This is a genomic window from Amycolatopsis sp. DSM 110486 (assembly GCF_019468465.1).
In the GTDB taxonomy this organism is placed as follows: domain Bacteria; phylum Actinomycetota; class Actinomycetes; order Mycobacteriales; family Pseudonocardiaceae; genus Amycolatopsis.
Window position 1 is genome coordinate 1173637 of record NZ_CP080519.1, and the last position, 112122, is coordinate 1285758.

114 protein-coding genes and 3 pseudogenes (1 of these 117 only partly in view) are annotated in these 112122 nt (G+C 69.8%); 50 read left to right on the top strand and 67 right to left on the bottom strand.

Annotation, left to right across the window (positions count from 1 at the left end):
• Positions 1-861, bottom strand: the 5' portion of a protein-coding gene (locus K1T34_RS05665; protein ID WP_220243231.1) for a PLP-dependent aminotransferase family protein. It extends 639 nt beyond the left edge of the window; the window shows 861 of its 1500 coding nt (coding positions 1-861); its start codon is at positions 859-861; its stop codon lies beyond the left edge, outside the window.
• A gap of 147 nt (positions 862-1008) precedes the next feature.
• Between K1T34_RS05665 and K1T34_RS05670 the strand changes: the two genes are divergently transcribed.
• Together K1T34_RS05670 and K1T34_RS05675 are read left to right on the top strand one after the other, a co-directional pair.
• Entirely contained in the window at positions 1009-2253 is a 1245-nt protein-coding gene (locus K1T34_RS05670; protein WP_220243232.1) for an MFS transporter, read from the top strand.
• A gap of 160 nt (positions 2254-2413) precedes the next feature.
• A complete protein-coding gene (locus tag K1T34_RS05675; protein ID WP_255638337.1) occupies positions 2414-2995 on the top strand; it encodes an SDR family oxidoreductase in 582 nt (193 codons plus the stop codon).
• On the opposite strand, the gene K1T34_RS05680 is transcribed toward K1T34_RS05675, so the two are convergent.
• Both K1T34_RS05680 and K1T34_RS05685 read right to left on the bottom strand, forming a co-directional pair.
• On the bottom strand, positions 2982-3269 hold the full coding sequence (locus K1T34_RS05680) for a hypothetical protein (RefSeq protein ID WP_220247894.1): 288 nt from the start codon (positions 3267-3269) through the stop codon (positions 2982-2984). The two genes, K1T34_RS05675 and K1T34_RS05680, sit on opposite strands and share 14 nt — an antisense overlap.
• Positions 3199-3587 (bottom strand): annotated as a pseudogene (locus tag K1T34_RS05685) (amidase family protein). Before K1T34_RS05685 ends, K1T34_RS05680 begins: the two are co-directional and overlap by 71 nt.
• On the opposite strand from K1T34_RS05685, the gene K1T34_RS05690 reads away from it, so the two are divergent.
• On the top strand, positions 3526-3837 hold the full coding sequence (locus tag K1T34_RS05690; RefSeq protein ID WP_220243235.1) for a hypothetical protein: 312 nt from the start codon (positions 3526-3528) through the stop codon (positions 3835-3837). The pseudogene K1T34_RS05685 and the gene K1T34_RS05690 sit on opposite strands and share 62 nt — an antisense overlap.
• 459 nt (positions 3838-4296) lie before the next feature.
• On the opposite strand, the gene K1T34_RS05695 is transcribed toward K1T34_RS05690, so the two are convergent.
• Positions 4297-5253, bottom strand: coding sequence for an aldo/keto reductase (locus tag K1T34_RS05695; protein WP_255638338.1), 957 nt, complete (start codon positions 5251-5253; stop codon positions 4297-4299).
• Between the two features lie 254 nt (positions 5254-5507).
• On the opposite strand from K1T34_RS05695, the gene K1T34_RS05700 reads away from it, so the two are divergent.
• Positions 5508-6137 (top strand): TetR/AcrR family transcriptional regulator, encoded by a 630-nt coding sequence (locus K1T34_RS05700; protein ID WP_220243236.1) that lies wholly within the window; start codon positions 5508-5510, stop codon positions 6135-6137.
• 128 nt (positions 6138-6265) lie between these two features.
• On the opposite strand, the gene K1T34_RS05705 is transcribed toward K1T34_RS05700, so the two are convergent.
• Together K1T34_RS05705 and K1T34_RS05710 are read right to left on the bottom strand one after the other, a co-directional pair.
• Positions 6266-6883 (bottom strand): TetR/AcrR family transcriptional regulator, encoded by a 618-nt coding sequence (locus K1T34_RS05705; protein WP_220243237.1) that lies wholly within the window; start codon positions 6881-6883, stop codon positions 6266-6268.
• Between the two features lie 10 nt (positions 6884-6893).
• Positions 6894-8399 (bottom strand): MFS transporter, encoded by a 1506-nt coding sequence (locus K1T34_RS05710; RefSeq protein ID WP_220243238.1) that lies wholly within the window; start codon positions 8397-8399, stop codon positions 6894-6896.
• Positions 8400-8667: 268 nt separating this feature from the next.
• Here K1T34_RS05710 and K1T34_RS05715 point away from each other — a divergent pair, with 268 nt between their 5' ends.
• Positions 8668-9360, top strand: a complete 693-nt coding sequence (locus tag K1T34_RS05715; RefSeq protein ID WP_220243239.1) for a hypothetical protein — start codon at positions 8668-8670, stop codon at positions 9358-9360.
• A 232-nt stretch (positions 9361-9592) separates the two neighbouring features.
• Positions 9593-10081: a MaoC/PaaZ C-terminal domain-containing protein gene (locus K1T34_RS05720; RefSeq protein WP_220243240.1), complete on the top strand. Its 489-nt coding sequence runs from the start codon at positions 9593-9595 to the stop codon at positions 10079-10081.
• Here K1T34_RS05720 and K1T34_RS05725 read toward each other — a convergent pair whose 3' ends face one another.
• The gene (locus K1T34_RS05725; RefSeq protein ID WP_220243241.1) at positions 10082-11287 is read right to left on the bottom strand and encodes a beta-ketoacyl synthase; all 1206 of its coding nucleotides are present in this window, start codon (positions 11285-11287) and stop codon (positions 10082-10084) included.
• 190 nt (positions 11288-11477) lie between these two features.
• Here K1T34_RS05725 and K1T34_RS05730 point away from each other — a divergent pair, with 190 nt between their 5' ends.
• Together K1T34_RS05730 and K1T34_RS05735 are read left to right on the top strand one after the other, a co-directional pair.
• Positions 11478-12530: an LLM class F420-dependent oxidoreductase gene (locus K1T34_RS05730; RefSeq protein ID WP_220243242.1), complete on the top strand. Its 1053-nt coding sequence runs from the start codon at positions 11478-11480 to the stop codon at positions 12528-12530.
• A gap of 2 nt (positions 12531-12532) precedes the next feature.
• Positions 12533-12754, top strand: a complete 222-nt coding sequence (locus K1T34_RS05735; RefSeq protein ID WP_220243243.1) for a hypothetical protein — start codon at positions 12533-12535, stop codon at positions 12752-12754.
• A gap of 190 nt (positions 12755-12944) precedes the next feature.
• Here K1T34_RS05735 and K1T34_RS05740 read toward each other — a convergent pair whose 3' ends face one another.
• The 3 genes and pseudogenes from K1T34_RS05740 to K1T34_RS05750 all read right to left on the bottom strand — a co-directional run bounded on the left by K1T34_RS05740 (position 12945) and on the right by K1T34_RS05750 (position 19192).
• Complete coding sequence (locus K1T34_RS05740) at positions 12945-13724, bottom strand: DUF302 domain-containing protein (protein ID WP_220243244.1); 780 nt, start codon at positions 13722-13724, stop codon at positions 12945-12947.
• A 58-nt stretch (positions 13725-13782) separates the two neighbouring features.
• A pseudogene (car, locus tag K1T34_RS54435) lies at positions 13783-17289 on the bottom strand (carboxylic acid reductase).
• A gap of 346 nt (positions 17290-17635) precedes the next feature.
• A complete protein-coding gene (locus K1T34_RS05750) occupies positions 17636-19192 on the bottom strand; it encodes an MFS transporter (RefSeq protein ID WP_220243245.1) in 1557 nt (518 codons plus the stop codon).
• An 83-nt stretch (positions 19193-19275) separates the two neighbouring features.
• Here K1T34_RS05750 and K1T34_RS05755 point away from each other — a divergent pair, with 83 nt between their 5' ends.
• Positions 19276-19803 (top strand): helix-turn-helix domain-containing protein, encoded by a 528-nt coding sequence (locus tag K1T34_RS05755; RefSeq protein ID WP_220243246.1) that lies wholly within the window; start codon positions 19276-19278, stop codon positions 19801-19803.
• 41 nt (positions 19804-19844) lie between these two features.
• On the opposite strand, the gene K1T34_RS05760 is transcribed toward K1T34_RS05755, so the two are convergent.
• The 5 genes from K1T34_RS05760 to K1T34_RS05780 are packed head-to-tail and all read right to left on the bottom strand — an operon-like array spanning position 19845 to position 23424.
• Entirely contained in the window at positions 19845-20471 is a 627-nt protein-coding gene (locus tag K1T34_RS05760; protein WP_255638341.1) for a CGNR zinc finger domain-containing protein, read from the bottom strand.
• A gap of 32 nt (positions 20472-20503) precedes the next feature.
• The gene (locus K1T34_RS05765; RefSeq protein WP_220243247.1) at positions 20504-21412 is read right to left on the bottom strand and encodes an NmrA family NAD(P)-binding protein; all 909 of its coding nucleotides are present in this window, start codon (positions 21410-21412) and stop codon (positions 20504-20506) included.
• A 26-nt stretch (positions 21413-21438) separates the two neighbouring features.
• Entirely contained in the window at positions 21439-22320 is an 882-nt protein-coding gene (locus K1T34_RS05770) for a haloalkane dehalogenase (protein ID WP_220243248.1), read from the bottom strand.
• Positions 22317-23084 carry a hypothetical protein gene (locus tag K1T34_RS05775; protein ID WP_220243249.1) on the bottom strand — a complete coding sequence of 256 codons (768 nt, stop codon included), beginning with the start codon at positions 23082-23084 and terminating at the stop codon, positions 22317-22319. Before K1T34_RS05775 ends, K1T34_RS05770 begins: the two co-directional genes overlap by 4 nt.
• Before the next feature lie 34 nt (positions 23085-23118).
• Positions 23119-23424, bottom strand: a complete 306-nt coding sequence (locus K1T34_RS05780; protein ID WP_220243250.1) for a putative quinol monooxygenase — start codon at positions 23422-23424, stop codon at positions 23119-23121.
• Positions 23425-23560: 136 nt separating this feature from the next.
• Between K1T34_RS05780 and K1T34_RS05785 the strand changes: the two genes are divergently transcribed.
• Positions 23561-24088, top strand: a complete 528-nt coding sequence (locus tag K1T34_RS05785; protein WP_220243251.1) for a helix-turn-helix domain-containing protein — start codon at positions 23561-23563, stop codon at positions 24086-24088.
• Positions 24089-24107: 19 nt separating this feature from the next.
• On the opposite strand, the gene K1T34_RS05790 is transcribed toward K1T34_RS05785, so the two are convergent.
• The 3 genes from K1T34_RS05790 to K1T34_RS05800 all read right to left on the bottom strand — a co-directional run bounded on the left by K1T34_RS05790 (position 24108) and on the right by K1T34_RS05800 (position 25759).
• Positions 24108-24875: an SDR family oxidoreductase gene (locus K1T34_RS05790; protein ID WP_220243252.1), complete on the bottom strand. Its 768-nt coding sequence runs from the start codon at positions 24873-24875 to the stop codon at positions 24108-24110.
• A gap of 87 nt (positions 24876-24962) precedes the next feature.
• Complete coding sequence (locus K1T34_RS05795; RefSeq protein WP_220243253.1) at positions 24963-25298, bottom strand: VOC family protein; 336 nt, start codon at positions 25296-25298, stop codon at positions 24963-24965.
• A 14-nt stretch (positions 25299-25312) separates the two neighbouring features.
• Positions 25313-25759, bottom strand: a complete 447-nt coding sequence (locus tag K1T34_RS05800) for a flavin reductase family protein (RefSeq protein WP_220247019.1) — start codon at positions 25757-25759, stop codon at positions 25313-25315.
• Positions 25760-25857: 98 nt separating this feature from the next.
• On the opposite strand from K1T34_RS05800, the gene K1T34_RS05805 reads away from it, so the two are divergent.
• Both K1T34_RS05805 and K1T34_RS05810 read left to right on the top strand, forming a co-directional pair.
• On the top strand, positions 25858-27585 hold the full coding sequence (locus K1T34_RS05805; protein WP_255638342.1) for a hypothetical protein: 1728 nt from the start codon (positions 25858-25860) through the stop codon (positions 27583-27585).
• The gene (locus tag K1T34_RS05810; RefSeq protein WP_220243255.1) at positions 27503-28192 is read left to right on the top strand and encodes a DUF169 domain-containing protein; all 690 of its coding nucleotides are present in this window, start codon (positions 27503-27505) and stop codon (positions 28190-28192) included. Before K1T34_RS05805 ends, K1T34_RS05810 begins: the two co-directional genes overlap by 83 nt.
• A gap of 12 nt (positions 28193-28204) precedes the next feature.
• On the opposite strand, the gene K1T34_RS05815 is transcribed toward K1T34_RS05810, so the two are convergent.
• The 7 genes from K1T34_RS05815 to K1T34_RS05845 are packed head-to-tail and all read right to left on the bottom strand — an operon-like array spanning position 28205 to position 34444.
• Complete coding sequence (locus K1T34_RS05815; RefSeq protein WP_220243256.1) at positions 28205-29092, bottom strand: alpha/beta fold hydrolase; 888 nt, start codon at positions 29090-29092, stop codon at positions 28205-28207.
• Positions 29089-29805, bottom strand: coding sequence for an alpha/beta fold hydrolase (locus tag K1T34_RS05820; RefSeq protein WP_220243257.1), 717 nt, complete (start codon positions 29803-29805; stop codon positions 29089-29091). The genes K1T34_RS05815 and K1T34_RS05820 overlap by 4 nt, the downstream gene beginning before the upstream one ends.
• A gap of 35 nt (positions 29806-29840) precedes the next feature.
• Positions 29841-30623, bottom strand: coding sequence for an ABC transporter ATP-binding protein (locus K1T34_RS05825; RefSeq protein WP_220243258.1), 783 nt, complete (start codon positions 30621-30623; stop codon positions 29841-29843).
• Complete coding sequence (locus K1T34_RS05830; RefSeq protein ID WP_220243259.1) at positions 30620-31393, bottom strand: ABC transporter ATP-binding protein; 774 nt, start codon at positions 31391-31393, stop codon at positions 30620-30622. Before K1T34_RS05830 ends, K1T34_RS05825 begins: the two co-directional genes overlap by 4 nt.
• Positions 31390-32373 carry a branched-chain amino acid ABC transporter permease gene (locus K1T34_RS05835; protein WP_220243260.1) on the bottom strand — a complete coding sequence of 328 codons (984 nt, stop codon included), beginning with the start codon at positions 32371-32373 and terminating at the stop codon, positions 31390-31392. Before K1T34_RS05835 ends, K1T34_RS05830 begins: the two co-directional genes overlap by 4 nt.
• The gene (locus tag K1T34_RS05840) at positions 32370-33248 is read right to left on the bottom strand and encodes a branched-chain amino acid ABC transporter permease (RefSeq protein WP_220243261.1); all 879 of its coding nucleotides are present in this window, start codon (positions 33246-33248) and stop codon (positions 32370-32372) included. Before K1T34_RS05840 ends, K1T34_RS05835 begins: the two co-directional genes overlap by 4 nt.
• An 8-nt stretch (positions 33249-33256) precedes the next feature.
• Positions 33257-34444, bottom strand: a complete 1188-nt coding sequence (locus K1T34_RS05845) for an ABC transporter substrate-binding protein (protein ID WP_220243262.1) — start codon at positions 34442-34444, stop codon at positions 33257-33259.
• A 246-nt stretch (positions 34445-34690) separates the two neighbouring features.
• Here K1T34_RS05845 and K1T34_RS05850 point away from each other — a divergent pair, with 246 nt between their 5' ends.
• The gene (locus K1T34_RS05850) at positions 34691-35485 is read left to right on the top strand and encodes an IclR family transcriptional regulator (protein WP_220243263.1); all 795 of its coding nucleotides are present in this window, start codon (positions 34691-34693) and stop codon (positions 35483-35485) included.
• Here K1T34_RS05850 and K1T34_RS05855 read toward each other — a convergent pair.
• The 8 genes from K1T34_RS05855 to K1T34_RS05890 all read right to left on the bottom strand — a co-directional run bounded on the left by K1T34_RS05855 (position 35482) and on the right by K1T34_RS05890 (position 41780).
• Positions 35482-36213 carry a class II aldolase/adducin family protein gene (locus tag K1T34_RS05855; protein WP_220243264.1) on the bottom strand — a complete coding sequence of 244 codons (732 nt, stop codon included), beginning with the start codon at positions 36211-36213 and terminating at the stop codon, positions 35482-35484. The genes K1T34_RS05850 and K1T34_RS05855 overlap by 4 nt on opposite strands.
• Complete coding sequence (locus K1T34_RS05860) at positions 36210-37436, bottom strand: NAD(P)/FAD-dependent oxidoreductase (RefSeq protein WP_220243265.1); 1227 nt, start codon at positions 37434-37436, stop codon at positions 36210-36212. Before K1T34_RS05860 ends, K1T34_RS05855 begins: the two co-directional genes overlap by 4 nt.
• Positions 37433-37630: a ferredoxin gene (locus K1T34_RS05865; protein ID WP_220243266.1), complete on the bottom strand. Its 198-nt coding sequence runs from the start codon at positions 37628-37630 to the stop codon at positions 37433-37435. Before K1T34_RS05865 ends, K1T34_RS05860 begins: the two co-directional genes overlap by 4 nt.
• A 19-nt stretch (positions 37631-37649) precedes the next feature.
• Positions 37650-38453, bottom strand: a complete 804-nt coding sequence (gene hcaB / locus K1T34_RS05870) for a 3-(cis-5,6-dihydroxycyclohexa-1,3-dien-1-yl)propanoate dehydrogenase (RefSeq protein WP_220243267.1) — start codon at positions 38451-38453, stop codon at positions 37650-37652.
• Positions 38450-38776, bottom strand: coding sequence for a hypothetical protein (locus K1T34_RS05875; protein WP_220243268.1), 327 nt, complete (start codon positions 38774-38776; stop codon positions 38450-38452). The genes hcaB and K1T34_RS05875 overlap by 4 nt, the downstream gene beginning before the upstream one ends.
• Entirely contained in the window at positions 38773-39354 is a 582-nt protein-coding gene (locus tag K1T34_RS05880; protein WP_220243269.1) for a 3-phenylpropionate/cinnamic acid dioxygenase subunit beta, read from the bottom strand. Before K1T34_RS05880 ends, K1T34_RS05875 begins: the two co-directional genes overlap by 4 nt.
• Positions 39351-40742, bottom strand: a complete 1392-nt coding sequence (locus K1T34_RS05885) for a Rieske 2Fe-2S domain-containing protein (RefSeq protein WP_220243270.1) — start codon at positions 40740-40742, stop codon at positions 39351-39353. Before K1T34_RS05885 ends, K1T34_RS05880 begins: the two co-directional genes overlap by 4 nt.
• Before the next feature lie 171 nt (positions 40743-40913).
• Entirely contained in the window at positions 40914-41780 is an 867-nt protein-coding gene (locus K1T34_RS05890; RefSeq protein ID WP_255638343.1) for an alpha/beta fold hydrolase, read from the bottom strand.
• Between the two features lie 235 nt (positions 41781-42015).
• On the opposite strand from K1T34_RS05890, the gene K1T34_RS05895 reads away from it, so the two are divergent.
• Positions 42016-43029: an NADP-dependent oxidoreductase gene (locus K1T34_RS05895; RefSeq protein WP_220243271.1), complete on the top strand. Its 1014-nt coding sequence runs from the start codon at positions 42016-42018 to the stop codon at positions 43027-43029.
• 23 nt (positions 43030-43052) lie between these two features.
• On the opposite strand, the gene K1T34_RS05900 is transcribed toward K1T34_RS05895, so the two are convergent.
• The gene (locus tag K1T34_RS05900; RefSeq protein ID WP_220243272.1) at positions 43053-43766 is read right to left on the bottom strand and encodes a Crp/Fnr family transcriptional regulator; all 714 of its coding nucleotides are present in this window, start codon (positions 43764-43766) and stop codon (positions 43053-43055) included.
• A 169-nt stretch (positions 43767-43935) separates the two neighbouring features.
• Here K1T34_RS05900 and K1T34_RS05905 point away from each other — a divergent pair, with 169 nt between their 5' ends.
• The 3 genes from K1T34_RS05905 to K1T34_RS05915 are packed head-to-tail and all read left to right on the top strand — an operon-like array spanning position 43936 to position 46948.
• Positions 43936-44796: a VOC family protein gene (locus K1T34_RS05905; protein ID WP_220243273.1), complete on the top strand. Its 861-nt coding sequence runs from the start codon at positions 43936-43938 to the stop codon at positions 44794-44796.
• Positions 44793-46073 (top strand): cystathionine gamma-synthase family protein, encoded by a 1281-nt coding sequence (locus tag K1T34_RS05910; RefSeq protein ID WP_220243274.1) that lies wholly within the window; start codon positions 44793-44795, stop codon positions 46071-46073. Before K1T34_RS05905 ends, K1T34_RS05910 begins: the two co-directional genes overlap by 4 nt.
• Positions 46073-46948: an alpha/beta fold hydrolase gene (locus tag K1T34_RS05915; RefSeq protein WP_220243275.1), complete on the top strand. Its 876-nt coding sequence runs from the start codon at positions 46073-46075 to the stop codon at positions 46946-46948. Before K1T34_RS05910 ends, K1T34_RS05915 begins: the two co-directional genes overlap by 1 nt.
• Positions 46949-46983: 35 nt before the next feature.
• On the opposite strand, the gene K1T34_RS05920 is transcribed toward K1T34_RS05915, so the two are convergent.
• The 6 genes from K1T34_RS05920 to K1T34_RS05945 form a co-directional block, all read right to left on the bottom strand.
• The gene (locus tag K1T34_RS05920) at positions 46984-47556 is read right to left on the bottom strand and encodes a TetR/AcrR family transcriptional regulator (RefSeq protein ID WP_220243276.1); all 573 of its coding nucleotides are present in this window, start codon (positions 47554-47556) and stop codon (positions 46984-46986) included.
• Positions 47557-47625: 69 nt separating this feature from the next.
• Positions 47626-48426 carry an alpha/beta fold hydrolase gene (locus K1T34_RS05925; protein WP_220243277.1) on the bottom strand — a complete coding sequence of 267 codons (801 nt, stop codon included), beginning with the start codon at positions 48424-48426 and terminating at the stop codon, positions 47626-47628.
• A gap of 113 nt (positions 48427-48539) precedes the next feature.
• Positions 48540-49442 carry an AraC family transcriptional regulator gene (locus K1T34_RS05930; protein ID WP_220243278.1) on the bottom strand — a complete coding sequence of 301 codons (903 nt, stop codon included), beginning with the start codon at positions 49440-49442 and terminating at the stop codon, positions 48540-48542.
• A gap of 110 nt (positions 49443-49552) precedes the next feature.
• Positions 49553-50401 (bottom strand): NAD-dependent epimerase/dehydratase family protein, encoded by an 849-nt coding sequence (locus K1T34_RS05935; protein WP_220243279.1) that lies wholly within the window; start codon positions 50399-50401, stop codon positions 49553-49555.
• Between the two features lie 100 nt (positions 50402-50501).
• Positions 50502-51413, bottom strand: coding sequence for an alpha/beta hydrolase (locus K1T34_RS05940; protein WP_220243280.1), 912 nt, complete (start codon positions 51411-51413; stop codon positions 50502-50504).
• Positions 51414-51459: 46 nt separating this feature from the next.
• Positions 51460-52101 carry an alpha/beta hydrolase gene (locus K1T34_RS05945; protein ID WP_220243281.1) on the bottom strand — a complete coding sequence of 214 codons (642 nt, stop codon included), beginning with the start codon at positions 52099-52101 and terminating at the stop codon, positions 51460-51462.
• 144 nt (positions 52102-52245) lie between these two features.
• On the opposite strand from K1T34_RS05945, the gene K1T34_RS05950 reads away from it, so the two are divergent.
• Positions 52246-52845: a TetR/AcrR family transcriptional regulator gene (locus tag K1T34_RS05950; protein ID WP_220243282.1), complete on the top strand. Its 600-nt coding sequence runs from the start codon at positions 52246-52248 to the stop codon at positions 52843-52845.
• A 3-nt stretch (positions 52846-52848) separates the two neighbouring features.
• Here K1T34_RS05950 and K1T34_RS05955 read toward each other — a convergent pair whose 3' ends face one another.
• Both K1T34_RS05955 and K1T34_RS05960 read right to left on the bottom strand, forming a co-directional pair.
• A complete protein-coding gene (locus K1T34_RS05955) occupies positions 52849-54261 on the bottom strand; it encodes a pyridoxal-dependent decarboxylase (RefSeq protein WP_255638345.1) in 1413 nt (470 codons plus the stop codon).
• 160 nt (positions 54262-54421) lie between these two features.
• Positions 54422-55135, bottom strand: a complete 714-nt coding sequence (locus K1T34_RS05960; RefSeq protein ID WP_220243283.1) for a type 1 glutamine amidotransferase domain-containing protein — start codon at positions 55133-55135, stop codon at positions 54422-54424.
• 178 nt (positions 55136-55313) lie between these two features.
• On the opposite strand from K1T34_RS05960, the gene K1T34_RS05965 reads away from it, so the two are divergent.
• Together K1T34_RS05965 and K1T34_RS05970 are read left to right on the top strand one after the other, a co-directional pair.
• Positions 55314-55898: a CGNR zinc finger domain-containing protein gene (locus K1T34_RS05965; protein ID WP_220243284.1), complete on the top strand. Its 585-nt coding sequence runs from the start codon at positions 55314-55316 to the stop codon at positions 55896-55898.
• Positions 55899-55938: 40 nt separating this feature from the next.
• Positions 55939-56712 (top strand): maleylpyruvate isomerase family mycothiol-dependent enzyme, encoded by a 774-nt coding sequence (locus K1T34_RS05970; RefSeq protein ID WP_220243285.1) that lies wholly within the window; start codon positions 55939-55941, stop codon positions 56710-56712.
• Positions 56713-56988: 276 nt separating this feature from the next.
• Here K1T34_RS05970 and K1T34_RS05975 read toward each other — a convergent pair whose 3' ends face one another.
• From K1T34_RS05975 to K1T34_RS06005, 7 genes are all read right to left on the bottom strand, one after another.
• Positions 56989-58203, bottom strand: a complete 1215-nt coding sequence (locus K1T34_RS05975) for an MFS transporter (RefSeq protein WP_220243286.1) — start codon at positions 58201-58203, stop codon at positions 56989-56991.
• Between the two features lie 455 nt (positions 58204-58658).
• Positions 58659-59687: an alpha/beta fold hydrolase gene (locus K1T34_RS05980; RefSeq protein WP_220243287.1), complete on the bottom strand. Its 1029-nt coding sequence runs from the start codon at positions 59685-59687 to the stop codon at positions 58659-58661.
• A gap of 112 nt (positions 59688-59799) precedes the next feature.
• A complete protein-coding gene (locus K1T34_RS05985) occupies positions 59800-60294 on the bottom strand; it encodes a GNAT family N-acetyltransferase (protein WP_220243288.1) in 495 nt (164 codons plus the stop codon).
• A 6-nt stretch (positions 60295-60300) separates the two neighbouring features.
• Positions 60301-61920 (bottom strand): AMP-binding protein, encoded by a 1620-nt coding sequence (locus tag K1T34_RS05990; RefSeq protein WP_220243289.1) that lies wholly within the window; start codon positions 61918-61920, stop codon positions 60301-60303.
• Between the two features lie 12 nt (positions 61921-61932).
• Entirely contained in the window at positions 61933-63108 is a 1176-nt protein-coding gene (locus K1T34_RS05995; protein ID WP_220243290.1) for an acyl-CoA dehydrogenase family protein, read from the bottom strand.
• Between the two features lie 23 nt (positions 63109-63131).
• Positions 63132-64274: an acyl-CoA dehydrogenase family protein gene (locus K1T34_RS06000; RefSeq protein WP_220243291.1), complete on the bottom strand. Its 1143-nt coding sequence runs from the start codon at positions 64272-64274 to the stop codon at positions 63132-63134.
• A 78-nt stretch (positions 64275-64352) separates the two neighbouring features.
• A complete protein-coding gene (locus tag K1T34_RS06005; RefSeq protein WP_220243292.1) occupies positions 64353-64991 on the bottom strand; it encodes a TetR/AcrR family transcriptional regulator in 639 nt (212 codons plus the stop codon).
• A 441-nt stretch (positions 64992-65432) separates the two neighbouring features.
• Between K1T34_RS06005 and K1T34_RS06010 the strand changes: the two genes are divergently transcribed.
• The 3 genes from K1T34_RS06010 (at position 65433) to K1T34_RS06020 (ending at position 68075) form a co-directional block, all read left to right on the top strand.
• Positions 65433-66584, top strand: coding sequence for an acyl-CoA dehydrogenase family protein (locus K1T34_RS06010; RefSeq protein WP_220243293.1), 1152 nt, complete (start codon positions 65433-65435; stop codon positions 66582-66584).
• Positions 66585-66691: 107 nt separating this feature from the next.
• A complete protein-coding gene (locus K1T34_RS06015; RefSeq protein ID WP_220243294.1) occupies positions 66692-67186 on the top strand; it encodes a PaaI family thioesterase in 495 nt (164 codons plus the stop codon).
• Between the two features lie 16 nt (positions 67187-67202).
• Positions 67203-68075, top strand: coding sequence for a LuxR C-terminal-related transcriptional regulator (locus K1T34_RS06020; RefSeq protein ID WP_220243295.1), 873 nt, complete (start codon positions 67203-67205; stop codon positions 68073-68075).
• A 40-nt stretch (positions 68076-68115) separates the two neighbouring features.
• Here the strand turns inward: K1T34_RS06020 and K1T34_RS06025 are convergent, their stop codons facing one another.
• From K1T34_RS06025 to K1T34_RS06040, 4 genes and pseudogenes are all read right to left on the bottom strand, one after another.
• Positions 68116-68778 carry an acetate uptake transporter gene (locus tag K1T34_RS06025; RefSeq protein WP_220243296.1) on the bottom strand — a complete coding sequence of 221 codons (663 nt, stop codon included), beginning with the start codon at positions 68776-68778 and terminating at the stop codon, positions 68116-68118.
• Positions 68779-68862: 84 nt separating this feature from the next.
• Positions 68863-69993: pseudogene (locus K1T34_RS06030) on the bottom strand (bifunctional 3,4-dihydroxy-2-butanone-4-phosphate synthase/GTP cyclohydrolase II); the annotation flags it as partial.
• Positions 69990-70811, bottom strand: a complete 822-nt coding sequence (locus K1T34_RS06035) for an isocitrate lyase/phosphoenolpyruvate mutase family protein (protein WP_220243297.1) — start codon at positions 70809-70811, stop codon at positions 69990-69992. The gene K1T34_RS06035 and the pseudogene K1T34_RS06030, both read right to left, overlap by 4 nt.
• A 34-nt stretch (positions 70812-70845) precedes the next feature.
• Complete coding sequence (locus tag K1T34_RS06040; protein ID WP_370643638.1) at positions 70846-72642, bottom strand: AMP-binding protein; 1797 nt, start codon at positions 72640-72642, stop codon at positions 70846-70848.
• Between the two features lie 228 nt (positions 72643-72870).
• Between K1T34_RS06040 and K1T34_RS06045 the strand changes: the two genes are divergently transcribed.
• The 3 genes from K1T34_RS06045 (at position 72871) to K1T34_RS06055 (ending at position 76500) form a co-directional block, all read left to right on the top strand.
• On the top strand, positions 72871-73860 hold the full coding sequence (locus K1T34_RS06045) for an MBL fold metallo-hydrolase (RefSeq protein WP_220243298.1): 990 nt from the start codon (positions 72871-72873) through the stop codon (positions 73858-73860).
• A gap of 266 nt (positions 73861-74126) precedes the next feature.
• On the top strand, positions 74127-75353 hold the full coding sequence (locus K1T34_RS06050) for an MFS transporter (protein ID WP_220243299.1): 1227 nt from the start codon (positions 74127-74129) through the stop codon (positions 75351-75353).
• Positions 75328-76500 carry an acyl-CoA dehydrogenase family protein gene (locus K1T34_RS06055; protein WP_220243300.1) on the top strand — a complete coding sequence of 391 codons (1173 nt, stop codon included), beginning with the start codon at positions 75328-75330 and terminating at the stop codon, positions 76498-76500. Before K1T34_RS06050 ends, K1T34_RS06055 begins: the two co-directional genes overlap by 26 nt.
• Here K1T34_RS06055 and K1T34_RS06060 read toward each other — a convergent pair.
• Positions 76490-77908 carry a PLP-dependent aminotransferase family protein gene (locus tag K1T34_RS06060; protein WP_220243301.1) on the bottom strand — a complete coding sequence of 473 codons (1419 nt, stop codon included), beginning with the start codon at positions 77906-77908 and terminating at the stop codon, positions 76490-76492. The genes K1T34_RS06055 and K1T34_RS06060 overlap by 11 nt on opposite strands.
• Positions 77909-77912: 4 nt before the next feature.
• Here K1T34_RS06060 and K1T34_RS06065 point away from each other — a divergent pair, with 4 nt between their 5' ends.
• Complete coding sequence (locus tag K1T34_RS06065) at positions 77913-78902, top strand: PLP-dependent cysteine synthase family protein (protein WP_220243302.1); 990 nt, start codon at positions 77913-77915, stop codon at positions 78900-78902.
• An 8-nt stretch (positions 78903-78910) separates the two neighbouring features.
• On the opposite strand, the gene K1T34_RS06070 is transcribed toward K1T34_RS06065, so the two are convergent.
• Entirely contained in the window at positions 78911-79699 is a 789-nt protein-coding gene (locus K1T34_RS06070; RefSeq protein ID WP_220243303.1) for an AraC family transcriptional regulator, read from the bottom strand.
• A 92-nt stretch (positions 79700-79791) separates the two neighbouring features.
• On the opposite strand from K1T34_RS06070, the gene K1T34_RS06075 reads away from it, so the two are divergent.
• From K1T34_RS06075 to K1T34_RS06090, 4 genes are read left to right on the top strand one after another with little or no spacing between them, the layout of a single operon-like run.
• Positions 79792-80745: a DMT family transporter gene (locus K1T34_RS06075; protein ID WP_220243304.1), complete on the top strand. Its 954-nt coding sequence runs from the start codon at positions 79792-79794 to the stop codon at positions 80743-80745.
• Positions 80742-81677, top strand: coding sequence for a patatin family protein (locus tag K1T34_RS06080; RefSeq protein ID WP_220243305.1), 936 nt, complete (start codon positions 80742-80744; stop codon positions 81675-81677). Before K1T34_RS06075 ends, K1T34_RS06080 begins: the two co-directional genes overlap by 4 nt.
• A complete protein-coding gene (locus tag K1T34_RS06085; RefSeq protein WP_220243306.1) occupies positions 81674-82186 on the top strand; it encodes a PaaI family thioesterase in 513 nt (170 codons plus the stop codon). Before K1T34_RS06080 ends, K1T34_RS06085 begins: the two co-directional genes overlap by 4 nt.
• A 56-nt stretch (positions 82187-82242) precedes the next feature.
• Complete coding sequence (locus tag K1T34_RS06090; protein ID WP_220243307.1) at positions 82243-82521, top strand: hypothetical protein; 279 nt, start codon at positions 82243-82245, stop codon at positions 82519-82521.
• Here the strand turns inward: K1T34_RS06090 and K1T34_RS54615 are convergent.
• A complete protein-coding gene (locus K1T34_RS54615; RefSeq protein ID WP_370643640.1) occupies positions 82473-82895 on the bottom strand; it encodes an aldehyde dehydrogenase family protein in 423 nt (140 codons plus the stop codon). The two genes, K1T34_RS06090 and K1T34_RS54615, sit on opposite strands and share 49 nt — an antisense overlap.
• A 26-nt stretch (positions 82896-82921) precedes the next feature.
• Here K1T34_RS54615 and K1T34_RS06100 point away from each other — a divergent pair, with 26 nt between their 5' ends.
• The 3 genes from K1T34_RS06100 to K1T34_RS06110 all read left to right on the top strand — a co-directional run bounded on the left by K1T34_RS06100 (position 82922) and on the right by K1T34_RS06110 (position 84864).
• Positions 82922-83176: a hypothetical protein gene (locus K1T34_RS06100; RefSeq protein ID WP_220243309.1), complete on the top strand. Its 255-nt coding sequence runs from the start codon at positions 82922-82924 to the stop codon at positions 83174-83176.
• Between the two features lie 55 nt (positions 83177-83231).
• On the top strand, positions 83232-83879 hold the full coding sequence (locus K1T34_RS06105) for a S9 family peptidase (RefSeq protein ID WP_220243310.1): 648 nt from the start codon (positions 83232-83234) through the stop codon (positions 83877-83879).
• A gap of 184 nt (positions 83880-84063) precedes the next feature.
• On the top strand, positions 84064-84864 hold the full coding sequence (locus K1T34_RS06110) for a class II aldolase/adducin family protein (protein ID WP_255638349.1): 801 nt from the start codon (positions 84064-84066) through the stop codon (positions 84862-84864).
• 316 nt (positions 84865-85180) lie between these two features.
• Here K1T34_RS06110 and K1T34_RS06115 read toward each other — a convergent pair whose 3' ends face one another.
• Positions 85181-86053 (bottom strand): alpha/beta fold hydrolase, encoded by an 873-nt coding sequence (locus tag K1T34_RS06115; RefSeq protein ID WP_220243311.1) that lies wholly within the window; start codon positions 86051-86053, stop codon positions 85181-85183.
• Between the two features lie 93 nt (positions 86054-86146).
• On the opposite strand from K1T34_RS06115, the gene K1T34_RS06120 reads away from it, so the two are divergent.
• From K1T34_RS06120 to K1T34_RS06130, 3 genes are read left to right on the top strand one after another with little or no spacing between them, the layout of a single operon-like run.
• Positions 86147-86647 (top strand): CGNR zinc finger domain-containing protein, encoded by a 501-nt coding sequence (locus tag K1T34_RS06120; RefSeq protein ID WP_220243312.1) that lies wholly within the window; start codon positions 86147-86149, stop codon positions 86645-86647.
• 24 nt (positions 86648-86671) lie between these two features.
• Positions 86672-87253, top strand: a complete 582-nt coding sequence (locus K1T34_RS06125; protein WP_220243313.1) for a cupin domain-containing protein — start codon at positions 86672-86674, stop codon at positions 87251-87253.
• 10 nt (positions 87254-87263) lie between these two features.
• Positions 87264-88076 carry an MOSC domain-containing protein gene (locus K1T34_RS06130; RefSeq protein ID WP_220243314.1) on the top strand — a complete coding sequence of 271 codons (813 nt, stop codon included), beginning with the start codon at positions 87264-87266 and terminating at the stop codon, positions 88074-88076.
• Positions 88077-88080: 4 nt separating this feature from the next.
• Here K1T34_RS06130 and K1T34_RS06135 read toward each other — a convergent pair whose 3' ends face one another.
• The gene (locus K1T34_RS06135; RefSeq protein ID WP_370643641.1) at positions 88081-88776 is read right to left on the bottom strand and encodes a nitroreductase family protein; all 696 of its coding nucleotides are present in this window, start codon (positions 88774-88776) and stop codon (positions 88081-88083) included.
• Positions 88777-88838: 62 nt separating this feature from the next.
• On the opposite strand from K1T34_RS06135, the gene K1T34_RS06140 reads away from it, so the two are divergent.
• Positions 88839-89750, top strand: coding sequence for a LysR family transcriptional regulator (locus tag K1T34_RS06140; RefSeq protein WP_220243316.1), 912 nt, complete (start codon positions 88839-88841; stop codon positions 89748-89750).
• Positions 89751-89836: 86 nt separating this feature from the next.
• On the opposite strand, the gene K1T34_RS06145 is transcribed toward K1T34_RS06140, so the two are convergent.
• Both K1T34_RS06145 and K1T34_RS06150 read right to left on the bottom strand, forming a co-directional pair.
• Positions 89837-90685, bottom strand: a complete 849-nt coding sequence (locus tag K1T34_RS06145; protein WP_220243317.1) for a DUF427 domain-containing protein — start codon at positions 90683-90685, stop codon at positions 89837-89839.
• Positions 90686-90833: 148 nt separating this feature from the next.
• On the bottom strand, positions 90834-91550 hold the full coding sequence (locus K1T34_RS06150; protein ID WP_220243318.1) for an SDR family oxidoreductase: 717 nt from the start codon (positions 91548-91550) through the stop codon (positions 90834-90836).
• A 378-nt stretch (positions 91551-91928) separates the two neighbouring features.
• On the opposite strand from K1T34_RS06150, the gene K1T34_RS06155 reads away from it, so the two are divergent.
• Positions 91929-92645, top strand: a complete 717-nt coding sequence (locus K1T34_RS06155) for an SDR family oxidoreductase (RefSeq protein WP_220243319.1) — start codon at positions 91929-91931, stop codon at positions 92643-92645.
• A gap of 60 nt (positions 92646-92705) precedes the next feature.
• Here K1T34_RS06155 and K1T34_RS06160 read toward each other — a convergent pair whose 3' ends face one another.
• The gene (locus K1T34_RS06160; RefSeq protein WP_220243320.1) at positions 92706-93944 is read right to left on the bottom strand and encodes a cytochrome P450; all 1239 of its coding nucleotides are present in this window, start codon (positions 93942-93944) and stop codon (positions 92706-92708) included.
• A 205-nt stretch (positions 93945-94149) separates the two neighbouring features.
• Entirely contained in the window at positions 94150-95046 is an 897-nt protein-coding gene (locus tag K1T34_RS06165; RefSeq protein ID WP_220243321.1) for a LysR family transcriptional regulator, read from the bottom strand.
• Between the two features lie 109 nt (positions 95047-95155).
• Between K1T34_RS06165 and K1T34_RS06170 the strand changes: the two genes are divergently transcribed.
• Entirely contained in the window at positions 95156-96820 is a 1665-nt protein-coding gene (locus K1T34_RS06170) for an MOSC and FAD-binding oxidoreductase domain-containing protein (RefSeq protein ID WP_220243322.1), read from the top strand.
• A 1-nt stretch (position 96821) separates the two neighbouring features.
• On the opposite strand, the gene K1T34_RS06175 is transcribed toward K1T34_RS06170, so the two are convergent.
• A complete protein-coding gene (locus K1T34_RS06175) occupies positions 96822-97040 on the bottom strand; it encodes a hypothetical protein (protein WP_220243323.1) in 219 nt (72 codons plus the stop codon).
• Between the two features lie 115 nt (positions 97041-97155).
• Entirely contained in the window at positions 97156-98502 is a 1347-nt protein-coding gene (locus tag K1T34_RS06180) for an MFS transporter (RefSeq protein ID WP_220243324.1), read from the bottom strand.
• A 174-nt stretch (positions 98503-98676) separates the two neighbouring features.
• Between K1T34_RS06180 and K1T34_RS06185 the strand changes: the two genes are divergently transcribed.
• The 3 genes from K1T34_RS06185 (at position 98677) to K1T34_RS06195 (ending at position 103952) form a co-directional block, all read left to right on the top strand.
• Positions 98677-99789 carry an IS630 family transposase gene (locus tag K1T34_RS06185; RefSeq protein WP_220240188.1) on the top strand — a complete coding sequence of 371 codons (1113 nt, stop codon included), beginning with the start codon at positions 98677-98679 and terminating at the stop codon, positions 99787-99789.
• 95 nt (positions 99790-99884) lie between these two features.
• Positions 99885-102653, top strand: coding sequence for a BTAD domain-containing putative transcriptional regulator (locus K1T34_RS06190; protein WP_220243325.1), 2769 nt, complete (start codon positions 99885-99887; stop codon positions 102651-102653).
• A gap of 129 nt (positions 102654-102782) precedes the next feature.
• The gene (locus tag K1T34_RS06195; RefSeq protein ID WP_220243326.1) at positions 102783-103952 is read left to right on the top strand and encodes a serine hydrolase domain-containing protein; all 1170 of its coding nucleotides are present in this window, start codon (positions 102783-102785) and stop codon (positions 103950-103952) included.
• On the opposite strand, the gene gcvH is transcribed toward K1T34_RS06195, so the two are convergent.
• Complete coding sequence (gene gcvH, locus K1T34_RS06200; protein ID WP_255638350.1) at positions 103928-104308, bottom strand: glycine cleavage system protein GcvH; 381 nt, start codon at positions 104306-104308, stop codon at positions 103928-103930. The genes K1T34_RS06195 and gcvH overlap by 25 nt on opposite strands.
• Before the next feature lie 377 nt (positions 104309-104685).
• On the opposite strand from gcvH, the gene K1T34_RS06205 reads away from it, so the two are divergent.
• The 5 genes from K1T34_RS06205 (at position 104686) to K1T34_RS06225 (ending at position 109396) form a co-directional block, all read left to right on the top strand.
• On the top strand, positions 104686-105279 hold the full coding sequence (locus K1T34_RS06205) for a LuxR C-terminal-related transcriptional regulator (RefSeq protein WP_220243327.1): 594 nt from the start codon (positions 104686-104688) through the stop codon (positions 105277-105279).
• A 39-nt stretch (positions 105280-105318) separates the two neighbouring features.
• The gene (locus K1T34_RS06210; RefSeq protein WP_220243328.1) at positions 105319-106731 is read left to right on the top strand and encodes a M20/M25/M40 family metallo-hydrolase; all 1413 of its coding nucleotides are present in this window, start codon (positions 105319-105321) and stop codon (positions 106729-106731) included.
• Between the two features lie 128 nt (positions 106732-106859).
• A complete protein-coding gene (locus K1T34_RS06215) occupies positions 106860-107513 on the top strand; it encodes a response regulator transcription factor (protein ID WP_220243329.1) in 654 nt (217 codons plus the stop codon).
• A 38-nt stretch (positions 107514-107551) separates the two neighbouring features.
• A complete protein-coding gene (locus K1T34_RS06220) occupies positions 107552-108157 on the top strand; it encodes a TetR/AcrR family transcriptional regulator (protein WP_220243330.1) in 606 nt (201 codons plus the stop codon).
• A 60-nt stretch (positions 108158-108217) separates the two neighbouring features.
• A complete protein-coding gene (locus K1T34_RS06225; protein ID WP_220243331.1) occupies positions 108218-109396 on the top strand; it encodes a Glu/Leu/Phe/Val dehydrogenase dimerization domain-containing protein in 1179 nt (392 codons plus the stop codon).
• A gap of 6 nt (positions 109397-109402) precedes the next feature.
• Here K1T34_RS06225 and K1T34_RS06230 read toward each other — a convergent pair whose 3' ends face one another.
• Both K1T34_RS06230 and K1T34_RS06235 read right to left on the bottom strand, forming a co-directional pair.
• The gene (locus tag K1T34_RS06230) at positions 109403-110575 is read right to left on the bottom strand and encodes a PQQ-binding-like beta-propeller repeat protein (RefSeq protein ID WP_255638735.1); all 1173 of its coding nucleotides are present in this window, start codon (positions 110573-110575) and stop codon (positions 109403-109405) included.
• A 50-nt stretch (positions 110576-110625) separates the two neighbouring features.
• Positions 110626-111006: a hypothetical protein gene (locus tag K1T34_RS06235; protein ID WP_220243333.1), complete on the bottom strand. Its 381-nt coding sequence runs from the start codon at positions 111004-111006 to the stop codon at positions 110626-110628.
• Positions 111007-111186: 180 nt separating this feature from the next.
• Here K1T34_RS06235 and K1T34_RS06240 point away from each other — a divergent pair, with 180 nt between their 5' ends.
• Both K1T34_RS06240 and K1T34_RS06245 read left to right on the top strand, forming a co-directional pair.
• Positions 111187-111660, top strand: coding sequence for a peroxiredoxin family protein (locus K1T34_RS06240; RefSeq protein WP_220243334.1), 474 nt, complete (start codon positions 111187-111189; stop codon positions 111658-111660).
• A gap of 89 nt (positions 111661-111749) precedes the next feature.
• Positions 111750-112046, top strand: a complete 297-nt coding sequence (locus tag K1T34_RS06245) for a hypothetical protein (RefSeq protein WP_255638351.1) — start codon at positions 111750-111752, stop codon at positions 112044-112046.
• Positions 112047-112122: the final 76 nt, after the last annotated feature.

A 112122-nucleotide genomic window follows, 5' to 3' on the forward strand; every position in this document is an offset into this window, starting at 1 on the left:
GATGACGGCGGCCCGGCGGTCCGGACGCAGCGCACCGCCGGTCGGGTACTGGTGCGCTGGCGTGAGCAGGACCGCACCCGCGTCGAGGGAGGCGAGTTCCTCGATCCGCGTGCCGTCCTCGTCCAGCGGCAGAGCCGGCGTCTGCAGGCCGGTTTCGGTGAGCAGGTCGTAGTACTGGGGCACGCCGTACGTCTCGACGGCGACGGTCCGCACGCTGCGCGCCTTCAGCACGCTGCCGATCAGGCGCAGCCCATGGACGAACCCCGCGCAGATCACGATGCGCTCGGGCGACGCGTAAACGCCGCGGGCGCGCGCGAGGTAGTCGGCGAGCGCCGTGCGGAGTTCGACGCGGCCGCGCGGGTCGCCGTAGCCGAGGGCTTCGTGGGGCGCGGCCATGATCGCGCGCCGGGACGCCGCGAGCCATTGCGCGCGCGGGAAACTCGCCAGGTCCGGGTTGCCGGGCAGCAGGCTGAACCGCGTGTCGGGCGTGCGGATCGGCGTCGGCCGGCGGAGCGCGACGCGGTCGGAGCCAGGTGTCGGCGCACGACGGGGCTCCGCCCGGCGGGCGACGCGCGTGCCCGAACCCTGCCGCGCGGTGAGCCAGCCTTCGGCTACGAGCTCGGCGTACGCGTCGGCCACGGTGTTGCGCGCGATCGACAGATCAGCCGCCAGCGTCCGCGACGACGGCAACTGCGCGCCGGGCACGAGGCGGCCCGTGCGGACGGCCTCGCGCAGGGCGTCCATGAGCGAAGTGCGCACGCCGTGGCGACCGCGAAGGTCCAGGTGATCCAGGTACAGATCAGCGCCGAGACCCTCGGCGGACCGCTTTTCCTCCGGCGAATTGGCCCGTGTTCCCGACATGTAAATGGACCATACTCCTGATCCATTTTGATCTAGCGTGAGAACTGAGCCTGTCGCACCGATCGCGAATCCGGTTGCAATTCACCACCGCTCGCCAGTCGCCCCGATCCGCTCAGCGCGAGTCGCACCCAGCCCCAAGGAAGAGCCATGAGTTCACTCGACGTCCGGGAAACGCCCGGCGAACCACCACCCGGCATCAGCACCAAGTTCGCGGTCCTGCTGGCCGTTGTCTGCGGGATCGCAGTCGCCAACATCTACTACGCCCAGCCGTTGCTGGAGGAGATCGGGAACGACCTCGGGGTCGGGCCGGCCGGGCTGGGGTTCGTGTCGACCGTGACCCAAGTCGGCTACTTCGCCGGACTGATCTTCATCGTGCCGCTCGGCGACCTGCTCAACCGGCGGGTCCTCATTCCGATCGGGTCGGTGATCGCGGCGGTGGCCCTGGTCGCCGTGGCCGTCTCACCGGGGCCGGTGACGTTCTTCATCGCCAGCGGTGTCGTCGGACTGGCGACCGTGGTGCAGCAGGTCATCATCGCCTACTCGGCCGTGCTGAGCAGCCCTGAATCGCGGGGCCGGGTCCTCGGCATCGTGACCAGCGGCGTCGTCATCGGCATCCTGCTCGCCCGAACGATCTCCGGCCTGCTGGCCGACGCATTCGGCTGGCGCTCGGTCTTCGTCGTCTCCGCCCTGCTGATGCTCGGAGTGGCCCTCGTCCTCGGTGTCAAGTTGCCGCCGGAGCTGCCGAACCGACCGTCGGTCTCGTACCGCAAGCTGATCACGTCGATCGTCACGCTGACCGCGCGCGAACGCGTGTTCCGCGTGCGCAGCCTCATCACGCTGTTCATGTTCGCCGGCTTCGGCGCGCTGTGGGGCTCGATGGCACTGCCGCTTTCGGCTGACCCGTGGAACTTGTCGACATCGACGGTCGGGCTCTTCGGCCTCGTCGGCGCCGCGGGCGCGTTCGGCGCCGCCCGCGCGGGCGCGCTGGCCGACCGCGGCCGGGCGCAGTGGGTCACCGGCATCACGCTGGTGCTGTTCGCGGTGTCCTGGCTGCCGATCGCCTGGCTGCCCCACTCCCTCATTCCGCTGCTCATCGGAATCGTGGTCATCGACTTCGCCGGCCAGGCCATCCACGTCACCAACCAGCACCTGATCGTCGGCATCAACCCCAACGCGAGCAGCCGGCTCATCGGCAGCAACATGGCGTACTACTCCGTAGGCTTCGGCGGCGGTGCCGTCGCGGCGACCACGGTGTACAGCGCGTGGGGCTGGACCGCCGTGAGCATCCTCGGCGCCGGCTTCAGCCTGGTGGCCCTACTGATCTGGGGCGTCGACCGGATCTCTTCCGCTCGCAACGCCGGGCCGGCGCTGGCCGAAACGACAGTGTCCTGAACAGAGTGTCCACACCAGACAGACGGGCTCGGGGACCACGCTCCCCGAGCCCGCACCGAATGGCCCACGGATTCCCCGGCCCAATGGACCACAGATAGCCGCCACCTGCCTCGTAGCGTGGTTGTCAGCAGAGAAGTTTTCCCAATTACCAGGAGAAGTGATGAAGGTATTCCTCGCCGGCGCTTCCGGCGTTCTCGGTCAGCGGCTCATCCCGCGGCTGGTCGAGGCCGGACACGAAGTCGGCGCCATGACGCGCTCGTCGGCCAAAATGGAAGGGCTCGTCCACCTCGGCGCCGTCGCGATCCTGTGCGACGTCTTCGACCGCGACGAACTCGTGCAGACGGTCCACGACTTCAAACCGGACGTCATCCTCAATGAGCTGACCGACCTGCCGGACGACGTCACGAAGATCGGCGATCACGGCGAGCGCAACGCGCGTATCCGCACCGAGGGCAACCAGAACCTGATCGAAGCCGCCCGCAAGAGCGGCTCCCCGAAGATCCTGGCCCAGAGCGTCGCCTGGCAGCTGCCCGACGGCCCCGACGCACTCGCCGTCGCGGAGCTCGAGCGCTCCGTCCTCGCCGAGGGTGGCGTGGTGCTCAGCTACGGGCAGTTCTACGGCTCCGGCACCTACAACGAGCAGGAAAAGCCCGCGGAACCCCGGGTCCACATCGACCGCGCGGCCGAACGCACGGTGGAGGCCCTTGACGAGCCCTCGGGCGTCGTCGTCATCGTCGACTGAACTCGCGCACGCACGGACCGGCAGCCCACCGATCCGGATCGCCCCTCCTCGGAGGCCACTGCTCTCCGGAGAAACCGTCACTGTCCTCGAAGGTGTCCGAGATTCGGTGGCGACGGAGGAACTCGCGGAGCGCGAGCATGGTTTCGTGGAAGAAGATCGGCCAGGTCGAGCTCTCCGCGATCTCGGAGAAGTCCTTTCCCAGGTCAATCTCGACGAGCCGGGCGCCGGCGTCCTCGAGTTTCCCGCGAGCCTGGTCGAACAGCAGCGTGACCACGGGATCGACGCCGTCGAGCCGTTGCTTGGGCTCGTACGCGAACCGGGCGTCCTTGACGCCGTCCGGCGCCTGGCCGGAGTGCGGTCGCCGTGACGACGGAGTCGACGAGCGGGCGGTCCTCGACGCTACGCGCGATGACGCCCGTCGAGTCCAATGTGGCCGAAATCGGCGCGACCCCGCCGTCGGGCCAGCGTCCCCGGCTGGGCTTTACACCACCACACCGCACAGCGACGCCGGGATCCGGATTGAGCCGATCGTGCCCCCGGCGAGCGCGGCCGGCACGATGCGGGCCGCGACCGCCGCCGCGGCCGACGACATGCAGAACCGGCCGGCACCTGGGACAGAGACGACCGCCTCGGCATCCCTGGCCGCAACGACCACCTCGGCGTCGTGGTCGGGAACTTACCCGCGCAGGGCCGAGTTGCCGAACGCAGTGGTGACCCGCCCCGAGCGGGACACCCAGCAATGGGCCGGTTGCGCGTGTCTCGTCGGCACCCCTCGCGGCGGTCAGCACGACGTCGCGGGCGACGCGATCCAGCACGAAGTCGAACCCGACATCCCTGTTTGACGGCCGGAAGTTCGGTGCTGCCACGGGCCAGGCGAACGGCGGAGGCAGTCACACAGGGCATCCGACCGGACGAACCAACACACTCAAGCTCACCAGGGCCGAACGCCTGACCGCAGTACGCAGTCCACGACTCCGGCGCGGCCTCCTCCGGTGGGAGCGGGAACCCGTGGACAACGCGAGATCGCCAACGTTGCCCGAGGATCGGGCGCGCAATGACCAGGCGCATCGTCATCGGGCACCACGCCAAGCGTGGTGATCCACGGGAACGAACATGGTCGAAGCGCCCGCAGTTCCCGCCGGCGTGGTGGTCCGCCGGTCCTGCACGGGAATGAACCGCACGCGTTGAGGCGGGCCCGGCAGCAGGTTGGCGGCCTGCAGCAACGCCGTCGATCCAGATACGCACGTGCCGCAGAGGAGGCCCCGGTTGCGCCGGGCCGAGACCTCCCCCGCACGGGGTTTTCAGTGGGTCAGGGGCGGGGTGACGCCGAAGCTCCAGTTGTGGCTGAGGTCGGATTCACGCGCGCCGGCGACCTTGATCTCGTTCAAGCGCGCGATCTCGTCGTCGGTGAGGGCGAGATCGGCGGCCGCGGTGTTCTGTTCGAGGTAGGCCCGGCGGCGCGTGCCGGGGATGGGCACGACGCTGGGCGTCTGCGCGAGCAGCCAGGCGATGGCGACCTGCCCGGGCGTGGCGCCGTGCACCGCAGAAATCTCCCGGACGGTGTTCACCGATGCCAGGTTGGCGTCGAACGTTTCCGCGGCAAAGCGTGGCATCGTGCGCCGGTGGTCACTTTCGGGCAGGTCGTCGCGGGAGGTGAAGGTGCCGGTCAGCGCGCCTCGGCCCAGCGGGCTGAATGCCACGAGGCCGATACCCAGCTCCTGGCATGCAGGCAGCACTTCGGTCTCTACCTCGCGCGACCACAGCGACCATTCCGACTGCACCGCGGTGATGGGATGGACTGCGTGCGCACGACGAATGGTGTCCGGCGCGGCCTCCGACAGGCCGAGGTAGCGGACCTTGCCGGCCTGGACGAGCTCCGCCATCGCCCCCACGGTCTCCTCGATCGGCACCGCCGGGTCGGCCCGATGCTGGTAGTAGACGTCGATGTAGTCCGTGCGCAACCTCTTCAGCGAGCGCTCGACGCGCTCACGCACGTATGCGGGCGTCCCATTGATGATGGCCGGCTTGCCGTCCATCGGCCGTTGGACGATGCCGAACTTCGTAGCCACGACAACCTGATCGCGCCTACCGGCGATGGCTTCTCCGAGCACCTCCTCGCTGGGGCCGTAGACGTCGGCAGTGTCGATCATGGTGGTGCCGAGCTCGAGAGCGCGGCTGACCAGATCCCGAGGGGTGTCGGAGCCGTCGGCGAGATTCTGCCCGTAGACGCCCGCGAAGCTCATCGCTCCGAGCCCCACGGCTCCGACGGTCAGTGCCTGGTCGCCGAGAGTTCGCACAGGAATAGGCATGAAGAAGTTCCTTGTCATGTGATCGATTGATGCGGAGCGCTGTCGCACCATCGCCACTCGCCACGCGCTCGCGAGCTCATGGCCACGGTGCATGTCTCCACTTGGGGACATCATATGTCCCCAAGTGGAGACATGCAAGGCCGCCAAGCCTCGCCCGCGGCCGGCGCCGAGCAGTAGCGTCCGAATCCTCTACTCTGGCTGTTGTGACGGAGACCAAGCAGCACGCCTCTGGAGCCGAAGCTCGGCGCAGGGATTCGGCTGCGACGAAGCGGGCGCTGCTGGCCGCCGCACGCGAAGTCTTCACCCGTCAGGGGTACGACAACGCGGGCCTCCGGGACATCGCCCAGCGGGCCGGGACCGACAAACGTCTGATCGGCCGCTACTTCGGCTCAAAGGAGAACCTGTTCGCGGAGGTAGTCGCCGAGGCGTACGAGAAAATGTTGCTGTCGGCCCCCGAGGCGACCCACGCGACGGCCGTCGCCCTTCTCAGCGGCGCCGAACCTGACAACCCCGACGGGCTTCTCTTGACGCTTCGCTCCGCCTCCAGCGAACGCGCCGCCGAGATCATGCGCGACAGCATCGAGCGCACCTGCGAAGCCGCCCTCGCCGACGCACTGATCGGACCGGATGCGGTCGGCCGGGCCGCGCTGCTGCTCTCCATCTGCGCCGGGGTTCACCTCCAACGCAACATCCTCCACAGCAGGTCCCTCACGAACGCGGACAACACGGACCGGCTCGTGCCCTACCTCAAAGCTGCCCTTGACGCGATCGCCGCAACTCCGGCCGCGGCCCCCGCCGGAGACAGTGTGGACCAGTCACCGCAATCAGACTGACGAGAATCGTCGCAGTCCCGACCCCAACGTGTGAACACCGGATCCACAGTGGACGCCCATGACGAGCCGAACACTGGCAACTGCGCCCGCGCCGGAAAGCGCCGTCAGGAATATCTTCAACGACGTTCTCATGTAGGTGACCGACGGCTGAGCCCGGTGAGAAAGGTGTCGACGATCGCATCCACAGGCGGAACCACGTGCCCGGACGGCTGGACGTTCACGACTCCGCCCACGACGGTCGAAATCATCATGTTGACCGTCGAGAGTGCATCGATGTCCGCGCGAAGCGTCCCTGCGTCGATCTCTCGTTGGAGGAGTCGCACGAGGGCGTCGATGCGCGGGGCGATGAACTCTTCCGCGTAGAGGCGGGTCGCCTCGGAGTAGCGGTCGTCGCTACCGATCAGTCGGCACCAGGCGCGGCCGACCCGGGTCGATGTCAAGCGCTCACTCAGGTTGGCCAGGACGGCGATCAGCGTCGAACGCAGTTCGCCGTCGGGGTCGATCACGGGCGGCACTTCGACATGTCCCAGGGCGTAGGCGACAAGTTCTTCTTTGTTGCTCCAGCGCCGGTAGATGGTCGGTTTGCCGACCTTGGCTCGTCGGGCAATGTTGTCGATGGTCAAACCGGTGACGCCTGATTCGTCGATCAGGTCGAGCACCGCGTCGACAAGCGCCTTCTCCGCGCGTTCGCCGCGGGCCGACGCCTGTACGGCGCCGTCCGTGGCGTGCGCGCTCGTGCTTGGCATGCGAGTCAGCTTAGCTCGGCACCGCTGCCGCCCGGGTGTGGCCGAGCGATGCGGTCACCCCGACGAGGACAGCGCACACGAGTGCGACACCACCCGCTACGAGAGAGGTGAGATGCAGTGCGCTGAGGAACGCGCTGCGGGCAGCGGTGATCCCCGGGTGGTCGTGCAGCACGGCCAACGTGCCGGACAGGGACTGCCGCGCGTCCCCCTGTTCCCCGGTGGGCAGTGTGGCGAGGGCCGGCCCGACGTCGGAGCCGTATGCGGACCACAGCAATGAACCGAGAACCGCCACACCCAATGCGCTGGAAACCTGTCGCGCGGTGTTCAGGAGCGCCGATCCGGCACCGACACGGGAGCCCGGCACCGTGCTCATCGCCGCGGTCGTTCCAGGGCTGAGCACCAGGGCGAAACCGAGTGCGAGCGCCAAAAAGACCGAGAGGATGAGCACGACCGAGGTCGTCATCGAGTAGAACGCGATCACCGTCATCGCGACCGTGATCAGCAGCAGGCCGGCGGCGATGGTCGGTCCTGTTCCGAGGCGCTCCACCAGTCGCCGCGATATCGGAGCCCCGATCACGAGCCCGGCGGACATCGGGATGAAGAGCAGACCGGTCTGGAACGGCGTGTAGCCGCGGGCGACCTGCAGGTAGAAGGTCAGCAGGTACATGGCGCCGAACACGACCAGCGCGGCGACGCTCAGCGCGAGCACGGACATCGCGAAGCCCCGGTCGCGGAACAACCGTACGTCCGCGAGCGCATCGTCTCGTCGCCCCTCGCTCACGATCAGCACCGCCAGGAGCGCCAGCCCGACCACCACGGGGCAGAGCGTCGTGAAGCCCAGCCAATCACTGGTCTGGCCCCCGTCGAGCACCCCGAGGACGAGCAGCCCGATTCCTGCGATGGACAGGACCACAGGCAGGAATCGGAGTTCTCCGGTCCCAGACGCCGGCAGGCGGGGAACGACGATGAGCGACGCGAGAAGTGCGATCAGTGCCAGAACACCGACGAGCACGAGCACGGAGCCCCACCACAGGCCCGCACTGAGCATCAGACCCCCCGCCAGCGGGCCGGCCGAGATCGAGATTCCGGACGCGGCCGCCCACACCACAATCGCTCCGGCACGCTTCTGCGTCGGGTACAGGCGCAGGATGATCGCGAGCGTCGTCGGCATGATCGCCGCGGCGAAGACCCCCATCAGCGCGCGCATCGCGATGACGAACCCCACCGTCGTGGGGAGCGACGCGAGCGCGGTCACGACGATGAATCCCGCCAGCCCGACCAGCAGAGTTCGGCGAAGCCCGAATCGATCGCCCACCGTGCCGGCGATCAACAGGAATCCCGCGAACGTCAAGGTGTAGCTGTTGAGCACCCACTGCTGCCCCACGTTGGTCAGAGCGAGGGCCTGCGTCATCTCCGGCAGTGCGACGTTGAGGATCGTGCTTCCCAGCAGCACCACCGACACGGCGACCACGAGCGAGGACAACGCGGCAACCCGGCGCCCACTCGAAATCTCCACCCCTTACCTCCTACGTTACGAAACGGTTTCGTTTCGAACCACCCTACGGCATGGTCAATCGCACTGCGCCGGGGCCCATCGAGTTCATCGCGCCCGTCCGCAACCCGTTCGAGCCCGTTCTCGTCCGCGGGCGGGTCGTACGCGTGCGGATGTGGCGATGCGCGGCCAAGCTCAGCGGCTCGATCCAGAAGCCCGAACCCCACGAAGACCGCAGGGATGAACTGGGACAAAAAGCTTCGAGAAGCGCTTTCGAGCAATCGCAACCGCGATGGTCGACGCGGGAATCGTCCAGGCGGCGGCGAACTACGCGGAGGCGGTGCGCGAAACGGGCGGAAACCCGCGCACCGTCGTGATGTCGATGGGCCCGTCGACGCGCACGCATCCGAGCCACCTCGGCCGGGGCCAGTGGCTGTCGGAGGAAGTGCTGCAGTGGGCCGGGCTGGACGTGACGATCCTGCGCATGGCCGCGGTGTTCCACGAGGACCTGCCGTTGTTCTCGACCCAGTCGGTGCGCCACGAGAGCGTGATCCGAAACTGTTTCGTCGAAAAGCCGGTGAGCTGGCTGAACGCGCTCGACGCCGCCGAGTTCTGCGTCGCGGCCCTGCTGCGCCCAGAGCTGTTCGCCGACGCGCCGGTGCACTACCTGCCCGGCCCGGAGTTCTTCGACTTCCACCAGGTCGCCAAGGTGTTCAGCGACGTGCTCGGCCGGCCGGTCCACTTCGAACCGATCAGCCGCGAGGCCTGGGAGAAGGAGCTGCTCGACCTGGTCGCCTCGCCGCGGGCGGGCCTGCTCAAGGCCGACATGTCGCGCCACATCACGGCGTGCGGCTACGCCGTGGCCCAGGGAATGGAGCGCGGCAACACGAAGTACACCGACACCGACGCGTTCCGGCGCATCACCGGCCGTACTCCGATCACCCTGCACGACTACCTCACCGAGCACGCCGCCGTCTTCCGCTGACCCGGATCGCGCGCCGTGGTCAGCCCGTGGTGCGGTAGGCCGCGGCGGTGTCGGCGTAGACCTGAGCGCGCACGAAGTTGCCGTCGGGGTTTCGAGCAGCCAAAGGTTCTCGAACACGGTCGTCTCGCCGGTCTTGTGTGACTTTCGTTCGCCGCGCGCACGACTGCCGTCATACGCGTGCCGCCGTTCGCGGCCTAACGTCCCCCGCAGCACGCGAAGGGACACCGCCACGATGGACAGCGACCTCATTCCGAAGCCCGTGAACGCCTCCGGGCTGTGGGCCGACGACCTGCACGAGGGGATGGCGTTCCGGTCCTCGACCTACGTCGTGACCGAAGAACAGATCATCACCTTCGCGACGACGTTCGACCCGCAGCTCTACCACCTCGACGCCGACGGCGCGCGGGGCACGTTCTTCGACGGGCTCGTCGCGAGCGGCCGGCACACCGCGGCGATCACCATGCGCCTGCTGGTGACCTCCGCGCTGCCGCTCGCCACAGGCATCGTCGGCGCGGCCATCGACCTGGCGCGGCCGTCGGCGGCCCGCGCGGGTGATGCGCTGCGCGTCGAGGGGCAGATCGACAAGCTCAGCTTCTCGCGGTCGCGGCCCTCGCGGGCCACCGTGCTGATGTCGTACAAGACGGAGGACCAGGACGGCGACGTCCGGCAGAGCACGTCCGCGCGCGTCCTGACGTTCCGTCGGCCCGAAGCCGGGGACTAGTCAGGCGACCGGCGAGAACACGAGGCCGCCGTTGTGCCCGCCGAAGCCGAAGCTGTTGGAGAGCACGGGTCCCGGCGTCCACGGCGTGGGTTCACGGGGCACGTCGATGTCGAGCACCGGATCCTGTGTGGACAGTCCGAGCGTCGGCGGGATCAGCTCGTGCGCCATCGTCAGCGCCACGGCGACGGCCTCCACTGCGCCGGCCGAGCCGAACGAGTGCCCGGTGGCGCCCTTGATGCTGGTCACCAGCGGCCTGGAGGCACCGAAGACGCGGCGGATGGCGTGGGCCTCGGCGGCGTCGTTGAGGGCCGTCGAGGTGCCGTGGGCGTTGATGTGGGTGATGTCCCGCGGTGCGTAGCCGGCGTCCTCGATCGCCATGCGCATGCAGCGCTCGGCGCCGGCGCCGTTCGGGGCGGGCGCGGTGACGTGGTAGGCGTCGGCGGTCGAGGCGGTGCCGTCGATGGTCAGGTAGATGCTCGCGCCGCGCTCCAGCGCGAGCTCCAGCGGCTCGAGCACGAGGATGCCGGCCGCTTCCGACGCGGCGAGGCCGTCTCTGTCCACATCGAACGGACGCGAGATCCCGCTGCGGCTCAGTGCGCGCATGTTGGTGAACCCGGCCACGCACACGGGCGTGAGGCTCGAGTCGCTGCCGCCCGCGAGCACCAGGTCGGCGGCGCCCGAGGCGATGAGCCTGGCGCCCGCGGCGATCGCGTCGGTGCCGGCCGCGCAGGCCGTGGTGATCACCGACGCGCCGCCCTGGAAGCCGTAGCGGATGCTGAGCGCCGCGGCGCCCGCGTTCGGCATCGTCATGGGCACGGTGTGCGGCGACACCTTGCGCTCGCCCTGCGCGGCCAGGACCGCGGCCTGCGACTCCAGAGTGGACACGCCACCGATGCCCGTGCCGAGCGAGACGGCGGCGCGTTCGGCGTCGAGCACCGTCACCGCCGGCTCGATCTCGCCGGTCAGCAGCCCCGCGTCCGCCAGCGCCTCGTCGGCGGCCGCGACCGCCATCTGCGTCGCCAGGTCCGCCGTGCGCGCCACCTTGTGCGACATCCAGCGCCGCGGGTCGAAGCCGCTGAGCCGCCGCACGTTCGCCGCGGCGGCAGGACGCGACAGCCCGTCCCAGAACTCCTTCACGCCGATGCCGGCCGGCGACACGACACCGATCCCGGTCACCGCGACGCGCCGGTTGAGGACTGGCTTCATGCACGTGCTCCTTCGAAAACGGGCCCAAGATCTGGCTAGGCTTTTGCACAGTCAGGTGTAGTCTACGGGACGACCGCGCCGGAGCCGCACCGATCGAACCCAAGTCACACCGGCGGTTGACGAGTGAGTTGCCTTGCGCAACCCTGAGGGCACGCAGCAACTTCACCGGGGCAGGAAAGCAGGCGGAACCGTGCTTGTCGGCATCTACAACGAGTACAGCGCGAAAGGCAGCTTCCGCGACCTGGCCGGCGACGTCGTCGCCTACGAACGCGCCGGCGCCGACATCGCCTATGTGGCCGAGGTGTACACGTTCGACGCGGTGAGCCAGCTCGGCGCGCTCGCCGCGCTCACGAGCACCATCCGCATCGGCTCGGCGATCCTGCCGATCTACACGCGCACGCCGTCTCTGATCGCGATGACCGCCGCGGGCCTGGACCACGTGAGCGAGGGCCGGTTCATCCTCGGCCTCGGCGCGTCGGGGCCGCAGGTGATCGAAGGGTTCCACGGCGTGCCGTACACCGCGCCGCTCGGGCGGACCCGCGAGGTCGTCGAGATCTGCCGCCAGGTCTGGCGGCGCGAACGCGTCGTCCACCAGGGCAAGCACTACCGCATCCCACTGCCGGAGGACGAGGGCACCGGCCTCGGCAAGCCGCTCAAGCTGATCAACACGCCGGTGCGCAGCCGGATCCCGATCCTGATCGCGTCGATCGGACCCAAGAACGTCGCCATGACCGCCGAGCTCGCGGACATCTGGCAGCCGTTCTTCTTCCTGCCGGAGAAGGCGAAGGACGTCTGGGGCCAGTCGCTGGCCGACGGCGCCGGGAAGCGCGCCGACGACCTGCCACCGCTGCAGATCGAGGCCCAGGCGGTCTTCCGCATCACCGACGACCCCCGGCCGATGCTGGACGCGATGCGCCCGACGCTCGCGCTGTACATCGGCGGCATGGGCGCGAAGGGCCACAACTTCTACAACGACCTCGTGCGCCGCTACGGCTTCGAAGCCGAGGCAGAGAAGATCCAGGACCTCTACCTGGCCGGCAAGAAGCAGGCAGCTGAAGCGGCGGTCCCGGAAGAACTGCTCCGCTCGGTCTCGTTGATCGGCCCCGAAAGCCACGTCCGCGAGCGCATCGCCGCCTACCAGGAAGCCGGAGTCACCACGCTCACCATCACCCCCGCCGGCGCGACGCGGGACGAGCGGGCCGGCGTGGTCGAACAGTTCCGCACGCTGGTGGACAAGAGCTGACTGTGCTGCCCTCACTCGCGAGCCTGGTCGAATCGGGTCTCACCGCGGCGGCGTTGCTTTCCGCGGCCGCACCCGGCGCGGTGTTCGACAGCGTGGTCACCGACTGGCCGGGCCTGTCCCGCGAGCAGTCGGCGACCCTGCTCGCCGCGGAGACAACCGGTATCGGGAACGCCGAGATCACCGAGCGTTTCATCGTCGAGAAGCTCACTGGTACCACGGCCTGAGGGCCCCGCCGACGGATGCCGGTGCGCGGAAAGTGCGCGCCGGCATCCTGTGGGTTCTCGGGCGCGGGTCAGAGGTAGCTGTCGTAGTCCGGCTGCCCGGCCCAGAAGTAGTCGGGGCCGAGCTCTTCGCCGAGACGGGAGCGCGGGACTGGAGCGAGCTCAGCCTGGACCGCGCCAACCACCGCATCGGCTACTTCACCGGCGACATCCAGGGCAAGCCCGTCTCGATCGCGTCCGTGATGCGCTTCGACGAGCACGGGCTGGCCGACGTCCTCGCGTGCTCACGTCCGGCGGAAGCCACGGCACGGCCCAGGCCTCGGGCGGCAGGTCGTCGAACGCCGCCTTCGCGCGGTTTCGCAGCGTGGTGAAGGGCTGGGTGCTGTTGAAGAAGCTCTTGACCGTGGTCAGGCGCCGGGTTTCGTCGCCGGTGGCGAGGAGGATCTGCCGGATGGGCTCGCCCTCGATCTCGCCGGCGAGCATCAGGCCCTCGGCGCGTTCGCCGGAACTCCGCCACTTTGCCGTCCAGGCCATAGGCCGTGCGGGTCAGCTCTTCGTTGCCGATGAAGTTGAAGATCGACGACGGCAGGTCGTAGGTCACGCGGGCGCGGCCGTCGGCGTCTTCGTAGACCATGATCCGGTTCGGCGCCTCGAGGCCGAAGCGCGTGTCGTAGCGCATCATGGTCTCGGCGATGAGCGGGTTGCCGTAGACGTACTTCTTGGCCTTCACCTGGTGCCCGTAGAAGCCCATCCAGCGGCCGTGGTCGACCTCGAAGAAGCGCAGCATCCCGCTCGGGCCGAGCTGCTTGGTGATCTCCGCGTTCCACTCCTCGACGGTCTCCGACGCGGCGAGGATGTCGTTGAACTTGCCCCGCTCGACGTCCCCGAGCACGGCGTCGAGCTCCGCCACCACTTCCTCGTAGGTCTTGTCGCTGATGTACTCGTAGTTTTCCACCGTGTACTTGGTTTTCACGGATTTCTCCCATCGGGATCTGCCTAAGTCAAAGCATAGTCAGCCTAGCACCGGAAGATCAGATCAGACCGAGATTCGCGAGGTCCGAGGCGTACTTCTCGATCAGCTCGGCAGTCACGTGCGGAATGTCCGCATCCGCGCCCACGCGGGCCTTCCGCACGGCCGCACGGAAGCGATCCGCCGGAATGAGGGCCCCCGCAACGGGTTTCTCCGGCTCCGTGTAGGCGTGCAGCAACGGCAGGAGCGAGTGTTGCTTCTGCTTCTCCGGCAACGCGCGGATCGCCGTCTCGAACCGCTCGAACCACGTGTGGTAGTCCTCGACACGGCTGATCCGGTGGCCGGCCGCGACGAGCCAGTCCACACAGGTGTCGAGCGAGATGCCGTCCTCGTGCGAGTTCAGCACGTTGTAGGTCCGGTAACCCTCGGTCTCCAGGCCGAGCGCCGTGATCGCCTCGGCCGTGAAGTCCACGGGCAGCCCGTCGAAGTGCGCCGGTCCCGGTCCACTGTAGAACGACCGCGGCGCGATCCCCGTGACGATCAGGCTCAGCAGCAGGCGCGTGAACATGTCGGGCACGTTCAGCTGCCCGGCGTAGCGGCTGTGCGCCAGGATCAGGTCCGAACGGAACGTGGTCACCGGCAGGTCCACCGCATCGCCGGCCTCGCGCAGCAGCACCTCCCCCGCCCACTTGCTGGTGCCGTAGCCGTTGGCGTAGCTGTCGTCGAGTGTCCTCGAAGGACTCGTCTCGCGGATGTCCGACACCTCGTCACCCGAAGTGGCCTGCGCGGCCACGGCGAAGGTCGAGAGGTAGATGACCGGCTTGAGCCGCGTGGTGATCGCGAGCCGGATCAGCTCCGCGGTGCCCACCACGTTGGGGCCGAAGAGCTGGTCGTAGGGCAGCACGTGGTTGACCAGCGCGGCCGGGTGCACGATGAGGTCGACAGTGTCGGCCAGCCGCCGCCACGCCGGCGCTTCGAGACCGAGGTCGGCCGAGCCGATGTCGCCGGCCAGCACCTCCAGGTGATCGGCGGCCAGCTCGCAGAAGTGCTGCAGCAGAGCGATATCGCCCGTGTCGAACGCTTCCTCGAGCCGCGCGTACGCCGCTTCCGCGGTGCGCCCGCGCACGAGGCAGACGAGTTTGCCGCCGGTCTCGGCGAGGCGCTCCAGCCATTCGAGGCAGAGGAAGCGGCCAAGGTAACCGTTGGCTCCGGTCAGCAGGACCGTGCGCACGGTGCCCGTGGGGCGAGGCAGATTCCGGGCCGACGCCAGGGTTTCGGCGTCGATGAACTTGTCGAGCGTGAGCTCGGCGGCGTGGACGACGGTGCTCTCGGCGCCGTGCACCGTGGCGAACGTCGGCCGCTTCACGCCCGGCTTCCGCGCGTCCTCGATGTGCCGGGCGATCGCTCGCAGGTCGTTGGCCGGGCTGATCACCACGTCGACCGGAACGTCGACACCGAAGATGTCGCGCAGCAGGTTCGAGAACGACAGCGCCGACAGCGAGTCGCCGCCGAGGTCGCCGAAGTGGGCCTCCGGGCCCAGCTCCGCCGCCGACGCCCCGAGCAGGGCTTCCGCCGCCCGCGCCACCGTCTCCACCACCGGCCGGTCGCGCCCCAGCTGCCGCAGTTCCCGCAGCTCGCTGCCTTCGCGGTCGGCGATCTCGGCGTACAGCGCTTCCAGACGCTCGCCGTAGTGCTTCTTCAACGCCGGGCGCTGCAGCTTCTTGATCCCGGTGAGCAGACCGTTGACGGTACTGAACGGATCGGTCTCGACCAGGAAGTCGCGCGGGATCTCGTACGAGTTGAGCTCGGCCTCCTTCGCCGCCTGCTGCAGCGAATCGCTCAATCGGCGCTTCAGTGCCGCGGGGTCACTCTCGGCGAGCGCTGCCCGCGTCGGCACGATCACCGCGAGCAGGTGGGAGCGTTCGCTGCTGCCGTAGACGTAGATCTGCTCGACCAGCGGCGCCGCCCCGAACATGGCCTCCAGTTTGGACACCGCGACGAACTCGCCCTGCGACAGCTTCAGCACGTTCTTGCGCCGGTCGACATACACCAGCTCGCTCGTGCTGTGCTCCGCCATGATGTCGCCGGTGTTGTAGTAGCCCTCGGCATCGAAGACCTCGGCCGTAGTGTCCGGCCGGCGGTAGTACCCGGTGACCAGCGTGCCGCCCTTGATCACCAGCTCACCGCGCGGGTGCGGCAGGTCGGTGGAGAAGTAGCCGAGCTCCGGCACGTCGAGCAGCCGGTAGCCGGACACGCGGTGCTGCCACATCTTCCCGTCGAGCATGACGACACCGCCGGTTTCGGTGGCGCCGTAGCCGTCGTGCATCGGGACATGCAGCAGGGACTCCATGAACGTGGTCAGCTCCGCCGAAAGCGGCGCGGACCCGAAGCCGGCCCAGAGGATCCGGTCGCCGAGGGTGTTCTCGCGCAGCTCGGTCTTCACCTCTTCGTCGAGGCCCTCGCGGAACCCGTCGGCGGCGACGCGGCCGTCGAGCTCACTGCGGTAGTGCTGGAACAGCATCTCGCAGATCCGCGGCACGACCAGCAGCTCGGTCGGGCGCACCAGCGACTAGTCCTCCAGCATGGTGGACAGGTCGCTCTTGCCGACCAGGTAGACGGTTCCGCCGCACCCCAGCGTGCTGGCCATCACGTTCTGGCCGACGACGTGGCTCATCGGCAGGAAGTCGAGCACGATCGCGGGATTGTCGCGGCCGGGCATGAAATCGCGCCACAGCTCGCGGGAGACGCGTTCGGTGTACATGGCGCCCTTGGGTGTGCCGGTGCTGCCCGAGGTGTAGATGAGCATCGCGAGCGGATCGGCGTCCGCGGGATCGGCGGTGGCGAGGGGCGCGGCCGGGAGCGCGCGACCACGTTCGACGACGGTGGGCAGGACGTCGAGCGCGACGTCGCTGCCCGCCTCGGAAAGGCGTGTCCGCGCTGCTTCGACGCTGTCGCGGTGACCGTCGAGCTCGGCGGTGTGGTCGAAGACCACGAGCCGGAGCACCGACGGGCTCGCGAGGACGAGGTCGACGGCCGTGCCGAGGTACTCCGGGCTCGCGACGAGCACCTAGGCGCCGGTCTCCTCGACGATGGGCTTGAGGGCGCCCGCGGCAGCCCCGGCCTGCAGTGGCACGGAAACCGCGCCGAGCCGGATGCAGGCGAGTTCGACCGCGACATAGTCGGAGCTGACGAAACCCAGTGTGGCGACGAAATCGCCCCGGCGCAGCGGCGTGTGGGGGTCGTGGTGCCATTCGCTCGCGACGGCGGTCGCGCGGGCCCAGAGCTCGCCGTAGCTGATCGTCTCGAAGCGCTGCAGCAACCGGACCTCGGTCCGGCCCGTGGCCGGATCGGTGAAGATCTCCCGCGCGCGCTCGCCCAGCGCGGGCCGATCGGCATAACCCGCCCTGACGGCGGCCACGGTCTCCGCCAGCGAAAGGCCCGGCCGGAACGCCGCCTCGCGGACGTCGGCCCGGGGAATCGCGTCGCGAACCTGTGAATCATTTTCGCACAGCTGCGCCGTCCGCCGCTCGTACTGCTCCCGGGCGTCGCGTGGATAGGTAGTGGTCATGACTTTCCTCCCCGAAAGTGTGTGGTCGGCCGGAATCCAGGCCAGGAAGAGGGTTGAGAAACACAACCTACTACGGGGTGGAAAGTTTTTGCCATCCCCCAATGTGATCTTCAGGGCGCCGTGTCCTATTGGTCGGGAAAAAGGATCGAGTATTTTTTCCGACTGGCGAAATTCCCGAAGGAGGACAGCACAAAGGCCGTCCTGGCCACTCTGCCAGGACGGTTTCGGAGGATTGATCGTGCTTTTTGACTAACGCTTTCAGGACTCCGGCGGACGGAGGACCGTGAGCAGAAGATCGGCGCTCCGGACGAAACTCATCTGCTCGTAGATCCGCGCGGCGACCCGGTCATGTCCGTGCTCCTTCCGCGCGACGGCGGACGGCCGTGTGCCGCACGAAGGCGACGGTCGGCACCGCCATGACCACGAGGACGATGCCGCCCACGGTCAGTCCCGAGTGGACGGCGTCGGTGAACGCGGAGGCCGCGGAGCTCGTGACCGTCGTCTTCAGGGAGGCCGGAACTCCGGCGGTGCTGCCGCCGTGACTCGCGCCGTCCACGATCTGGCGGGTCACCCCGGCGGGCATCCGGGCGTCGAGGAGCCGGTCGGACAGGTTCTTCGGGAACTCGGTCGTGACGATCGTGCCCAGCACACTCGGGCCGAGCACGCTGCCCAGCTGCCGGAACATGTTCACCGCGGCGCTGGCCATGCCCGCCTGCTGCGCGGGCACGCTGTTCACCGCGGCCGCGGTCGAGGGCGCCACCAGCAGACCGGAACCGATACCGACGATCAGCAGGCCGGGCCACACCTGCCCGAACCCCGGCGTCGGCCCCGTCACCAGCAGAAGCAGCGCGCCGGCACCCATGATCACCAGCCCGCCGGTGAGCATGGTGACGACGCCGACGCGCCGCACCAGCCGGGCCGCGACGGCGCTGACCACGATGTAGGTGCCGAACATGACCAGCATCCGTACGCCGGTGGCCAGCGCGCCCAGGTGCTGCACGCGTTCGAGATACAGCACGCTCACCAGCGAGATCCCGACGAAGCCGAACATCGTGGTGGTCGCGACGCCCATGACCGCCGCGAACGACGGGCTCTTGAACAGCCGCAGGTCCAGCATCGGGTCATGGTGGCGCAGCTCCAGGCGGACGAAAGCCGCGAGTGACACCGCGAAAACCACGTACACCGCGATGATCTGCGCGGCCGCGTAGCCGACGGATCCGCCTTCGATGATCGCGTACGTCGCCGACGCGACGACGATCGTGCCCAGCACCACGCCGGCCGGGTCGAGCCGCCGCGTCGGGTGCTTGCTCTCCGGGACCAGCATCGGCGTCAGCGCGATCGTGACGATGCCGAGCACGACGTTGGTCAGGAACACCGCGTGCCAGCTCGAGTGGTCGAGGAGGATGCCCGCCACGGGCGGGCCGATCGCGAGGCCCAGCCCCGAGCAGCTCGCCCACACGCTGATCGCGCTCGTGCGTTGGCGCGGATCGGTGAAGGAGTGGCTGACGATCGACAGGCTGGCGGGGAGGATCGCGGCGCCGCCGACGCCCATGAGCGCCTGGGCCGCGATCAGCAAGCCCGCGCTGTCGGAGAAGAACGCCAGCGCGCTGCTCGCGGCGAATACGACCACCCCGGCGAGGAACACCGCGCGGCGGCCGATCAGGTCGCCCAGCGTGCCCGCCGTAAGCACCAGGCTCACGACGACGAGCGTGTACGCGCTGCTGACCCACACCAGCTGAGCCGACGACGTGTGCAGATCGGACTGGATGGCCGGCAGCGCGGAGATCATCGAGGAGACGTTGACGAACGCCATCATCACGCCGAGGCAGACCACTGCCAGGGCCCACCACCGGCCTCGCGCGGAAGCTTCGGCTTCGGGTCTCGCGGTCCCTGACCTGGTCACGGACACCTGCTGACTCTCCAAATGCATAGCCAGCACGCTAACAGCCTGACTATGGTCAAAGCTAGACAGGTACAGTGACTGTCATGGCACACACACAGGAGCCCGAGGCGGACCGTCCCGTGGTGACGCGCGTCGGCCGGTTCGTCGACCGCGACGCGTGGACTGCCGAGGGCTGGTGCAAGATCGAGCGCGCGCTGGAGCTCGTCGGCACCCGGTCGGCGATGATCCTGCTGCGCGAGGCGTTCTACGGTGGCCGGCGCTTCGACGAGCTCACCCGGCGCACCGGCCTGAGCGACGCGGTCGCGGCGAAGCGGCTCAAGCAGCTCGTCGACGACGGCCTGCTGCGCCAGCAGCCCTACCGCGAGCCCGGATCGCGCACCCGCCACGAGTACGTGCTGACCGAGCAGGGCCGTTCGCTGTTCCCCGTGGTGGTCGCGATGATGAAGTGGGGCGGCACTTTGGCGGGTCCGACCGGCGGCGTCGAACTGGTGCACGCCGGCTGTGGTGAACCGCTCCTCGCCGCCGTGCGCTGCGCGGCGGGCCACGACGTCACCATGGAGGACACCGAGGCGCAGATCTCCCGCGACGCCAAACGGGCGCGGCGGGCGTAGCCTTCCCCGAGTGTCGAGTGTGGACGATTGCAGCGCGCTCATCACACCACCCGCCGTCGCCGGGCGCGGGAAGCCCGCAGGTTGGCGATGTTGCCGCAAACCGTGACGTCGTGCCAGACGCGGCTGTTGTTGCGTGACCGGTCGTAGAACGCGATCGGGCACGCCGAGCTACGGCAGGTCTTCAGGCGCCGCCACTCGTCCAGCCGGCCGGCGCGGTGGATCTCGAGCAGCACCGCGCCGCCGACGAGCTGCCACCCGCTCCCAGTCGGTTCGAGGTCCAATCGGCCGTCGGTGGTGGTGCCCGCGGTGAGCGTCAGCCCGGACAACGCGGGCAGCACCGGCTCGTCCTCGGTCCGCACGAGGGCCGCGAGTTGTTCCCGGAGCTGCCGAAGCTCGTCGACATCCGCGGTCCTGAGCTGAACCCGGCGTCGGCGATGTCCTTCGGCCTCAGCCCATTCCGCCATCGCCGCGGCCGCCCACCGCTGCGCCGAGCCCACTGTGGACAGCAGATCGACGAACCCTTTCCGCGGGCTCGGCCGGGTGTTGAGCACGTCCTGGACGAGCGCGAGCCCGCTCGGCGCGGCGGCGATGCCGAACCGCTCGCCGGCCGGCCAAGCCGTGGCGACCCCTCGCCGCGCAGAAGGCTCCGGATCCACCGCGTAGGACAACGGACTCTCCTCGATCGGTCAGGCCGCCCGCGTCACGGTGCGGGGACGAAACGCGGTCCGCTGGTCGCGAAGTCGGCGCGGTTCTCGCGGACGAAGTCCGCCACCGAGAGCGGCGGGCGGCCGCCGATCTTCTCGACGACGTCGTTCGTGCCGGAGAACACGCCGTTGCGGTAGTCGATCGCGACGTTCGAGAGGTGCTGCACGAGGTGCGCGTCCGCGCCCTTCTTCAGCCCTGACGCGGAGAACTCTTCGACGCTGATCGGTTCGTAGTGCACCGGGTGACCGAGTTCCGTCGCGATGGCCTTGGCGATGTCGTGGTGGTTCAGCTCGACCGGACCGTGCAACGAGTACGCCGCGCGGTTGTGCGGCTCGGGCTGCAGGAGCAGGGCGGCGATCACGCGCGACTGGTCGGCCGAGGCGATCGGAGCGTGCCGGCCCTCGCCGAACGGCAGGCGCAGGTAGCCCTCGCCGTCGCGCATCTCCCACCACAGCTTGAGCCACTCGGCGAAGAACGTCGGCCGGATGTGCGTGGTGAGCAGATCGGTCCGATCCAGCAGGCGCTCGCACAGCCAGTGCTGCCGGGCCGCGTTGCTGCCGGCCTCGCGACGGGCCGAGATCTGCGACATGTTGACCACCGAGCGCACCCCGGCCTCGGTCGCCGCCTGCGCGAAGATCACCGTCGACTCCACCAGGCCCGGCAGGATCGGGTGACAGAAGTACGCGCCGGTCACCCCCTGCAGAGCGGTGGTCATCCCGTCGAGGTCGTGCAGGTCGGCCACGACCACCTCCGCACCGGCCTCCGCCAGCGCGCGGGAGCGGTCGTCCTCGCCGTGCACCATCGCGCGGACGCGGTGGCCGCCTTCGAGCAGCAGCTTGAGCGCGCCGCCCCCGGTCTTACCAGTCGCGCCGGTCACCAGGAACAGCCTGTCGTCGTGGGACACTGCAACACCTTTCGAAATGCCGGAGCTCATCGGGACAGACCGCGGACGAAGTGCGCGACCGCGGAGCCGATCAGGTCCGGGCTGTCCTCTTGCACGAAGTGGATGCCGGGCACCGTGAGCTCGGTCTGGTTGGGCCAAGTCCGGCAGAACTCCCGCTGGCGGGAGCTCAGGATCGCGCCAGGTTCGGCGTTCACGAACAGCTTGGGCACCTCCGAGGTCGACAGCCACCGGCCGTACTCCTCGACGATGGCCACCACGTCGGCCGGCTCACCTTCGATGGGCAGCTGACGCGGCCAGCTCAGCGTGGGCCGGCGGCTCTCCCCCGGCGTGCGGTAAGGCGCGCGGTAGACCGCCATCTCCTCGTCGCTCAGGTCGCGCAGGACCGCGCCCGGCAGCACCTGCTCGACGAACGCGTTGCCGTCGAGGATCATCGCTTCCCCCTGGGGGGAACGGAAACCCTGGAACGTGGCGCGGAACGACTCCCGCCGGTCGGCCCACGTCATCGGGGCCACGATCGACTCCATGTACGCGATCCCGGCGACGCGGTCCTGGTGCCGGCACGCCCAGTCGAAGCCGAGCGCCGAACCCCAGTCGTGCAGCACGAATACGACGTCGTCGCCGAGGTCGAGGTGCTCCCACAGCGCGAACAGGTACTGGCGTTGTTCGAAGTAGGAGTAGCGGTCCGGGCCCGACGGCTCCAGCCGGCCGGAGTCGCCCATGCCGACGAGGTCGCACGCGATCAGCCGGCCCTGGCCTTCCAGGTGCGGCATCACGTTGCGCCACAGGTAGGACGAGGTCGGGTTCCCGTGCTGGAACACGATGGCCGGGCCCTCGCCCTCGTCGAGGTACGCCATGCGCACCCCGTTGACGTCGGCGAACTTCTTCTCGGCGTACGGCTTGGTGTTCACTCTCGCCCTCCTCCGAAGGACTGCGCTTCGCCGGCGAACTCGACGGCGAGGTCGCTGAAGTCGACGATGATGGTCGGTTTCGACGCGGGCTTGCCGTCCACGACGGGGAGCACGTAGCGGTGCGTCGGGAACACCAGGCCGGAAACCGGTTGGTGCGCCTCGGTGTGGTGCGTCGCGGGCAAGTTGCCCAGCACGTAGGGCGCGTAGTCGACACGGTGCTGCAGGCCGCGTTCGTCGTAGTAGAACGTCTGCTGTGTGCTGTGCGTGGCGAGGTACGAGGGGAACGTGACGTGCAGCCGTCGCCAGTGGTGGCCCTCGGCGTGCCACGGTTCGAGCTCCTCGGTCAGCACGCCGGGCAGGGTCAGCAGGTACGGGTTGGTGAGGTAGTTCCACATGCCGTACCCCGCGAAATACAGGGCGTGCAACGCGTCCCACCGCATGCCCCGCGCCCGCGGCGGGAAGGACTCGCGCGGCGTGCGGCGTTCCTGGAGCACGACGCCGTGGGCGTCTTCGATCGTGACGCGCTTCGGCGTGTACACCCCGCGCAGCCCTGGGCCGGTGAAGTCGGTGAACACCGTGCGCTGCCGGTGCACGTCGACGGCCAGGCTGATCCCGGCGAACGTCTTCTCCTGGCCCAGGCCCGTCCACGTGGGGCCGACCATGTGCAGGTGCGCCCGGATCTTCCGGGCTCTGCTCCACCGCTCGCGGCCGCCGTGCGTTTCCAGCACCAGATCCAGCAATCCGGTGTGCTGACCCTCGTTCACCGATCCAGCCCTTCCGCCGGTCTTACGAGCAGACTCAGACGGCGGCCTTGTCGCCTACCAGGTTGCCCTTCATCAGCCACACGGGACCCTCGGCGTAGGTGCTCGCCTCGGCGAAGAACGCGCCGAAGTACGGGCCCTGGGCGTGGGTGGTGAACGCGTCGACGTCGGCGTAGACCTCGTTGAGGTAGAAGACGTCCGGGTTCTCCTCGTCCGCGATGACCTCGAACCGGATCGAGCCGGGCTCGTTGGCCAGGGAGTCGACGCCGGTCTTGCGGGCCACACGCACGAAGTCGTCGCGGTGGTCCGGCTGCACGGTGAAGGAAACGAGGAACTGGTACATCGCTGGTTCTCCTGGGAATCCGACAAGCGCTGACAGAGGCTGAGCAACAGAAGCAATCGCAGTTCAGTCAATGAACTGCGGCCGACTGTAGCACAACTCCAGTTCAGTGAGCGAACCAGCGGAGTAGACTGCTCGCATGTCCCTTCCCAGCACCTACGCGGACCGCAACTGCTCCCTGGCGCGAGCCCTGGAGATCGTCGGCGAGCGGTGGACCTTGCTCATCGTGCGTGACGCGTTCTACGGCGTGCGCCGCTTCGGGGGCTTCGCCACCCAGCTCGGCATCCCGCGTGCCGTGCTGACGGCCCGGCTGAAGCTCCTCGTCCGCGAAGGCGTGCTCACGCGCGACGACAGCGCGGGCACCGTCGAGTACGTGCTCACCGACAAGGGCGTCGCGCTCTGGCCGATCGTCCGCTCGCTCATCAACTGGGGCGACGACTTCTACTCGCCGGCCGGGGTGAAGCGCGCGCTGCGCCACGACGCGGACGGCGCGCTGCTCGACCACGAGGGCCGGTGCGAGAAGTGCGGCGAGCTCGTGGCGGCCGGCGACACCCGCATCGAGCCCGGCCCCGGCTTCAAGCCGACCGACGCCGAGCTCGACCCGGTGTCCACCGCGCTCAACGTCCCACGGCGGCTCCTCGAGCCGATCTCGGCGTCGCGCGGCTGACTACCGGTTGAAGGGCTGACTACCAGTTGATGGGCACGGCCAGGAACGGCTTGTCCTCCGGCGCCACCTTGCGCGCCTCCAGCACCTGCTTCACGGGCGCACCGGCGGGGACGCGCAGCGGCGGTTCGGGCTGCTCGATCGTGTCGGCGACCGTCGCGGCCACCGCCTCCGGCGTCACGACCTCACCGCGCAGGACCGGGAGTTCCTGGTACAGCGCCGAATAGGGGTCGTTGTCCTTCAGATGCACCTTGGCGCGTTCGCCGCCGCCCGAGGAGACCGCGCCGGGCTGCACGAGGCTCACCCGGATGCCGAAGTGGCCGGTCTCGATGGCGAGCGTCTCGGCGAGCGCCTCCAGCGCCCACTTGGTCGCGCCGTACGGGCCGATCATCGGCAGCACCATCCGGCCCTGGATGCTGGAGACGAACACCAGGCGCCCCGATCCCCGCTCGCGCATGGCCGGCAGCACGCCCTGCACCACCCTCAACGCGCCGAGGGTGTTGAGCTCGAACAGCCGCGCGACCTCGTCGAGCGGCACGCTTTCCAGTGGTGCGCGAACACTTTCCCCGGCGTTGCTGACCACGACATCGATCTCGCCGGCCTCGCGGATGGCCGCGTCGACGCTTTCCTGGTCGGTCACGTCGAGGCGCAGGCGCTGGTCGACAGGCAGGTCGGCGAGCGTCTCCGGACGGCGGGCGGTGGCGATCACACGGTGCCCGCGCCCGGCCAGCTCGATCGCGATGGCGCGGCCGATGCCCTTGGACGCACCGGTGATGAGGACGGACGACATGGTGGTTCTCCTTGTCGGATAAGTGGGTTCTGGCTCGGTTGAGCCACAGTGGACACCAGCCGGAGTTGGGCTTCGGCGCAAGCACCGTCAGCCCGAAGGTGTGCCCCGTTCGATCAGCATCACGTAGTTCCCGTCCGGATCGGTCAGCTGGACGCGGCCGTCGCCGTCCGGCAACGCCCGTCCGCCGGCCGCGAGCGCTTGGGCCAGCGCGGCCGGGAGATCGTCGACCAGCACGGCGAACGCGGGCTGTGCCGGACGTTTCGGATCCGCCGGACCGCACAGGGAAAGCGCGACGTGGTCGGAGGACATCCCCGCCCACCGGTCGCCGTCGACCCCGCGCTCGACGCAGCCGAGCGCGGCGTAGAAGGCCCTCGAAGTGGCCACATCGGACACCGGCAGGACGCAAAACCTGATCGAGTTCACACCGTCTCCTCGGCTCAGCTCGCCCGAGCGAGCGGCAGGGCGTGCAGGTCACCGTCGTGGAACACCAGCGGCCGCCGATCGAACGTCTCGACGGCTTCGACGCGGCCGACGGCGATCTCGTGGTCACCGCCCGCGTACACGCCGTCCATCGAGCAACTCAGCGCCGCCGCGATCCCGTCGAGCTCGGGCAGCCTGTCGCGCCAATGCCAGGCCAGGCCACCGAACTTGTCTCCGCCGGAGCGCGCGAACACCCTGGCGACGTCGTGCTGGTCGGCGGCCAGCATCTGCACCAGGAACCGGCCGGCGGAACGGATGTGCGGCCAGGTCGTGGACGACAGCCCGGCGCAGAACAACACCAGCGGCGGGTCGAGCGACAGCGACGTGAACGAGTTCACCGCGAGGCCGACGGGAGCGCCGTCCGGCCCGGCGGCGGCCGGTGGGCAAAGGCACGAGTAACCCAGGTTACGCGGGCGGTTGACCGCGGTGGCGCGCCCGGAAGAAGGCGACGGGGACGCCGGAAAAACCGTGGTACAAACGCAAGTGGTGAAGGGAGCGAACCATGGGTGACGACCACCGGCTCGGCCAGCGCGCCCGCGGCTGGCTCCGGTTCCTGCACCGCAAGGCCACGACCCCGGACGATTGGTCCTCGAGTGGCAGGCCCGCGCCGTGGTGGGACGACAAGAGCACCCCGCCCGTGCTGAACTTCGCCCGCTTCGACCTCTCCGAGTCCAGCTACGCCGTCCCGATGATGGCCGACGTGACACCCGCGTGGCGCGAGGTGTACGTCGACATCATGGACGGGTTGCTCAGCCGCCACACCACGCACTGGGCGGCCATCGACTGGCTCACCCAGCTCGGGCACGACCCCGACCGCGCCCACTACCCGGAGGAGTTCATCAAGCTCTGGCTCCCCCGCCACCTCGCCGGCGAGTACGACATGCCCGGCTGGACGGCCAACGGCGTCGAACCGTGGGGGCTGGCCCCCGATCCCGTCGGCGCCGAGGGGAACCTCTTTTTCAAGGGCTGGCTCAACCTGCTGCTCGGCTTCCACGGCTACGTCTCGCGCGACCGGAAGTGGAACGAGCCCTTCAGCGTCGCCGGCCTCGACGACACCACGTACTCCTGGACCCACGACGGCATCAACGCGCTGCTCACGCGCCAGTGGACCGAACGGCCCGAGGGCCCGCACTGCGAGAACACCAAGGTCTGGCCGTATTGCCTCAGCGCGGCCGGCCTGGGCCTGCGGATGCACGACATCCTCACCGGCGGCGGTGACCACTGGGTCTACGGCAACTGGGTCGAGATCCTCCAGCAGCGTTACCTCGGCATGACCGCGAGCGGCACCGTCGAGTGGACGGCGCTCTACTACGACCCGCTCGCCGACTACGTCCACCGCGCCGGCCCGACGTCCGGGCTGTCGATCGCGGTGTACATGCTGCCGCAGAACCCCGTGCTCGCCGAGGCGTTGTGCCGCACCGCCGTGGACAAGATCGGCTGGAGCGACCCGACGCGCCCCGTCCGAACGCTCCCGGACCCGCGGTTCCTGCTGCTGGGCATCGTGCTGGCGCGCGAGTTCGGCGACTATGTCACGTTCGCCAACCTCGACGCCTACGCGGAAGAGCACTTCCGCCCCGGCTTCTTCGGCTCCGCGGCCGACGACTTCGGCTGGGGCTTCGGCCTCGACGAGCCGTTCCCGCGCGGTCAGCTCAACGGACTGCTGATGATGGCCGAGATCGGCGGACCCGGTGCGTGGTCACGGGTGTTCACCGAGCCGAACCTGGTGAAGTTCGACCAGCCCACGGTGTCCGAAGTGGACTTCCCCTCTCTCGGTATCGACATGGCGTACAACGACAGCGAGACCGGCATCCTGCACATCGGCACCTATGCGGCCACGTCCTCACACCGCGGCCGCGCGACCACGTTCCGCGTCTCCCAGGTCGCCGACACGGCCACCTGCGTGCTGCGCTGCGACGGCGCGCCCTACGAACGCTGGCGCGCGCTCGACCGCCACACCATCGAGGTCGACCTCGTCATCGGCGACCACGAGCTCCAGGTCTTCCCTGTCCCACCGACTGCCACCACCATCCCGATCGGCACGGAACGAGGCCACGATGTCCACCCCCGGCTCCAGCTCGTCGAACCAGGCGCCAAATCGGCCAGCGTCCACTCCGGACTGGCCGGCGGTCGCCGCCCGGCTGACCAAGGTGCTGCATCTCGCGGCGGCGCCGGTCGCCTTGACCTTCCGTTCGGCGGATCGATCCCCCGACCGCCCTGCGCCTGCTGCTGAGTCCGGCCTCCCGATAGCGCCCGCCAACAAGCACGGCCGCACCGGCGCCGTGCCCGCCGGCTGCGTCTTCTGGGTCCAAGGCGCACACGCCCCGGTCACGACGTACGCCGCCGACCACGCCAACTGCAGCGTCGGCAGCCTCACCCACGGCTTCCGCACGCTGGACGAGGTCGCGGCCAACGACGATGTGCAAGCGCTGCTCGAAGCCGGCTGGGTCGGCCACGACGACGTGGTGACGCTGCCCGTGGTCACCGAGCGCACCGAGTCGGTCCACTACGCCCCGCTCGGCTCGACGACCGAAACCCCGGACGTCGTGCTGATCCGCACCAACGCCCGCGGCCTGATGACGATCAAGGACGCCGTGCCGGATCTGCCGGTCGAGGGCAAGCCGCAGTGCCACATCGTCGCGATGGCCAAGCAGGGCCGGGTCGCCGCCAGTGTCGGCTGCGCGCTCAGCCGCGCCCGCACCGGAATCCGGGCCGACGAGGCGACGTGTGTGTTCCCCGGCTCACTGCTGCCCGAGCTGATCGATCAACTCGAGCACCACGCCTTGCTCGACGCGCGCATGGCCCAGTACGCGGGCGCCGACGCCCAGCGCTTCGCCTGAGACCGAGCGTGCTCAGGAAAGCCGGTCCAGCCACGCGATGACCAGCTCCGCCAGCACTTCGCTGTTGTCCTCGCTCATCAGCATGTGGCCGTTGCCCGTGTGCTCCGGATCGTCGAGGAAGCGGTAGGTGACGTCGGCGCCGTGCGCGGAGAGCCACTCGGCCGTCGCGCCGTCGGCCGCGCGCGGGTGATCCGTGTCGCGGTCGCCGGTGAGCACCAGCACGGGTTTGCCGTCGAAGCGGCCGGCCCCGCGCAGCTGGCTGCCGCGGACGTTCTGGCGCTGCGCCAGCAGCCCGGCGGGGATGGGGCCGAGCTGCCGGCTGTACGTCGCCACCGCGTCGGCCGGAAACCGTGTGCTGGCACCGATCATCTTCGCCCGGGCGAACGCGTCGTCCGGCCACCACAGGCCGCGCTTCGGGAGCCGCCACCGCAGGGCCAGGCCTTGGATCTCGACGTCGTCTTCGGTCTCGTCCAGCACGGTCGGCTCCGGCTGGATGTCGCCGGGCGGGCCGGGCGCGAGCGCGACCAGCGCGGCGATCCGGTCCCCGTGCGTGGCCGCCAGGCGAAACCCGAACGGCCCCGACATCGAGTGCACGACGAGCACCACCGGCCCGTCCTGCGCCTCGAGCAACGCCCCGAGCGCCGCGCAGACGACCTCACCCGTGACCTCGTCCGGCGGCGGCGACGTACTGCGCCCGGTGCCGGGCCAGTCCGGCACGAGCACCCGGTAGCCGTGCTCGACGAAAGTGTGGGCCCAGCCCGGGCGACCGTCCGGAGTCGACAGATAACACGCACCGGTCACGCTGCCACCGTGTACGAGGACGACACTGCGAGCCGGGGCGTGGTCCGGCCGCAGCTCGTCGTAGTACAGCGGCGCCAGGAAACCGGTGCGGTGCCTCACGCGGTGGCCTCCAGCAACGCCTTCGCGAGCTCGACCGGGTGCGTGAGCATGGCCTCGTGGCTGCCGGGGCACTCGACGATCCGCGGGTCGGCCAGGCGATGGGCGGACTGCTCGTAGGCCGTCTTCGGCACAGCCTGGTCCTGCTGGAGGAAGACGTAGCTGCTGGGGACACCCGAGGTGAAGAACCGCGTCAGCCGGACAGGTTCCGTGAGCCAGCCCAGCGGGCTCGGCACGATCCGTGCCGCGACGCTCGCGGCCAGCGTCTCGTCGGCGTCCTGCATGAACGCCCCCAGGAACATCTCGGGCGGCAGGGTGACGGAGTTGTCGGTGCTCTGCCCGGCCAGCGCGGTGACCGCGCCGACGAGCTCGTCCGGCAGGAGGTCGTTGATGCACTCGCCGTCCGACAGCACCCACGCGTCGACGAAGACGGTGCGTTCCACGCGTTCGGGCTGCTGTTCCGCGACGAGCTGGATCACCGGGCCGCCGCCGCTGTGGCCGACGAGGACGAACCGGTCGAAGCCGTGCCGCTCGATCCGATCGATCAAGTCGTCGACCATGGTGGTCAGCGTGACGCCGGAGCGGTCGACGTCGCCGTCCTCCTGGCCGCGCAGAGTCGGGGCGAACACCTCGTGACCGGCGGCACTCAGCTGTTCGGCCACGCCGTCCCACGCCCAGCCGCCCTGCCACCCGCCGTGGACGAGCACGATCTTCATGGGAACTCCTCGTTGAGCTTCTACTGTGGACAGTCTTAAGTGGTCTGCAGCGGTTCGCGCAACCCGGCGGGCAACGCGCGGGCGTGACCCACGGCGACGGCGTCGCGGGCGGTGCCGAGGTAATGGCGGCTCACGTCCTCGTCGGCGAGCAGGGCCGCCGCGGTGTCGGTGCGGGTGATGGTGCCGTTCTCCATCACCACGCCGTGGTCGGCGATGCCGAGCGCAGCAGCGGCGTTCTGCTCGGCGAGCAGGATCGTCACGCCGTCGCGCGCGAGCTGTTGCAGCACGCCGAGGATCTCGGTGACCAGCAAGGGCGCGATGCCCAGCGACGGTTCGTCGAGCAGCAGCACCTTCGGCTCCCGCACGAGCGCCCGCGCGATGGCCAGCATCTGCTGCTGCCCGCCGGACAGCAGCCCGGACTGGCGGGTGGCGAACTCGCGCAGGATCGGGAACAGGCTGTAGACGCGCTCCAGGCGCTCGGTCGCCGCTGTGCCGCGCACTCCCGTGCCGTGCAACCCGACCTGCAGGTTCTCCGCGACGGTCAGGTCGCCGAAAAGCTGCCGCCCGGCCGGGACGAGGCACACGCCGCGGCGCGCCACCTCGTGCGCGGGGAGCCCGGCGACCGGTTCGCCGCCCAGCGTGACTTCCCCCGCGGACGGCCGGTGCAGCCCGGCGAGGCACTTGAGCAGCGTGGTCTTGCCCGCGCCGTTGGCGCCGATCATCGCGACCATGGTGCCGTCGGGGACCTCGCAGGAGACCTCGTGCAGCACGCGGGTGGAGCCGTAGCGGGCGTCGAGGCCGCGGACGGTGAGGTTCATGGCTTCACTCCCAGGTAGGCCTCGATCACGGCCGGGTCGGCCTGCACGCGCTGCGGCACGTCGTCGGCGATCACGCGGCCGGCGTCGAGGACGGTGACGTGGTCGCTCACGGTCATCACGAGCTCGATGTTGTGTTCGATCACCACCAGCGAGATGCCGCCCGCGCACACCGCGCGCAGCGCCGCCGCGAGCTCACCGGTCTCCGTGTCGTCGAGCCCTGCCGCCGGTTCGTCCAGCAGCAGCAACGTCGGCCCGCCCGCGAGTCCCCGCGCGACCTCGACCAGCCGCTGGGCACCGGCGGGCAGCTCGCCCGCGAGGGAGTCGGCGTACGCGCCGAGCTCCAGGAACTCCAGCAGCTCGTCGGCGCGGCGGCCGAGGGCGCGTTCCTCGCGGCGGGTGCCCGGCAGGCGCAAGCCGTCGGAGAGGAACCGCGCACGGGTGAAGCGGTAGCCGCCGAGCATCACATTCTCACGCACGGTCAGCGTGCCGACCAGCCGAGCCGACTGGAAGGTGCGCGCGAGGCCGAGCGTGGGCAGCCGGTGCGGGCGGACGCCGGTGATGTCCTGTCCGGCGAACTCGACGCGGCCGGCGTCGGGCGCGGTGAACCCGGTCATGAGGTCGAGCAGCGTGGTCTTGCCGGCGCCGTTGGGGCCGATGATCGCGCGCACGGTGCCGGGGGCGACGGTGAAGCTCACGTCGTCGACCGCGGTCACGCCGCCGAAGCGGCGGGTCAGGCCGTGCACGGCCAGCAGCGGGGTCTCGGTGGTCATCGCTGCACCGCTTTCTTGATCGCGCCCCAGATCCCGCGCGGCAGGTAGGTGATCACGACGATGAGCACGACCCCGGCCACGAACGGCGACCAGGACGCGAAACTCTGCCCCACCTCCGGCAGCCCCTGGATCACGAGCGCGCCCAGCAGCGGCCCGACGATCGTGCGCGCGCCGCCGAGCGCGAGCATGATCACGATGCTCAGCGCCACCGTCACGCCGACCACTTCCGGCGAGATGAACCGCAGGTAGAACGCGTAGAGGCTGCCGCCAAGCGAGGCGTAGACGGCGGAGACCACGAACGCGCTGGTCTTGTAGCGGGCCGCGTTGATGCCGAGCATCGTCGCGGCCGCCGGGTCGGCGGCGATGGCCGAGAGCGCCCGCCCGGTCTGGGAACGCTGCAGGTTGCCGACGAACCACGCGCCGAGCCCGCACACCACGAGCAGCAGGTAGTAGTTGGCCTGGTCGCTGAAGACGTCGAACGTGCCCAGGCGCAGGCTCGGCACGCCGACCAGGCCCGAGGGCCCGCCCGTGAACCCGGTGAGCCCGGACGCGAGCGACTCGGTGATCACGGCCAGCCCCAGCGTCGCCAGCGCGAGGTAGTAGCCGCGCAGCCGCAGGAACACGGTGCCCAGCCCGGCCGCGACCGCAGCGGAGACCACGGCCATCACGATCATCGCCACCAGCGTCGGCCAGTGCCAGCGCAGCGTGAGCAGGCCCGCGCCGTAGCCGCCGATCGCCATGAACAGCGTCTGTCCCAACGAGACCTGGCCCGCGTAACCCATGAGCAGGTTGAGCCCGAGCACGATCAGGAAGAAGATCCCGGCGATCACGAGCAGGCCCAGCCAGCCCGGGACCAGCAACGGCAGCACGAGGGCGACGACCACCGCCACGGCCGCGACGACCAGCCGCTGCGGTGACCGACCGCGGCCGGCCTGCGGGCGGGCCGCGGTGGTGGGAGTGGTCTGTTCCTGCGTGGTCATCGGCGCACCTCGCTCGTCTTGCCCAGCAGCCCGGTCGGTCGCACGAGCAGGAGCACGATGAGCACGGCCATCGCGATCACCTGCGCGAGGTCACCGCTGGTGTAGCGGCTGAAAAGTCCTTGCAGCAGACCGAGAACGAGGCCGCCGACGACGGCACCGGCCGTGCTGCCGAGGCCGCCCGCGACCGCCGCGATGAACCCGGCGACCGCGTACGGCGTCACCGTGGAGAACTGCAGGAACGTCGCCGGGATGACCGTGGTGCCGGCCAGCGCCGCCATCGCGCCGGCGAGGCTGAACGCGATCAGGCGGATGCGCCCGACGTTGATCCCTTGCAGCGCGGCGGCTTCCGGGTTGCTCGCCGTGGCGCGCATCGTCAGCCCGAGGCTCGTGCGCTGCACCAGGAACCAGAGGGCGGCCACCGTCACCACGAGCGCGCCGATGATCCACAGGTACTGCGACACGATGCGGACGCCGCCGATCGTGATCGCGGTGTCTCCGCTGAAGGGCTGCATCGTGTACGGCAGGTTGCCCCACACGAGCAGCAGCAGCCCGCCGATGGCCTGCAACAGCCCGACGGTGACCAGCAGCATCCGGTCCGGCGTCGCGCGGGCCGCGGCCGGCGCCATCACCAGCCGTTCCACCACCGCCATGAGCAACGCGAACAGTGGCACCACGATAACCACGGTGACCAGCGGTGGCACACCGAGCCACTGCTGGATCGACACGGCCAGCAGCGCCGCGAGCACCACGAACCCGCCCTGGGCGAGGTTGATGATGCGGCTGATCGAATAGACGAGCGAGACGCCCAGCGCGATCAGCGCGTACACGCCCCCGTCGGCGAGGCCGCCGACGATGACCTGGATCAGTCCGGACATGGCCGTGCTCATCTCCCCACGAAGGTCAGCCGGCCACCGGTCGCGCGCACGATGCCGACGTCGTCGGCGCCGATCCCGCGGTGGTTGTCCCGGGCGAACGAATAAGTGCCGACGACACCTGAGACCCCGCGCAGGCTCTCCAGTGCGTCACGGGTTGCGGCGACGTTGCCGTGCGCCTTCTCCAGCGCCTGCGCGACGAGCAGCACCCCGTCGTAGGCGACGCCGGGGCCGAAGTCGGGGTCGGCACCGTAGCGGGCGCGGAACTCGTCGTGGTAGCCGCGTTCCAGCTGCTGCACCTGGGTGCTCGGGTTCTGCTGCTGCCACCAGAAGTCGCGCGTGGCCGGGATGAGCAACGTGTCCGGCGTGTAGTCGGCGATGCGGCGCAGGAACGCGTAGGTGAGGTTGCCGTCAGTGGTCGCGACCGGGAGCTTGAGTCCCATTTGGTCGATGCCCTTGAACGCGACACCCGCGGCCGCGCCGCTGCTCCACACCACCAGCGCCTGCGGCTGGCCCGAGGTGGTGGCTTGCAGCTGCGAGGTCACCGACACCGCGGTGGGGCTGTAGCTGGCCTGTCCCACCACGGAAACGCCCGTGTGCGCGGCGGCCGACTGGATCGCGTGCGCGCCGTCGAGACCGCTCGCGTCGGTGGTGTAGATGAGCCCGACGCGCGTGATGCCCTGGCTCTTCCAGTACGCCAGCAGCCGCTCGGCGAGCGTGTCGGTCGGCGCGCTGGCCGACCACTGGTACGAGCCCGGTTTCGGCTTCACACCGGGGGAAAGGCAGTAGTCGATCAGCTGCGCGCTGGACGCCAGCGGGATCACGGCCTGGCACGGACCCGACAGCGACGGTCCGACGAGCGCGTCGACGCTGCCGAGCATCTTGCGCGTCTGCAGTACGGCCTGCGCGGGATTGCTCTGGTCGTCGGCGGTGCGCAGCCGCAGGGGCTTGCCGTTGACGCCGCCGCGCGCGTTGATCTGGTCCACCGCCAGCTGCGCGCCCTGCAGCTCGCCGACGCCGAGCTGGCTGCCGGTGCCGGTCTGGCTGGTGATGAGGCCCAGGGTGTAGGCGGAGTCGTCTGAAGCGGCTGAAGCGGAGCAGCCGGCCGTGGCGAGTGCGAGAGCCGCGAACACGAAGCCGAAGCGGCGCCGTGGTGGGGACGGTCTCGACGACGGGGAGAACTGAACAGCAACGGTCATGGTTCACCAGTCTTCTGCGATGAAGAAGTGCGCTCTGTCTAACAGAGGTTGAGAACCGGGTCAAGCCACAGGTTCGCCGTGCGTTCCCAGCGTTTCGAAACGGTTGCGGACCGCGTTTTCCGCTGCCCGCAAAGGTGAGTCGTTCTCGAGTTCTTGCCTGCCGGGCAAGCGTTCCCGGCGCGGACCGCCTGCGGCGCGGTGATCACCGCGCCCCGCCGGCTTCGCCGCTTGCCGTACGATTCTGCTATGAAGAAGCCCGCTCTCGACCCCGCCGGCGCGCACTCGCCCGCACCGCAGTACCCGATCGACTCGGTCGACAAGGCGCTTCGGATCCTCCTGCTGCTGGGGGATCGCCCCGAGCTGCGGATGACGGACGTCGCCGAGTACCTGGGTGTCGCCTCTTCCACCGCGCACCGCCTGCTGGCGATGCTGCAGTACCGCGGTTTCATCCGGCAGGACGCGCGAACGAAGACCTACCGGCCGGGCACCTCGCTCACGGCCGTCGCCTTCGCGATCCTGCAGCGGTTCGACGTGCGCGAGACGCTGCGCCCGTTCCTCGAGAAGCTCAACAACGAGTTCGCCGAGACCGTGCACCTCGCGATCCTCGACGGCACCACGGTGCGGTTCATCGAGGCCATCGAAAGCCCGCGCGCGGTCCGGGTCGCCTCGCGGCTGGGCCAGGCGATGCCCGCCAACTGCACCTCGACCGGCAAGGCGCTGCTCGCCGAGCTGTCCACCGAGGACCTGCACCGGATGTACCCGGACGAGCAGCTGGAGACTCTCACGCCCAACTCGATCGGCACGCGCAGCGAGCTGGAGCTGGAGATCGAGAGTGTGCGCCGGCGCGGCTATTCGACCAGCAGCGAGGAGAGCGAAGAGGGCGTGGCGTCGGTCGCCGTCGCCTTCCCCGCCGGGAACCTCCCCGCGCGGCTCGCGCTGAACGTCTCGCTGCCGGTCGGGCGGCTGTCGCGCGCCGAGGTCCGGCAGATCGGCGAACGTCTCAAGGAGACGGTCGCCGAAGCCACGCCGCTGTTGCATTAACAGCTGGTGCGCTGGCCGAGCCGGGCGAGCTCGTGGCGCCAGGCCACGCCCTCGTTGAAGGCGGGCCCCAGGTCGGGCAGCTCCGCCAGGTCCTCGGGCGGCAGGTCGGCGAGCCGGCCGCCGGCACTCACCACGTCCAGCGCCATCCGTGCGAGCGTGTCCACAGACAACGCGCGCAGCACCGCTTCCTGCACCGAACCGCCGCTGCTCGTGAGGCCGTGCCCACGCAGCAGAACGACCGGCCGGCCGGCCATCGCGGAGACCATTTCCTTCGCCAGCGCGCGGTTGCGGACCAGGACCCCGCGCGGGTACACGGGCACGCCGCCGGCCGCGAGCTTGGCGCCGGGGATGTCGTAGGCGCCCACGATGGGCCGGATCGCCAGCCCCGCCAGGTCCGCCGCGACGACCGACGGCGGGTGCGCGTGCACCACGGCCTTCACCTCGGGATCGGCGCGCAGCACCTCGGTGTGCAGGGGCAGCTCGTTGGGGACCGACCAGCCGTCGAGCTCCCCGGACGCCGCGGCCGCGCCGTCGAGGTCGACCAGCCGGATGTCCTCGGGCGTGGTCCACGCCAGGCCCCGCTCCTGCTGCCCGCGGCAGCGGACGAGGAGGCGTTCGTCATCGATGCGCAGGGAAACATGGCCGAGGAACCCTTCCGCCAGCCCGCGGGCGGCGAGCACGCGGCAGGCGTCGGAGACGAGCTGCCGTTCCTGCTGCAACTCGGTCATGCCGCGCTCACCGGGGCGATCAGCTTGTCCAGCACGGAAAGTCCTTCCTCGTAGGGGGTTCCGGCGGTGATGAGCCGGCGCGCGGCGACGAGCAGCTTCGGCCAGTTCACCGTGACGGCCGCGGAAAGCCGGCCGGTTTCGTCGCGGTAGAGCGCGGCGAACCGCGGTGCATCGGTGGTGGGATCTCCGGCCAGCTCGAAGCCGGTCGCCCGGTTCGGCCGTCCCGCGATCTGGATCTTCCAGTCGTACTGGTCGCTCCACGCGTACTCGGTCGGCCGGTACTGCACCGGCTCCTCCGGGTGGACGACGTTGTGCGCCACGCACGCCGCCTGCTCGACCGCGTTGGTCCAGTGCTCGACGCGCACGTGCTCGCCGTGGCCGGCGTGGAACCAGCGGGCGACGTCGCCGACGCCGAAGATCTCCGGGTGCCCGGTGGCGCGGCAGAACTCGTCGCACACGAGGCCGTTGTCCAGCTCCAGCCCCGAATCGGCGAGCCATTCGACCGCCGGCACCGCGCCGATGCCGACGACTGCCGTGCCCGCGGGTAGCACCGTCCCGTCGGTGAGCGTGATATCCAGCGCGCCCACCCGCCCGGACACCGCCCGGACGCCGATGCCGAAGCGCGTCTCGACGCCGTGGCGCCGGTGCACGTCGCCGACCAGCCGGCCCACCTCGTCGCCGAGCACGCGCGCGATCGGCGCCGGCAGCGGGTCGACGACGGTGACCTCGCGGCCGGCGGCGTGGGCGGTGGCCGCGACCTCGGCGCCGATGAACCCGCCGCCGACGACCACGAGCGGCCCCGGTTCGGCGAGCGCGGCCCGCAAGCCCGTGCCGTCGGTGAGGGTCCGGAGCACGTGCACCCCGGATTCGGCGGCCCACGGCGACGGCCGCGCGGTGGCGCCGGTGGCGATCACGAGGGTGTCGTAGCCGAGGTCGGTCCCCTCGGCCAGCTCGACCGTACGCGCGACCGGGTCGACGCCCGTCGCCGCGACGCCGAGCCGCAGCTCAATGCCGTCGGCGGCGGCTTCCTCCGCCGTGAGCAGCGCCAGCCGGTCGTGCTCCCACGCGCCGGCGAGGAACTGCTTGGACAGCGGCGGTTTGTCGTAGGGCAGATGCGGTTCGGCTCCGACGAGGACGATCCGGCCGTCGTGGCCCTGCGCCCGCAGCGCCTGCGCCGTGCGGACACCGCCCACCGACGCGCCGACGATCACGACCGTGCTCATCCGTCGACCACCCCCAGTGCCTTGACCGGGCAGCTGCGCGCGGCCGCTTCGACGCGGGCGCGGTCGGTCTCGGGGATGGTTTCGGTCAGCAGGACGACTTTGCCGTCGTCGTCGATGTCGTAGACGTCTTCGGCGGTGGTGAGGCAGTTGCCGTACCCCTGGCAGAGGTCGGTGTCGGCGGTGAGCTTGGCCATCGGTCTTTCCGTTTCGGGTTCAGGATCGCTTGCGGGGCGCGGAAACACCGATGCCGCCGTCGGGGTGGACGGCCTGACCGGTGATGCCGCGAGCGCGGTCGGAGGCGAGGAACACGTAGCTCCACGCGTGGTCCTCGCCGCTGAGCGCCACGTGCAGGGGCACGCGCGCGGCGAGCTCCTCGGCCCGCCGCGGCGCGTCGCCGAGGCTGCGCTCGGCGGTGCCGAGGCTGGGCAGGCCGCGCAGGTCGGTGCCCAGCGTCCCGCCGGGCGCGACGCCGTTCACGCGGATCTCCGGCGCGAGGTCGTGCGCGAGCGCGGTGACGAGCCCGCGCACGGCAAACTTCGACGACAGGTACAGCACGCCGCCGCGCCCCGGGTAGTACGACGACGTCGACTCGGTCAGCAGCACCACGCCGTGACCCGAGCGCTTCAGCTCGGGCAGCGCAGCCTTCACCGAATGCAGGTGGCTCTTGACGTTGGTGCGGAACATCTCGTCGAACGCGTCGTCGAGCACGTCGGCGTCGAGGTCCTCGATGCTGCGGTAGAAGTCGAAGACACCGACGCAGTTGACGAGCACGTCGAGGCCGCCGAACGCGGCGACGGCGGCGGCCACCGCGCTGTCGTTGGCCACTCGCGTGGTGGCGTCGCCGACCGTGACCGGCACATCCGGGACCTCGGCTTCGAGCGCGGCCGCCTTGGCCGCATCGCGTTCGAGCACGGCGACGCGGGCGCCTTCCGAGCGGAACGCGTCGACCACGGCCCGGCCGATGCCCGAACCGGCGCCGACGACGAGCGCGCGGCGGCCCTCCAGCCAGCCCGTCACGAGTCCTCCCCCGGGTCGGTGGGTTCGGTGGCCACGAGCGGGCCGAACGGGTGGCCGATCATGGCGGAGAACGTCTCGGTGTTCTGCCAGGTCAGCGCCTCCAGCTCCAGCGGGCACAACGACACCCACTGGCCCGACTTCGGCGACTCGATCAGCAGCCGGGCACCGTTGCGCGTGTCGACGCGCCGCACCAGGATCTCGGCGAACTCGTTGCCGAGCCGGATGACCTCGCCCGTGGTGTGGGCGACCAGTTCGTCGTGTTCCGCGGCAGCCGCGGCCGCCGCGCGGGCGTCCTCGGCCTCGCCTTCCCAGGAGAGGTTCACAGGAAGATCGCCAGGTTCTGCATGCGGATCACCGAATCGTCGACGAGGATCGTGCGCCGCGCGAGCTGCCAGCCGTCGGGCGTGCTGCGCAGCAGATCCTCGCGCCCGGCGGAGACGATCGAGCCGGACAGCACGTCGCCGCGGCTGCGGAACAGCAGCGTCGCGGACTCCACGACGAGGTGGTTGTCGTCTTCGGTCGCGAAGGTGCGCACGTTGGACAGGTGGTGGCGCAGGCGCGAAGGCGGGTCCTCGGTCCAGGCGTGCTCGGTCATGAACCGCGCGACGCGCCGCGACAGCGAGTACTTGTCCTCGTCGAAGTGCGCCATCCCCGGCGCGGTGTCGAACCCGGCGCCCAGCGCGGTGGTGACGCGCACCGGCATCAGGTAGTGGATGTCCTCGGTGAGCGTGGTCAGCCACTGCTCGTAGTCCTGCGCGTCGAGCAGCCACGCTTCGTCGACCAGCCACTGGTGGGCCCGGAGGTGGCGGGCGTCGTCGAACGGCAGCGGCCGGCCGGTGCGCAGGATGCGGGACGCGTGCGCCCCGAGCGGCGAGCGGCTGGAGTGCGTCTCGGTGGTCATGCCTGCACCGCCTCGGCGGTCTCGGCCGGCGCGCCGACTTCCAGGGCGGTGGCCGATTTCGCCGGCTGTTCGAGGTAGTCGGCCCAGCGGTTGAGCAGCTCGCGCTGGTTGTACTCGCCGTAACCGGTGTGCGCGACGCCCGGGCCGTGGAACTGTTCCTGGGTGAGCGCGGGGACGACCTCGGTGTCGTCTTCGAGGATGCCCATGCGGCTGTTGAGCTTGAGGCGCCGCGCCATCGAGCCGGCGGCGGTGTTGGTGAGCGAGACCCAGTTCTCGACGTCGTCCTGCTCGAACATGCCGGTGGACCCGAAGCACATCAGATAAGCCTTGTAGGACAAGGCCTTGTACTCCTCGGGCGCCTCCGCGTCGACCGCGAACCAGGACAGCACCTCGGTCTCGTTCTCGCTGATCGGCTGCCACTGGCGGACGGAGATGAACGGCAGCACGTCGTCGGAATCCGCGACGCGCGGCCAGTTGTGCACGAACGACAGGTTCGGGAACACCGAAGCGGCGGAGATCATGAAGCCGTCCTCGCCGATCACCTGCTGCTGGGCCTGCGAGAAGGTGGCCTTCATCCGGTCGACCATCTCCTGCGGGTAGCCGACGTAGCGCGTGCGCTCGTCGAACCCGCCCGGCGGCAGCTTGTAGGTGGTGCCGCCGCCGTTGCCGGCCCAGTAGGTGGCGCCGTCCTTGCGCTTCTCCGCCTTCGGCTCGCGGAACAGGCCGATCTCCACGACGGACGTGTGCGTCTGCGGCGTGTGGTACATGTCGCCGGCGAAGTTCTCGGCGCCGATCTTCCAGTTGGCCTTCACGCGCCAGCGCTGCGGGCCGCGCAGCTCGATGCCGCTGGGGCTCTGCTTGGTGTAGAAGTCGAGGTAGAAGCGGAAATCGCCGAGGAAGTCCACCAGCGGCGGGGCTTCCGGGTCCAGCGAGACGAAGATCAGCCCGTTGTAGGTGTCGAGGTTCGGCGCCGGCAGCAGCCGCTGGCCCTTGCGCTTGAACCCGGCCTCGCCGCCGTAGGCCTCCTGGTGGAACGGCAGCCCGACGATCCGGCCGTCGTTGCGGTAGGACCAGCCGTGGTAAGGGCACCGGAAGTGCGAGGCGTTGCCCATCTCCGCACGGCAGACCTGCATCCCGCGGTGCAGACACATGTTGAAGTGCGCCCGGATCTCGCCCTTCTCGTCGCGCGTGACGATGAACGAGTCGTCCAGCACGCGGCGCACCACGTAGTCGCCGGGCTTGGCGATCTCCGACTCGTGGGCCACGAACAGCCACGCCCGGCCGAAGACGCGCTCCCGCTCCAGCTCGAAGATCTCCCGGTCGTTGTAGATGTGCGCCGGGATCATCCCGCGCCGCACGTCGGACAGGGTGCCGGACTGATCCGTCATCGTCGACTCTCCTCAAACCAAAACTCTGTAGAGCAGAACTAATCTCTGAACAGTAGAGCAGACGCAGAGATCGGGAGTCAATCGCCGGGGTGGGCCTCGAGGTGCGAGCCCGGACACGCCGAAGAGCGCCGCCGAAGACAGCTCGGCGGCGCTCACGGTGAGGCTGGTCGGTTACTCGGGCTTGCGGTACCGGCGCGCGAAGAAGGCCAGGACGTCTTCCACGAACCGCTGCGCGTGCTCGATGTTGGGCAGGTGGCCGCATTCGGCGTACACACGCAGCTCGGCGTCCGGGAGGCGCGCGGAGATCTCGTCCGCGTACCCGGGCTCGCGCAGGGGGTCCTCGGCGCCGGCGATCACCAGGGTCGGCACGCGGACGCGTTCGTAGGCGATCGGGTCCTTCTTGCCGAAGTTCTCGCCGCCGTGGTCCGGCGTCAGCGGCTTCGGCGGCCGCAGCCGCGCGGACGCAGCGCACTCCCACGCGCCGGGTTCGAGGCTCATCCGGTGGCGCCGGCGCACGTACTCGGGATCGTCGGCCCAGCGGCTGGAGTACATCGCCGTGCGCAGGATCTTCGCCATCCCGGCTTCGGTGAGGTCGTACTTCTGGATGGCGGCGCGGGCCTCGTTGAACGGGATGAACCCGCCACCGCTCGCCAGCACCGCCGCGGCGACCGGGAGCAGCGGGGTCTCGGTCGCGAGGTCTTCGGCCAGGTAGGTGCCGCCCATCGAGTTCCCGACAAAGGCCGCGGACTCGATGCCCAGCACCCGGACGGTGGCGGCGATGTGCCGCACCCGCCGGCCCTTGGGGTCGGCGAAGTCGATCACCTTGTCGGTTTTGCCGTAACCCAGCCAGTCGGGCGCGTACACGTGGTACCCGGCGTCGGCCAGGCCCGGGATGGTCTCCGTCCACGAGCCTTCGGCCGACGACCCGTACTCCCCCGAGTGCAGCAGGACCACGGGCGGCCCGTCGACCGGTCCCGCCTCGAGGTAGTGGGTACGCATGCCGTCGACGGTGACGAATCGGCTCGAGAGCTCGGCCACGGGTCCTCCTCTTCGGTGGGTCCCGACAATCGCGGTTCTGCCCCGTGCTCGTCAGCGACCTGGCTTCCGTCCGGGTGTAACTCGAGGCACACGCCCCCTTCTCGACCTGGGGTTCCCGACCTGGGTGCAGCCGCGACCCAACCCAGGTCACTGCGGTTTCGATCAAGCCGGTGAACCCTGGGCTGGCCGTGCTGAAATCCGCGCCCGTACGCGAGGGCGCTCTGAGGAGAAGCCCATGTCGATGACACACACCCGGCGCTATGTCCTCGCCGCCCGGCCCGCCACCACGACCGGGCCGCTCGAAGACGGGGTGCTGCGCTACGAGGACCACGCGCCCGTGCCCGCGTTGCGGGACGGCCAGGTGTCGGTGAAGGTCGGGTGGCTGTCGCTGGACGTCGCCACCCGCGGCTGGATGAACGACGTGCGCAACTACCTGCCACCCGCACCTCTGGGCGAGGCGATGCGTGCGCTGGGCGCCGGCGTCGTCACCGAGTCGCGGTACCCGGGCCTGGTAACCGGCGACCGCGTGTCCGGACTGCTGGGCTGGCAGGAGGACGCCGTGGTCGACGGCTCGACCCTGCGGAAGGTGCCCGACGGCGTGCCGCTGCAGGCCGCGCTGCACGTGCTCGGCATCTCCGGCCAGACGGCGTGGCTGGGCCTGCACGACATCGGCCGGCCTCGGGCCGGTGAAACGGTGGTCGTCACCGCCGCGGCCGGCGCAGTCGGTTCCATCGCGGTGCAGCTCGCCGTGGCCGCCGGCGCCCGCGTGATCGGCGTCGCGGGCACGCCGGAGAAGTGCGATCTCGTGCGCGAACTGGGCGCCCTCGACTGCGTGAACTACCGCACGCAGGACGTCGAGGCCGCGATCACCGAGCTCGCCCCCGACCGCGTGGACGTGGTGTTCGACAACGTCGGCGGCGCGATCCTCGACGCCCTGCTGCCCCACCTCGCGGTGAACGCCCGCGTCGTCCTGTGCGGCGCGGTGTCCCGCTACGACAAGGGCGGCCCCGTCCCGCTGCGGAACTGGTTCCACCTGCTGCCGAACCGCGTGCGCATGGAGGGCTTCATCTACATGGACCACGCCGCCCGCTTCGACGAAGTCGAGGCCGACCTCCTGCCCCGCGTCCGCGCCGGCGAGCTGCGCTGCCAGGAACACGTGATCGACGGCCTGAAGGCCGCACCCGACGGCATTCAGGTCCTGCTGAACGGCAGCAACAACGGCAAGGTCCTCGTGAAACTGGGCGACTGACCCATCCCCTCGAGTCGCCCGGCCTATTCGCCCGAGGTCGTCGAGGTGTCCAGCCCCGCGGCCACACCCTCGAGGACCTCGGGCCGCACGATCAACAGCCCGCCCTTCGGCAGCCGGCGCAGCACGCCGCGCTCGCGCAGGGACCGCAGCGAGCGCGCCACCACCTCGCGGACCGAGCCGACCGACTGGGCGAGCTCGTGCTGGTCGGCCATCACCACGAGGCCCTCCGGCTGCCGCACGGCCAGCTCCAGCAGGTGCCGGCTCACGCGTTGATCGATGGTACCGAAGACGTTGGCGCCCAGGGTGTCGATGACTTCGTAGCAGACGCGCGCCATCTGGCGGGCCAGCGACCACGCGACGCGCGCGTCGGTCTGGCCGAAGCGGCGCAGGGTCTCGGGGTTGAGGAACGTGATGCGGCATTCGGTGATGGCGTAGCCCAGCCACGGCGAGCCGTTGGCGATCGCCGAGGTGAGGCCGAGGATCTGACCCGCGCCGGCGTAGCGCACGGTGGCCGTGCGGCCGTCGGGTCCACTGAGGACCACGCGGGTGAGTCCCGAGTGGATCAACGCGAGCGTGGGGCGGTTGTTCTCGCCGATGACGTTGCCGGCCGGGACGGTGACGACGAAGGCCTCCGCGAGCATCGCGTCGCGGACGTCCGCCGGCAGCTCGGCGAGGTGGCTGTGGCGCCACGCCTCCAGCGACCCGCCCAGTGCCCCGCCGCTGTGCACCGCGTGCATCCCGGTACCTCCTGGCCGGCCGGTCGGCTTCGAACCCACTCGACTTTACCTGCCGCCGCGACCACGGCAAACGCGGTCGCCGGCCCGCCTTGACAGCTAAGTTACGAAAGGTAAGCTACGTTTCGTAACTTAGCCGGGTTCGAGCCGGCGATCCGACAGGAAGAAGGCCATGCGGAGTCATCTCAACGGCATCGACCACTGCTGCGTGCTGGTCCGGGATTTCGACCGGGCGCGTGACACGTTCACCCGCCTGGGGTTCACCGTGTCCCACTTCGGCCGGCACGCCACCGAAATGGGCACCGGCAACCACAACGTCCTGTTCGAACAGGACTACTTCGAGCTGCTCGGCGTGCGGGAACCCACCGAGTACAACGAGGACATCCGCGCCGCGCTGAGCGTGCGCGAGGGCATCGCGGCCGTCGCGCTGCGCACGGACGACACCGCGGCGGCGGCCGCCGAATGGCAGGCGACGGGCCTTGCCACGACGGAACCCCAGACCGTGCGAAGGCCGGTCGAACTGCCCGACGGCACCGAGACCGAGGCGGTGTTCTCGATCGCACGGCTCACCGACGTCACCGGATACCTGCAGCTGTTCTCCAGCCAGATCCTGACGCCGGAGCACACGTGGATCTCCGAGCTGATGAAGCACCCCAACACGGCTTGGGGCATCGACCACGTCGCGATCGTCGCCGAGGACGCCGAGACGTCCGCCGCGAATGTTGCCCGCGTGTTCGAAACCGAACCCGAAGCGCACACGGCCGGGACCCTCGAGGTACCGACCGGCGGCAGCCCGATCGTCTACCTGAGTCCGGCGTCGTTCGAAGAGACCTACCCCGGTATCGACCTGCCGCCGACCGGCCTCACAGTGCTGGCGGTCAAGGTGTTCGACGAGAACACCGCGGCTGCGCACCTTCGCACATCCGGTGTTCCTTTCACGACAACCGAACGCGGTCTGGTGGTGGCACCCGAACACGCGAACGGGATCCTGCTGGTGCTCCGCGCCGCCACGCACTCCGGGGAGGACGCGTGAAGTCGTCGAACTACAAGCAGCGCACGGTCGGCGACCGCACGCTGCGTCCGGAAACGCTCATGATGGGGTTCGGATACTCACCCGCGTTGTCCGAAGGCGCACTCAAACCACCGGTTTTCCTCACCTCCACGTTCGTTTTCGAAACCGCGCAACAGGGCAAGGACCAGTTCGACCTCACGTCCGGCCGGCGCCAGGCCCGCGACGGCGAGCAGGCCGGCCTCGTCTACTCCCGCTTCAACAACCCGAACTTCGAGATCCTGGAAGACCGGGTCGCCGTCTGGGACGACGCCGAGCGCGGCGCCGTCTTCGCCTCGGGCATGGCGGCGATCGCCACCACGCTGCTCACGTTCTGCAAGCCCGGCGACGTCGTGTTGCACTCGCGCCCCCTCTACGGCGGCACGGAAACACTGATCCGCAACACGCTTTCCGCGTTCGGGATCGGTTCCGCGGGCTTCACCGACGGCACCGATCCGGAACACGTCGAGGCCGCCGCCCACGCGGCAATGGAGCAGGGCACCGTGAGCGTGCTCTTCGCCGAAACACCCGCCAACCCGACAGGCGGACTGATCGACCTCAAGGTGCTGTCCGACGTCGCCGACCTGGTCGGCACCCGGCAGGGCAAGCGGCCACTGGTGATCGTCGACAACACGTTGCTGGGCCCCATGTTCCAGCAACCTCTGCGCCACGGCGCCGATCTCGCCGTCTACTCGCTGACCAAATACGCCGGCGGCCACAGCGACCTCATCGCGGGCGGCGTCACCGGCAGCGCCGAACACGTCGGCCGGATCGTGCAGACCCGCAGCGCCCTCGGCACCCAGCTCGATCCGAACACGTGCTGGATGCTGCTGCGGTCATTGGAAACACTGCAGATCCGAGCTGAGCGAGCGGCCGCCAACGCGCGCCGCCTGGCCGAGTTCCTGCGTGACCACGACAAGATCACCCAGGTCGACTATCTCGGTTTCCTCACCGCCGACGACCCGCGCAAAGCCGTGTTCGACCGCCAGTCCACCTCGCCGGGATCCACGTTTTCCTTCTACGTCAAGGGCGGCGAGCCCGAGGCGTTCGCGTTCCTCGACCGCCTGCAGCTGTGCAAGCTGGCCGTGAGCCTGGGCGGCACCGAGACGCTGATCTGCCACCCCGCGTCCACGACGCATTCGGGCGTGCCGGCGCCACTGCGCGAGGAGATCGGGCTGACGGACTCGCTCGTGCGGATCTCGGTGGGCATCGAGAACGTCGACGACCTCATCGCCGACCTCACGCAAGCGCTGGACTTCTGATGCCGCGGGCCGCAGCCGAGGGCTGCGCGCTGGAGTACGACACCGTCGGCCCGGACTCCGGCGAACCGCTCGTAGTCGTCCAGGGCCTCGGCGACCAGCTGACCAAGTGGGACGACGGCTTCCCCCAGGCCCTGGCCGCGCGCGGGTTCTTCGTGATCCGCTTCGACAACCGGGACGCCGGCCTGTCCACCCACTTCCCCGACGCCGGCATCCCGGACCTGGGCGCGGTGTCGGCCGGGTCCGCGGAACTGCCCTACTGTCTCGAGGACATGGCCGCCGACGTCGTGGCGGTGCTGGACGCGGTGGGCGTGGACCGCGCGCACCTCGTCGGCGCCTCGATGGGCGGCATGATCGCACAGCTCGTCGCGGCCGACCATCCACATCGGACACGGTCGTTGACGTCCATCATGTCTTCCACGGGCAATCCCGCGTTGCCTCCCCCGACACCGGAAGCCATCACCGCACTCACCGCCCCGGCGCCCGACCCCTCGAACGAGGAGGTCTACCTGAACCACGTCGCGGCTGCAGCCCAAGCCTTGGGCAGCCCGGCCTACCCGTATGACGAAGCCGAACTCCGGGCCACGATACTGTCCACAGTGCACCGCGACCACGACCCGGCGGGCCTGCAACGCCAGCTCGCCGCCCTCCTGGCCAACGGCGACCGCCGCGCGAAGCTCCGGCGCATCACCGCGCCCACGCTGGTCATCCACGGCGCCGACGACCCCCTCATTCCTCCAGCCGCCGCCGAGGACACCGCGTCGACCATCCCGGGCGCCGAACTGCTCGTCATCCCCGGCATGGGCCACAACCTGCCCCGCGAGCTCTACGACCGCGTAGCCGACGCGATCGCCCGACTCGCCGCAACCCCAGCCTGATCAGCCGCCCGCGCACCTCACTCACGCGGGCGGCTTCAGCTGTCCCGCACCACAGCCAGGATGATGCGCCCCACCGCGTCGATCGCCTGCGGCCCCGGCAGCCGGCCCGCGATCGCTTCCCGCGACAGGGATTCCGCCGCGCCGATGACCCCGAGCATCACGGTCCGGTCCAGCTCGCCCGGCACAAACCGGTGCAGCGCTTCGAGATACAGATCCACATATCGCTCACGCCCGGCGTGCAGCACTTCCTCCATGTCCGGACTGGTCGACAACGCCGCCGTGATCGCGCCGTACTCCTGTCCGATGTGCAGCACACACCCGACGTACGCCTCGGCCAGCAGCGCGGCCGCTTCCTCCGGCGTGCGCGCCTTCGTGTCGAACGCCACCCGCACCGCCTCGGACTGCTGCTCGTCGACCCGCTGGTACAACGCCTTCACCAGCCCGGCGCGCGTCTCGAAGTGCCCGTAGACGATCGGCTTCGTCACGCCCGCCTGCTCGGCCACGCGCGCCAACGTCAGCGCGTCGGCCCCGTCCGCGCGCACCACCGCCGCGGCCGTGTCGAGCAGCTGGCCGTGCCGCTCGTCGTACGACATCCGCCGTCCGGCCACGAAACCCCTCCAGCCCGAAGTAAGTTACGAACCGTATCTTACGCCACCGGCGAGTGTGGTCCACTGTGGTCACCGCCGCACCGTGGCGAAGTGGCCGAGCAGCTGCTCGGCCACCCGCTCAGGCTGCTCCAGGGCGACCGAATGCCCGGCGGCCGCCACCACCACGTACTGCCCGCCGCTGGCCTCCGCGATGGTCCGGCCGGAGATCGGCTGCGGGTACGTCTCGTCCTCGCTGCCGGCGACGGCCAGCACCGGCGTCGCGCAGCCGGCCAGCTCCGCCTCGATGCCCGTGCGGTGGATCACGCCGTGCACACTCTCGGCGATCGCCGGCGGCAGCTGCGCCATGAACGTTCGCCACGGATCGCACAGCTGCGGGCGCGAGGTGAGGCTGGTCGCCCCGAACATGACCCGCAGGAGGACGTCGATGATGACGCCGGGCCCGTGCGCCTCGACAACGCCGGAGAGCTGCTGGTACTCCTCCAGCCGGTTCTCCGCCTCCGCCGACGATCCCAGCGCGGCCGCGGTGAGCAGGAGATCCGGCCGGCGCGCGGCGAGCCGGAGCGCGACGAACCCGCCCATCGAGTTGCCGACGAAATGGCACGGCCCCAGCCCCAGCGCCTCGATCAGCGCGGCGGCGTCGGCGGCGAGCGTGTCCATGTCCAGCCGGTCCCGCCGGTCCGGCGCGCTGCCGCCCTGGTTGCGGTGGTCGTAGGCGACAGTCCGGAACCCCTCGCCGGCCAGGATCTCCACCAGCGGCGCGAACATGGTGCGGTCGAAGAACAACGAGTGGCTCAACACGACCGCGGTCCCGGACTCGGGGCCGGCCGCGGTGTAGGCGAGGCTGGTCCCGTTGACGTCGATGGTCGGCATGGCGCGGTCTCCCTGGCTGCGGTGGCGTGACTTCCCGACGCTAGGAGCACTCCGTCAGCCCGGATCTCGCATTCGCGCACAACCACTCTCCGAACACGCAAACCCCGTCTGCCTCAGCCGGACTCGCGCGCCTCACCCGGCGTCATTCCGTAGCGCTGCTTGAACGCCACCCCGAAACTCGTCGCCGACCGAAAGCCACACGCGAACGCCACGCTGCCGACCGTGGCTCCAGGCGCCCGGCGCAGCACCTCCATCGCCCGCCCCAGCCGCGCCTCCCGGATCAACCGGCCGGGGCTCGTCCCCGCGCGCTCCAACGCCAGCTGCACCTGCCGCAACGACCACCCCAGCGCGTGCGCGACCCCCGCCGGCGTGAGATCCGGGTCCGTCGCGTGCTCGGCCACGTACACCCGGACCGCGCCCTCCACCGCCGCCAACGACCCGGTCCGGCCATCCGGCCGCACACACAACGGAACCAGCCCGGCGATCGACTCCGCCGCCCGGACGAACTCCACCCGGTCGAGCGTCGAACGCTGGGCGCTGAGCGTCCGCACCATCGTGCGCACCACCGCCCCCAGCCCCTGGCTGCAGTCGACCACCCCCGCGGCCCGGCCCGCGCCCAGATTCAGCACCCACCCCCGCGCCCGACCCGCGTGCCGCAGGACCAGCGGCCGGCTCTTCCCGGCGACCACGCCCTGCCCCGGCCGCAACCGGACGTCCGCCCCGTCCTGATCCACCACGAGCTCACCGGCCCCCGCGAGCACGAGCACCAGCCCGCTGTCGTCGTCGGCCCGGATATCCGCGCGCGTCCGCGAGTACTCCACAGCGTCGGACCAGAACTCGACCAGCTGCTGCTCCCCCGCGCGCTGTACGACCGTGCCCCCGCGGAACCCCGCCGGCTCGGCGAACCGCACGTGCAACGCACCGTGGTTGTCCCGCACGTGCTCGACCCAGAACCCTGTCGGATCCTCCGGCGCGCCCGCGGCCGCGTCCGTCACCCGCACCTCGTACGACCCCACGGCCCGCCCACCTCCGCCATTCCCGTCGACGCGCTGGGCCCATGCTAAGCCGATCACGTCGAGCCCGGCGGTGGTCGGGCTGGGCAAGACCACCGCCGGCGTTGCCGGGATCAGCCCTGGGCGAAGACCGCCAGCGGGTCGGTGTGCCGCGGCCGCCAGCCCAGCTCGCGCTGTGCCTTGGCCGGCGTGAGCTGCTGGTCGAGCGCGAACGCGTCGGCGATCGGGCCCATCTCGGCCTGCGCCTGTTCCAGCGGGATCGACGTGGTCTTGCCGGCGAGGCCCGCGGCGTGAGCGCACGCCTCGGCGACCTGCTTGGCGGTCGGGTTGACGCCGCCGACGCCCACGTAGACCGAGCCGGCCGGCGCGGAGAGGGCGGCGACGTAGAGCGGGGCGAGATCGTCGATGTGCACGAGCGCCCAGTGGTTCGCGCCGTCGCCGATGTAGGGGATGGCGCCGTTCTTCTTGCCGGGCTGGACGATGAAGACGTCGATCAGGCGGTTGTCACCGCCGTAGAGCAGGCCGGGCTGCACGATGACGGGGCGCCCGCCGTGGGCCAGCACGGCGTCCTCCACCGGCTTGCGCCACGCGACCGCGGCGGGCGGGTTCCAGGGCGCGGTCTCGTCGGCGACGCCGTCGGTGTCGCCGTAGACCCAGGTGCCGCCGGTGTGCACGTAGGTGCCGGCGCCGACGCCGTCCTGCATCGCCGTGGCGGCGGCGAGGTCCTCGTCGCCCGATTCGGCCTGCGCCAGGTGGATCACGGCGTCGGCGCGGGCCGCGGAGTCCTTCAGCACGGCCAGATCGGTGAGACCCCCGCGGACCGCGATGGCGCCGGCCGCGACCACGGTCGCCTCCGCGCGGTCGCTGCGAGCGAGCGCCTCCACGGCGTGCCCCTGCTTCACCAGCTCGCCGATCGTGGCCTGTCCGATGTAGCCGGATCCGCCGGTCAAGAAGACCCTCATGACAACTCCCTTTTGCTCACAATGGATACAGAACAACTGTGCGTCTAGGCCGAGGTGTACGTCCAAGACCTCTTTCGGTCGCTGTGATACCTTCCGGATATCACCGCGCGGCGAGGTGCCGCACGAACCAGTCCCGCGCCGCCTGCGAAGCGACCTTGAAGCCCTCACCCGTGTACGCGTCGAAATGGCCGCCCGGCAGGAAAACGATGTCCTTCGGCTCGGCCGCGCCGGAATAGGCGACGGCCGCGAGGTTGCCGCCCGTCAGGCCGTCTTCGCTGCCGACGATCATCAGCAGCGGCGTCGGCGTCACCTCCGGCAGGTACTTCGCCGGCTCGTAGCAATAGAAGTTGTCGAGGCTGCGCAGCGTGACCTCGTTGGGCCAGCTGGGATCCAGCTCCGCACGCGCGCGGGTGAACCACTCGTGCGAGTCACGCGTCGGCAGCCCCACGAGCTGTCCGGGGTCGGTGCCGATGACCGGGATCGTCGCGGCGGCTTCCCCGCGAGCGCGGGCCCGGCGGTCGGCCGTGAACACGTCCGGTCCGACGACCTGGTTGTCGACCCGCGCGAGGTTCGCGTAGGTCGCGCGGCCGCTGACGAACGGCGCCTGCGTGACCACGGCCTTCACCCGCCGGTCCATCGCCGCGACGACATAGGCGTGCGCGCCCGAGAAACTGGTGCCCCACACCCCCACGCGGCCGGGGTCCACATCGGACCGGTTCTGCGCGTGGGTGATCGCGTGCCGGTAGTCGCCGACCTGCACCCACGGGTCGATCTCGTGCCGGGGCTGTCCCGGCGCCGCCTCCGAATCGCCCCAGCCGCGGTTGTCGTACAGCAGCACCGACAGGCCGCCGGCGGCGAAGACCTCGGCGAACCGGTCGAGGTACATCCGCTTGGTCGAGCTCCAGCCGTGGGCCATCACCACACACGGCGCGGGCCCGGCGACCCCCTCGGCCTCGTAGAACCAGCCACGCAGCAACGCTCCTTCGGCATCGAACTCGATGTCGTGACGCATGGGTGTGCCTCCTCGAACACTGGTGGTACAGGGAAATCCCTGATGTCTAACGGATCTGCTTGCCGACGAAAGCCGCGACGTCCTCGATCTCCCGGCCCCGGACGTCATGGCCCAGACCGGGGTAGACGTGGCTCTCGACGGTGGCGTGCCGCGCCAGCCACCGGTCCGTCCGGGCGAGCACCGCAGCCGGGATGACACCGTCTTCCCTTCCCCGGCCCCAAAAGACGGGCGACCGCGTGGTGCTCAAGAGCTCGTCACCGGGTTGCTCGTCGCGCACGACGAAACCCGCCAGGTTCACGCCGTACGCGAAGCGCGCAGGCGCCTGCCGCATGAGCTGGTGGACCATGGCGCCACCCTGGGAGAAGCCGAGCAGCCCGATCGACGGCGCGTCGACCGTCTCCAGCCACGCCAGGACATCGAGCGTCGCCGCGTTGGCCACCCGCGGCTGAGGGTCGCCGATCGGGTTGCCCTGGCTGGGAAACCACGCGTACCCGCCGGCCTCCGGAATGCGCGCCCGCACCGACGCGACCACGACCTCCGCCGGCAGCAGCGGCGTGATCAGCCGGTGCAAGTGCGTCTCGTCGTAGCTCCAGCCGTGCAGCATCACCAGCAGCGGCCGCGACCCGCGCGCACTCTCCACTTCGGACCACAGCACCGCGGCGCGGTCCATCCCGGGTTCCCTGCTCATCTCGCTCCCGTCGTCGATCACCTCGACTGTGCGCCGGGCACGTGAGCCGCGTCCAAGACCTGTTCCGCGCTCTGTGATACCCAACGGGTACCACCGCAGGTCCGTGGGCTTGAAAATCCCCCGCCGGCGACGAACACTGAGTGGGTGAACTCAGAATCGCCGCGCGCGGGCCGGCCGCTCGGCTTCGACCGCCACGAAGCCCTGAACAGCCTGATGACCCTGTTCTGGCACGTCGGCTTCGACGGCGTCACCCAGCAGCAGATGGCCGCGGCGACGGGACTGTCCACGTCGAGCCTGTACAACTCGTTCGGCACGAAGATCGAGATCTACCGCGAAGCCGTCGACGAGTACCTCGTGCTCATGCAGGACGTCCTCGCACCACTGCAGCAGGGCGAGCGCGGCAGCGAAGACGTGCTCGAAGCGTTGTCCCGCCTGGAATCCGTGCTCGACGGCCCGAACGCGGGCTTCGGCTGCCTGGCCACCACGGCGATGTCCAAGCCGGTCGACGAGCACGTCGTCACCGCCACCCGGCGCTACCGCGAGCAGCTCCGCTCGGGGTTCCTGGCCGCCCTCGAACGCGGCCGCGAGCTGGGCGAGTCCACCGCCGACCCGGCCGTGCTCGCGGATCTGCTCACCGCCACCGTGCTCGGCACGCTCACCATCGCACGCGCCGACCCCGACGGCCGCGAGCTGGCCGCCCAGCTGAAGTCGGTGCGCGCGTTCGTGGAGAGCAGCCGCGCCTGAGCTTCAGACAGCCAGTCGCGCGTGCCGCAGCAGGGCTTCGACGGCCTGGTCCACGTCCGCCTCGTCGCTCGCCCAGTCCGAAACCGAGATGCGCATGAGCCGCTCGCCGCGGTAGGTCGTGCCGCTGAAGAACGCCTTGCCCTCGGCGCGAACCCCGGCCATGACGGCGTCGGCGAGCCGGCCGTGGTCGCCGTCGGGCGCGAGCCAGCGCACGAGGACCTGGTTGGACACGACGTCGTTCACGATCTCGGCCTGACCACTCGCGCCGAGCTGGTCGGCGAAGCGGCGGGCCAGCCCGATGGTCCGCTCGACGAGTCCGGCGACGCCGTCGCGGCCGAGCGCCCGCAGCGTCGCGTAGACACCGACCCCGCGGGCCCGGCGGGAAAAGTCGGGCCCCCAGTCCATCGGGTCGCGACCGCCTTCACCCTGTTCGAGGTAGGCCGCCTGCACGCTCATCGCCGCCCGGTGCGCGGACGCGTTGGCGCAGATGGCGATTCCGCAGTCGTAGGAGACGTTGAGCAGCTTGTGCCCGTCGGTCGACCAGGAGTCGAGGCGGTCGAGGCCCGCGGTGCGCGCCGCCATGGCCGGCGCCGCGGCGGCCAGCAGCATCACGGCGCCGTCGACGTGGACCCACGTCGGGTTGCCGGCGGCACGGTGGGCCTCGGCGAGGTCGGCCACGGCGGCGAAGTCGTCGAAGCTGCCAGTGTTCACATTGCCGCACTCGACGACGATCATCGTCGGCCCGTGCACGGAGGCCAGCACCTTTTCCAGTGCGTCGGGCCGCATGTTGTCCTCGTCGTCGCACTCCACGGTGACCAGCGCCCGCTCGCCGAGGCCGAGGAACCGCAACGCGCGCAGCACGGTCGAGTGCGCCCCGGACTTCACCACGACCGTGATCCGCGGCGCGCCGGCGAGACCGTCGGCCTCGACGTTCCACCCGACGTCGCGCAGCACCTGGTGTCGGGCCGCCGCGAGGCAGGTGAACGTGGCCATCTGCCCGCCGGTGACGAACCCGACCGAACTCTCGCCGGGCAACCCCAGCAGGTCGACCAGCCACTCGGCCGCGAGTTCCTCGGCCACGGAGACACCCGGCGTCGACGGGTAGAGCGAAGCGTTCTGATCCCACGCCGTGAGCAGCAGGTCCGCGCCGAGCGCCGCCGGGTGCAGGCCGCCGACGACGTAACCGAAGTAGCGCCCGCTCGCCTGCGCGGCCACGTAGGGCTCGAGATCACGAGCGAGCTCGTCGACGACCCGCACCGCGTCGACCCCGCGCGCCGTCGGCGGGTGGTCGAGCGCCGCGCGGATCGTCGCGTGGTCCGCGGTCGGGAACACGGGCCGGTCCGGCAGCGAGCCGAGGTACCCCAGCGCGGCCGTGCTCGCCGCGTCGAGCACGGATTTCCAGTCTGACTCCTGCACGGTTCCTCCTGCGGTCGTCGGCACGTCGAGGACCGACGACGTCCACGCAGGACAGCCGGCACCACAATCTGAGTCGCCCGACTCGGATTGCGGTCATTCTGCGTTGGCGCACTCAGAACTGTCAAGGCCCCCGGGCAGCGCGCGGGCCGCCCGCACGGTTTCAGCCGCGCTCGGCCAGCGCCTTCAGCAGCGCTTCGGCTGCCTGCTCACCCGAGGCCGGGTTCTGGCCGGTGATCAGGTTGCCGTCGACCACCACGTACGGACCCCAAGCCGGGCCCGAGGAATACTCGGCGCCGGCGCCACGCAGTCGCTCCTCCAGCAGCCACGGCGCGTTCTGCGCGAGGCCGACCTGCTGCTCCTCATCGTCGGTGAACGCGGTGAGCTTGCGGCCCTTGAACAGCCAGGCGCCCTCGGGGTCGCCGGCGGAGAAGAAGCTCGCCGGGCCGTGGCACAGCGACGCGACGACCTTGGACTCGTCCGGCAGCAGCGCGGCCAGCACGCGGGCGACGTCGGCGTTCACGGCCAGGTCCTGCATCGGGCCGTGGCCGCCGGGAATCAGCACCCCGTCGAACTCGGCCGGGTCCACGTCCTCGAGCCGCGCCGGCGACTGCAGCAGCTCGCAGTGGGCTTCGAGGTACGCGCGCATCTCTTCGGCGCGGGCCGGGTCGTCGCCGTTGACCTTCGGGCTGAGGCTCATCTCGTCGGCCGGGGCGGGGCGTCCGCCCGGCGTCGCGATGGTCAGCTCCACGCCCGCCGCGGACAGGATGCGGTGCGGCACCACGAACTCCTCGGCCCAGAACCCGGTCGGACGCTGAGTGCCGTCCTTCTGGCTCCACTTCGTGGCCGACGTGAGGATCACCAACAGCTTGGTCATGTCTTCGTTCTCCTTGGGGATTTCCCGCGCTCCGAAGTGAGCGGCAGGCTTGATCACGTGTCATAGGCTAATCCTTGACACATATCACTTGGCGATGATTTGAGCTTGCGTGTGACTTGCTTAACAACTTAGGTCATGACATCACCGTCGGCTACACTCGACGTCGGAGGTGGCGGCTGTGAAGGTGACGCTGGGTCCCGCGCGCGCCGGTGACGAGTGTTTGAGCTCGAACCTGCTGGTCGGGTACGTGAACACGCGCGTGCACGGCAAACAGGCCAAGGAGCAGCTGACCGACGGCGCCGCGGTCGCGAAGTGGTTCCAGGCCGTCGACGCGGGTGACTCCGCCGACGCGACCGACGCCGACGCGGCCACCGCCCGCGAACTGCGCGACGCGTTGCTGGGCATCCTGCGCGCGCACGTCGGCTGCGACGAGGGCGTGGCGATGGTGGCCGAATCCGAAGCCCACCTGCAGCGGGCCGCCCTGCGTTTCCCTGTGACCACGGTCGTCACGGCGGAGGGGTGCGAGCTGCACCCGACGGGCACCGGCGTCGACCGGTCGTTCTCGCACCTGCTCAGCGCGGTCGCCGACCTCGCCTCGCGGGGCGCTTGGCCGCGGGTGAAGGTGTGCAAGAACGACACGTGCTACACGGCGTTCTTCGACAAGACGCGCAACTCTTCTGCGCTGTACTGCAGCACGACGTGCAGCGGCCAGATGGCGACGCGCGCGTACCGCGAGCGAAAAAAGGAGTGCGCCGCTCGGTGATCAGCGGAACACAGCCGTCCACTCAGGAGTTGAGCGTGGCATGAGCCAACTCGTGGACCGCACGATCACCGCCCTGCGCACCGAGCACGACACGCTCGCCGCCCTCGTCCGCACCCTCACCGACGAGCAGCTGGCCACCACCAGCGGCGCTGCCGAATGGACCGTCGCGCAAGCCCTGTCCCACCTCGGCAGTGGCGCGGAAATCGGCCGCGCGCCGATCGCCCGGGCCGCCGGCGAGACCGTGGAGGCCGAAGACAACCCGACAATCTGGGCTCGCTGGGACGCGTCCGCGCCGCGCGCGCAGGCCGAAGGTTTCCTGGAGCACAACGCCCGGTGGCTCGAGACCGTCGAAGCCCTCACGCCCGAGCAGCGCTCGGCGCTGACCGTCGATCTCGGCTTCCTGCCCGAGCCGGTCTCGCTGCTGACCGCCCTGGGCATGCGCCTCAACGAGGTGGCCAACCACTCGTGGGACGTGCGCGTGGCCTTCGACCCCGACGCCGGTGTGGAAGCCGCCTCGGCCGAGGTGCTCGTCGACCTGCTGGCCGGCCCGGTCGGCTTCATGCTGAACTTCCTCGCGAAGCCGGCCGAGCTCGGGAAGCCGGGGTCCGTCGCCATCCCGGGTGCCGGCCTGGTGATCGACGAAGCCGTCACGGTGGTGGACCACCTCGAGTCGCCTTCGGCCACGTTCAACGGCCCGGCCGAAGCGTTCATCCGTCTGGTCAGCGGCCGTTTGAAGCCTCCGTACGACAACGACGTGACCGTCGACGGCGCCCTCTCGCTCGACGACCTGCGCCGGGTGTTCCCCGGCTTCTGACGCGGGGTGTTCCCCGACCTGGGACGGAATGGACAGCGGGCTGACCGGTTTCGCTCACGGTCAGCCCGTTTTCTGTCATTCCGGCGATAACCTTCGCACGTGAGCGGTTCTGGGGTGTGCGGTGTGCCGCACGGGCTGTGCGAATTCGGACGGGCGCTGGTGCCGTTGCCCCACTTCATGATCGGTTGAGGACAGTGGCTGTCGACGAACCACCGACGATCCGCGTCCTGCGGTCACGGCGCCGAGGAGTGGTTCGACGCCTGAGCCCCGCCGCGATCACGTCCGCTCGGCGACTCTTCGCACCCCGTGCACCGTCCTCGGGATCCACGTCCACAACGCCCCGGCCGCGGCGAAGCCGACCAGTCCACTGACGACGATCCCCAGCCCGAGCCCGGCCAGCGCGGTCACCCCCGCCAGCAGCAGCGGGCCGAGGCCGGAACCGACGTCGGCCAGCTCGTTCCAGATGCCGATGTGCGTCGGGCGGCCGACGGTCGGCGAGACGTCGGCGCCGAGCGTCATCACGATGCCCGAGCCCAGGCCGTTGCCGAAACCCATCACCATGGCCACGAGGGCAAGCAGAACCGGCCCGTGCGTCAACGGCATGAGGACGAAGGAAGCACCGAGCACGAACGTGCAAGGGACCGCGACCCACCGGCGGCCACGGCGGTCCATCACCTTGCCCGCCGGGTAGAAGACCAGCGCGTCGATCGCGCCGGCGAAACCGTAGATCACCGAGCTGACCGTGGGCGACAGGCCGAGGTGGGCCGCCCACAGGGGAACGACGGTCTGGCGCGTCTGCCGGATCCCCGACAGCAGCAGGATGCCGACACCGAGCGTCGCGTACACCCGCCACTTCTGCTTGACCATCCCCCACGTCGTGATCGCCGCCGCGGCCGCGCGGTGCTCGTCGGTCGTCTCCAGATCCGGCACCCGGTACACGACGATCCCGGCGGCGAGCACCGCGACGAGGCTCAGGTAGTACGCGCCGGCCTGCCCCCAGACCAGCATCGCCGCGGCCCCGGCGAACGGACCCAGGAACAGCCCCACGCGCATCGTCCCGCCGAGCGTCGACAACGCCCGCGCCCGCATGTGCAGCGGCACCGCCTCGGTCAGGTACGACTGCCGCGCCAGGCCGTACACCGCGCTCGCGGCGCCGATCAGCAGCACGCCGGCGCCGTAGACCAGCAACGCGGACTGCCCCGAACCGATGTTGACCAGGCACAGCGCCAACCCGACGGCCGTGACCCCGGCCGCCACCAACATCGACTTCCGCTCACCGACCCGGGTCGCGAGGATGCCCGCCGGGATGTTCGTGATGAGCGAGCCGATCCCGAGCAACGCCCCGATCAACGCCGCCACCGACGTCGTGGCCCCGCGGTCGATCGCACTCAGCGCGACGACCGGCAACATCGAGCCCTCCGCCAGCCCGAACAACGCGGCGGGCCCGTACACCGCGACCGCCACCGACCGCAGCCGGAACTCCTCAGCCATGCCCGGCCACCACCGCGATCACCAGGTCGCGGTCAGGACCGTCCGCTCTCCGAGCGCAGGAGTGCCACAGAGCGAGGCGACTTGGTATTTCGGCAGCGAGAAGTCCTGTGCTCACGGGCCGATCTTCGCAAGCCCGGCCCACTCACCGGCTCGCTCGTGGCGAGTCCCACACCAGTCGCCGACCGTCTGGAGTACAACTCCCGCTGCAGAACTACACAATTCTCCTTCAACGGACTTTCCGGGACCCCCTGCCCGCCACGCCGACGAGGACGAGTGGAGCTACGTCGTCCGCGGCCGGATCGGCGCGATCTCCAACGGCACCGAGATCTACGCCGACGGACGCCGAGTGGATCGTCAAACCCCGCGGCGAGTGCCACGCCTTCTGGAACGACACCGACGAGCCCGCCACCGCCGCGGTGATCGAACGCCACCAGCCCGTCTTCTGACAGGGCCGGTCAGAACTTGTCGACGTCCACAATGGCCTTGGCGAACGGCTGCGGGGCTTCCTGCGGAACGTTGTGGCCGATCCCGGTGAAAGTGCGGTGCTCGTACTTGCCCGTGAACTTGTCGCGATAGGCCTTGCCGTCGGCCGCGGCGGCGTCGAAGTCGCTGCCGATCGTGATCGTCGGAACGCCGATCTTCGGCGAGGCCTGAAGTTTCTGTTCGTAGACGTCGTACTGCGGTTCACCCGGCGCGAGGCTTTGACGCCAGCGGTAGTTGTGCACGACGATGGCCACGTGGTCGGGGTTGTCGAACGACTGCGCCGTGCGGTCGTAGGTCGCGTCGTCGAAGTGCCACTTCGGAGAGACGTTCTGCCAGATCAGCTTGTTGAAGTCGTGCCGGTACTTCGCGTAGCCCAGCTCGCCGCGATCCGTGGCGAGGTAGTACTGGTACCACCAGCCGTATTCGGCCAGCGGGGCCAGCGGCTCTTTGTTGGCCGCCAGGTTGTTGATGCCGTAGCCGCTCACCGCGACCATCGCCTTGACGCGCTCCGGCCACAGCGCCGCGATGACGTCCGCGGTGCGCACACCCCAGTCGTAGCCGCCGAGGATCACCTTGTCGAGGTGCAGGGCGTCCATCATGGCCACGATGTCGAGTGCGACCGCCGCCTGCTGTCCATTGCGGACAGTTTCCTTGGACAGGAACGTCGTCGGACCGTAGCCGCGCAGGAACGGCGCGAAGACGTGGTAGCCGGCCGCGGCGAGCAGCGGGCCGACGTCGACGTAGCTGTGCGGGTCGTACGGCCAGCCGTGGAGCAGGACCACCGGCTTGCCCGTGGCCGGGCCCCACTCGGCGTACCCGACGTCGAGCAGCCCGGCCTTGACCTGTTTGATCGGGCCGAGCGAGGTGTTCTTGCCGGAGCCCGCCCTGAGGTCGTCGCCGGGCGCGGCGACCGGCGCGCCCTGTCCGGTGGAACACGCGGCCAGCGACGCGGCCGCCGCTGTCGCGGCGAAGGCCTGGCCGAACTGCCTCCGGTTGATCATCGGAACTCCTTGGTGGATCGCGCGTTTTCGTTGACTCCGCAAACCTATGTGGACAGTGATCTTCGGCGCGAGCGTCAGGTGACGCTGTCGGTGTACGTCACCTCTGAGGTCGTCATTTTTCGGGCGCGGCAAGGGTTCCGTGGACGGTGATCGTCTCCCCGTGCCGCACGAACCGGATGTCCGGGAGCCGGCGCCGAAGCCAGTCGAGGACGAAGTAGTTGGCGCCGAGCACATCGCACCGCACCCGCGTCGAACCGCCGTCCGAGAGGGCGTTCGCCATCTCCCGCAGGAGTTTCCGGCCGATGCCCCGGAACTGGTAGTCCTCGGCGACGACGATGCCGATGTCCACACCGTCACCGTCGTGGTCGGTCGCCATCAGGTGCCCGACCACGGTCTCGCCGTCGAGAGCGAGGAGGACGACCTGGCCGGGCGCGACCGTGGTCAGCGTCGTGAGCAGACCCGGCGAGATGTGCCGGATGCCGGAGAAGAACCGGTGGTACCGGCTGGCGAGCGACAGTCCGATGAGGAATCTTCCGACCGGCTCACCGTCGTCGGCACCGGGTCGGCGCACGACGATCCGCGCCGCGAGGTCGGCTTCAGGCGCCATGGAACCTCACAGCGTCGGCACCGGAAGCCCCAGCGCCTCGGCCGATTCCGCCCGCATCTCGACCTTGCGGATCTTGCCGGTCACGGTCGTGGGGAACTGCTCCACCAGACGCACGTACCGCGGGATCTTGTAGTGCGCCAGCTTTCCTGTCGCGAAGGCGCGGATCGCGTCGGCGTCGAGCGGAGCCGCGCCGGCCCGCACCTTGATGCAGGCGCACAGCTCCTCGCCGAACCGCTCGTCGGGCACCCCGACCACCTGCACGTCCTCGATGTCCGGATGCGTGTAGAGGAACTCCTCGATCTCCCGCGGGTACACGTTCTCCCCGCCCCGGATCACCATGTCCTTGATCCGGCCGACGATCAGCGCGTAACCGTCCTCACGCATCACGGCGAGGTCGCCGGTGTGCATCCAGCCGTCGGCGTCGAGCGCGTCCGCCGTGCGCTCCGGGTCGTTCCAGTACCCGATCATCACCGAATAGCCGCGCGTGCAGAACTCGCCCGGCGTCCCGCGTTCCACGGTCTCGCCGGTCTCCGGGTCGACGATCTTGATCTCGACGTGCGGGTGCACACGCCCGATCGTCGCGGTGCGCCGGTCGAGGTCGTCGTCGGCGAGCGTCTGGCAGGAGACCGGCGAGGTCTCCGTCATCCCGTACGCAATGGACACTTCTGCCAGGTGCATCTCGGTGACACAGCGCTTCATGACCTCGACGGGACACGGCGCGCCCGCCATGATCCCCGTGCGCAGCGTGCTCAGGTCGTACTCCGCGAACGCGGGCAGCGCCTGCATGCCGATGAACATCGTGGGCACGCCGTACACCGCGGTGCAGCGTTCGTCCTGAATGGACCGCAGCGTGGTCGCCGGGTCGAACGCCGGGCCCGGGATGACCATAGCGGCGCCGTGCGTGGTACAGCCGAGGTTGGCCATCACCATGCCGAAGCAGTGGTAGAAAGGCACCGGGATCGCCAGCCGGTCAACGTGGGTGAAGCCGATCGTCTCGGTGACGAAGAAGCCGTTGTTCAGGATGTTGCGGTGGCTCAGCGTGGCGCCCTTGGGAAAGCCCGTGGTGCCCGACGTGTACTGGATGTTGATCGGGTCGTGCGGGCTGAGCGAGGCCAGGCGTCCGGCCAGGTCTTCCTCACCCGTCGCGCAGTCGAGCAGCTGCTGCCAGTCGTCGGTGTCGAGGTACACGACGGTACGCAGCGCGGTGCCGGCGCGGACTTCGTCGATCATGGCCCCGTAGTCGCTGGTCTTGAACGTGCTCGCCGAGATCAAGAGCGTGACGCCGGACTGTTCGAGCGCGTACGCCAGCTCGTGTGTGCGGTACGCCGGGTTGATGTTGACCAGGATCGCGCCGATCTTCGCGGTGGCGTACTGCGTGATCGTCCACTCGGCACAGTTCGGTGCCCAGATGCCGACGCGGTCGCCCTTTTCGACCCCGACCGCCATCAACGCCCTGGCGAGCGCGTCGACGTCCGCGTTGAGCTCGGCGTAGGTCCAGCGCCGTCCGGTCGCGAACTCGACGAGGCCCTCGCGGTCACCGTGCGCGGCGACGGTGCGTTCGAAGTTCGCGCCGATCGTCTCTTCGAGCAGGGCCGGGCTGTCCGCACCGCGGGCGTAGGAGAGCATGATCCACTCCGATCACTTGAGTTCGGCGGACGACTTGCCGAGCAGCCGGCGCGCCACGATGAGCTGCTGGATCTGTTGCGTGCCTTCGAAGATGTCCATGATCTTCGCGTCGCGCGCCCACTTCTCCAGCAGTGAGTCCTCCGAATAGCCGAGGCTGCCGGCGAGCGCGACGCAGCCCAGCGCGATGTCCGTGGCGCTGCGGCCGGCCTTCGCCTTGGCCATCGACGCGTGCATCGAGTTCGGCCGGGCGTTGTCCGCCAGCCACGCCGCTTCCAGGGTGAGCAGGTAGGCCGCCTCGTAGTCGGCCTCCAGGTCCAGGAACGTCGCGACGGCCGCGGGTTGCCGCGGGCCGGCACGGTCGTAGTCGACGGTCAGGCCGGCCTCGGCGAGCAGCGTGCGCGTCTCGTCCAGCGCGGCCCGGGCCACGCCGACGGCCATCGCCGCGACCAGCGGACGGGTGTTGTCGAACGTCTGCATCACCCCGGCGAAGCTGCGTTCGACGTCGATCTCCGGGTCGCCGAGCAGGTTTTCGCGCGGCACCCGCACGTTGTCCAGGCGCAGGTGCGCGGTGTCGGAGGCGCGGATGCCGAGCTTGTGCTCCAGCCGCACGAGCTCGAACCCCGGCGTGCCCTTCTCCACCACGAACGACTTGATCGCCGCCCGGCCCAGCTCGCGGTCGAGCGTCGCCCACACCACGACGACGTCGGCGCGCTCGCCGGAAGTGACGAAGATCTTCTCGCCGTTGAGCACGTAGTCGTCGCCGTCGAGCACGGCCGTGGTGCGGATGGCGGCCGAGTCCGAACCGGTGTCCGGCTCGGTGATGGCCATGGCCGCCCACTTGCCCGCGAACCGCTTCGCCTGCTCGCCCTTCGCGACCGAGGCGATGGCGGCGTTGCCGAGACCCAAGCGAGGCAGGGACAACAGCATTCCCGCGTCACCCCAGCACATCTCCATGATGCCGAGCACGCTGGCGAGGTTGCGTCCATTGCGGACTTCCCCGGTTGTCACCTGCCCGCCACCCGCCGCGTTCAGGCCGTCGGCGAGGGGCGCCAGCGCGTCGAGCTCCGGCGGGCGCGTGTGTTCGGCCCGGTCGTTGCGGCGGGAACCCGGCCGGAGCAGCTTCTCCGCGGTGAGATGGGCTTGGTCGACCACTGTGGACAGTCGGGCCGGCACTTCGAGGTGGATCACTGGCTTGCTCCTTGCGTACCGGTTCAGACGAGCACGACACCGCTGGCGACGCCGACCGCGCGCAGGTCGCGGTACCAGCGTTCGACGGGGTGTTCCTTGACGTAGCCGTGCCCGCCGAGCAGCTGCACTCCGTCGCTGCCGATGCGCATGCCCTTGGCCGCGCACAGCCGGCGGGCGAGCTCCGTCTCACGAGCGAACGGCTGGCCGGCGTCCGCGCGAGCGGCCGCGCGGTAGGTGGCCAGCCGCATGCCTTCGAGCTCGATGGCGACGTCGGCGACCTTGAACGCGACACCCTGGCGGTGGCTCACCGGCTCCCCGAAGGCGACGCGCTCGTTGAGGTACGGGATCACGTAGTCGAGCACGGCCTGCGCGGTGCCGACCGCGAGCCCGCACCAGGCCAGGCGCGACAGCCGCACGCACTCCGCGTAGGCGGCCGGGTCGGCGTCGCCCAGCAGGGCCGTTTCGGGCACGTGCACCGTCGCCAGATCCAGCCGACCCGTGCCGGCCGCGCGCAGGCCCATCGCGGGCTCGGGCTCGACGCTCATCCCCGGCGCATTCGCCTCGACCACGAACAGCGCGGGGCCGTGGCCGTCCAGCTCGGCCGCGACCACGAACAACTCGGCCTGCGCGGCCCGCGGCACCAGCGACTTGGCGCCGTCGAGGACGAACCCGCCCGGCGTGCGGCGGGCCACCGTGCGCAGCTCGAACGGGTCGAACACGGCGCGCGGCTCGAGGATGGCGAGAGCCGCCGCCGGCACGGTGTCGCCGACGAACGCGGGCAGGTACGCGGCCTGCGCCTCGCCACTCCCCCACAGGACGAGCGCCGTGCTGACCGCGGATGACGCGAGGCACGCCACGGCCAGCCCCATGTCGCCGGCGGCCAGGGCCTCGGTGACCAAGGTCGCCGTGACCGCGGACCGCGCGGTGGCGACCCCGCCGAGCTCCTCGGGCACGCCCAGCAGGCTGAGGCCGAGCTCGGCGGACTTGGTGACCAGGTCGTCCGGCGCCGCGCACGCCGTGTCGGCCTCACCCGCCCGCGCGCGCAGGTGCTCGGCGGCGAACTCGGCCACGGTGTCTCGGATCAGCCGCTGGTCCTCGCTCGGGGTGAAGTCGAGCAGGTCGGGCGGGGTGTCGAGCCCGGGCCGGCGGGGTTCACTGCTGGCCATGACAAATCTCCTGACGTGCTGAAACGGGCTTGGGCCCGAGGGAAAGAGTGAGGTCGGGCTCCGGCAGCGCGGCGGTGCTCAGGCCTTCTTGGCGCGAGCCCCGGCGCGACGACGAGCGGGGGCGGGGGCCTGGCCGAGGCCCGCGATCAACGCGTCGAGCCCGAGGCGCCAGCGGCGGTCCACCGACTGCTTCGAGCCGCCCAGCCGGTGCGCGCTCTCGGCGGCCGCGATGCCCTGGACGTAGGCGAAGAACACGTGCGCGATGTCCGTCGGGTCCGCGGCGAACAGGCCCGCGTCGACGGCGGTGCGGATGTGGTGCACGAAGATCTTGCGCACCTTGACGCCGGCCCTGTCCTCGTCCTGCGTGGGGTCGAAGTCGGTGAACGGGCGCGAGAACATGATCTCGGCCAGCACCGGGTTCGCGACCACGAAGTGGCGGAAGGCCTCGGCGACGTGCCGTAGGGCGTCCAGCGGATCGTCGGTGGCCGGCAGCGCCGCCAGGTCGTCGCCCAGCAGGCGGAAGCCCTCGAAGAAGACCTCGCGGATGAGACCCGCCTTGTCGCCGAACACCTCGTAGATGGCCGGGACCGAGGCCTCGGCCCGGCGGGCGACCGTGCGCGTGGTCAGCCCCGCCACGCCCTCCTCGGCGAGCACCGCGAGCGCACTGGCCAGCCCGCGCTCGCGCAGCGCTTCGGTGCGTTGCTTCACCCGGGGCACAGCACGATCGTAACACTCTGCCTCCCTGGTGTGAACCGACGTTACGGAACGTCGATACGGAACAACGTTACGCTTGCCGCCACTATGCATCGGCCCGCGCCTCGCCGCTACCCTTGAATGGGGGTAACCGCGTTGTCGGCCTCCGGCGCCTCTGCCACGATCGCGATCATTCCCCTTGTCTGCCAACGAAAAATGCCGAGGAGAGCGTTGTACGTCACCTGGACAGCTCGGTTAGCGAGCGCTAACATCGACCGTGTTAACGACCGCTAACAACGGGTCGCGACGAGCAGGTGTGCGCCGGTCAGGCGCGGCTCGTGACCGAAGCGACGAGAGTGCCGCACACACGATCACCGCCCCGGGGAATCGCCGGGTTCAGCGGTCCGCCTCGGCCACCAGGTGACGCCGAACGAACAACTGTCCTTTGGACTCGAGGGAGTCATCGTGATCGACAACAGGCTCAGCGAGGAATACGAAGAACTGCGCAAGACGGTCGCCGCGTTCGCGCGCGACGAGGTCGCGCCGGTGATCGGCGAGTTCTACATGCGCGAAGAGTTCCCCTACGAGATCGTGGCCAAGATGGGCGAAATGGGCCTGTTCGGCCTGCCCTTCGACGAGGCGTACGGCGGCATGGGCGGCGATTACTTCGCGATGTGCCTGGCCGTGGAGGAACTGGCCCGCATCGACTCATCGGTCGCGGTCACGCTGGAAGCCGGCGTGTCCTTGGGCGCCATGCCGATCTACCGGTTCGGCACCGAGGAGCAGAAGCAGGAATGGCTGCCTCAGCTGTGCACCGGGCAGATGCTCGGCGCGTTCGGCCTCACCGAGCCGGGCGCCGGTTCCGACGCCGGCGGCGCGCGGACCACCGCCGTCCGCAAGGGTGATGACTGGGTGATCAACGGCTCGAAGGCCTACATCACCAACTCCGGCACGGACATCACCGGGGTGATCACCGTCGCCGCGGTGACCGGCACGGACGACAAGGGCGCCAAGGAGATCTCGACGATCATGGTGCCGTCAGGCACGCCCGGGCTGAGCGTGTCCAAGCCCTACTCGAAGGTCGGCTGGGCCGCCTCCGACACGCATGAGCTCGGGTTCGACGACGTCCACGTGCCCGCCGCGAACCTGCTCGGCGACCTCGGCCGCGGCTACGCGCAGTTCCTCTCCATCCTCACCGAGGGCCGGGTCGCGGTGTCCGCGCTGGCCACGGGGCTCGCGCAGGGCTGCGTCGACGAGTGCGTGCGCTACGCCAACGAGCGCGAGACCTTCGGCCGGCCCATCGGCAAGTACCAGGCGATCCAGTTCAAGATCGCCGAGATGGAGGCCCGCACGCACACCGCGCGGCTGGCCTACTACGCGGCGGCCGCGAAGATGCTGCGCGGCGAGCCGTTCAAGCGCGAGGCCGCCATCTCGAAGCTCATCTCTTCCAACGCGGCGATGGACAACGCCCGCGACGCCACGCAGATCTTCGGCGGCATGGGGTTCATCAACGAAGCCCCGGTCGCCCGGTACTACCGCGACGCCAAGATCCTCGAGGTCGGCGAAGGCACGAGCGAGGTGCAGAAGATGCTCATCGCCCGCGAGCTCGGGCTCTGACGCTTTCGCTCGAATGGCGGGGCCCCGGGGTGCGCCCGGGGCCCCGGCAAAGAAGGTATGACGACCAACAGTAGGTCATCCTAGTAAATCGGAGGTACGATCCCGCCATGGAAGGCACTCGGACATACAGCTGGGTGGACCCCCAGGAGATGGCCAAACTCAGCCGCGAGATGGACGGGCTCGAGTTCAGCCGGCACCTGCTCGACGCCGGTGAGGCCGGGATCATGCCGATCGCCGCGACACTGGGCTTCCGGCTCGCCGAGATCGAGTCCGGCCACGCCGTGCTGGTGGGCGAGGTCGGCGAGCACCTCTACAACCCGATCGGCATCGTCCACGGCGGGGTCGCCGCGACGCTGCTCGACAGCGCCGCCGGTTACGCCGTGCAGACGACGGTGCCGGTCGGGAGCAGCTACACCACATTGGACCTTTCGGTGCACTACCTGCGGCCGCTCACCGCGGACATCGGCACGCTCCGCGCGACCGGCAACGTGATCAACCGGGGCCGGCGGACCGCGCTGGCGCACGCCGAGATCCGCGACGCGAAGGGTCGGCTGCTCGCGCACGCGACGAGCTCGTGCATGGTGTTCACCACCGACGCGTGACGGTGACGAGGCGGACATGAACGGACCCGACCTGCGCTCCCGTCGTCCACTGTGGTCCACCCCGCCGGCCACAGTGGATGACGGGAGCGCGATCCGGCACATCATCGACGACCTGCTGCCCGAGCGGCTGGAGCGGCTGCGGAAGGTGACCGGCCTGCCGATCGCCCTCGGCGGCACCACCCGCCACGGCGCCGGCGGCCTGCACCTGGTGCTCGACCGTCTGATGGGCAACTCCGGCGATGCGTTGCGGGGGCTCGTCGTGCAGCCCGGGAAAGGGCTCGGCGGGTGCGTGCTGCGCAGCCGGACCCCGTTCCGGGTCAACGACTACGCGTCCACGATGGCGATCACTCACGAGTACGACGTCGTGGTGCGTCAGGAGGGATTGACGTCGGTCTTCGCCGTGCCCGTGCTGGTCCGGGGTGAGGTGCGCGGGGTTCTGTACGGCGCGGTGCGGGAAGGCAACCCGATCGGCGACCGGACTGTGCGCAGTGCCGTGGTGGTCGCCGAGCAGCTTCAGTCCGATGTGGAGGGACAGCTGCGGCGCGATCCCGGTCACGCGGCCGTCCGCTCGCGGGGTGCGCTCGCCGAGCTCGCCGAACTCATCCGCGACACGAGCGATCCGCAGCTGCGCGCGCGGCTGGAGCGGATCCAGGCGGACCTGACGAGTGAACCGGCGCGGGCCGAGATCGCGGCGTCTGCGTCGCTCGCGCCCCGGGAGATCGACGTGCTGCGGCTGGCGGAGGTGGGGGCCAGCAACCTGGAGATCGCCGCCCGGCTGGGGCTGAGCCTGGAGACCGTCAAGGCTTACCTCCGATCGGCGATGCGCAAGCTGGAAGTCCACAACAGAACGGCGGCCGCTCATCAAGCGCGGCTGAACGGTCTGTTGTGAGGGGACGGGGCCACGACTGCCGTGGCCCCGTCCGGCTGCACTAGCTGAGCTTGAAGACCGGCAGCACCTGCCGGCCGTAGGTCGCGGTCATGATGTCGGCCGTGCCCCGGTAGAGCCCGAGGACGGCGAACACCACGGTGACGTACCCGGAAGCCTGCACGAAGCCCTTGCTTCCACTGTGGACACCGATCATGAGGAGCACCAGTGCCGCCAGCAGCAGCACCAGCACGCTGACGAGCACCGCGTCCGTCCGCAGCGCCGAGACGAGGAAGACGAACGTGAGCACGGCGAACATCGCGAGGAACACCGTGAGCCCGCTCGACACCGCTGCGGTGGGATCGACGTTCGCCTTGGTCGCGGCTTCGACGACCTTCTCCTCGAACGTCGTCTGGATGAAGCCGTAGATGACCCAGAACGGCCCGAAGCTGCCGAACACCACGGCGCCGAACACGTTGCCGCGCACCACTTCGAGCACGGCGACGATGATCTGGATCGCGCCGCCGAAGAAGAAGGCCACCGGGATCACGAGGGCGGCACCGGCTGGATTGACGAAGTTTCCGTTGTAGAGGCCGAGCATGAGCGAGGTGGCGGAGAAGGCCAGGATCGCCCACGCGCCGGGGTCGGCGATCGGGACGGTCCGCTCGGCCGGTTGGTCGAAGGTCTGTTCGCGGATGAGAGAGTCGTGCTGAACAACACTGGTCATACGAGTTCTCCTTGGGGGGTTGGCGACCAGTAAAGGTCGTGCACGCCCGAGCGGCTACCCCCGGCCGGGGGTGACTTCGCCGTAGGGAACCCGTCCGGTGACACGCAATCCGTAGCCCTCCAGCCCGACGCGTTTGCCGGGGTTGTCGGAGAGCAGGCGCATGCTGCGGATGCCGAGATCACGCAGGATCTGGGCGCCGGTGCCGTAATCCCGTGCGTCCGCCGCTACGCCGAGCGAGACGGTGGCGTCCACAGTGTCCTGATCGGCGTCTTGCAGTTGGTAGGCCTGGAGTTTGTGCAGCAGCCCGATCCCGCGGCCCTCGTGGCCGCGGATGTAGAGCACGACGCCGCGGCCTTCGTCGGCCACGGCCTGCAGCGCGGCTTCGAGCTGGGGACCGCAGTCGCAGCGCAGCGAGCCGAAGACGTCACCGGTCAGGCATTCGGAGTGCACCCGCACGAGGATGTCCTCGCCATCGCCGATCTCGCCGTAGACGAACGCGATGTGCTCGATCCCGTCCAGCAGACTGTCATACCCCACCGCGCGGAACGTCCCGGCGGCCAGCGGGATCCGGGCCTCGGCGACCCGCTCCACCTGCTTCTCGGTCCGACGGCGGTAAGCGATCAGATCGGCGATCGTGATCACCCGAAGGTCATGATCCGCGGCGAAAACCTCAAGCTCGTCGCGGCGAGCCATGTCGCCCTCGTCCTTCTGCGACACGATCTCACACAGCACACCGGCCGGGTTCAGCCCCGCCATCCGGGCCAGGTCGACCGCGGCCTCGGTGTGACCCGGGCGGCGCAGCACGCCACCCTCCTTCGCACGCAACGGCACCACATGCCCCGGGCGGCGGAAGTCCTTCGCCGACGCGGCCGGGTCAGCCAGCAACCGCATCGTGTGCGCACGATCCGCCGCCGAAATGCCCGTCGTGATGCCCTCCGCCGCGTCCACCGTGACGCTGTACGCGGTCCCGCGCACATCCTGGTTCGTGTGATACATCGGCGGCAGATCCAGCCGATCCGCCTCGGCCTCCGTCAACGCGACACACACATAACCCGAGGTGTAGCGGACCATGAACGCCAGCAACTCCGGCGTCGCCTTCTCCGCCGCGAAGATCAGATCGCCCTCGTTCTCACGATCCTCATCATCGACCACCACCACGGCTTTGCCCGCCGCGATGTCCACAATGGCGGCTTCGATCCCCTCGCCGCCGGTCACCCCTTGGCCTGGCGCAGCAGACGGCGGAACCGGAACCGCGAGCCGCTCGTCGCCGCGGCGAGGTCACCGCCGGCCAGGTCGATCGCAGCCTGATCGAGTACGGACATCACGTGTGCGTAAAGCGACGACCCGAGGCTGATCCGCTTCACACCGGCTTGGTGGAGTTCGGACACCGTCAGAGTCTTGTCCGCCGGCGACACCACGACGTTGACCGGCTTGGGCGCCACCGCCTGCACGATTTTCTCCACCGACGCGAGGTCGGGCGGGAGCGGGGCGAACAGCACGTCGGCGCCGGCTTCCGCGAAGGCGCTGAGGCGGCGGATGGTGTCGTCGAGGTCGTTGATGCCCTGGATGAAGTTGTCGGCGCGGGCCGTGACGACGATCCGCTGCTGCGCCGCTGCGACGGCGTGGCGCACGCGGTCCACCGACTCGTCGAACGGCCGGATCGGGTTCTCGCCGGTGCCGGTCGTGTCCTCGACACCGATGCCCGCCAACCCGGCCTCGACCGCCGCCTCGACGGTGGCGGCCACGTCCTCGGCGGTCTCGCCGTAGCCGTCCTCGAAGTCGCCGTTGATCGGGAGGTCGGTGAGCCGCTTCAGGAGTTTCGCGTGGTCGAGATGTTCTTCTCGGCTCACGGCGTGGCGGCCGTCGAACCGGCCCAGCGTCGCGGCGAACGCGGCCGAGCTGGTGCCGATCGCCTCGAAACCGGCGTCGGCCATGAGCAGGGCGGAGAGGCCGTCCCAGGCGTTGGGCATGACGAGGCCTTCGGGGCGGGTGTGCAGTGAGAGGAAGTGTTCGTAGATCTCGGAGCCAGGCATGGCGGCGGTCCTTCGGCAGTCGGGGTTCGGCGGTTCAGCGGGTCAGGTCGGGGAACTGGTCGTCGCGCCATTCGGTGCCGGCGTCCGCGCCGAGTTCGCGGGCTCGCAGCTCCACGCGGCGGATCTTGCCCGAGATCGTCTTGGGCAGGTCGGCGAACTCGAGGCGGCGCACGCGTTGGTACGGGGCGAGGTTCTCCCGCGCGTAGCGCAGGATGGACAGTGCCGTCTCCTTGGTGGGCTCGTGTCCGGGCGCCAGTCCGATGTAGGCCTTCGGCACCGCCAGACGGACGGGGTCCGCTGCGGGCACCACGGCCGCCTCGGCAACAGCGGGATGTTCGATGAGCACCGACTCGAGTTCGAACGGGCTGATCTTGTAGTCGCTGGCCTTGAAGACGTCGTCGGTGCGGCCGATGTAGGTGAGGTAGCCGTCTTCGTCTATCGAGGCGACGTCGCCGGTGTGGTAGTAGCCACCGGCCATGGCCTCGGCGGTGCGTTCGTCGTCGGCCAGGTAGCCGGTCATCAACGTCAGCGGAGGCTGTGCCAGGTCGAGGCAGATTTCGCCTTCCCCCGGTCCTGGGACGACGTTGCCGCTCGCGGGTTCGACCAGCACGACCGGGACACCCGGCAGCGGACGGCCCATGGAGCCCGGTTTGACGTCGGATTCGGGGGTGTTGCCGACCTGTGCGGTGGTCTCGGTCTGGCCGAAGCCGTCGCGGATGGTGATGCCCCACGCCGCGCGGACGCGTTCGATCACCTCGGGGTTGAGCGGTTCGCCGGCGCCGATCGCCTCGCGCAGGCCCGCCGGGCGGGCACCGAGGTCGGTGTTGATCAGCATGCGCCAAACGGTGGGCGGCGCACAGAACGTTGTCACTTTTCGCACACGCAGCTGGTTCAGGAGTGCGGCCGGGTCGAAGCGGCTGTAGTTGTAGACGAAGATCGTCGCCTCGGCGATCCACGGGGCGAAGAAGCAGGACCACGCGTGTTTCGCCCAGCCCGGCGACGAGATGTTGAGGTGGACGTCGCCCGGCCACAGGCCGAGCCAGTACATCGTGGCGAGGTGCCCGACCGGGTAGGAGACCTGGGTGTGCTCCACGAGCTTGGGCCGCGTCGTGGTGCCGGAGGTGAAGTACAGCAGCAGCGGGTCGCCGGGTGCGGTGCCGGGGTGTTCGACCGGGGTGTGCGGCAGGTCGGCGGCTTCGTGGAGATCGGCCCAGTGGCGGTTGGCACAGTGGAGATCGGCACAGTGGAGATCGGCGCAGTGGAAGTCGGCGTCGTGGAGATCGGCCCCATGGAGGTCGGCGCAGTTTTCCGCGGGGCCGACGCTGATCCGTGTGTAGTCGCCGGGAACGTCGACGAACTTGGGCGTGTCGGCGGAGTTGCAGATCACGTGCCGCGGCTCGCCTCGGGTGATGCGGTCGGTGAGGTCGGCGGGTCCGAGCGCGGTCGTGGTCGGCATGATCACGCCGCCGAGCTTCATGATCGCGAGCATGGTTTCCCAGAGCTCGACCTGGTTGCCGAGCATCAGCAGCACGCGGTGTCCTTTGCGGACACCCCGGTTTCGCAGCCACGTCGCCAATCGGTCGGACGCGCGGGACAGCTCGCCGAACGTTCGCCGGGTCTCCGAGCCGTCTTCCTCGACGATGACGAGGGCCGGGCGGTCGTTGTCGGCGTTGTCGCGGGCGACGGCGTCGAACCAGTCGACGGCCCAGTTGAACCGCTCGCCGAGGTCGGGCCAGCGGAACTCCTCGACCGCGCGAACGTGCTTGCCGCGCAATGCCAGCAGCTGGTCGCGGCTCGCCTTGTAGGCCCGGTGTGCGTCGCTCGTGGTCAACAGCGATCCTTCCTTCGGCGTGATAACGCGACTATGCGTTTTCCGGCCGGTCTGTCGCTACCCTTGAACGGGGGTAACCGCGTTGAAAGCCGGTTTTCCTTTTGCGACAATCAATCCCGTGCCACACGACGTTCGGATCTCCGCTCCCGCGCGCGTGCGCGCGCGACTCCCGTTCCACAGTGGACTTGTATTCCACAGTGGACTCTTGCGACTTCCGAAGGAGGACCCGTGCCCTTCGACACCGACCGCTTACCGTCGTGGCTGGTCTGGCAGCAGCGCCCGTTCCCCGACGCGAACCTGCTCCTGCTGCCCGGCCGGCAGCCGGCTCTGGTGGACAGCGGCTTCGTCGGGCACGCGGAAGAGACGGCCGAGTGGGTCCGCGCGCACACCGCGTCGCTCGACCTGGTCGTGAACACCCACTGGCACTGCGACCACGTCGGCGGCAACGCCCTGCTGCAGAAGAACGGCGCCGGCATCGCCGCCAGCGCCCGCGACGCACTCGCCGTCGCCCGCCGCGATCCCGGCTGCTGCCAGATGGAATACCTCGACCAGCCCGTCCCGCCCTACTCCGTCGACGAACTGCTCGACGACGGACAGGTTTTGTTACTCGGCGACACCGAATGGGAGGTGATCCGAACCCCCGGTCACACCCCGGGCCACCTCGCCCTGTGGCAACCGGACGAACGCCTCCTCGCCGTCGGGGACGCGTTGTCGGACTACGACGTCGGCTGGGTGAACCTCGCCCTCGACGGTCCGGATGCCACCACCACCGCGCTCAGTTCCGTACAACACCTGATCGATCTCGAACCCCGCGTGCTCCTTCCCGCGCACGGCCCCATCCCCGCCGACACGGGCGCCGCCCTCGCCAACGCCGCGCGCCGCGCCCGGCGCCTCGTCGACGACCCCGACGGCGCCGTCTGGTACGGCGCCCGCCGCGTCTTCGCCTACGCCCTCATGATCCGCGACGGCATCCCCACCGACGCGGTCGAGCCCTACCTGCACGCCCGTGCCTGGCTCAAGGACGCCGCCTGGCTGCTGCGCCGCTCCCCCGAGTCCCTCGCCACGGAACTCATCACCACCATGCTCCGCGCCGGCTCCATCCTTTCCCGCGACGGCAAACTCCACGCCGCCGCCGAACACACGCCCGTCCCGCCCTCGTCGCTACAGCAACCCCCACCGGCGACCTGGCCGGCCGTCGAAGCCGCCCGCCTGCCGTGACTCGGTGTGCGAATCCGCACAAGCCGAACACCCGCTCCGACTCGCGGCGTCGGCGGTGCCAACATCCCGGTCACCACAAAAGCCTCGCTTGGGAGTCGACCCTGAACCATCCCGACCAGCGCCGACAGGTTCCACAAAGCCTTCCGCGAAGCGCGCATCGGCCCACTCCAGGCGCCGCAGCCGCCGAAATCCTCGACGGCCGTCGAAGAGCCGCTCGGTCCTGACATCCCTTTCACCACAACGGAAATCTCGCTTGGGAGCTGAACGTGCACGAGTCCACGCAGAGTCGGGTCGCCTGGGTGCGGGCGGCGGCCGCGTTGTTCGGCGTTGCGTGGGGGGCCAACCACTTCACGCCGCTGTTGCTGGTCTACCGGGGTGAGCTCGGGTTGCCGGGGTCGGCGGTGACGAGCATTTTCGGCATTTACGCCGTGGGGCTGGTGCCGGCGTTGATCTTCAGCGGGCGGGCGGCGGACCGGTACGGGCGGCGCGCCGTGTTGCGGCCGGCGATGCTCGTCTCGGTGCTGGCCACGCTCGTGCTGATGCTCGGCCCGGTGTGGTGGCCGTCGCTGTACGTCGGGCGGTTTCTGGCCGGAGTCGCGTCCGGCGCGGCGTACAGCGCGGGCACCGCGTGGGTGACCGAGCTGTCCACGCCCGGCCGCGGGGCCCGGCGCTCGGCCGCCGCGTTGTCGCTGGGGTTCGGGATCGGGCCGTTGCTGGCGGGCGCGCTCGCGCAGTGGTTGCCGTGGCCGGTGGAGCTGCCGTATGTCGTGCACCTGGCGTTGATGGCCGGAGTGCTCGTGCTCGCGTGGCGGGTGCCGGAAACCGCGCCGGCGCTCGCTCGGGCCGAGCGTGCGCAGTGGCTGCCACGGCCGGCGGTGTCGCGTCACTTCCTGCTCGGCGTGGTGCCGTGGGCGCCGTGGGTGTTCGGGACGGTCGCGATCAGCATCGCGACGCTGCCCGCGTTGTTGCCCAGCCACACGGCGAGCGCGATCAGCACACCCGTCGCGTTCAGCGGGCTGGTCGGCGGGCTGACGCTGCCGCTCGGCGCGCTCGTCCAGCCGATCGCGCGCCGGCTCGCGCACGCCGGGCACCTGCACGCCCCCGTGGCCGGGCTGCTCGTCACCGCACTCGGCCTGGCCGGCACGGCACTCGTCGCGTGGCGCCCGGTCACCCCGCTGGTCCTCGTGACGGCCGTGGTCCTCGGCACCGGCTACGGCATCCTCATGGTCACCGGCCTGGACAAAGTGGAACGCATGGCCGAGCAGCACGAGTTCGCCGGGCTCGTCAGCATCTTCTACGCGCTGGCCTACCTCGGGTTCGCCGCGCCGTACCTGCTCGCCGCGCTCGCCGGCGGCGCCTCCTACGCGCTGTGGCTCGTGATCGCCGCACTGACCACCCTCGCCACCATCCCCCTCATGATGCTCGGCGGCCAACCCCTGACCCTTCCCTCGGCAGATGGAGACCGACATGAACCAGCCGTACGCGAACCCTGACTTCGAAGCCTTCCGCATGTCCGAAGAACACCAAGAACTGCGCGCAACCGTACGTTCCCTGTGCGAAAAACAAATCGCCCCCCACGCCGCGGACGTCGACGAGAACTCGCGCTTCCCCGAAGAAGCCCGCGCGGCGCTGACGGCGGCCGGGTTCCACGCGATCCACGTCCCCGAGCAGTACGGCGGCGAAGGCGCGGACGGCCTGGCCGACTGCCTCGTGATCGAGGAGGTCGCCCGGGTGTGCGTCAGCTCGTCGCTGATCCCGGCGGTCAACAAGTTGGGCAGCATGCCCGTGCTGCTATCGGCGTCGGAGGACCTCAAGAAGCAAGTCCTGCCGACGTTGGCAAACGGACAGGCGTTGTTCGCCTACGGACTTTCCGAGCGAGAATCCGGCTCAGACGCTGTTGCGATGAAAACAAGGGCCCGGCTCGACGGCGACCGCTGGGTCCTCAACGGCGCCAAAGCCTGGATCAGCAACTCCGGCGTGGCCACCTGGTACACCGTGTTCGCCGTGACCGACGCCGACCAGGGCGCGGCCGGCATCTCGGCCTTCGTGGTCCACGCCGACGACCCGGGCTTCGAGGTCGGCGCGAAGGAACGCAAGCTCGGCATCAAGGGCTCCCCGACGTGCGAGCTCTACTTCACCGACTGCACCGTCCCGGCCGACCGGATCGTCGGTGAACCCGGCACGGGTTTCAAGACCGCGATGCGCACTTTCGATCACACCCGGCCCACCATCGGCGCCCAAGCGGTGGGGATCGCACAGGGCGCGCTCGATGCTTCACGCGCGTATGTCAAAGAACGCACACAGTTCGGCAAGACGATCGCCGAGTTCCAGGGTGTGCAGTTCATGCTCGCCGACATGGCCATGAAGATCGAGGCCGCCCGCAGCCTCGTGTACCTGGCCGCGGCGAAGGTCGAACGCGGTGAGCCCGACAAGACCTTCTTCGCCAGCAGCGCGAAATGTTTCGCGTCCGACGTGGCCATGCAGGTGACCACCGACGCCGTCCAGCTGTTCGGCGGCGCCGGCTACACCCGCGACTTCCCGGTGGAACGCATGATGCGCGACGCGAAGATCACGCAGATCTACGAGGGCACCAACCAGATCCAGCGAATGGTGATGGCGCGTGCGCTGCTCAAAGGTTGACTTCCGCACACGCCGTTGCGAGACGGCGAACACCTTCGGTGATTTCCTGCGCACCCGAGGTGTCAGCGAACCCCAGCCGCAGGTGCGGAGCCGGGGCCTCGGCGGCGAAGTACCCACGGCCGGGCGACACCGCCACCCCGGCACGCAGAGCCGCGGAGGTGAGGGCGGTTTCGTCCGTCCCGGCGGGCAGGCGCAACCACAGGTAGTGACCACCCGTCGGCACCCTCGGCGGAGCAAGCGAAGGCAGCTCCCGCTGGAGCGCGCCCACCATTGCGTCACGGCGCTCCCGCAGCCCCGCCGCGAGCGAACGCAGGTGCCGCGGCCACGACAGCGCCGCCACGAGGTCCAAAGTGGCCTCCTGGAACGGCCTCGGCACGAAGAAGCTGTCCACCACCTGGATGGCGCGCAGGCGTTCCAGCACCGGTCCCCGCGCGGCGAGCGCCGCGACCCGCAGGTTGGGCGACGTGGCTTTCGTCAACGATCCCAAGTGGACCACCGAACCGTGGGGATCGTCCGCGACCAACGGAGCCGGCACCGGCCCACCGTGCCCGAGGTGGCGCGCCCAGTCGTCCTCGACCAGGAACGCACCGGCCGCGTGCACGATCTCCAGGAGCTCACGCCTCCGCTCCGGCGCGAGCACGGCCCCGGTCGGGTTCTGGAACAACGGCTGGCAGTAGAACACCTTCGCCCCGGTCGCCGCGAGCACCTCCTGCAGGAGGTCGAGCCGCACCCCACCGTCGTCCACCGGAACGGGCACCGGGCGCACCCCGGCCGCGCGGGCAGCGGCGAGCACCCCGGGATACGTCGGCGACTCGACCAGGACCGCGGATCCCGGCGGCGCGACTGCACGCAACGCGGTGCTCAGCGCCGCCTGGCCACCACCACTGATCAGTACCTCGGCCGGCGTGAGCCCCAGTTCCCGCGCGAACCACGCCCGCAACGCCGTCAGCCCGGCCAGCGGCGGCCGCTCCCACACTCCCGGCCGGCGTGCCGCGGAAGCCAACGCGGTGGCCATCGCGCGTTCCGGCTGCAGCGAAGCGTGCAGATAACCACCGTTGAACGCGATCACGTCCGGCGGCGGCACAGCCAGGTTGGCGCTCAACCCGGACGCGTCGACCACCCGCTCGCCACCCTGGTCATCCGCCGTGAGCGCGATCTCCTGCCACGACGTGTCGACGACCGGCTTCTCCCGGGCAACCGTCTCCGCGCGATACGCACCGGCCCCCGGCCGTGTCACCACCAGCCCGTCGGCCGCGAGTACGGCGAGCGCGCGCGACACCGTCACGGGACTGACCCCGAAGCGTTCGACCAGAGCCCGGCTCGACGGCAGTTTCTCACCCGGCGAGTAGTGATTGAGCTCATTTCGCAGCACATTGGCCACGTTTCGCGAACTGCTATCCTGGGACATGAAGGTGAATGATAGCGCTATCGCTCGCACGGGAGTAGCAGTCGGCGTCCTGCCCTCGGCGCTCGACGCGATCGGCAACACCCCGATGGTCCGGCTCGACCGCCTCACCGACGGCGTCGACGGGACCCTGCTGGCCAAGCTCGAGTACCTCAACCCCTGCGGGTCCAAAAAGGACCGTGTCGCGAAGCGGATCATCCAGGCCGCCGAGGAAACCGGGGCGCTGCAGCCCGGCCAGCCCGTGGTCGAGCTCACCAGCGGCAACACCGGTGCCGGCCTCGCCATCGCGTGCGCAGTGACCGGCCACCCGTTCGTCGCCGTGCTGTCGCGCGGGAGCTCGACCGAACGCGCGCGCATGATCGCCGCGCTCGGCGCCGAGGTCGTGCTCGTCGACCAGGCCCCCGGTTCCGTGCCCGGCCGCGTTTCGGGCGCGGACCTGGCGCTGGTGGAAAAGCAAGCTCGGTTGATCACCCAGTCACGCGGAGCGTTCCGTTCCGATCAGTTCGAAAACCACCACAACGTCGAGGCCCACTACACCGGCACCGGCCCCGAGATCTGGGCACAGACCGGCGGCAGGCTCGACGCGTTCGCCGATTTCGTCGGCACCGGCGGCTGCCTGGCGGGCGTCACGCGGGCACTGAAGGAACGGGACCCGGCCATCCGGTGCTTCGCTGTCGAACCCGAGGGCGCCGCGGTGCTCGCCGGACACGAGGTGTTCGAATCCCACCACCCCATCCAGGGCGGCGGCTTCGGCCGGGCCGACCTCACACATCTGCGTGACGTGCCCCTCGACGGCTACCTTCAGGTCACCGGCGACGAAGCCCGCCGGACCTCCCGCCTGCTCGCTACCCGCGAAGGCATCTTCGCCGGTTTCTCCGCCGGTGCCAACGTCGCCGCGGCCCTCCACCTCCTGCGGCACGAGCTCGCCGGCGCCACGGTCGCCGTCGTGATCCCCGACTCGGGCCTGAAGTACCTGTCGACGGACCTGTGGGAGTAGCCGTGCCCTCATCGCCGTCCGGCGAACCGCGCCGGGCTCACGCCCAGCATGCGCTTGAAGTGCCGGGTCAGGTGCGACTGGTCGTAGAAGCCGACCTCGGGGGCGACCGCCGCGGCCGGCACACCGGCCAGCAGCAGCCGCCGCGCCAGCTCCACGCGACGGCCGGTGAGGTACAGGTGCGGCGGCAGCGAAAACCGCCGGGAGAACGCGCGGACCAGGTGCGTCGGGTCCGCGTGCAGCAGGCGCGCCGCCTCGTCGAGGGGCAGCCCGGCGACCACCCGCGAGTCCAGCAGGTCGCGCAGGTCGTCGGCCAGCCCGCGGTCGGGCTCACGGCGGACCACGTCGTGGCGCAGGTGTGTGCCGAGACGTTCGAAAATGAACGCGAGCCGGCTCTGCGCCTCGAACTCGTCGCCCGGCGCGGCGAGCGTGTCGTGCAGCCGGCTGATCCGGTTCGCCAGCTTCGGATCCCGCAGGTTCGGCTGGTCGGTGGCCGGGCCGATCAGCCGCGCGTCGAGTGCGTCCTCGGGCAGGTAGAGCACGCGCTTGCGGAACCCGCGCGGCGCTGCGGTGCGGCCGTTGTGCGGCACGTGCGGCGGCAGGAGCACGACCTGCGAACGCAGGGTGCCGTGCTCGTGACGGTCCAGGTCGTACTGGAGCACGCCGTCATCGAGGATCAGCAACGTCCACACGGTGTGCGTGTGCACGGGGTAGGCGTGCTGCACGAAGTGCGCGTGGAACACCTCGCTGATGCCGGGAACGCCGGGGCTCCAAGCGGTGATCTCGGATTCGCCTGCCATGCAAGGAACGTACAAGAAATCCGCGCGCGGGGCGGCGAGGATCGGTGTGATCCCCAGCCTTTCCCGTACCCGCAACGAAGTGGACCGAACTCATGCCCGAACAACGCGACGGTGGCGTCGCTCCGTATTCGTACCTGCTCATCACGATGGTGTTGTTCGGGGCGGCTTTCACCAGCTCGAAGGTCGTGGTGGGTGAGCTGCCGCACGAGGTCGCCGCGTGCCTGCGCTTCGGGGCGGGCGCGGTGATCCTCGTGGGGTTGTTGTGCGTGCGGCCGGGTTCGGCGCGCTTTTCGTGGCGTGACCTCGCCCGAGCCGGGCTGGTCGGGCTCGTCGGGGTGTTCGCGTACAACTTCTTTTTCTTCTGGGGGCTTTCCCTCGCCCCCGCGATCGACGGCACCATCATCGTGCCCGTGCTCAGTCCCGTGCTGACCACGCTGTACTTCCTCGTGACCCGCAAAGAATCGGCGTCCGGTGCGCGCATCGCCGGGCTGGTGCTGGGGATAGCGGGTTCGGTCGTGTTCTTCGTCGGTGTCGGTGGGGGTGGCACGGGGTTCAGCGGAACCCGCCTCGCCGGCGACTTCGTCTACCTGGCGGGCGCGGCGTGCTGGGCGGCCTACAGCATCGCGTCGAAGAAGGTGCTGAGCGGGATGGAACCGTTGCGGGCCACGACGTATGCCACGGGTGTGGGTGCGCTGGCGTTGGTGCTTGTCGCAATTCCCTCATTTTCTGGTACTGAGTGGACATCGGTCTCCACGCTCACCTGGGGGAACCTCGTGTTCCTCGCGGTCGGCCCGACAGCGATCGCGTACCTGTTCTACTACCGGGGGTTGCGGGCTGTCAGTCCCGTGACCGCGACGATCACCATGTTCGCGGTGCCGGTGTTCGGCACGGTGACTTCCGTGGTGTTCCTGGGTGAGTCGTTCACCACCGTGCAGGTCGCCGGTGCGGTGATCACCGTCGTCGGGGCACTGCTCGCCGTCACCCAGGGAAAGATCTTCACCTCCTCTGAACGAAAAACCTCCGAACGAAAGAAGGTGCAACGGTGACCGACGCCGTCGTGGAGTTGCTGAGAGAACGCAGGCGCAGCGGGAGCACTCCCGGAAACCGCGATGACGGCGCTCGCTTGGTGTTGCTGATCGAGGGCGGGAGCTCGCGAGGTGCGTATTCGAGCGGCATGACGATCGCCATCGAACAGCTCGGGTTGCTGCCGATGTTCGACGCGGTCTACGGCAGCTCGGCGGGCGCGCTCAACGGTGCGTGGCTGCTGTGCGGACGCGCTGAAAGCACCCAGCACGCGTGGTGGGACCCGATGATCATGGGCCGGACCATCGACCCCAAGCGCATCCTGAGCCGGCGGCCGGTGGTGGACACGGAGTTCCTCGTCCACACCCTCTACACCGAGATCGTGCCGATGGGGTTCCGGGAGATCCTCGACAACCCCGTCGAGTTCCACCCCACCGCCACCGACGCGATGACCGGCGAGTCCGCGGACCTGCACGAGCACCTCCACGATCAGGCCGGCTTGCAGGCCGCGCTGCGTGCGTCGACGGCCATGCCCCTGCTCGCGGGCGAACCGATCGTGATCGGCGGACGACATTTCGTGGACGCCGGGGTGAGCGAATCCGTTCCCGTGCGAACAGCACTTGCGCAGAAAGCAACACACCTCGTCGCGTTTCGCACGCGACGGTCGGACGAGGGCGCGGGGACGGCACCGTCCCGCGGTGAGCGGCTCGTCGCGTCACGCTGGTTCGCCCGCCACGCACCGGGAGCGCTCGAGACGTGGCTGGACCGCGCAGCGCTCAGAGCCGAAGAGGAACGACTGCTGGCTTCGCATCCCGCGACGCTGCAAGTCCGCCCGCCTGTCGGCAGCGCCCGCATCGGCCGCACCGAGCGCCGCCCGCACCTGATGCGCGCCGCGGTGGACACTGGACTCCAAGCGGCGCTGAACGAACTCTCCGCGGTGAAGGAAACACCATGACCAACACCACCGATGCCGAGCGCGTGCGCGTCGTGTCCTGGGCCGACCACCTCGCATTCGCCACCGCGGCCGCCGAGCTCAGCGGGCTGGAGTTCCTTCGCGCCATGGCCCGCGGCGACCTCCCCTCCGCGCCGATGATGGACCTCGTCGGCCTCCGCCTGATCTCGGCGTCACCCGGCGAGACCGTCTTCCGCCTCACCCCGGGCGAATACCACTACAACCCGATGTGGACCGTCCACGGCGGCCTCTACGCCACGATGCTCGACTCGGCGGCCGCGTGCGCCGTGCACACGACCCTCCCCGTCGGCAGCGGGTTCAGCACCCTGGACCTCTCCGTCCGCTTCCTCAAGGCCGTCCGCATCGACACGGGCCCCATCACGGCCACCGGTCGCGTCCTGCACTCGGGACCCCAGGTCGTGCTGGCCGACGCACGCCTGGAGGACACCTCCGGCACGCTCCTGGCCACGGCGACGGCGAACTGCTTCGTGTCCCGAGCGTCCGGTACGTAACGAAGGAGACGAATGCCGCGATCGATTGATCATCCCGCGGATCCGAGGAGCAGCCTGTGTCACCACGCGCCATCGTCGCGTTCGTCAGCGTCGCGGCCATCGTCATCGGGGTGTTCCTCTCGTTGCGCGGCCTCATCGGGGGCCCCGACTTCGTGACCCCGGCCGGCGCGGCGTGTGACCCCGCGTTCGCGTGGCAGGACGACTCACTCGGCGACTGCTTCGCCGTGGAGCGGCACAGCCCGGCGTTCGCCCTCGTCCTCGCGCACATCGGGCTCCTCGGGCTGATCTACGCGCGCCTGCTCATGACCCGGAAGAGGAAGCTCAGCGTGCGGTGACGCGGCCCAGGAAGGCGACCTCCGCGGCGACCGTGTCCGCGAAGCTCGCGCCGCCCTCGTAGACGTCGTAGTCGGTAGGCGTTCGTTTTCCCCCACGCGTGTTGGTTTTCTTTCGCGGCGAGGTAGGCGCGGTCGATGTCCGTGGAGTCGGCGACGGTGAACTCCGCGACCGCGGAGCCGTCGTGCGGGTTCGAGTCGCGCAGCTGTTTGCCGCTGCTACCCGCTCGCCCGCAAGCTTGGCCTGGCGCCGCCCGGTCCGGCGCGCGGCGATGGTGGCGGTGCCGTTGCTGCTGGTGGTTCTCGAACACGACTCGATGGCGCCGATCGGCCCGGCTCTGCGCCTCGCGGCCACCGCGCCGTCGGCAGAGCTGCACTGGGTTCCGGCGGCCACCGGCGGACGGTGTTCGAGCAGGCGATCCGGTACGTCGAGGACCACGGGGGCGAGATCACCGAGGTGATCATCGACGAACTCGGCGGCACCCGCCTGAAGGCCGCGTTCGAGACCGGCCTGGTCGGCGCGATCAAGGCCGGCGGCCTCGCCGCGTTCGAGACCCGGTTCCGGCGCGCCGGAACCGGGTCGCGAGTGTCGTGTTCGACTACCGCGGCTTCGGCGGCTCCGAGGAGCAGACGCGCGACACCCACCGGTTCGCGGTAGACGCGGTTCTCCTTGTCCTCGATCGGCGAGGGCAGGACGCGACGAAGTGGTTTCCTTGCCGCGCCAGCGCGAGGACTACCGCACGGTCGTCGGCTTGGCGGCGGCCCAGCCGACGCTCGACGCGAGCCGGATCGTCGTGTGGGGCACGTCTTTCGCGGGGCTGCAGGTGGTGGATCTCGCCGTCACGGACCGGCGGATCGCCGGCGCGATCGCGCAGTCTCCGCTCGTCGACGCGGTGGCGGCCGCGCGGCTCGTTCCGACCGGCCAGTCGCTGCGGCTGTTCGGGCCGGCCGCGCAGGACGCGGTCGGCGGGCCGCTGGGCCGGCCGCCGCGGTACGCCCCCGGGGCAGGCGATCCCGGCGACCTCGCCATCGGCACCACGCCGGACTCGCGGTTCGGCGAACGCCTGATGACCCCGGACGAAGGCACGGTCTGGCGCAACCAGGTCGCCGCGCGGTCGCTGCTCAATGAACTGCTTGTCAAGATCGGCCCATCCAGCAGCCAGAGTCGAGATCATGCTCCACCGATGGCACGGCGTCGGCTCCGATCCCGCTGTGCGGCAAGGGAAATCGGTAACCGAAGCCCAGGTCTGGCCGAACGGCTACGAATGTCTGTCCCCGAGGACGGAGGACCACCCGGACAGACATCAGTGACCGTTCAGCCCACTTTCGGGGCAAATCGCCCGGACGGGCGCACACTGTGACCGCGGAGCAGCCGCTCGCCCTCCCCCAGCTGCTCCGCCCCCTCACCGGCAGGTGGTGGCGGAGTCCCCCGAGACCCGTCACCGCCTGCTTTTCCATTTGCCCTGTAGGAGACGCTGTTTGCCTCTTAGGCAAACAGCAGGCATAGTGCAGAGGAGCCAGCACCCCCGAGCGAGGAGGACGAGCGTGAGCATTTCCACCGAAGCACCGGAGTCCGGCACCGCCGACCAGCTCGACCTGGGCGACCTGCCGGCGGAGGCGGGCACGGTCGAAGCCGAACGCGCGGCGCGCAAACGCGATCTCGCCGTGGCGTTGCGGCTGTTCGCCCGCTACGGCTTCGACGAGGGGATCGCCGGGCACCTCACCGTGCGCGATCCCGAGTTCCCGGACCGGTTCTGGGTCAACCCGTACGCGGTGCACTTCTCCCGCATCAAGGTCGGCGACCTGCTGCTCATCGACGAGAACGGCAAGGTCGCCGAAGGTTCCCGGCGGACGAACAAGGCCGCGTTCTGGATCCACTCCTCGGTGCACCGGGCGCGCCCGGACGTCGTGGCGGTGGCCCACGCGCACAGCGTGTACGGCCGCGCGTTCGCCGCGCTCGGAAAGGAACTCGCTCCGATCATCCAGGAATCCTGCGCGTTCTACGGCGATCATGTCCTGTTCGACGAGTACAAGGGTCTTGTGCTGGAGAAGACAGAAGGCGAGCGGATTGCCACACGTCTTGGTGGACAACGCGCAGCAATCCTGCGCCACCACGGACTGCTCACCGTCGGCCGGTCCGTGGCCGAGGCCGCGTGGTGGTTCATCGCCATGGACCGCGCGTGCCAGATGCAGCTGCTCGCCGACGCCGCGGGCACCCCGCGCGTCATGACGGACGAGGAAGCGACGCTGGCCCACCGCCAGTTCGGCAGCGCCAACATGGCGCGCCACAGTTTTAACATCATGGCGGACGTCGTGGTGGAAACCGAACCCGACGTGCTCGACTGACACCGTTCAACGTGCCCGCCGCAGTTCCCCGCGCACCGCCGAGCCACATCACCACGGCCCGCTGGTGCGCGTTTTCGAACAGCCCGCGTCCGAATTCGAAACCCGCCACTACCGCGGTTTCCTGGCGCAGCGCACCGGCGGTTCCCAGGTCCGAACCTGCGCAAAGCCGGACACGGGCCGACGGCCGGAGTGCGGGCTCCGGGCGCCGGCCCGCCGGGGCCGCGGACCCTGCGCGGCGGGGATGGCGTCGCGCAAGGCTGGGCCGCCTGGAGGAAAGCCGGTGGCGGCAAGAGAAATCCCCCGCCACGAGGGAACCTCAGCGCGACGGAGCCACGCGGCCCAGGAAGTCGCGGATGTGGGCAGCGACCTCGTCGCCCGCGCTTTCGAGGAGGAAGTGGCCGCCGTCGAGGAGGTGGACTTCGGCGTGGGGCACGTCAGTGGAGAAAGCGGTGGCGCCGTCCGGGCCGAAGATCGGGTCGTTCTTGCCCCAGACCGCGAGGACGGGCGGCTGGCTCTTGCGCAGGTACTCGTGCAGCGCGGGGTACAGCGGCGGGTTGGTGGCGTAGTCGCGGAAGAGCGCGAGCTGGATCTCGTCGTTGCCCGGGCGCGAAAGCAGCGCGAAGTCGTGGTTCCAGGTGTCGGGGCTGACGAGGGTCTCGTCGGGGACGCCGGTGAGGTACTGCCACTTCGTCAGGTCGAGGCTGAGCGCGCCGCGGATGTTGGCCTCGGTCTCGGCGTTCTGCTCGGCCTGGTAGTCCCACACGGTCTTCCAGAAGCCGTCGACGAAACCGGCGTCGTAGCCGTTGCCGTTCTGGGTGATGATCGCGGTGATGGAGTCAGGGTTGGCGAGCGCGAGGCGCCAGCCGATGGGGGCGCCGTAGTCCTGCACGTAGATCGCGTAGCGGGTGACGTCGAGCTGGCGCAGCAGGCCGGCCGTGAGGTCCGTCAGCGCGTCGAAGGTGTAGCCGAACTCGTCGGCCGACGGCGCGTCGGACAGGCCGAAACCGAGGTGGTCGGGCGCGATCACGTGGTAGCGGTCGGCCAGCGCCGGGATCAGGTTCCGGAACATGAACGAGCTGGTCGGGAAGCCGTGCAGCAGCACGACCACGGGGGCGTCGGCGGGCCCGGCCTCGCGGTAGAAGAGCTGCCGGCCGTCGGCGGTCGCGTAGCGGTGGTGAACAGCGGTCATGATATCTAACTCCTATCGTCGTATTTGATGGTTAGAACTCAAACAGGGTCTGCCTAACTTGTCAACCCTGAGTTTGCCGGTTAGCCTGAACTCGTGACCGACGAGAAGCTGCTGCTCGACCTGCTGAACACCACCCCGGTGCTCGACGGGACGCCGCGCGACGAGCTCGCCGACGCCGAGCTGGGCCGCGAGTGGCTCACCGCCCACGGACAGCCGGCGTCCGCGCAGGAGTGGCGCGCGCTGGTCGACGTGCGCGCGGCGCTGCAGGACGTCGTGCGCGGCGACGCGGAGCCGGAAGCCTTGGCCCCCTTCGTCGACGGCCTCGTCTACCGCGCGGTCTTCGACGACGGCGGCATCAAGTGGGACCTCGACACCGCGCCCGGCCGCGCGGCCGCCTCGCGCGCGGTGCTGGCCTGGGACACGCTGCGCCACGCCAGCCCCGGCCGCCTGCGGCCGTGCGCGAACCCGGAGTGCCGCCGGTTCCTCATCGACCACAGCAAGCCGAACACCGCCCGCTGGTGCTCGATGGCCGTGTGCGGCAACCGCATGAAGGCCCGCCGCCACTACCAGCGAACCCGCCAGGCCGGCGCGTGACCGGCCGCCGGGTGGTGTCCGATCATGGGTGACGACAGCGACATCGACCGCCTGGTCGCGCGCAAACTCCAGCAGCTGCGCACGGATCGCGGGCTCACGCTCACCCACCTCGCGGAACTCACGGGGATCTCCGTCGCCCATCTGTCGCGCCTCGAACGCGGGGAACGGCAGCCCTCGATCGGCAGCCTCCTGCAGCTCGCGCGCACGTACGGCATCTCGATCGGCAAGCTCGTGGCCGACCAGCCCGACGAGGACTACCACCTCGTGCGCGCCGGCCAGGGCGTGGCGCACGAAAACGCCGAGGGCCGCTACGAGGTGCTCAGCGGGCCGCGCGCCACCATCGCGGTGGTCGGGCTCGAACTGCCGCCCGGCACCGAAACCGGCGCCGTGCACCACACCGGCGAGGAATGGCTCCACGTCCGCGCCGGCGCCGTCGCACTGCTCCTGGGCGACGAGGAGATCTCGCTCAAGGCCGGCGACTCCATCCAGTTCGACTCCGGCCGCACGCACCGGCTGCACAACCCGTCGGCCCGCGCCGCGCGGGTGCTCATCGCGTCGACCGCGTCAGCCGTCCACCATCCCGTGTCCGGTTCCGAACACCCCTGAGGAGGCAGACGTGCGTGTAGTCGCGTTGCGGCGTTACCCGGTAAAATCGATGCTCGGCGAGGAAGTCATCGAAGCAAGAGTCGACGCCGCCGGTCTCGACGGCGACCGCACGCTCGCCGTGATCGACTCCGACACCGGCTTCGTCGCGACGGCGAAGCACCCGCGCCTGTGGCGCCGCCTCCTGGAGCTCGCGGCCGAGACCGACGGCCGCGTGTTCATCACCTTCCCCGACGGCACTAAGCTGGCCGCCGACGACCCCGAAGCCGGCTCGCGCCTGTCGGACCTGCTGGGCCGCGCGATCACGGTGTCCGGAATCCGGCCCGACGGCGCGTCCGTGGAGCGCCCGGCACCGGAAGACGTGCTCGACAACGGCGTGAGCGCCGTGGTTCCGGCGCAGACGCTGCAGATCGGGCAGGGCACGCCCGGCCACAACTTCGTGGACCACTCCCCGATCCACCTCATCAGCACCGCGACGCTGGATCACCTCGACACCGAGGCCATCCGGTACCGGCCGAATCTCGTCATCGCGACCCCGCCCGGCACCGGCGCGTTCGTCGAGAACCACTGGCTGGGCAAGGAAATCCAGTTCGGCGAGGTCGGCACGGGTGCGCGGCTGCGGGTCACGCTGCCCACGCCGCGATGCGCCGTGCCGTCGCTCGCCCACGGCACGCTGCCGCGCAACCCGCAGGCGGTGCGGGCGGTGATGGCGGGCAACCGCGTCGATGTCGCCGGCCTCGGCAAGGCCATGCCGTGCGCGGGCGCGTACGCCGAGGTCGTGCGGCCGGGCACGCTCCACCTGGACGATCCGATCACCCTGGCCTGACAGCTCAGTCGCCGACGAACACCAGCGCTTCGGACAGCGATTTCCGGGTGAGGTCCGGGACTTCGCAGTCGTCAGCCGGATAACCCACCGGGAAAACAATGTACGGCCGCTCGGTCGCCGGGCGGTGCAGCACCCGGCCGAGGAACGCCATCGGGTTCGGCGTGTGTGTCAACGTCGTGAGCCCCATCGAGTGCAGTGCGGCGATGAAGAAACCACAAGCGATCCCGACGCTCTCGGACGCGTAGTAGGTCTTCTGCAGCTGTCCGTTCGGCAACACCCGGTGTTTCTGCGCGAACACGACCACGAGCCAGGGTGCGACTTCCAGGAACTCCTTGTGTTCGTCCGTTTCCAGCGGTGCCAGCGCGGCGCGCCACTCGGGGATCTCCCGCTCGCGGTAGAAACGTTGCTCTTCCTGTTCGGCGGCCACCCGGATCTGGTGTTTCACCACCACATCCTGTGTGGCGACGAACGTCCACGGTTGCTGGTGCGCGCCGCTGGGTGCGGTGTTCGCCGCGCGCACCGCGAGCTCGATCGCCTCGACCGGCACGGGGTCGGGCGAGAACCAGCGCACCGACCGCCGCCGATCCAGGTGCCGGTGGAACTCGGCACCTCGGCGCAACCCCTGGTCGACGGGCAGCCGCTGCGGGGCATACGGCACGAACGGGTATCGGTGCTTCCGCGTCTGAGTCACCCCAGCCACACTGCCAACCAGCGAATACCGAGTCCAACTTGAAGAACTGAGCCCAGTTATATGCTGAGCTCATGAATCTGCCGAACGTGACGATCCGGCAGCTCGAATACCTGATCGCCGTCGCCGAAACGGGTTCGCTCACCACCGCGGCCACCCGCTGCCACGTCTCGCAGGCCGCCATTTCACTGGCCCTCACCGAGGTGGAACGCGCCCTGGGCCTGCGGCTGGTGATCCGCTCACCCCGGCGTGGTGCTTCGCTCACCGCGGCCGGCAAGCAGGTGCTCGCCGACGCGCGGCGGGTGGTCGGGGCCATGAGCGACCTCGGCGTGGAAGCCCGGGGCCTGGGCCAGGACGTGAGCGGCACGCTGGTCGTCGGCTGCTACGGCCCGATCGCGCCGTTCCACTTGCCGGCCGCCATCGCGACGTTCGAAAACGATCATCCGGACGTCTCGGTGCGGTTCGTCGAAGGCAGCTTGCCCGAGATCCAGGACCACCTGCTCGACGGGCGGTGTGAGATCGCGTTCCTCTACGAACAGGACGTCTACCCCGCGATCACCTTCCGGACCTTGTACGACCAGCAGCCGGCGATCCTCCTGCCTGGCAACCACCGGCTGGCCGGCCGTGAGTCGCTGTCGCTCGGGGAGCTGGCCGACGAGCCCTTCATCCTGCTCGACGTGCCACCGAGCGAGCGCTACTTCCGCGCCGTGTTCGAGTCCGCACATCTGGCGATGGTGCCGACACACCGGGCGCGAAGTTTCGAACTCGCGCGGTCGCTTGTCGCCCGTGGTCTCGGCTACTCGATGACCGTCCAGCAACCCGCGCTGTCGTATTCCTACGAAGGCTTGGCAGTGATCGCACTTCCGTTGTGCGAAAAGGCACCCTCGACGCCCGTCATCATGGGCTGGCCGGCCGGGGGTCCACTCACGCATCGCGCGCAGGCGTTCCTCGACCACTGCGAACGGCTGTTCGCGGAGGGCCGCTGACCACGGCGTTCCGGCCTCAGCGCCCTGACCTCAACGTCCTGGCCCGAACTTCCTGACCTGAACTTCCTGGCCTCAGCGTCTCGGCCTCAACGTCCTGAAGCGAACGCCCGATCGAGACCCGCCTTCGCTCCGCCCCGGCCGAGCATGTGGTGCAGCCGCTTGCCGTCGACGTACACCCCGAGCTTGTTCGGGTCGAACGCGACGAACCCGGCGACCGCCGCCGACTCGGCCGGCGCGTCCGCATAGGACCACGCGGCCCCGGACCGACCACCGATGGCGTAGTACGTCGCAACCCCCTTGTACGGACACCGAGTTCGCAAGGTCTCCTCGGACAACGCGGTCTCGTCGACGTCCGCACGCGGCAAGTACCACTGCGGCTCCCGGTCCGATTCGTACAACACCCGCGAGCGGCGCGACTTCGCGACCACCCGTCCGTCCATTTCGACCAGGACCTCACGCGAGGCGTTCCGCACGTCGATGCGGTGGTACGGGTCCGCCGCGTGAGCGGTGACGGGCTCGTCCTCCTCCTGGAACCCGTCCATCGCCCGCCACGAGAAGGCGACGAGGTTCGCGAACTCCGCGGCGTGAGCCGGCGGACGCACGTGCTGCCAGGCCGCGCCCTCGTGAACCCGGTCCCCGACGCGGACGGCGAACCACGCCGTCTTCCCGAGATCCGGGTGCAGCGTCGTCCGCTGCCGGAACTCCAGGAGCTCCACTCGAACGTCCGTAGCCGGGAAGTACGCGACGGGGAACCGCCCCGGCGTGTGCAGGAGAATCGCGTCCTCACTGTCCGCGATCCACTCCCCCGCGAACCGCACCCGCAGCCTGCGCCGCAAGGGTTCGCGGTACGACAGGCGATCCGGCAACGCGTCGGGCACGAGGAACTTGCCCCGGAACACCTCCGGCTGCGCAGCGAGCAACCACGGTAGTGGCATTACGAACCTCCCTTCATCGTTTCGTTCCCCTCGACGCGACCGGAGCCAGGCCGGCGTTCTCCCGCACGGATCGGTGTCCGACACGCGCCAGGCCGCCTCGTGGTAACCCGAGTTGCGCACGTTCAACTTCTGTCCACTGAGGACAGTGTCACACCAGCGGCTCGCCACCGTCGACGCCCAGCGACACCCCGGTCACGAACCCGTTGGTCAGCGCGAAGATCACGGCGTCGGCGATGTCCTCCGACGTCCCGATCCGCCGTGCGGGGTTGCTCGCCGAACGCTGCGCGAAGAGCGCGGCCTTCTTCTCGTCGCCGAGCGCGTCGTACGCGCCCGTGTCGATCGTGCCCGGCGAGACGGCGTTGACGCGGATCGGCGCGAGCTCCACCGCCAGCGCCTTGGTGAGCGAGTCGACCGCACCGTTGGTGGCGGCGACGGCCAGCATCCCGATCGACGGCTTGCGGGCCGTCGCGCCGGAGAAGATCACCATCGAGCCGTCGGCCGGCATCTTCGGGACAAGGTGCTTCGCCAACAGGATCGGCCCGATGACCTTGGTCTCGAACGAAAGCGCGATCGTGCCCAGCGCGAGGTCGCCGACCAGGCCACGGGCGCGAGCCGACGCCGTGGACACGACGTGGTCGACCTGCCCGAGGCGCTCGGCGAGCGCGGCCACGCTGGCCTCGTCGGTCAGGTCGACCGTTTCGACCGAGATACCCGGATCGTCGTACGCGCCCTTGAGCTTCTCCTCGTCGCGACCCGCGACGACGACCTCCGCGCCGGCGGCGCGCACCGCGAGCACCACGGCCCGGGCGATGCCACTGCCGCGGCCGACGACGAGAACCTTGCGTCCCCTGAGGGATTCGGACATGAATGTGTCTCCTTTGAACAGTCCCGCGAGGAAGCGTAGGCCGGGGGCACGGCCCGCTCCATGAAAGTTTTCTGCCCGTGAGCGAGAGCCGGCGAATGTTTCGCGCGGCTTTTGCCGGGCTCCGGCCGCCGTGTCCTTCCTCGTCCTGCCCGCCGCCTGACTAACGTATACGATGACGTTATACCCATTAGTCACCGCGACGCAAGACCCGTACTTTCAGCCACTCATTCGATCAAGGTCGACGACCGGCAACTCACCTAATGGTTGAAAGAGATCCATGCGCAAAACCTCACCTGACCTGCCATAACATCGATGACTCCCGGACGCGCCGGGACCGTACGGTGGAAGAGTCCACAGAGGAGCACGGGAGGGACGGTCGTGGAGACAGCGCTGGAGAATCGCACGGTTCTGGTCATCGGACGACCGAGCGGCATCGCCCGGGCGGTCACGCTCGCCGCGCGTGCCGAGGGCGCCCAGGTCGTGGTCGCGGGCCGCGACAAGGCCAAACTGGAGCAGGCCTACGACGACGAAGGCATCCGCGCCGAAGAGGTCGACGTCACCGTCGACGCGTCCATCACCGCACTGGCCGAACGCCTGGGCTCGGTCGACCACCTCGTCACCACGGCGTCGTCGCGAGCCCGCGGCCGCCTCGAAGAACTGGACCGCGACGCGCTGCGCCGCTCGTTCGACACCAAGGTCATCGGGCCCGTCATGCTGGCCAAGCACTTCGCCCCACACCTCGCCGAAGGCGGTTCCTTCACACTTTTCTCCGGTGTGGCCGCGTTCAAGCCCGCGGTCGGCTTCCTCGGCGTCGCCATCACCAACGGCGCGGCCGACTTCCTCACCCGCTCGCTGTCGCTGGAGCTCGCGCCGATCCGCGTGAACGCGATCTCCCCGGGCGTCATCGACACCGGCATCTGGGACGCCATGGGCGAAGAAGGCAAAGCCGCCTACTTCGAGCACTTCCGCACGCACAACCCGGCCCGGCGCATCGGTACCGTCGACGACATCGCGTCGGCCGTGCTGTTCGCGATGACGAACCCGTTCCTGACCGGCGTGACCCTGCGCGTCGACGGCGGCGAACCCCTGACCTGAGCCAAAAGAACACCACGGTGGCCTCGATTCCGCTCGGAATCGAGGCCACCACTGCCGAGATCAGACAGACGCGTCGCGCCCCAGCCGCACCGGCAGCTCCGCGTGACCGTTGGACAGGAACGAGCTCATCGGCACCAACCGCGTCGACGGCTCCGCGAACGCCAGGTCCGGGAACCGCTCGAACAACATCCGCAACGCCGTCGTCGCCTCGAGCCGCGCCAGTGGGGCACCGAGGCAGTGGTGGATCCCGTGCCCGAACGCCAGGTGCTGCTTCACCCCGCGCGTGATGTCGAACTCGCCCGCGGTCTCGCCGTACTCCGCCTCGTCACGCCCGGCCGCGGCGTACGCGGCGAGGATCGCGTCCCCCTCGGGGATCACGACGTCACCCAGGTCGATGTCCGCCACCGCGTACCGCAGCGGCAGGTACGCCACGGGAGCTTGCCACCGCAGGGTTTCCTCGACGACGTCGCTCCACGTGCGTTCGCCGGACCGCACGAGCGCGAGCTGCTCCGGGTGCGTGAGCATCGCCGTCACGGCCTGGTCCAGCAGGTTCACGGTCGTCTCGTGCCCGGCGGTCAACATGAGAATGAGTGTGTCGACGACCTCGGCGTCGGTGAGCCGGCCGAAGCGGTCGGAGTCGGCCTGGATGATCGCGCTCGTCACGTCGTCGCCGGGCTGCGCGCGCTTCTGCTCGGCCAGGCCCGTGAGGATCCGGTACATGTCCTCGGCATTGGCCTGCGCGGCTTCGGGGGTGGTCGTCGTGTCGAAGACGGTGTCCACCACCTTGCGCAGGCCGGCGCGCTGCGAGTCGTCCACACCGAACAGCCGGCAGATGACCTCCACGGGCAGCTGATACGCGAAGGCCGCTCGCATGTCGACGACACCGTTCGTGCGGCCCAGCGAGGCCACCTCGTCGAGCAGCGTCGCCGTGATGCGTTCGACCCACGGCTTGAGCTCCATTGTCCGCTTCGCGGTGAAGCCCGACGCGACCAGCGAGCGCAGCCGCCGGTGGTCGCTTCCGTAGGCGGTGAACATGTTCTGCACCGACACCCAGAGCCGCAGCGGCCAGTCGGCGGCGATGCGGTCTTCCTTCCACGCGGCCCAGTGCTGGCGCGGGTCCTTGGACACTCTGCTGTCGGTCAGGAGGGACTTCAGCGTGCCGGCGTGGCCGACCGCCCAGGCGCGGACTCCGCCCGGCAGCTCCACCGCCACCGCCGAGCCGCCTTCGCGCAGCCGCGCGCCCTCCGCTTGGATGTCGGTCCCGTCGACGTCGAGTACATAAGCCTGCAGCTGATCCACGTACGCGCTTCTTCCGTGTTCGGGGGAACGCGCGCCGGACCACACGAAGCCGTGAGAATCCTTGCGGGAGAAGAGAGTCCGGTGTCGGTCCGCGCCCGCGAACCCACCTCGCGTTCCCGGTCGACAACCAGGTCGACCGCCAAGGTAGCCGCGTCAGGCGGTGCGAAACCCGCGTCGCCGAGACCGAAAGAATTCCGTCACACTCTCAGTTTGCGCGTGAGGGGCGGCCACCCGGCAACCCACGCCGACGCAGATCGCCCACGAACAGCTCGACCAGCGAGTCCGACGGCGACGCGACCACCACCACGATCTCCCGCTCCACCAAAGGATCCAGCCGCCGCACCACACCCGGCGGGCGAGCCGGCAACGCCGAGACGGGCACGATCGTCACGCCCATTCCCGCGGCCGCGAGCTGCGCGGCCGTGCGCGGGCTCCTGGTCCGCAGCACGGGATCCAGCACCACGCCGTGTTCCGCGGCGAGCTGGTCGAGCCACACGGACAACCCGTTGTCGCTCACGAAGTGGACGAACGGCTCCGCCGCGAGATCCGCGAACGGCACCGACAGGCGTTCGGCGAACGGGTGGCCCGCCGGCGCGACGACCACCACCTCCTCCTCGCCGAGCACCTCGAGGTGCTCAGCGGTCTCGGACGGCCGCGGCCCCACGGCGACGTCGACCTCGCCCGAGGCCACGAGATCCACCATCCGGTCGGAACTCGTGTGCTCGCTGAGCTCGATGAGCACTTCGGACCGGCGCGCCCGCCAGTGCCGCAGCACCGGCACGAGCAGCCATGCCGTCATCGTCTCCGCGCAGGCGATCCGCAGCCGGCCCGCGCCTCCGGAGCCGATCTGGCGGCCCACGCGCACCGCGCGTTCGGACGCCTTCAACGCCACCCGCGCCTCTTCCGCGACCGCGTGGCCCGCCGCGGTCACCCGCACGCCGCGGCCCATCTTCTGCACCATCGGGGTACCTATCTCGCGTTCGAGCGAGGCGAGCTGGTGCGAGAGCGCGGGCTGCGACATCTGCAACGAGGCCGCGGCACGCGTCACCGAACCCTCTTCCACGAGGGCGACCAGACATTCCAGGGCGCGCAGCGTTGTCATTCGGAAAATCTAACAAGATCCTCCAGAAATTTCATGTGACGTGACCATTTCCCCGCTCCGGGGAAAACGCGTCCCGCAGTAGTTTGGCGCCATCGAGGAAGGAGCCCGAGTGCCAACGCTGGTGTCGGTCAACGTGGGAATGCCCAAGGACGTCGAGTGGAACGGCAGGATCGTCCACACCGGCATCTGGAAGAGCGCGGTCAGCGGTCCCCGGATGGTGCGGAGGCTCAACGTCGACGGCGACGAGCAAGGCGACCCGTACGGCCACGGCGGCGAGCAGCGGGCAGTTTTCGTCTACCAGCTGGAATCGATCGAGTACTGGCAGGCGTACTTCGGGCACGACAGCTACGAGTTCGGGCAGTTCGGCGAGAACTTCACCGTCACCGGCCTGCCCGACGACGAGGTCTGCGTCGGCGACCGCTACCGCATCGGCGAGGCGGAGTTCGAGGTGACGCAGCCGCGGGTCACGTGCTTCCGCGTCGGCATGCGCCTGAACGAGCCGGAGCTGCCGTCGCTGCTCGTGTCCCACGGGCGGCCGGGGTTCTACTTCCGGGTGCTCAAAGAGGGCCACGTGCGGTCCGGCGACGAGATCGTGCGGACGCGGCGCGGGCCGCACGAGATGACCGTCGCCGATGTCGACGCCCTGCTCTACACCCCGAACCGCACCACCGAAGCCCTCGAATCCGCCGTCGACATCCCCGCGCTCAGCCCCGGCTGGCGCCAGTCGTTCCGGGACCTGCTCTGCCCGGCCGAGAAGCCCTCGGGTCCGGGCTGGACCGGGTTCCGGCCGCTCACCGTGGCGAAGCTCGTACGTGAGAGCGCGACCATCACGTCCGTGTACCTCGACGCGCCCGGCGAAACCCTCCCGGCCGCGCGGCCCGGTCAGTACCTCACCGTCCGGCTGCCCCGCGCCGACGGAACTCCGCTGGTCCGCAGCTATTCGCTCTCGACGATCGAGGGCTACCGCATCAGCGTGAAGCGCGACGGCGCCGCGAGCACGTACGTGCACGACGTGCTGAAGGCCGGCGACACCCTCGACGTGGCGGCGCCGCGCGGCGACTTCGTGCTGGAGCCGGGTTCCGGCCCGGTCGTGCTGCTGTCCGCCGGCGTCGGCGTCACCCCGGTCCTGGCGATGCTGCACCAGCTCGCCGCCGAGGAACCCGAGCGCGAGGTCTGGTGGATCCAGACGGCCCGGAACGCGGCGGACCAGGCGTTCGAGCTCGAAGTCCGCGGACTGCTCGCAAAACTGCCGAAGAGTCACGCGCACTTCTTCCACACCCGGCCGGAATCCGGCGCCGACGGACGGCGTGTGACCGGCCGGACGCTGAAGGAACTCGCCCTGCCGGCCGACGCGACCGCGTACGTCTGCGGCCCGCAGGGCTTCATGGACGACGTCCGCGAAGCCCTGGTTTGCGCCGACGTCCACACGGAACTCTTCGGCGCCCTCACCGCGATCAACCCCGGCGTTCGCGGAGCCGGCACCGTCGCACCGCACCAGCCGGACGGCCCGCCCGGAACCGGTCCCGACGTCACCTTCGCCCGCAGCGGCCTCACGGTCCGGTGGCGCGACGACGCGAAAACCCTGCTGGAGCTGGCCGAAGCTTGTGCGGTGCCCACGCGCTGGGCCTGCCGCAGCGGCGTCTGCCACACCTGCGACACCCCGCTGCTCGCCGGGACGACGACGTACGACCCGGCGCCGCTCGAACTGCCCCCGGCCGGACGGATCCTCGTCTGCTGCGCCCGGCCGGTGACCGACGTCGTGCTCGACCAGTAGCTCACCGGCCGCGCAGGCGCGGGGACACCAGCCCCGCGATCGAGCACCCCATCAGGATCACGCCCAGCACGGCCACGACGACTTCCAGCGCGGGCCGGCCGACCGTGCTCGTGCTGAGCACCAGCACGGCCTGAACTGCCAGCGCGAGGCCGATGAGGAGCCAGAGCACGCACAGCCCCGCGGTTCGCGGGACCACGTGCCACCGAGTGCCAGCCGACATGAGAACTTCCCTTCGTCCGAGTCGGCTCCTGGCTACCCGGCGGCCCCGCCGGGTGAACCGGCCCACGCCGATCTTGATCGCACGGGCCGATTTCGTTGCTCGAACGGACAACGGTTCAGCGGGCGGGCCGCGTCGCGAACCCGGCCGAGACCAGCGCGAGCACGACCACCGCGGCGAGGACGCTCAACGCGATCGGCAGCCGCGCCGTGAACGCCGCCGTGTTCAGGATCGCGCCCAGCACCGACACCGACATCAGCGCGCCCGACTGCCGGCTCGTGTTCTGCACACCGGACGCGACACCCGACTGGTGCACCGGCACGCTCGGCACCAGCAGCGACGTGAGCGCGGAGAACGCGATCGTGCTCGACACCCCGACCAGCAGCAGGCCGGCCGCGACCGGCACGTACGCCGTTGCCCCGGTGAAGATCAGCAGCACGGCGACGCCGGACGCGCAGCAGGCGAAGCCGGTCAGCAGCGCCACGGGGTTGCCGAACCGCCGGGACAGCGGCCGGTAAAGCACGAGCGAGCCGATCGTCGACCCGACCGTGAGCGGCAGGAGCGCGATCCCGGCCTCGCCCGCCGACCACCCGCGGACCTGCTGGAAGTACAGCGACATCACGAAAAGCGTGCCGTAGAAGAGGAACCCCATGAACGCCGCGCTCGCCACCGCGACCGAGCGCACCCGGACCGAGAAGAACCCTCTCGGCAGCATCGGCTGCGCGACCCGGCGTTCGACCAGCCAGAACGCGGCGGCGGACAGGAGGCCGCCGGCCAGCAGGCCGAGGCTGAGCGGGGAGCTCCAGCCGGCGCTGCCGCTCACGATCACGCCCGCGGTGATCAGCCCGAGCGCGGCCACCGCCGTGAGCTGCCCGGCGTGGTCGACCTTGCGCTCGTGCCGCGGCGCCTCCGTGATCCCGGCCCGCGCCAGCAGGATCGCGGCGACGCCGATGGGCAGGTTGATCAGGAAGATGCTGCGCCAGCCGAACGCGTCGATCAGCAGCCCGCCGACCATCGGTCCCACCGCGGTGGAGATCGCGCCGGTGGACACCCAGATGGCCGTGGCGCGGGCGCGTTCGCCGTCGTCGGAGAACAGCGTGCGGATCAGCGCGAGCGTCGCCGGCAGCAGCGCCGCCGCACCCACGCCCTGGACCACGCGGGCCGCGATGAGGACGTGCACCGACGGCGCGAGCGAGCAGGCCAGCGAAGCGGCGGTGAAGATCGTGGTGCCCCAGAGGAAACACCGGCGCAGGCCCCAGCGGTCACCCAGGGCTCCCGCCGTGAGCAGCAGCGCGGCGAGGCAGAGCGTGTACGCGTTGATCACCCACTGGACCGAGGCCAGGGACGTCTTGAGGTCGTCGCGCAGCGCGGGCACCGCGATGTTGAGCACGCTGCCGTCGAGGATGATCGCGAAGTACCCCAGGCAGATGCCGGTGAAGCCCACAGTCCGGGCTCTTGCGGCCATGTCGGGGCTCCTTTCGCGAGTCGTCCTGGCGAATGTAGCCGCCACGCCCGAACACGTGCGGCACGACGCGGCCCATTCCTTAATCGAATGATAAGAATTCCGGATCCGAATTCGTCGGCGGCGCGGAACTAGTGTCCTGCGTCGTTAATTCGTCGTCATTTAGACTCTGATGGCATGTCTGATGGTGTCGCGGGACGTCGGGGGCCGAAGCTTGAGCCGGTGCTGCTCACCGATGAGGAGCGGTCCACGCTGGAACGCTGGGTGCGGCGGCGAAATTCGGCGCAGGCTTTGGCTGCACGCTCTCGGATTGTGCTGGCGTGCGCCCAGGACGGTGTGCCTCCGGTTGTGGGTGTGGCGAAGGATCTCGGCGTGTCGCCGGACATGGTCCGCAAGTGGCGTCGACGATTCCTGGCACACCGTCTCGACGGGTTGGTCGATGAACCTCGGCCCGGTCGTCCGCCGGTGATCGGGGTCGAGGACGTGGAAGCGGTGGTGGTGGCGACTCTGGAGGAAATCCCGAAGGACGCTACGCACTGGTCGCGTGCGTCGATGGCGCAGCACAGTGGCTTGTCCAAGTCGACCGTCGGCCGGATTTGGCGGAAGTTTCAGCTCAAGCCGCACCTGACCGACACCTTCAAGCTGTCGACCGATCCGTTGTTCGTGGAGAAAGTGCACGACGTTGTCGGGTTGTATTTCAATCCGCCCGACGGTGCGATCGTGCTTTCTGTTGACGAGAAGTCCCAGATCCAGGCTTTGGATCGGTCCCAGCCGGTGCTTCCGATGATGCCCGGTATGCCTGAGCGTCGTACTCATGACTACGTTCGTAACGGTCTGACCACGCTGTTCGCGGCGTTCGACGTCGCCACCGGCGAGGTCGTCAGCGCCCTGCACCGCCGGCATCGGGCTGCGGAGTTCAAGAAGTTCCTCGCCAAGATCGACAAGCAGGTCCCCGCTCATCTGCAGATCCATCTGATCTGCGACAACTACGGCACCCACAAAACACCAGCGATTCGGGCGTGGCTGGAACGGCACCCTCGTTTTCACATGCACTTCACTCCGACCGGTTCCTCCTGGATCAATCAGGTTGAGCGGTGGTTCGGTTTCCTTGCCGATCAGCAGATCAGGCGCGGTGTCCACAAGAACGTCCAGAACCTCGAAGCTGACATCCGCTCGTGGATCAAGGAATGGAACGACAACCCCAGGCCTTTCATCTGGACCAAGACCGCCGCTGAGATCCTCGAGTCACTCGCCAACTTCTGCCGACGAATTTCTGACGCAGGACACTAGAATGCGGGCTGCGGTTACCTGTCGGGCGAGACATTCGGCGGCCGTGCTTAAGATGTGGCGAATGTTCGCGCGGAGCGGGTCAGAGGTGGTCTCAGATGTCTCTCGGCTTCCGGCTCCTGGGCAACGTCGAGGTGGTTCGGGGCGAGGAGCCCCAGCCGATCGGTCCGGCGGGGCCGCGCGGCATCCTGGTGTCGCTGTTGCTCGAGGCCGGTCAGCCGGTCTCGCTCGACGACCTCGTGGTCCGCGTGTGGGGCGACGAAGCACCGGGCAGCGCGCGGGGCATGGTGCACAGCTACTTCACCCGGCTGCGCACGGCGCTGGCGGGTGAACACCAGATCGTGCGCCGGGGCCACGGTTATGTGCTCGACGTCGAGCCCGACCACGTCGACGTGCACCGGTTCCGGCGGCTGGTCTGTCGCGCCCGCCGCACGGAGGACGCCGAGGAGAAGGTCGGGTTCTACGACGAAGCGCTGGACCTGTGGCGGGGCGAACCATTCGCGGGGCTGGACAGCCCGTGGCTGCGGGAGTTCCGCACGGCGTTGCTGGCCGAACGCGAGGAAGTTCTGCTCGCCAGAACGGACCTGCAGCTCGAACTCGGCCGCCACGCGCAGGTGCTGCCGACGCTCACCAGCCGGGCCGAGCACCACCCGTACGACGAACGGCTCGCCGGCCAGCTCATGGTCGCGTTGCACCGCACCGGCCGCCAGGCCGACGCGCTGCGGCACTTCCAGAAGGTGAAGACGCTGCTGGCCGAGGAGCTCGGGGTGGATCCCGGACCCGCGCTGAGGTCCGCGTACCAGGCGATCCTGCGTGACGAGGCCACTGTGGACGATCGACCCGCGCGTCCCGGCTCCGCCGACGACGATCCCGGCCTGCCACCGCCGGTTCCGCGGCAGCTGCCCGCGCCGCCCCGCGCGTTCACCGGGCGCGACCGGGAGCTCGAAGCGCTGGCGGACGCTCCGGTGTCGGTGATCGTCGGCCCCGGCGGGGTCGGCAAGACCTGTCTCGCGCTGCGCTGGGCGCACGACCACGCCGGCCGGTACCCCGACGGGCAGCTGTTCGTGGACCTGCGTGGGTTCGCGCCGTCCGGAGACCGGGTGCCGCCGGAGACCGCCGTGCGCGCGTTCCTCTCCGCGCTCGGGCTGAAGCCGGCGACCGTCCCGCAGGACCTCGCCGCGATGACCGGTCTCTACCGCAGCCTGGTGGCGGACAAACGCCTACTGGTGGTCATCGACAACGCGCTCGACGCCGACCAGGTCACGCCGCTGCTGCCGGGCACCCCGCAGTGTCCGGTGGTGGTCACGAGCCGCAACCGGCTGACCACTTTGGTCTCGAGCCACCACGCCGACCTCATCTCCCTCGACGTCCTCGACGGCGCCGCGGCCCGGCAGCTCCTCGTCTCGCGGCTGGGGCCGTCGCGAACAGCGGCGGAACCCGCCGCCGTCACCCGGCTCGCCGACGCTTGCGGGGGCCTGCCGCTCGCGCTGAGCATCGTCGTCGGCCGGGCGCAGGAGCACCCCGAGTTCGCGCTCACCGCGCTGGCCGACGAGCTCGTCGACTCCGGCTCCACCCTCAACGCGCTGGAGATCGGCACCGACCTCAGCATCCGGGCCGTGCTGCGGACGTCACTGGCGGCGCTCGCGGGCGAGCCCGCGGAACTGTTCACGCTCCTCGGTCTCGTCCCCGGCCCGGACATCTCGCTCGACGCCGCCGCGTCGCTCGCGGGCAAGACCTATGCGGCGACACGGACCGCGCTGCGAGTTCTCGAACGCGCTTCGTTGGTTCAGCAACACGAGCCGGGCCGCTTCCGCCTCCACGACCTGGTTCGTGCGTACGCGCGAGAACTCGCACAGCTTTCGCGTGACAACGAACAAATCACGTCCGCACTCCACCGTCTCACGTGCTTTTACCTCCACACCTTGGTTCACGCGGTCACTCTCGCCGATGCCGGACGTCCGCCCATCACCCCCGTGCCGCTGCCCGCGGGGTGCACCCCCGTGCCGCTGCGCGACAGCACCGAAGCCAAGCGGTGGGTGAACACGGAGGCCGAGAACATCGGCGCCGTCCGGTCGGTGGCGAAAGAGCGCGAGTGGCACAAGATCGTGTGGCAGCTGGCATGGGGCAGCAGTTCGCTCTACGCCACCCAGGGCGACGCGCACCACGCCATCGGCGTCTGGCGCGACGGGCTGGCCGCCGCCCAGCTCCTCGGGGAACGCAGCTCCGAATGCCTGGCCCACCGCGTGATCGCGCAGGCCCTCACCCGCACCGGCCGGCACGAGGAAGCCGTCCAGCACGTCGAGGTGGCGCTGACCATCGCCGAGGAACTCGGGGACGTGTCGCAGCGCGTGCTCAGCCTCAACGCGTGGTCCGAGATCTCCGTGCGGGCGCAGCGGACCGCCGAGGCCGTCGAGCTGAGCACGGACGCGTGGCGGCTGGCCACCGGGCTGCCGCCGGCGATCCGGGCGTGGGTCGGCAACCACCTGGCCTGGGCGTTGCAGCTGGAGCGCCAGTACGAGAGTGCCCTGGAAATCTCGGAAAAGGCCCTCGCGCTGGCCGACGAGGCCCACATGAACAATATCCGTCCGGCCCTTTTGGACACTCTCGGCACCATCCACCTCGGCCTCGGGAACCTGGACGGGGCCATCGCCTACCTCGAGGAGGCGCTGGCGCTGTTCGGGGACGAGATGTTCTCCATCCCGGACACCCTGCTCACGCTCGGCGCGGCCTACGAGAAGCTGGGCCGCCACGACCTCGCGGTGAAGAGCCTGCGCCAAGCGGTGGAGCTCTACCACCAGCAACACCGCGAGCACGACGGGCAGCAGGCCCGGCGCGCACTCGACGAACTCCTGCGGAAGATCCCGTGATCGCGCGGGCGACGTTTCCCGCCTTTCCGGCCAACTTCGCGGTTTCCCGCCGCACGGCCGGAGAGAATCGGCTTCGCCGGGCCGCCACCAATGCGTCCGGCGATCTCGCCTCGACCTAAGGAAAGCCCGATGCCGCTCTCATCCCCCGCACCCGTCCACGGTGAGACCGCCGAAGGTTTCGAGCCGGTGGCCCAGGCTTTCCAGCAGAACTTCGCCGAGCGGAGCGAGCTGGGCGCGGCCGTCACCGTCGTGGCGCGCGGCCGGACCGTGGTCGACCTGTGGGGTGGCTGGGCGGACGAGGAGCGCCGGGCTCCGTGGCGGCGCCCGACGCTGACCAACCTGTGGTCGAGCACCAAAGGCCTGGTCGCACTGTGTGCCTTGCAGCTCGTGGAAAGCGGCGACCTCGACCTCGACGCGCCGGTCGCCCGCTACTGGCCCGAGTTCGCCGCCGCGGGCAAGGCCGGCATCCCCGTCCGGTGGCTGCTTTCGCACCGCTCCGGGGTCACCGGGGTCGCGCCCGAGCACCCGCTGCAGATCGACGACCTGCTCGACTGGACGAAGATGACCCTGCTCCTGTCCGCTCAGGAACCGTTGTTCGAGCCCGGTTCGGCCAGCGGATATCACGCGCTGTCCTACGGTTTCCTCGTCGGCGAGGTGATCCGCCGGATCACCGGGCAGACCGCCGGCGAGTTCTTCCGCGCCAACGTGGCGTTACCACTCAATGTGGACGTCCACATCGGAGTGATCCGCGACGACCTCGTCCGCTGCTCCACGATGGTCGAACCGGGCGCCGGTCCGGAAAGGACGGTCGCACCGGACCGCGCGACGCTGGCGGCGCTCGCCAACCCGCTTCCCCTTGGCCGCACGGCGAACCTCACCCGCTGGCGCGTCGCCGAGGTGCCGGCGGCGAACGGGCACGGCACGGCCCACGGCCTCGCCACGATCTACGGCGCCCTCGCCGACGGTTCGGAACGGCTCCTGCGGTACGAGACCATCGAGCTCGGCCGCACCGGCCAGGGCCGCTGCCGCGACCTGGTCATGGGGCTGGACAACGAGTTCGGCCTCGGCTTCACGCTCGGCAGCGACCAGCGCAGCTTCGGCCCCAACCCCCGCGCCTTCGGCCACGACGGGTTCGGCGGCTCGACGGGGTTCGCCGACCCGGAGAGCGGCGTCGGCTTCGGGTACGTGATGAACCGGATGGGCCCCCACCCGCGCGACGACCCCCGCAAGATGGCGCTGGTCGAAGCGACCTACGCCTGCCTCGCCCGGCTGGCTCAGCCCTCGGTGAAGGTCCGGTAGTCCTGCGCGCCCAGCAGCTTCGACTCCCCGGCCCGCACGTCGACGGTGACGAGCCAGCCGTCACCGTAAGGGTCGTCGTTGACGACCTCCGGGCTGTCGGCGAGCAGGCCGTTGACCGCGGTGACCACACCGGACACCGGCGCGTAGACCTCGGCCACGCTCTTCGTCGACTCGACCTCGCCGAACGGCTCGCCCGCCACGACCTCGGCGCCGACCGACGGCAGGGACACGGAGATGATGTCGCCCAGCTCCTCCTGCGCGAAGTCGCTGACGCCGATGCGCGCGGATTCGTCCGGCAGCCGCCGCACCCACTGGTGGGTGACGGTGTACTCGACCTCGGGGTCCACTTCGGCCATTTCGGTGCCACACCTTTCGCCGGCGGACGAGTTGCGGTTCACTGCTGTCCGCCGGACGAGCGTAGATCGTCCCCGGCCGCCGCGACGGTGTCGTCGCATGAGTCTTTTCGACGTTGGGCCACCGAAGAACGAATGACACCGACCGTGCGCGGGTGATCGCCGTGCGCGATAAAGCTTTCGTCAATGCCGCGCCCACGCGCCCGAGGCATGCTGGAGGAGCACCAGAAGCACGCCCGCGTCCCCGCACCGGCTCCGGCTGACGAGACAGGCAAGGAAAGAGCACCATGGAACACGTTGCGGTCCGGCCCCGGCCCCCCGTCCCGGGATCCCACCCCGTCGCGCTCCGGCCGCGGGTCGCCCAGCAGGTTTCGGTCCGGGTGGAAGCCACGGACACCCTCAGTGCCACGGGCCTGCGGCTGGTCCTCGAAAGCCACGCCGGCCTCGTGCGGACGCGCCCCGGCGCGCGTCCCGACGTCCTCGTCTTCTCGACACCGCACGTGAACGCCGCGGCCGTGGCGCAGCTGCGGGCCCTGCAGCCCTCGGGTGTCGCGGTCGTACTGCTCACCGCCGGCGTCGAGGAAGCCGCGCTGCTCACGTTGATCGAGCACGGGGTCGTGGCCATCGTGGACAGCAAATCCGCCGACGGCGCCGAGCTCGCGGCCGCGGTGTCGGCCGCCGCGCACCAGCACAGCGTGATGCCGCAGGACCTGCTGGGGACGCTCATCGGCCTGGTGCGGCGGATGCAGCGCGAAACGCTCGGGCCCCTGGGCGTGAACAGCGCCGGCCTCACCGAGCGTGAGGTCGAGGTGCTGCGGCTCCTGGCCGACGGAGCGGAAACCGCCGAGATCGCCCGGAAGCTGACGTATTCGGAGAGCACGATCAAGCACGTCCTGCACAGTCTCACCACCCGCTACAAGCTCCGCAACCGCGTCCAGGCCGTCGCGTTCGCCCTGCGCGCCGGCGTCTTGTGATTCGATGATCGGGTAGTCACCGAGGAGTGAGGCGGACTGGTGGAAATCGAACAGGTGCGACACCAGGTCGAGGTTGCTTGGGAGGACCGGGTGCTGCCGAGCCTCGCGGAGTTCGTGGCGATCCCCGCGGTCTCCCCCGCGTACGACGCGCAATGGCGCGAACGCGGGCACCTGCGCCGCGCGGTCGAGCACGTCCGCGGCTGGCTCGAGGCGAACGCGCCGGCGGGCAGCACCGTCGACGTCGTGGAGCTCGACGGCGTGCCACCACTGTTGTTCGCGGAAATCCCCGCCACGCCGGGAGCGTCGGGCGAGGGCACGGCCCTGCTCTACGGGCACCTCGACAAGCAGCCACCGTTCGACGGCTGGTCCGAAGGACTCGGCCCGTGGCAACCGGTGCTGCGCGGAGACCGGCTCTACGGGCGCGGCGCGGTGGACGACGGTTACGCGGCCTACGCGGCCCTCACCGCCGTCACCGCGGTCCGGGCCGGCGGCGGCGAGCACTGCCGCGTGGTTCTCGCGCTGGAGGCGGGCGAGGAGTCGGGCAGCCCCGGCCTGCCGGACTACCTCGACCACCTGGCGGACCGGCTCGGCCGCGTCAGCCTCGTGACCTGTTTGGACTCCGGCGGCGGTGACTTCGAACGGCTGTGGGTCACGCGGAGCCTGCGCGGGATCCTCCAGGCCACGCTCACCGTCGCTGTGCTTCAAGAAGCCGTGCACTCGGGGATCGCCAGCGGTGTCGTCCCGAGCTCGTTCCGCATCCTGCGGCTGTTGCTCGACCGGCTCGAAGATCCCGCCACCGGCCGGATCCTGCTGCCGGAACTGAACGCGCCGATCCCGCCCGAACGCGTGGCGGACGCGCAGCGGCTGGCCGAGCTGCGTCCACTGTCGACGCTGCACCCGCTTTCCCTGGTCCCCGGCGGCCGGCCGGCCGCCGGGGACGAGGCCGAGCGCATCCTCAACAACACCTGGCGCCCGACGTTGTCGGTCACCGGCGCGGCCGGCCTGCCGGACGTGGCGGAAGCCGGTGCGGTCCTGCGGGCCTCGACGTCGCTGCGGCTCAGCTTCCGCCTGCCGCCCACCGTCAACGCGGCCGACGCGGCGGCCGCGCTCGAACGGGTGGCCACCACCGACGTGCCGTTCGGCGCTTCCGCGACCCTCACCGACGTGATGGCCCAGGACGGCTGGTGCGCCCCCGAGCCGCCGGCGTGGTTGTCCGCCGCGCTCGAATCCGGTGTTTTCGAAGCCCCGCACCAGTTCATGGGCCTGGGCGGTGGGATCCCGTTCATGCAGATGCTCGGACAGGCCTACCCGGACGCGGCTTTCCTCGTCACGGGCGCGGTCGGCGCCGAGTCGAACATGCACGTGCCTGACGAGTGGCTCAACATCCCCTTCGCGCGCCAGGTCACCGAAGCCGTCGCCCACGTGCTCGCGGCGCACGCTCTCCAGCGCTGAGGAACCCATTCGCCTCATCTTGGTTCGACCACCGGATTTCTCATGTGACCGAACTCCTGCGAAACCGGTTTCCGGCGAAATCGCTCAGTATCTTCGGTGGGAGAACGGCACCGGAGGAGGGATTCGGCGTGACGTCCTGTTCACCCGTCGCGGCCAGGCCGCGCCGGTCGCTCACCGAAGTCACGGTCACGGTCTTCGGCCCCGACCCACTGACGACCGAAGCGATCCGCAAGATCCTGGGCGTCGAAGCCCCGCGCACTTCGGGCGATGAGCCGCCCCCCGACGTCACACTCGTCGCCGACTACCGCTTCTCCACGGCCACGATGCGCCGCGTCCATGCCGCGGCCGTCCTCGCCGCTCCCATCGTCCTGCTCACCGCCGACGTGCGCGAGCACTCCCTGCTCTCCCTCGTCAGCCACGGCGTCGTCGCCGTCCTCGACCGCACCACGACCACCAGCGCCGACCTCGCCGACGCGGTCCTCTCGAGCGTCAACGGCTCCGCCGTCCTGTCGCCCCACCTGCTCGGCAACCTCGTCGCCCAAATCCGCGGCCTGCAACGCAACGTCCTGGAACCCCTGGGCTACACCGGCCCCGGACTGTCCACCCGCGAAGTCGAGATCCTCCGCATGCTCGCCGAAGGCGTCGAGACGCGCGAGATCGCCAAAACTCTCGTCTACTCGGAGAGCACAGTGAAGAAGGACCTGGCCTCGATCATCGGCCGGTTCAACCTCCGCAACCGCACGCAGGCGGTGGCCTTCGCGCTGCGCGCCGGTGTCCTGTAGGCCACTACTGACTCGCAACTCAGGATAAACTCGCCCCCGTGAGCCGCAGCCGGAAAGACACCACCGTGCGCCGGGACGAGATCCTGCGCGCCACCGTCCGCCACATCGAGCAGGCCGGGATCCACGCCGTGCGAATGGCCGACGTCGCGGCTGACCTGTCGGTGAGCACATCGCTCGTGCTCTACCACTTCAAGAACAAGGAAGCGCTGATCGCGGAGGCCTTCACCTGGGCTGCGCAACGCGATCTCGAAAAGCTGGCGCAACTGATCGAAGGCGTGGCCACCGCGTCCGAACGCCTGCGCACCGCTCTGGAGTGGTACGCGCCGACCGGGCAGGCGAAGGGCTGGCGCCTGTGGATCGAGGGCTGGTCGGCGGCATTGCGAGAACCCGAGCTCCGGCAGGTCGGCCGCGAGCTGGACCTGCGCTGGAAGGAAGCGCTGGTCACGATCATCCAGGACGGCGCGCACGCCGGCGAGTTCACCGCGCCCGACCCGCGTGGCGCGGCGTGGCGGATCACCGCGTTCCTCGACGGCCTCGCCGTGCAAGCCTTGGTGCACGGCGGGGTGCAGAACCGGGAACGGATGCAGGAGTGGGCCCGCCGGCACGTCGCGCACGAGCTGGGTCTCGCCGACGACGCCCGTTGACAATCGTTCGCCGGCTACTGCATGGTGATTCAGTAGCGGGCGAAGACGAACGGGGCACGCATGACAGCGCGGGAGCCACACCTCTCGATCACCTGGACCGACGCCGAGACAGGCCGGCGCGGGTTCGTGGTCGTCGACCGCCTGGTCCGCGGTGTCGCGAGCGGCGGGTTGCGCATGCGCGAAGGTTGCACGCTCGACGAGGTACGTGGCCTCGCGGCGGGCATGACCCGCAAAGAAGCCCTGCACTACGAACCCGGCGCCCGCTACATCCCGCTCGGCGGCGCCAAGGGCGGCCTCGACTGCAGCCCGCACGATCCCGAAGCCCGCGGCGTGCTCACGCGGTTCCTGGCGGCGGTGCGCGCGATCGTCGAACGCCACTGGACCACCGGGGAGGACCTGGGCGTGCGGCAGGAGACGATCGACGAGGTCGTGGCGGAGCTCGGCATGGACAGTTCCGTGCAGGCCGTCTATCCCTTGCTGGACAACGCCGACGAGGCGCGCGCCCGGCTGGCGAAGGCGTTTTCGATCGCCGTCGACGGAGTCGCGTTGCCTGAGCTCGTCGGCGGGCTGGGCGTCGCGCAGGCCGCGCTCACGGCGATGGACCGGCTCGGTCTGCAGGCCGCGCCGCGTCGGGCCGTCGTACAGGGCTTCGGTTCGATGGGCGGCGCGACCGCGCGCTACCTGGCCCGGGCCGGCGTCCTCGTCGTGGGCATCGCGGACGCCGACGGCGTCGTGGCGAATCCCGAGGGTCTCGACGTCGAACGTCTCCTGCTCAGCCGCGACCCACTGGGCGGCCTGGACCGCACGCAACTGCGCCCGGCCGACCGCGAGCTCCCGCCGGGCTCCTGGCTCGACGTCGAGTGCGACGTCCTTGTCCCGGCAGCGGTTTCCTACTGCCTCGACGAGACGAACCAGCACCGCGTCACCGCGCGCGTCGTCGTCGAGGCGGCCAACATGCCGACCACGGCCGCGGCCGAGGCCGCACTCGCCTCCCGCGGCGTCACCGTGATTCCCGATTTCGCGGCCAACTCGGCCACCAACGCCTGGTGGTGGTGGACCCTGTTCGGCGACCTCGACGCGGACGCGCAGCAGGCCGACGCCAAGGTCCGCGAGGCGATGGACCGGATCGTCACCGACCTGCTCGCCCGGTCCGAGACCCAGGCAGTCTCCCCCAGGACGGCCGCGCAACAGGTCGTGGACCGCAAGCTGGCCGAGATCGAACTCCGGTATCCGGCCTGAGCCTGGTCAGTCGATGGCGGTGACCAGGCCGTTGCGGCTGCCGATCACCAGCGCGCCGTCTCCCGTGAGGGCCGGGTAGCTGTCCACTTTGCCACCGAGGTCGATGTCGAACAGGCGGGTGCCGTCGGGGTTGTACCCGTAGGCGTGGCCGTTCTCGCCGCCGAAGTAGAGGTGGTAGGTGCGGTCGACGATGGTCGAGCTCCAGATTTGGGCGCCGATGGGGCCGTAGTGGGTGGTCTCGCGTCCGGTGTGGACGTCGAAGACGTGGACCTGTCCACTGTGGTCGGCGACGTAGGCCAGGCCCGTGGCCGTGACCACGGGTGAGGAGTACGTGATCACCCGCGACGCCTGCCAGGCGAGTTTCCCGTCCGGGTGGTAGGCCCATTCGGCGCGGCCGTTGGTGCCCAGCAGCACGGTGCCGTCCGGGGCGAGGCCCGCGGAGACCTCGGTGATGTCGTCGTGGGGGTCCACGCGCCACGCGACGCGGGCGGAGGCGCCCAGGTCGTCGAGGGCGATCAACGACGAGTCGGCGGTGGTGTAGACGCGGCCGTGGCCGTCGGTGACCACCGATCCGTAGGAAGTCGTTCCGGTGTCGACGGTCCAGACGATGTGGCCGGCCGAGGTGTCCACTGCGGACACCGTGCCGTCGCCGGTCCCGACGTAGACCCGGCTCCCGTCGAAGGAAACCGGGGACGTCACCCGGGACGAAAACTCCCTCGTCCACAGTAGACGCCCGATTGGGGACAACGCGATCAGGTCCTCACCGCTGGGCAAGAGGATCGTGCCGTCGCGGAGGACGAGGGGTGAGATCGACAGATCACCGCCCACGGGGTTCTTCGTGTCGTAGGTCCACTTGTCGTGCCCGTCGACCGGGCCGAGGGCGTGGAGAACGCCACCGTTCGAGGCGAGGTAGACCGTGCCGTCCGCGCCGACCACCGGGCCGGGGGTCGTGGCGCCCTCGAGACGGCGTTGCCAGCGGATGGTGCCGTGCGTCGGTCCCGACTCCGCCGAGGCGCCCGAATGCCGGGCATCGTGCAACGCCGAGGGCCACGGCGTCCACGTCGCGACGCCGGCCGAGTCCTGCGGAAATACGAACGGCGGCGCGACCGGAGCGGCCGGAGCAGCGCCGCAGGCGGCGAGGAGCAACGCACCGGCAGCAATGGCACAACGTCGGAACATCACGTCCCCGAAGCTACCTACTCCAGGGCCACCTCGGTCATTACGAACCCCTAACCGGTACCGGCCTCAATGGCCAGGAGCAAGCCCTCGAGGTCTTCCTCGCACGGCCCGCACGAACGCAAGTGCACGGCGATGCGCGGGTGGAACCGGCCCGCGTCCTCGCCCCGCTGGAGCAGCTCGGCGTATACGTGCAGCAGCTCCATCGCCTCCGCGCACCCGCCGTCACGCGGATCGGTGTCGAGGAAACGCTCCAACGCGCTCAGGTCGCTCACGCTCGCCCTCCCAGCTCGTCCAGGTAGCCCTCGGCGACGAGCCGGGCGCAGCTTGCGCCGGGCGTCGAAGAGGGTTTTGTAGATCGCGTTGCGATTGGTGCCGAGCTCGGCCACGAGCGCGTCGAGCGGCACCGCGTTGAGCACCAGCGTCGCGGACACCTCGAACTTGTACGCCCACGTGGTGAACCGGCCCCGCGGAAAATCTCGGGCGAACCGGGTAAGAACCGGCGCCGCGCGACGCAAACCAGTGTGCGGCGTCTATCGGCAACGTCGGCGGGAGACGAAAGCCGCGCCGCGGCTGTTCTCGACGCCAGAAACCCCACCAGAAAGGGTCTCGTCATGCCCCTGCTCCACCCCGGAGACACCTTCCCCGACCTGTCACTGACCACTGTGGACGGCACCGTCCACCCGCTGCCCGCCGAGCTGGCCGGGCACTTCGCCGTGGTCCTGTTCTACCGCGGCAGCTGGTGCCCGTACTGCAACGCCCAGCTGCGGGCGTTCCAGCGCGCCGCCGACACGTTGGCGGAGCTCGACGTCAAGGTCGTCGCGCTGTCCGTCGACGACGAAGCGACCACAAAGGACCTGGTCGCCAAGCACAAGCTCACCTTCCCGGTCGGCCACAGTGCCGACGCCCGCGCGCTCCACGACGCAACCGGGGCGTTCGTGAACGAGGACCCGCGCTACGTCCAGTCCACGGGCTTCCTGCTCGACCCGGCGGGCAAGGTGCTGGTGAGCGTCTACTCCAGCGGCGCGATCGGGCGGCTCGTGCCCGAGGACGTGATCGGCATGATGCGCTACCTGCGCGAGCACTAGGCAGACGCGGCGTTAGGCGACGGTAAGGGATCTTCGCGGTGACGCGGGGCACACTACGAACAGTGGTCATCCAGCCAAGGAGCGTTGTCATGCAAAGGTCACCGGAAACCGCCCACACGCCGCACCTGAGCCGCAAGTCCTGGATCATCCCGGCCGCGGCGGCGGGGTTCGCCCTGTTCGTCGCGGCCGGCGCCCGGGTTGCCGCCATCTTCGCCGAGTCCATGATGAGCGGCGTGGCCCTCATCGGCTCGTGGCTGATCCTCACGCTGGGCCTGGCCTACGCGGGCACGCGGCTGCGGCCCGGGCTCGGGGCCGCGCTGTTCGTCGGGTTCGCCGTGGGTGTCCTCGCCGTCGCGTTCTTCGGCGGGATGCACATGCTCACCTGAGATCTTTCGAATTCCTTACCGCTGCGGTGAAAGTGCCGTCGTGGCCACGATCGAGTGGCCACGAGGACAGTGTGGT

Bases quoted from the DNA above. Each gene is read 5' to 3' on its own strand.
- K1T34_RS05670 (WP_220243232.1), top strand. From the start codon at position 1,009: ATGAGTTCACTCGACGTCCGGGAAACGCCCGGCGAACCACCACCCGGC.
- K1T34_RS05675 (WP_255638337.1), top strand. From the start codon at position 2,414: ATGAAGGTATTCCTCGCCGGCGCTTCCGGCGTTCTCGGTCAGCGGCTC.
- K1T34_RS05705 (WP_220243237.1), bottom strand. From the start codon at position 6,883: ATGCCAAGCACGAGCGCGCACGCCACGGACGGCGCCGTACAGGCGTCG.
- K1T34_RS05715 (WP_220243239.1), top strand. From the start codon at position 8,668: ATGGTCGACGCGGGAATCGTCCAGGCGGCGGCGAACTACGCGGAGGCG.
- K1T34_RS05720 (WP_220243240.1), top strand. From the start codon at position 9,593: ATGGACAGCGACCTCATTCCGAAGCCCGTGAACGCCTCCGGGCTGTGG.
- K1T34_RS05725 (WP_220243241.1), bottom strand. From the start codon at position 11,287: ATGAAGCCAGTCCTCAACCGGCGCGTCGCGGTGACCGGGATCGGTGTC.
- K1T34_RS05755 (WP_220243246.1), top strand. From the start codon at position 19,276: ATGGCACACACACAGGAGCCCGAGGCGGACCGTCCCGTGGTGACGCGC.
- K1T34_RS05780 (WP_220243250.1), bottom strand. From the start codon at position 23,424: ATGTACCAGTTCCTCGTTTCCTTCACCGTGCAGCCGGACCACCGCGAC.
- K1T34_RS05785 (WP_220243251.1), top strand. From the start codon at position 23,561: ATGTCCCTTCCCAGCACCTACGCGGACCGCAACTGCTCCCTGGCGCGA.
- K1T34_RS05790 (WP_220243252.1), bottom strand. From the start codon at position 24,875: ATGTCGTCCGTCCTCATCACCGGTGCGTCCAAGGGCATCGGCCGCGCC.
- K1T34_RS05805 (WP_255638342.1), top strand. From the start codon at position 25,858: ATGGGTGACGACCACCGGCTCGGCCAGCGCGCCCGCGGCTGGCTCCGG.
- K1T34_RS05820 (WP_220243257.1), bottom strand. From the start codon at position 29,805: ATGAAGATCGTGCTCGTCCACGGCGGGTGGCAGGGCGGCTGGGCGTGG.
- K1T34_RS05825 (WP_220243258.1), bottom strand. From the start codon at position 30,623: ATGAACCTCACCGTCCGCGGCCTCGACGCCCGCTACGGCTCCACCCGC.
- K1T34_RS05830 (WP_220243259.1), bottom strand. From the start codon at position 31,393: ATGACCACCGAGACCCCGCTGCTGGCCGTGCACGGCCTGACCCGCCGC.
- K1T34_RS05835 (WP_220243260.1), bottom strand. From the start codon at position 32,373: ATGACCACGCAGGAACAGACCACTCCCACCACCGCGGCCCGCCCGCAG.
- K1T34_RS05840 (WP_220243261.1), bottom strand. From the start codon at position 33,248: ATGTCCGGACTGATCCAGGTCATCGTCGGCGGCCTCGCCGACGGGGGC.
- K1T34_RS05845 (WP_220243262.1), bottom strand. From the start codon at position 34,444: ATGACCGTTGCTGTTCAGTTCTCCCCGTCGTCGAGACCGTCCCCACCA.
- K1T34_RS05850 (WP_220243263.1), top strand. From the start codon at position 34,691: ATGAAGAAGCCCGCTCTCGACCCCGCCGGCGCGCACTCGCCCGCACCG.
- K1T34_RS05855 (WP_220243264.1), bottom strand. From the start codon at position 36,213: ATGACCGAGTTGCAGCAGGAACGGCAGCTCGTCTCCGACGCCTGCCGC.
- K1T34_RS05860 (WP_220243265.1), bottom strand. From the start codon at position 37,436: ATGAGCACGGTCGTGATCGTCGGCGCGTCGGTGGGCGGTGTCCGCACG.
- K1T34_RS05865 (WP_220243266.1), bottom strand. From the start codon at position 37,630: ATGGCCAAGCTCACCGCCGACACCGACCTCTGCCAGGGGTACGGCAAC.
- K1T34_RS05880 (WP_220243269.1), bottom strand. From the start codon at position 39,354: ATGACCACCGAGACGCACTCCAGCCGCTCGCCGCTCGGGGCGCACGCG.
- K1T34_RS05885 (WP_220243270.1), bottom strand. From the start codon at position 40,742: ATGACGGATCAGTCCGGCACCCTGTCCGACGTGCGGCGCGGGATGATC.
- K1T34_RS05895 (WP_220243271.1), top strand. From the start codon at position 42,016: ATGTCGATGACACACACCCGGCGCTATGTCCTCGCCGCCCGGCCCGCC.
- K1T34_RS05900 (WP_220243272.1), bottom strand. From the start codon at position 43,766: ATGCACGCGGTGCACAGCGGCGGGGCACTGGGCGGGTCGCTGGAGGCG.
- K1T34_RS05905 (WP_220243273.1), top strand. From the start codon at position 43,936: ATGCGGAGTCATCTCAACGGCATCGACCACTGCTGCGTGCTGGTCCGG.
- K1T34_RS05915 (WP_220243275.1), top strand. From the start codon at position 46,073: ATGCCGCGGGCCGCAGCCGAGGGCTGCGCGCTGGAGTACGACACCGTC.
- K1T34_RS05925 (WP_220243277.1), bottom strand. From the start codon at position 48,426: ATGCCGACCATCGACGTCAACGGGACCAGCCTCGCCTACACCGCGGCC.
- K1T34_RS05935 (WP_220243279.1), bottom strand. From the start codon at position 50,401: ATGAGGGTCTTCTTGACCGGCGGATCCGGCTACATCGGACAGGCCACG.
- K1T34_RS05940 (WP_220243280.1), bottom strand. From the start codon at position 51,413: ATGCGTCACGACATCGAGTTCGATGCCGAAGGAGCGTTGCTGCGTGGC.
- K1T34_RS05945 (WP_220243281.1), bottom strand. From the start codon at position 52,101: ATGAGCAGGGAACCCGGGATGGACCGCGCCGCGGTGCTGTGGTCCGAA.
- K1T34_RS05960 (WP_220243283.1), bottom strand. From the start codon at position 55,135: ATGACCAAGCTGTTGGTGATCCTCACGTCGGCCACGAAGTGGAGCCAG.
- K1T34_RS05970 (WP_220243285.1), top strand. From the start codon at position 55,939: ATGAGCCAACTCGTGGACCGCACGATCACCGCCCTGCGCACCGAGCAC.
- K1T34_RS05975 (WP_220243286.1), bottom strand. From the start codon at position 58,203: ATGGCTGAGGAGTTCCGGCTGCGGTCGGTGGCGGTCGCGGTGTACGGG.
- K1T34_RS05980 (WP_220243287.1), bottom strand. From the start codon at position 59,687: ATGATCAACCGGAGGCAGTTCGGCCAGGCCTTCGCCGCGACAGCGGCG.
- K1T34_RS05985 (WP_220243288.1), bottom strand. From the start codon at position 60,294: ATGGCGCCTGAAGCCGACCTCGCGGCGCGGATCGTCGTGCGCCGACCC.
- K1T34_RS05990 (WP_220243289.1), bottom strand. From the start codon at position 61,920: ATGCTCTCCTACGCCCGCGGTGCGGACAGCCCGGCCCTGCTCGAAGAG.
- K1T34_RS06000 (WP_220243291.1), bottom strand. From the start codon at position 64,274: ATGGCCAGCAGTGAACCCCGCCGGCCCGGGCTCGACACCCCGCCCGAC.
- K1T34_RS06015 (WP_220243294.1), top strand. From the start codon at position 66,692: ATGGAAGGCACTCGGACATACAGCTGGGTGGACCCCCAGGAGATGGCC.
- K1T34_RS06020 (WP_220243295.1), top strand. From the start codon at position 67,203: ATGAACGGACCCGACCTGCGCTCCCGTCGTCCACTGTGGTCCACCCCG.
- K1T34_RS06025 (WP_220243296.1), bottom strand. From the start codon at position 68,778: ATGACCAGTGTTGTTCAGCACGACTCTCTCATCCGCGAACAGACCTTC.
- K1T34_RS06035 (WP_220243297.1), bottom strand. From the start codon at position 70,811: ATGCCTGGCTCCGAGATCTACGAACACTTCCTCTCACTGCACACCCGC.
- K1T34_RS06055 (WP_220243300.1), top strand. From the start codon at position 75,328: ATGAACCAGCCGTACGCGAACCCTGACTTCGAAGCCTTCCGCATGTCC.
- K1T34_RS06060 (WP_220243301.1), bottom strand. From the start codon at position 77,908: ATGTCCCAGGATAGCAGTTCGCGAAACGTGGCCAATGTGCTGCGAAAT.
- K1T34_RS06070 (WP_220243303.1), bottom strand. From the start codon at position 79,699: ATGGCAGGCGAATCCGAGATCACCGCTTGGAGCCCCGGCGTTCCCGGC.
- K1T34_RS06075 (WP_220243304.1), top strand. From the start codon at position 79,792: ATGCCCGAACAACGCGACGGTGGCGTCGCTCCGTATTCGTACCTGCTC.
- K1T34_RS06085 (WP_220243306.1), top strand. From the start codon at position 81,674: ATGACCAACACCACCGATGCCGAGCGCGTGCGCGTCGTGTCCTGGGCC.
- K1T34_RS06115 (WP_220243311.1), bottom strand. From the start codon at position 86,053: ATGACCGCTGTTCACCACCGCTACGCGACCGCCGACGGCCGGCAGCTC.
- K1T34_RS06125 (WP_220243313.1), top strand. From the start codon at position 86,672: ATGGGTGACGACAGCGACATCGACCGCCTGGTCGCGCGCAAACTCCAG.
- K1T34_RS06140 (WP_220243316.1), top strand. From the start codon at position 88,839: ATGAATCTGCCGAACGTGACGATCCGGCAGCTCGAATACCTGATCGCC.
- K1T34_RS06145 (WP_220243317.1), bottom strand. From the start codon at position 90,685: ATGCCACTACCGTGGTTGCTCGCTGCGCAGCCGGAGGTGTTCCGGGGC.
- K1T34_RS06150 (WP_220243318.1), bottom strand. From the start codon at position 91,550: ATGTCCGAATCCCTCAGGGGACGCAAGGTTCTCGTCGTCGGCCGCGGC.
- K1T34_RS06165 (WP_220243321.1), bottom strand. From the start codon at position 95,046: ATGACAACGCTGCGCGCCCTGGAATGTCTGGTCGCCCTCGTGGAAGAG.
- K1T34_RS06175 (WP_220243323.1), bottom strand. From the start codon at position 97,040: ATGTCGGCTGGCACTCGGTGGCACGTGGTCCCGCGAACCGCGGGGCTG.
- K1T34_RS06180 (WP_220243324.1), bottom strand. From the start codon at position 98,502: ATGGCCGCAAGAGCCCGGACTGTGGGCTTCACCGGCATCTGCCTGGGG.
- K1T34_RS06185 (WP_220240188.1), top strand. From the start codon at position 98,677: ATGTCTGATGGTGTCGCGGGACGTCGGGGGCCGAAGCTTGAGCCGGTG.
- K1T34_RS06190 (WP_220243325.1), top strand. From the start codon at position 99,885: ATGTCTCTCGGCTTCCGGCTCCTGGGCAACGTCGAGGTGGTTCGGGGC.
- K1T34_RS06195 (WP_220243326.1), top strand. From the start codon at position 102,783: ATGCCGCTCTCATCCCCCGCACCCGTCCACGGTGAGACCGCCGAAGGT.
- gcvH (WP_255638350.1), bottom strand. From the start codon at position 104,308: ATGGCCGAAGTGGACCCCGAGGTCGAGTACACCGTCACCCACCAGTGG.
- K1T34_RS06225 (WP_220243331.1), top strand. From the start codon at position 108,218: ATGACAGCGCGGGAGCCACACCTCTCGATCACCTGGACCGACGCCGAG.
- K1T34_RS06230 (WP_255638735.1), bottom strand. From the start codon at position 110,575: ATGTTCCGACGTTGTGCCATTGCTGCCGGTGCGTTGCTCCTCGCCGCC.
- K1T34_RS06240 (WP_220243334.1), top strand. From the start codon at position 111,187: ATGCCCCTGCTCCACCCCGGAGACACCTTCCCCGACCTGTCACTGACC.
- K1T34_RS06245 (WP_255638351.1), top strand. From the start codon at position 111,750: ATGCAAAGGTCACCGGAAACCGCCCACACGCCGCACCTGAGCCGCAAG.